Source organism: Flavilitoribacter nigricans DSM 23189 = NBRC 102662, from assembly GCF_002646595.1.
Lineage (GTDB): Bacteria > Bacteroidota > Bacteroidia > Chitinophagales > Saprospiraceae > Flavilitoribacter > Flavilitoribacter nigricans.
The window spans coordinates 230,687-346,029 of the sequence record NZ_PDUD01000017.1 but is presented as its reverse complement, the minus strand read 5'-3'; the positions used below and the strand labels follow the sequence as shown (position 1 = coordinate 346,029).

80 protein-coding genes (2 of these 80 running past the window's edge) are annotated in these 115,343 nt (G+C 52.1%); 56 read left to right on the top strand and 24 right to left on the bottom strand.

Going from position 1 to position 115,343, the window contains the following annotated elements; all coding sequences use genetic code 11:
* Positions 1-1,168, bottom strand: partial view of a 3-deoxy-D-manno-octulosonic acid transferase gene (locus tag CRP01_RS10525; protein ID WP_170110314.1) — the 5' portion only. 107 nt of this gene lie to the left of the window's left edge; only the first 1,168 of its 1,275 coding nucleotides appear in the window; it begins with the start codon at positions 1,166-1,168; the stop codon falls past the left edge of the window.
* 321 nt (positions 1,169-1,489) lie between these two features.
* Here CRP01_RS10525 and CRP01_RS10520 point away from each other — a divergent pair, with 321 nt between their 5' ends.
* A complete protein-coding gene (locus CRP01_RS10520; RefSeq protein WP_099149982.1) occupies positions 1,490-2,161 on the top strand; it encodes an OmpA family protein in 672 nt (223 codons plus the stop codon).
* Between the two features lie 252 nt (positions 2,162-2,413).
* Here CRP01_RS10520 and CRP01_RS10515 read toward each other — a convergent pair whose 3' ends face one another.
* From CRP01_RS10515 to rpe, 3 genes are all read right to left on the bottom strand, one after another.
* Positions 2,414-3,418: a 4-hydroxyproline epimerase gene (locus CRP01_RS10515; protein ID WP_099149981.1), complete on the bottom strand. Its 1,005-nt coding sequence runs from the start codon at positions 3,416-3,418 to the stop codon at positions 2,414-2,416.
* Between the two features lie 687 nt (positions 3,419-4,105).
* Positions 4,106-6,640, bottom strand: coding sequence for a TonB-dependent receptor (locus tag CRP01_RS10510; protein ID WP_099149980.1), 2,535 nt, complete (start codon positions 6,638-6,640; stop codon positions 4,106-4,108).
* Between the two features lie 157 nt (positions 6,641-6,797).
* On the bottom strand, positions 6,798-7,475 hold the full coding sequence (gene rpe, locus CRP01_RS10505; protein WP_099150111.1) for a ribulose-phosphate 3-epimerase: 678 nt from the start codon (positions 7,473-7,475) through the stop codon (positions 6,798-6,800).
* Between the two features lie 1,238 nt (positions 7,476-8,713).
* Here rpe and CRP01_RS10500 point away from each other — a divergent pair.
* Entirely contained in the window at positions 8,714-9,934 is a 1,221-nt protein-coding gene (locus CRP01_RS10500; RefSeq protein WP_099149979.1) for a hypothetical protein, read from the top strand.
* A 183-nt stretch (positions 9,935-10,117) separates the two neighbouring features.
* Here CRP01_RS10500 and ruvB read toward each other — a convergent pair whose 3' ends face one another.
* Together ruvB and CRP01_RS10490 are read right to left on the bottom strand one after the other, a co-directional pair.
* Positions 10,118-11,143: a Holliday junction branch migration DNA helicase RuvB gene (ruvB, locus tag CRP01_RS10495; RefSeq protein WP_099150110.1), complete on the bottom strand. Its 1,026-nt coding sequence runs from the start codon at positions 11,141-11,143 to the stop codon at positions 10,118-10,120.
* A 74-nt stretch (positions 11,144-11,217) separates the two neighbouring features.
* A complete protein-coding gene (locus tag CRP01_RS10490; protein WP_099149978.1) occupies positions 11,218-11,538 on the bottom strand; it encodes a hypothetical protein in 321 nt (106 codons plus the stop codon).
* An 83-nt stretch (positions 11,539-11,621) separates the two neighbouring features.
* On the opposite strand from CRP01_RS10490, the gene icd reads away from it, so the two are divergent.
* The 4 genes from icd (at position 11,622) to CRP01_RS10470 (ending at position 19,156) form a co-directional block, all read left to right on the top strand.
* The gene (icd, locus tag CRP01_RS10485; RefSeq protein WP_262510317.1) at positions 11,622-12,932 is read left to right on the top strand and encodes an NADP-dependent isocitrate dehydrogenase; all 1,311 of its coding nucleotides are present in this window, start codon (positions 11,622-11,624) and stop codon (positions 12,930-12,932) included.
* Positions 12,933-13,960: 1,028 nt separating this feature from the next.
* On the top strand, positions 13,961-14,743 hold the full coding sequence (locus CRP01_RS10480) for a 3-keto-disaccharide hydrolase (RefSeq protein ID WP_099149976.1): 783 nt from the start codon (positions 13,961-13,963) through the stop codon (positions 14,741-14,743).
* Positions 14,744-15,095: 352 nt separating this feature from the next.
* Entirely contained in the window at positions 15,096-17,759 is a 2,664-nt protein-coding gene (locus CRP01_RS10475; RefSeq protein WP_099149975.1) for a T9SS type A sorting domain-containing protein, read from the top strand.
* A 425-nt stretch (positions 17,760-18,184) separates the two neighbouring features.
* The gene (locus tag CRP01_RS10470) at positions 18,185-19,156 is read left to right on the top strand and encodes a hypothetical protein (protein ID WP_099149974.1); all 972 of its coding nucleotides are present in this window, start codon (positions 18,185-18,187) and stop codon (positions 19,154-19,156) included.
* A 143-nt stretch (positions 19,157-19,299) separates the two neighbouring features.
* Here CRP01_RS10470 and CRP01_RS10465 read toward each other — a convergent pair whose 3' ends face one another.
* The gene (locus CRP01_RS10465; RefSeq protein ID WP_099149973.1) at positions 19,300-20,388 is read right to left on the bottom strand and encodes an adenylate/guanylate cyclase domain-containing protein; all 1,089 of its coding nucleotides are present in this window, start codon (positions 20,386-20,388) and stop codon (positions 19,300-19,302) included.
* Between the two features lie 228 nt (positions 20,389-20,616).
* On the opposite strand from CRP01_RS10465, the gene CRP01_RS10460 reads away from it, so the two are divergent.
* The 6 genes from CRP01_RS10460 (at position 20,617) to CRP01_RS10435 (ending at position 26,183) form a co-directional block, all read left to right on the top strand.
* Positions 20,617-21,048 (top strand): endonuclease domain-containing protein, encoded by a 432-nt coding sequence (locus tag CRP01_RS10460; RefSeq protein ID WP_099149972.1) that lies wholly within the window; start codon positions 20,617-20,619, stop codon positions 21,046-21,048.
* 465 nt (positions 21,049-21,513) lie between these two features.
* Positions 21,514-22,095: a DUF1572 domain-containing protein gene (locus tag CRP01_RS10455; RefSeq protein ID WP_099149971.1), complete on the top strand. Its 582-nt coding sequence runs from the start codon at positions 21,514-21,516 to the stop codon at positions 22,093-22,095.
* 216 nt (positions 22,096-22,311) lie between these two features.
* Positions 22,312-23,013: a 3-keto-disaccharide hydrolase gene (locus tag CRP01_RS10450; RefSeq protein ID WP_099149970.1), complete on the top strand. Its 702-nt coding sequence runs from the start codon at positions 22,312-22,314 to the stop codon at positions 23,011-23,013.
* A gap of 28 nt (positions 23,014-23,041) precedes the next feature.
* Positions 23,042-23,890, top strand: a complete 849-nt coding sequence (locus CRP01_RS10445; RefSeq protein WP_099149969.1) for a sugar phosphate isomerase/epimerase family protein — start codon at positions 23,042-23,044, stop codon at positions 23,888-23,890.
* Between the two features lie 443 nt (positions 23,891-24,333).
* Positions 24,334-25,344 (top strand): glycoside hydrolase family 5 protein, encoded by a 1,011-nt coding sequence (locus tag CRP01_RS10440; RefSeq protein WP_222845691.1) that lies wholly within the window; start codon positions 24,334-24,336, stop codon positions 25,342-25,344.
* Between the two features lie 50 nt (positions 25,345-25,394).
* Positions 25,395-26,183 (top strand): sulfotransferase family protein, encoded by a 789-nt coding sequence (locus CRP01_RS10435; protein WP_099149968.1) that lies wholly within the window; start codon positions 25,395-25,397, stop codon positions 26,181-26,183.
* 83 nt (positions 26,184-26,266) lie between these two features.
* Here CRP01_RS10435 and CRP01_RS10430 read toward each other — a convergent pair whose 3' ends face one another.
* Positions 26,267-26,602 (bottom strand): hypothetical protein, encoded by a 336-nt coding sequence (locus tag CRP01_RS10430; protein WP_143473348.1) that lies wholly within the window; start codon positions 26,600-26,602, stop codon positions 26,267-26,269.
* 368 nt (positions 26,603-26,970) lie between these two features.
* On the opposite strand from CRP01_RS10430, the gene CRP01_RS10425 reads away from it, so the two are divergent.
* From CRP01_RS10425 to CRP01_RS10355, 14 genes are all read left to right on the top strand, one after another.
* Positions 26,971-27,501: a phage tail protein gene (locus CRP01_RS10425; RefSeq protein WP_099149966.1), complete on the top strand. Its 531-nt coding sequence runs from the start codon at positions 26,971-26,973 to the stop codon at positions 27,499-27,501.
* A gap of 193 nt (positions 27,502-27,694) precedes the next feature.
* The gene (locus tag CRP01_RS10420; RefSeq protein ID WP_099149965.1) at positions 27,695-28,225 is read left to right on the top strand and encodes a phage tail protein; all 531 of its coding nucleotides are present in this window, start codon (positions 27,695-27,697) and stop codon (positions 28,223-28,225) included.
* Positions 28,226-28,243: 18 nt separating this feature from the next.
* Complete coding sequence (locus CRP01_RS10415) at positions 28,244-28,774, top strand: phage tail protein (RefSeq protein WP_099149964.1); 531 nt, start codon at positions 28,244-28,246, stop codon at positions 28,772-28,774.
* 209 nt (positions 28,775-28,983) lie between these two features.
* Positions 28,984-29,607, top strand: a complete 624-nt coding sequence (locus CRP01_RS10410; protein ID WP_099149963.1) for a leucine-rich repeat domain-containing protein — start codon at positions 28,984-28,986, stop codon at positions 29,605-29,607.
* Positions 29,608-29,958: 351 nt separating this feature from the next.
* Positions 29,959-34,335, top strand: a complete 4,377-nt coding sequence (locus CRP01_RS10405) for an HYR domain-containing protein (RefSeq protein ID WP_170110313.1) — start codon at positions 29,959-29,961, stop codon at positions 34,333-34,335.
* Between the two features lie 145 nt (positions 34,336-34,480).
* Complete coding sequence (locus tag CRP01_RS10400; protein ID WP_099149961.1) at positions 34,481-36,382, top strand: HYR domain-containing protein; 1,902 nt, start codon at positions 34,481-34,483, stop codon at positions 36,380-36,382.
* 260 nt (positions 36,383-36,642) lie between these two features.
* A complete protein-coding gene (locus CRP01_RS10395) occupies positions 36,643-44,853 on the top strand; it encodes an HYR domain-containing protein (RefSeq protein WP_099149960.1) in 8,211 nt (2,736 codons plus the stop codon).
* 104 nt (positions 44,854-44,957) lie between these two features.
* On the top strand, positions 44,958-45,380 hold the full coding sequence (locus tag CRP01_RS10390) for a DUF1801 domain-containing protein (RefSeq protein ID WP_099149959.1): 423 nt from the start codon (positions 44,958-44,960) through the stop codon (positions 45,378-45,380).
* A gap of 266 nt (positions 45,381-45,646) precedes the next feature.
* Complete coding sequence (locus tag CRP01_RS10385; RefSeq protein WP_099149958.1) at positions 45,647-46,099, top strand: (2Fe-2S)-binding protein; 453 nt, start codon at positions 45,647-45,649, stop codon at positions 46,097-46,099.
* 62 nt (positions 46,100-46,161) lie between these two features.
* Positions 46,162-48,348 carry a xanthine dehydrogenase family protein molybdopterin-binding subunit gene (locus CRP01_RS10380; protein WP_099149957.1) on the top strand — a complete coding sequence of 729 codons (2,187 nt, stop codon included), beginning with the start codon at positions 46,162-46,164 and terminating at the stop codon, positions 48,346-48,348.
* A gap of 384 nt (positions 48,349-48,732) precedes the next feature.
* On the top strand, positions 48,733-51,033 hold the full coding sequence (locus CRP01_RS10370; protein ID WP_099149955.1) for an ATP-dependent helicase: 2,301 nt from the start codon (positions 48,733-48,735) through the stop codon (positions 51,031-51,033).
* A gap of 81 nt (positions 51,034-51,114) precedes the next feature.
* The gene (gene queG, locus CRP01_RS10365) at positions 51,115-52,038 is read left to right on the top strand and encodes a tRNA epoxyqueuosine(34) reductase QueG (protein ID WP_099149954.1); all 924 of its coding nucleotides are present in this window, start codon (positions 51,115-51,117) and stop codon (positions 52,036-52,038) included.
* A gap of 230 nt (positions 52,039-52,268) precedes the next feature.
* Complete coding sequence (locus tag CRP01_RS10360; RefSeq protein ID WP_170110312.1) at positions 52,269-53,948, top strand: tail fiber domain-containing protein; 1,680 nt, start codon at positions 52,269-52,271, stop codon at positions 53,946-53,948.
* 177 nt (positions 53,949-54,125) lie between these two features.
* Positions 54,126-55,379: a DNA/RNA non-specific endonuclease gene (locus CRP01_RS10355; RefSeq protein WP_099149952.1), complete on the top strand. Its 1,254-nt coding sequence runs from the start codon at positions 54,126-54,128 to the stop codon at positions 55,377-55,379.
* Positions 55,380-55,403: 24 nt separating this feature from the next.
* Here the strand turns inward: CRP01_RS10355 and CRP01_RS10350 are convergent, their stop codons facing one another.
* Together CRP01_RS10350 and CRP01_RS10345 are read right to left on the bottom strand one after the other, a co-directional pair.
* The gene (locus tag CRP01_RS10350; RefSeq protein WP_143473347.1) at positions 55,404-55,883 is read right to left on the bottom strand and encodes a type VI secretion system tube protein Hcp; all 480 of its coding nucleotides are present in this window, start codon (positions 55,881-55,883) and stop codon (positions 55,404-55,406) included.
* Between the two features lie 133 nt (positions 55,884-56,016).
* Complete coding sequence (locus CRP01_RS10345) at positions 56,017-56,478, bottom strand: hypothetical protein (protein WP_099149950.1); 462 nt, start codon at positions 56,476-56,478, stop codon at positions 56,017-56,019.
* 509 nt (positions 56,479-56,987) lie between these two features.
* On the opposite strand from CRP01_RS10345, the gene CRP01_RS10340 reads away from it, so the two are divergent.
* Positions 56,988-57,482: a hypothetical protein gene (locus CRP01_RS10340; protein WP_099149949.1), complete on the top strand. Its 495-nt coding sequence runs from the start codon at positions 56,988-56,990 to the stop codon at positions 57,480-57,482.
* 85 nt (positions 57,483-57,567) lie between these two features.
* Here CRP01_RS10340 and CRP01_RS10335 read toward each other — a convergent pair whose 3' ends face one another.
* Positions 57,568-58,029 (bottom strand): hypothetical protein, encoded by a 462-nt coding sequence (locus tag CRP01_RS10335; protein WP_099149948.1) that lies wholly within the window; start codon positions 58,027-58,029, stop codon positions 57,568-57,570.
* 573 nt (positions 58,030-58,602) lie between these two features.
* Between CRP01_RS10335 and CRP01_RS10330 the strand changes: the two genes are divergently transcribed.
* The 5 genes from CRP01_RS10330 (at position 58,603) to CRP01_RS10310 (ending at position 63,764) form a co-directional block, all read left to right on the top strand.
* Positions 58,603-59,733 carry a hypothetical protein gene (locus CRP01_RS10330; RefSeq protein WP_099149947.1) on the top strand — a complete coding sequence of 377 codons (1,131 nt, stop codon included), beginning with the start codon at positions 58,603-58,605 and terminating at the stop codon, positions 59,731-59,733.
* Between the two features lie 396 nt (positions 59,734-60,129).
* Positions 60,130-61,023 (top strand): hydroxymethylbilane synthase, encoded by an 894-nt coding sequence (hemC, locus tag CRP01_RS10325; protein WP_099149946.1) that lies wholly within the window; start codon positions 60,130-60,132, stop codon positions 61,021-61,023.
* Between the two features lie 495 nt (positions 61,024-61,518).
* Positions 61,519-62,496 (top strand): NYN domain-containing protein, encoded by a 978-nt coding sequence (locus CRP01_RS10320; protein ID WP_099149945.1) that lies wholly within the window; start codon positions 61,519-61,521, stop codon positions 62,494-62,496.
* A gap of 138 nt (positions 62,497-62,634) precedes the next feature.
* Positions 62,635-63,321 (top strand): uroporphyrinogen-III synthase, encoded by a 687-nt coding sequence (locus CRP01_RS10315; protein WP_170110311.1) that lies wholly within the window; start codon positions 62,635-62,637, stop codon positions 63,319-63,321.
* Positions 63,318-63,764: a DUF4348 domain-containing protein gene (locus tag CRP01_RS10310; RefSeq protein WP_099149943.1), complete on the top strand. Its 447-nt coding sequence runs from the start codon at positions 63,318-63,320 to the stop codon at positions 63,762-63,764. Before CRP01_RS10315 ends, CRP01_RS10310 begins: the two co-directional genes overlap by 4 nt.
* Before the next feature lie 122 nt (positions 63,765-63,886).
* Here the strand turns inward: CRP01_RS10310 and rfaD are convergent, their stop codons facing one another.
* Positions 63,887-64,852 carry an ADP-glyceromanno-heptose 6-epimerase gene (gene rfaD / locus CRP01_RS10305; protein WP_099149942.1) on the bottom strand — a complete coding sequence of 322 codons (966 nt, stop codon included), beginning with the start codon at positions 64,850-64,852 and terminating at the stop codon, positions 63,887-63,889.
* A gap of 106 nt (positions 64,853-64,958) precedes the next feature.
* The gene (locus CRP01_RS10300; protein ID WP_099149941.1) at positions 64,959-65,681 is read right to left on the bottom strand and encodes a S24 family peptidase; all 723 of its coding nucleotides are present in this window, start codon (positions 65,679-65,681) and stop codon (positions 64,959-64,961) included.
* Between the two features lie 139 nt (positions 65,682-65,820).
* Here CRP01_RS10300 and CRP01_RS10295 point away from each other — a divergent pair, with 139 nt between their 5' ends.
* Complete coding sequence (locus tag CRP01_RS10295) at positions 65,821-66,666, top strand: glucosaminidase domain-containing protein (protein ID WP_170110310.1); 846 nt, start codon at positions 65,821-65,823, stop codon at positions 66,664-66,666.
* An 89-nt stretch (positions 66,667-66,755) separates the two neighbouring features.
* Here the strand turns inward: CRP01_RS10295 and CRP01_RS10290 are convergent, their stop codons facing one another.
* Complete coding sequence (locus tag CRP01_RS10290; protein WP_099149939.1) at positions 66,756-68,027, bottom strand: replication-associated recombination protein A; 1,272 nt, start codon at positions 68,025-68,027, stop codon at positions 66,756-66,758.
* 258 nt (positions 68,028-68,285) lie between these two features.
* On the opposite strand from CRP01_RS10290, the gene CRP01_RS10285 reads away from it, so the two are divergent.
* Positions 68,286-69,179: a hypothetical protein gene (locus CRP01_RS10285; RefSeq protein WP_099149938.1), complete on the top strand. Its 894-nt coding sequence runs from the start codon at positions 68,286-68,288 to the stop codon at positions 69,177-69,179.
* Here the strand turns inward: CRP01_RS10285 and CRP01_RS10280 are convergent.
* Together CRP01_RS10280 and CRP01_RS10275 are read right to left on the bottom strand one after the other, a co-directional pair.
* Positions 69,174-69,668 (bottom strand): anti-sigma factor family protein, encoded by a 495-nt coding sequence (locus tag CRP01_RS10280; protein ID WP_099149937.1) that lies wholly within the window; start codon positions 69,666-69,668, stop codon positions 69,174-69,176. The two genes, CRP01_RS10285 and CRP01_RS10280, sit on opposite strands and share 6 nt — an antisense overlap.
* Complete coding sequence (locus CRP01_RS10275) at positions 69,665-70,234, bottom strand: RNA polymerase sigma factor (protein WP_099149936.1); 570 nt, start codon at positions 70,232-70,234, stop codon at positions 69,665-69,667. Before CRP01_RS10275 ends, CRP01_RS10280 begins: the two co-directional genes overlap by 4 nt.
* Before the next feature lie 262 nt (positions 70,235-70,496).
* Here CRP01_RS10275 and CRP01_RS10270 point away from each other — a divergent pair, with 262 nt between their 5' ends.
* Entirely contained in the window at positions 70,497-70,859 is a 363-nt protein-coding gene (locus CRP01_RS10270) for a DUF6249 domain-containing protein (protein ID WP_317048812.1), read from the top strand.
* A 313-nt stretch (positions 70,860-71,172) separates the two neighbouring features.
* Positions 71,173-74,421 (top strand): WG repeat-containing protein, encoded by a 3,249-nt coding sequence (locus CRP01_RS10265; RefSeq protein WP_170110309.1) that lies wholly within the window; start codon positions 71,173-71,175, stop codon positions 74,419-74,421.
* 121 nt (positions 74,422-74,542) lie between these two features.
* On the opposite strand, the gene CRP01_RS10260 is transcribed toward CRP01_RS10265, so the two are convergent.
* Positions 74,543-76,675 (bottom strand): hybrid sensor histidine kinase/response regulator transcription factor, encoded by a 2,133-nt coding sequence (locus CRP01_RS10260; protein WP_170110308.1) that lies wholly within the window; start codon positions 76,673-76,675, stop codon positions 74,543-74,545.
* A 10-nt stretch (positions 76,676-76,685) separates the two neighbouring features.
* Positions 76,686-78,698 (bottom strand): ligand-binding sensor domain-containing protein, encoded by a 2,013-nt coding sequence (locus tag CRP01_RS10255; protein WP_099149932.1) that lies wholly within the window; start codon positions 78,696-78,698, stop codon positions 76,686-76,688.
* 493 nt (positions 78,699-79,191) lie between these two features.
* Between CRP01_RS10255 and CRP01_RS43140 the strand changes: the two genes are divergently transcribed.
* From CRP01_RS43140 to CRP01_RS10215, 7 genes are all read left to right on the top strand, one after another.
* Positions 79,192-79,326 (top strand): hypothetical protein, encoded by a 135-nt coding sequence (locus CRP01_RS43140; protein ID WP_262510316.1) that lies wholly within the window; start codon positions 79,192-79,194, stop codon positions 79,324-79,326.
* 88 nt (positions 79,327-79,414) lie between these two features.
* Positions 79,415-79,948, top strand: a complete 534-nt coding sequence (locus CRP01_RS10250; protein ID WP_099149931.1) for a rhodanese-like domain-containing protein — start codon at positions 79,415-79,417, stop codon at positions 79,946-79,948.
* Positions 79,949-79,989: 41 nt separating this feature from the next.
* Positions 79,990-80,640 (top strand): hemerythrin domain-containing protein, encoded by a 651-nt coding sequence (locus CRP01_RS10245; RefSeq protein WP_099149930.1) that lies wholly within the window; start codon positions 79,990-79,992, stop codon positions 80,638-80,640.
* Positions 80,641-80,997: 357 nt separating this feature from the next.
* A complete protein-coding gene (locus CRP01_RS10235; protein WP_222845690.1) occupies positions 80,998-83,538 on the top strand; it encodes an ABC transporter permease in 2,541 nt (846 codons plus the stop codon).
* Between the two features lie 507 nt (positions 83,539-84,045).
* Positions 84,046-85,740: a glycoside hydrolase family 10 protein gene (locus CRP01_RS10225; protein WP_170110307.1), complete on the top strand. Its 1,695-nt coding sequence runs from the start codon at positions 84,046-84,048 to the stop codon at positions 85,738-85,740.
* A gap of 87 nt (positions 85,741-85,827) precedes the next feature.
* Complete coding sequence (locus tag CRP01_RS10220; RefSeq protein WP_099149925.1) at positions 85,828-86,313, top strand: YybH family protein; 486 nt, start codon at positions 85,828-85,830, stop codon at positions 86,311-86,313.
* Positions 86,314-86,363: 50 nt separating this feature from the next.
* Complete coding sequence (locus CRP01_RS10215; protein ID WP_143473345.1) at positions 86,364-87,278, top strand: NHL repeat-containing protein; 915 nt, start codon at positions 86,364-86,366, stop codon at positions 87,276-87,278.
* Positions 87,279-87,366: 88 nt separating this feature from the next.
* On the opposite strand, the gene CRP01_RS10210 is transcribed toward CRP01_RS10215, so the two are convergent.
* Positions 87,367-89,193 (bottom strand): AMP-dependent synthetase/ligase, encoded by a 1,827-nt coding sequence (locus CRP01_RS10210; protein ID WP_099149923.1) that lies wholly within the window; start codon positions 89,191-89,193, stop codon positions 87,367-87,369.
* A gap of 177 nt (positions 89,194-89,370) precedes the next feature.
* On the opposite strand from CRP01_RS10210, the gene CRP01_RS10205 reads away from it, so the two are divergent.
* Positions 89,371-90,774, top strand: coding sequence for a tail fiber domain-containing protein (locus tag CRP01_RS10205; RefSeq protein ID WP_099149922.1), 1,404 nt, complete (start codon positions 89,371-89,373; stop codon positions 90,772-90,774).
* 136 nt (positions 90,775-90,910) lie between these two features.
* Here the strand turns inward: CRP01_RS10205 and CRP01_RS10200 are convergent, their stop codons facing one another.
* Positions 90,911-92,428, bottom strand: coding sequence for a sulfatase-like hydrolase/transferase (locus CRP01_RS10200; RefSeq protein WP_099149921.1), 1,518 nt, complete (start codon positions 92,426-92,428; stop codon positions 90,911-90,913).
* Positions 92,429-92,672: 244 nt separating this feature from the next.
* Here CRP01_RS10200 and CRP01_RS10195 point away from each other — a divergent pair, with 244 nt between their 5' ends.
* A complete protein-coding gene (locus CRP01_RS10195) occupies positions 92,673-95,216 on the top strand; it encodes a glycoside hydrolase family 31 protein (RefSeq protein WP_170110306.1) in 2,544 nt (847 codons plus the stop codon).
* Positions 95,217-95,286: 70 nt separating this feature from the next.
* On the opposite strand, the gene CRP01_RS10190 is transcribed toward CRP01_RS10195, so the two are convergent.
* The 3 genes from CRP01_RS10190 to CRP01_RS10180 all read right to left on the bottom strand — a co-directional run bounded on the left by CRP01_RS10190 (position 95,287) and on the right by CRP01_RS10180 (position 97,914).
* Complete coding sequence (locus CRP01_RS10190; protein ID WP_099149919.1) at positions 95,287-96,387, bottom strand: Gfo/Idh/MocA family protein; 1,101 nt, start codon at positions 96,385-96,387, stop codon at positions 95,287-95,289.
* A 229-nt stretch (positions 96,388-96,616) separates the two neighbouring features.
* A complete protein-coding gene (locus CRP01_RS10185) occupies positions 96,617-97,420 on the bottom strand; it encodes an SDR family oxidoreductase (protein WP_099149918.1) in 804 nt (267 codons plus the stop codon).
* Entirely contained in the window at positions 97,417-97,914 is a 498-nt protein-coding gene (locus CRP01_RS10180; RefSeq protein WP_099149917.1) for a methionine-R-sulfoxide reductase, read from the bottom strand. Before CRP01_RS10180 ends, CRP01_RS10185 begins: the two co-directional genes overlap by 4 nt.
* 505 nt (positions 97,915-98,419) lie before the next feature.
* On the opposite strand from CRP01_RS10180, the gene CRP01_RS10175 reads away from it, so the two are divergent.
* The 3 genes from CRP01_RS10175 (at position 98,420) to CRP01_RS10165 (ending at position 102,605) form a co-directional block, all read left to right on the top strand.
* Positions 98,420-100,066, top strand: coding sequence for a SulP family inorganic anion transporter (locus tag CRP01_RS10175; protein WP_099149916.1), 1,647 nt, complete (start codon positions 98,420-98,422; stop codon positions 100,064-100,066).
* A 189-nt stretch (positions 100,067-100,255) separates the two neighbouring features.
* Positions 100,256-101,935 (top strand): GMC oxidoreductase, encoded by a 1,680-nt coding sequence (locus tag CRP01_RS10170; RefSeq protein WP_099149915.1) that lies wholly within the window; start codon positions 100,256-100,258, stop codon positions 101,933-101,935.
* A 97-nt stretch (positions 101,936-102,032) separates the two neighbouring features.
* A complete protein-coding gene (locus tag CRP01_RS10165; protein ID WP_099149914.1) occupies positions 102,033-102,605 on the top strand; it encodes a gluconate 2-dehydrogenase subunit 3 family protein in 573 nt (190 codons plus the stop codon).
* 110 nt (positions 102,606-102,715) lie between these two features.
* Here CRP01_RS10165 and CRP01_RS10160 read toward each other — a convergent pair whose 3' ends face one another.
* A complete protein-coding gene (locus tag CRP01_RS10160; protein WP_099149913.1) occupies positions 102,716-103,957 on the bottom strand; it encodes a DEAD/DEAH box helicase in 1,242 nt (413 codons plus the stop codon).
* A 522-nt stretch (positions 103,958-104,479) separates the two neighbouring features.
* Here CRP01_RS10160 and CRP01_RS10155 point away from each other — a divergent pair.
* From CRP01_RS10155 to CRP01_RS10120, 8 genes are all read left to right on the top strand, one after another.
* Positions 104,480-106,120 carry a TldD/PmbA family protein gene (locus CRP01_RS10155; protein WP_099149912.1) on the top strand — a complete coding sequence of 547 codons (1,641 nt, stop codon included), beginning with the start codon at positions 104,480-104,482 and terminating at the stop codon, positions 106,118-106,120.
* Between the two features lie 174 nt (positions 106,121-106,294).
* Positions 106,295-107,938 carry a TldD/PmbA family protein gene (locus CRP01_RS10150; RefSeq protein WP_099149911.1) on the top strand — a complete coding sequence of 548 codons (1,644 nt, stop codon included), beginning with the start codon at positions 106,295-106,297 and terminating at the stop codon, positions 107,936-107,938.
* A 45-nt stretch (positions 107,939-107,983) separates the two neighbouring features.
* Entirely contained in the window at positions 107,984-109,300 is a 1,317-nt protein-coding gene (locus CRP01_RS10145; protein WP_099149910.1) for a TldD/PmbA family protein, read from the top strand.
* Between the two features lie 78 nt (positions 109,301-109,378).
* Positions 109,379-110,008 carry a DUF4159 domain-containing protein gene (locus tag CRP01_RS10140; RefSeq protein WP_099149909.1) on the top strand — a complete coding sequence of 210 codons (630 nt, stop codon included), beginning with the start codon at positions 109,379-109,381 and terminating at the stop codon, positions 110,006-110,008.
* Between the two features lie 88 nt (positions 110,009-110,096).
* Entirely contained in the window at positions 110,097-111,104 is a 1,008-nt protein-coding gene (locus CRP01_RS10135; protein WP_099149908.1) for an AAA family ATPase, read from the top strand.
* A 24-nt stretch (positions 111,105-111,128) separates the two neighbouring features.
* Positions 111,129-112,025: a DUF58 domain-containing protein gene (locus CRP01_RS10130; RefSeq protein WP_099149907.1), complete on the top strand. Its 897-nt coding sequence runs from the start codon at positions 111,129-111,131 to the stop codon at positions 112,023-112,025.
* Entirely contained in the window at positions 112,025-113,284 is a 1,260-nt protein-coding gene (locus tag CRP01_RS10125) for a BatA domain-containing protein (protein ID WP_099149906.1), read from the top strand. The genes CRP01_RS10130 and CRP01_RS10125 overlap by 1 nt, the downstream gene beginning before the upstream one ends.
* On the top strand, positions 113,281-115,343 hold the 5' portion of the coding sequence (locus CRP01_RS10120; protein ID WP_099149905.1) for a hypothetical protein. It continues 190 nt past the right edge of the window; only the first 2,063 of its 2,253 coding nucleotides appear in the window; the start codon lies at positions 113,281-113,283; its stop codon lies off the right edge, out of view. The genes CRP01_RS10125 and CRP01_RS10120 overlap by 4 nt, the downstream gene beginning before the upstream one ends.

The following is a 115,343-nucleotide window of genomic DNA, read 5'->3' as shown; positions in this document are numbered from 1 at the left end:
GGGAGGCCTCCGCGTAGGCGTCATCCTGCCGGAGTTGTTCAAAGGCCGCATCCAGATCTTCCCGGCCCTCGATGGCGAAACCACCGCCGGATCGTTTCAGAGCCAGCGCTTCCTGAAATTTTTCGTGTTTGGGGCCGAAGAGTACCGGCAATCCAAAGGCGATCGGCTCCAGCAGATTGTGGATGGCCTTCCCAAAACCACCGCCGATATAGGCAATCCGACCGTACTGGTAAAGTGCGGAAAGCATACCGATATTATCGATGATCAATACCCGGGCCGCCGTTTCCGTTTCGCCGAGTTGGCTGTAGCGTACGCTGGGCCATTTACAGTTTTGTTCGATCTGTTCGATGTGGTCCGCAGCGATGTCGTGGGGAGCGATAATCAGTTTCCAGTTGGCCGGTAAGGTCGCTTCCCAGAAGGGGAAAAGCAGGGCTTCGTCCACCGGCCAGCTACTGCCGGCGATCCATACGGGCGCATCGCCCCTGAAGCGGGCGATCTCGGGAAATGTCGGAGCCTGTTCCCGGAGCTGTAACACGCGATCAACCCGGGTGTCGCCGGCCCGGCTGAAATGCTGCACCCCGATACTTTGCAGGAGTTGTCCCGAGTTGCTATCCTGGGTGAAGATGTGCCGGAAATGTGTCAGCAGTCGACGATACCAAAAACCGTAAGATCTGAAAAAGATCTGCGAGGGGCGGAAAATAGCGGAAATAAGTAAGGTGGGGATTCCTGCCCGGTCCAAGGCGTGCAGATGGTGGTACCAAAACTCATATTTGACGAATATGGCGAGGTCCGGACGCAATTCCTGCACAAATCGCCGGGTCCGGCCCGGTGTATCGACGGGTAGGTAACAGATCAGATCGGCTTGCGGGTAATTTTTCCGGATCTCATAACCGGAAGGAGAGAAGAAGGTCAGTATGAGCTGTACTTCCGGATGACGGGCTTTGATCTTCTCGATCAACGGACGTCCCTGTTCAAATTCGCCCAGGGAGGCACAGTGGATCCAGATCCTCGGTACGCCCTCCGGCGCTGTGGCCTTAAAGGTTTCGAGCTGTTGCCAGATCCGTTGCCGGCCGCTGATCCACTGCCGGGCTTTCTCATTCCAGATGGCCGCCAGCCGGATTCCCGCAGTATACAGATAGATCCCCAGAGTGTACAGGAAAGTGATCAAACCGTTCGGTTTTGTGGAAAAACCGCTAGTTAGAAAATTTATGGCTTCGGAAAAAATATCACCGCTAAAATTATTGACCGGGTCGGGGAGGGCCAAGCATTGTTATTGTGAGTGGCAGAACTTGCAGACGGCCGGCAAGGCGAAAATTAGACGGCCATAAAGCCTTGATAGTGAGTTGCTAAAAGGATATATTTTGAGTTGTACCGAACATGGAAAATTGGATTGTTGTTTCTGAATTGTAACACATAAACACGCTATAAGCTTTATTAACCCCGGCCCTTACTATTGAGCGCCGGTACCATTTAACCAAATATCAAAACCATGAAATTAATAGCTAAAACCAGCTGGATCTGGTTACTCAGTCTGATCATCATTATCGCTCCGGCCTGTAATACAAGTAAATCCGCGAGAGGAGCCGCTATCGGTGGAGCCGCCGGTGGGGTAGTAGGTGGAGTTATCGGTAAAAAGTCCGGTAATACTGCCGTAGGAGTGATCATCGGTGCCGCTATCGGTGGTACAGCCGGTGCACTGATCGGAAAATATATGGATAAGCAAGCCAAGGAGATTGAAGACTCCGTAGAGGGAGCCGAAGTTGTACGGGTAGGTGAAGGTATCCTCGTGACATTTGACTCCGGTCTTCTGTTTGGATTCGATTCTTACGCCCTGACCGCCACGACCAAAAGCAATCTGCAGGAACTGGCTACGACCCTGAAAGAGTACGGAGATACCGAACTGACCATTGAAGGTCACACCGATAGTAAAGGTACGGATTCTTATAACCTGGACCTTTCGAAAAAACGTGCCCAGTCCGTTGCGGACTACCTGGCCACTCTTGGTGTAAGCCGCACCCGTCTGACGACCGTAGGTTACGGTGAGCAACAACCGGTAAATACAGATAATACCGAAGCTGCCGAAAACCGCCGGGTAGAAGTGGCTATCTACGCCAACGAAGACCTAAAAGAACAGGCACAGAACGGTGAGCTTGAATATTAATCAATAAAAATAGGTTTGCAGTCGTCACCCCGAAAACCGAATAAAACCACAGACTAACCTATAAGCCAAACACCAAACCCTAGCGGGCAAAACCCTATAAAACTGCCCGCCACGACCAAACCTTTTCACCAATAAATGAATGGTTGGATGGTTGCTAAGACCTTCCGTTTCGACGGAGATCATAGCGACCATTCAACCATTTGTTATTTATGGGAACTATAAAAGGAAAATACCGGCTTGTAGCTTTCCGGTTTACAATACGGTAAAGCCATGGGCGTAGGGATCATCATCCGGATCGATCGTGATGGTATTGAGCCCGTAGACTCGCGCCCAGCCTTCAATACTGGGGACAATGGCTTTGTAGTCTCCGAGCGTGGTCTCTTCTTCAATCCGCCCGATGAATTGCGAACCAATGATGCTTTCGTGCACGAACTCATCTCCGGCCTGCAATTTTCCCTGGGCGTACCACTGGGCCATCCGGGCCGAGGTACCGGTACCGCAGGGCGAGCGGTCGATCGCTTTGTCTCCGTAAAAAACGGCATTGCGGGCCGAGGCTTTCGGGTCGATGGTTTTTCCGGTCCACTGGATGTGACTCAGTCCACAGATGGTCTCGTTTTCCGGATGCACAAAATCGTGGTCTTCCTGTAGTTTTTTGCGCAATTCACGGGACCAGGCAATGAGCTGCTCTGCTTTATAGTGTTCCAGTCCCGGAAAATTTTCCTGAATATCCACAATGGCGTAGAAATTACCTCCGTAAGCGACATCTACCGTCAGCGCACCGAGATCGGGGCATTCGGTAGCAATGTTTTCTGCAGCCAGATAGGATTTTACGTTGCGGATGCGAACGGATTTAACCTTATTCCCTTCCAGATTGTAATTAGCGAGCACCAGGCCGGCGGGCGTTTCCAGCCGAAGCTGCCCGGGCGTACGCGGCCGGATCAGTCCGTGCTCGATCATCACCGTTACCGTGCCGATGGTGCCGTGGCCGCACATGGGCAGGCAGCCGCTGGTCTCGATGAAGAGGATCCCCACATCGTTTGCCGGATCACTGGGCGGGTAGAGAATGCTGCCGCTCATCATATCGTGTCCGCGCGGTTCGAACATCAGACCGGTTCGGATCCAGTCGTATTCCCGCAGAAAATGCTGCCGTTTTTCACTCATGTTGTTCCCCTCAAGCAGCGGTCCGCCACCGGCTACCACCCGCACGGGATTGCCACAGGTATGGGCATCAATACAGAAGAAAGTCTTACTGGCCACGTGTAATTGGTTTATTTTCTTGGAATGAGCAACTAATCGCTCTGCTCTTTAAACGCGCAAGATCTGCATCGTTTTTTAATATTAAAAACCTTGGGGGGGAAATTTTGGGTGGATGGTTGGTCGACGGTCGATGGTTGACGGTCGATGGTCGACGGTTGATGGCAATAGCACTTCAAAATACTTTCCGTCCGATTTAAATGTCTTCCCCGCCATCCGTAACTTACCTAAATCTTCATCGGGACCGCTGGTTGTCATTCGTAACGACGACCTAGTATAGAAATGACAGCAGATAAAGCTACATTTACCACTTGCCAAAATGATTAATCCTTCGGATTAGTGGAGCTATAGCAACTGGATATGGTGTCGGCGTTACAAACGCCTCCGAGCGGTCAGCATATTGGCTTTGATTCGACTGCTTGCTGAAAGACAAACTTAGGGCTGCGAGCGGTGAGCGATAAAAAATGAATATGGTCTCGGCCTTACCAACGCCTCCGAGCGATTCAGCGTACTGGCTTTGATCCGGCCACTTGCTGAAATATAAACTTCCGGCTGCAATCAATTTAACGGTAGATGTTACGATGGTAGACGGTTAAGTTGTAAAAAAAACTCCCTGACACCTGACACCTGTTCCCTGACACTACATTCACACCTTCACACCTTAGCACATTCCCACATTCATACCTTTCATCAAAAATCAAACTTCATCCGCAGGTTAATCCGTCTGGACGTTAAATAGTTCGGGATGGCGTAGTACTGCTGGAAAACCGTTTTGATCCAGGTATTACCCGCCTGGTTTTGCACCTGCATCAGGTTAAAGATCTCCAGACTGAGCCAGGAATTGCGGGTAAAGCGCAGGAGGTGATGCGGCCGGCGACCGATGCGCTCCCGGTTCCAGAGCAGAATGGAGAAACCGATATCCACCCGGTGATAGGGCGAAAAGCGGTAGGTATTGCGATAGATCTGGTTGGCCCCCCGGAGACCGAACGGCAGGCCGGAACCTACCGTGAAATTGAGGTGCATTTTAAAGTTCTCGTTCTTGGGCAGGTAATCCTGGAAGAACATGGAAAGGGTCACGAGCTGGTCGGTAGGGCGGGGAACATCTTTCACCGGCGTGCCTTCCGTCTGTCCTTTTTCCCGTTCCAGGTGGGTGACGCCCAGGAGGTTTTCCCGGGTACGCAGGAAGCCGAGGTTTACCCAGGATTCCGCGCCGGGCACGAACTCCCCGTTTACCCGGAAGTCGATCCCCATGGCGTAGCCGCGGGCGTCATTCAGGCCCGAGTAGCGGATCCGAACATTCTCGATCTCGTAGGAGACCAGGTCCCAGAGCGATTTATAATACGCCTCGGTAATGAAGCGGAACTTCTTCGGATTGCGTTTGCCCATATAGAAATCCATGGTCAGGCCGCCCACCAGGTGGAAGGATTTCTGCGCCCGGAGATCCTGATTGATACTGCCGTCCGGGGCTCGCATCTCCCGGTAAAAAGGCGGCTGGTAGTAGAAGCCACCGGCCAGACGGTAGGAAATGTCCCGCTCGCTGGTGAGCGGCTTGTAGAGTAACTGTACCCTGGGAGAGATCAGCAGTTCCTGATTGAGGTCCCACCAACTGGCCCGGACCCCGGCGGAAATGCGGAATTCCGAGCGGCTGTCGCGCCGCCAGGTGTAGGTATCCTGGATAAAGGCGCTGTAGCGGTTGGAATTCTGATTGTTACGTCTTTTGATCACCTCGAACAGCTGCACCGCGGAGGTATCGTAGGGCAGGGAATAACCCGCCGAGTCGATGCGCTCCCATTCGTTGATCCAGTCGTCTACCCGCTCGTTCTGGAGTTTGACGCTCCACTGGAAGAAATGACTGCTGGTGGTCTGGGTATCGTCGTGGTAACCCTGCAGTTCGATCCCGCCCTTGTGTTCGAAGTTGGTAATATTATAGGTGAGGAAGTTGCGGACGTATTCGTGCTGGATGCCGCCGCCCAGTTCGCCGAGCACATCGCCGAAGGATTCGGCGCCCAGATTGGATTCGATCTGACGCAGGCTGTAATTGCCGATGATATCGATGCGTTCGTTCTCATCACTCTGGAAGGTACTGGCCAGGAATTTCAGGAAATAAGGATTGTGCTGCCGGTCCGGGATGTAGGTCAGCGACAGGCCGCCCATGCGGGTAGTGAAATCATCCACTTCCTTGCCTTCGAATTCACTGAAGAGTTCCAGCGCGAAATTGATCAGACCGAAAGCCGTTCGGCGTTCGGAAGGTACAAAGCGGTATTCACTCCGGTTGATATTGCCGATCAGGCCCAGTTGCCAGTTGCGGTTGATATCGTAGGTGATGTAAGTCTGCAGATCCGAAAAGTTGGGGGTGTATTCTCCTTTTACATCCAGGGTACCCAGGAGGTAGCGGGTGGTTTTGTAGCGGGCACCGAAGAGGTAGCGGATCTTGCGGTAATTGTCCTTACCGGCGTTCAGGCTACCTTCCAGGTGGGCCGATCCGCCGAGGAAACTCATGCCGATGGACGCGCGGGTACTATCCGGACGCTTGTATTTTACATCCAGCACGGAGGAGAGTTTATCGCCGTATTTGGCTTCGAAACCACCAGAGCTGAAGGAAAGGTCGCGGATCAGGTCGATATTCGGAAACGTCAGCCCTTCCTGCTGGCCGGCCCGGATGAGCTGCGGCCGGTAAATGGCGAAGTCGTTGACGTAGACCAGGTTTTCATCGTAGTTACCGCCCCGCACATTGTATTGAGAGCTGAGTTCCCCGCCGGTACCGCTGCTGGTACCCAGTGCGATGTGCGGCAGTACGCTTTCCAAGTTACCGGTGGTGGTCGGGATCAGTTTGAGTTCGGTGACCTCTTCCCGGATCAGACCGGCATCCTCGATCTTGCTTTCCCGCACAATTACCTCGATATCGGAATCGATCGGGGCCAGACTGACGTCTACCTGCCGGGTTGAGCGCACGGGCATAGGAGTTAGGGTAGTGGAGGTCTCCTTGTAGCCGATCCGGCTGAACATCAGGATAACTTCCTCATTGGCCGGTATTTCGATGCGGTAGCGACCGTTCGCGGCCGTTTCTACCGATACATTGGTGTCTTTGATGTAGATGAGCGCCAGGTCGATCGGAGCGTCACTGACCGCATCGGTGATGATGCCGGTAATGATGGCTTTTTCACTTTGACCCCACAGGAAAAATGAGCACAGGAGCAGTAAAAGCGTCAGGTAGCTTTGTTTCATTGATCTAGTTTTCGGTACATGGGAACTCAATGCCCGGTGGCAATGCTTGTTGTTTGGACTAACGCCGGGCGATAAAAGCATACTGTATGAAATAGCAAATTTAACTTTCTGGTGTCGGCCGCCGGGAAGCAAGCGACGCTCCGGTGCCGCGTGGCGATCAGACGAAGTGTCTGGGTTCCCGCTCGATACCCTTCAACTGGGTGATCGCCTGTCGGGGATCTTTGGCCCGGAAAACACTACTGCCGGCCACCAGTACATCCGTACCCGCCTGCAGGAGTTTTTCGGCATTTTGCAGGCCTACTCCGCCGTCCACTTCGATCAGGGTGGAGGTATTCCGTACCGTGATCATATCTTTCAGCTTCTGGATCTTGGGGATGGAGTGGTAGATGAATTTTTGCCCGCCAAAACCGGGGTTGACGGACATGATCAGGACCATATCGATATCTTCGATGAGATCTTCCAGCAGGTGCACCGGGGTGTGCGGATTCAGGGCAACTCCGGCCCGGGCTCCGGTATCTTTGATCTGCTGTACGGTGCGGTGCAGGTGCGGACAGGCTTCGTAGTGCACCGTAATGGTATCGGCTCCGGCCTTGCGGAAGGTTTCAATATACTTTTCCGGCTCGACGATCATCAGGTGAACGTCCAGCGGTTTTTCGGCAATGCTTTTGACCGTTTCGGTCACCATCATCCCAAAGGAAATATTAGGAACAAAGCGCCCGTCCATAATGTCGACGTGGATCCAGTCGGCTTCACTTTCGTTCACCAGTTGGATGGCTTCGCCCAGTTTTGTGAAATCAGCGGCCAGGATCGAAGGGGCGAGCAAATGTTGATTCATCTCGTAGCAGGTTGTTTTTTCGGCAGCAAAGATAGATAAAGTAAGCCGGTATAAAACAAAAAAACCGGTTGGGTGATCCAACCGGTTTCCAAAAGAGCTTTGAGAGGCTATCTACATACCAAAAACAAGGACGTCCTTTGACATCCTTTAACTTTTCATGGGAATATAAGTGTTTAAAAGAATGTTCTTAATTGCAAGATTCAAATCCCTTTTTTTGGGAATGTTAAGTGGGAAATCGTTTTTTCCCTTGCACAATACAAATGTCTAAAGTTTTTTCACTTGAAAAGAGTACAATTTTGTCAATTACTGTATTTTATTTTGAATAGTGTTAGGTTATAAATTATTGATATTTAGATTTTTATTTTGTTTTAGTGCTGGAAGTCATGGCCTAAACTGAAAAATTTATTTTGAGCTATCTTCAATTTATTTTTTTGGATGAAGCATAAAAAAAAGGGGTATCAATTTGCTTGATACCCCTTTCGACTAGGCACTCATGAGATTATAATTTATTAGTGGATACGTTTCATGAAAAATCTCCGCTTCTAATTTGCGGAATGGATTTAAGGATATAATTTGTTAGTAGTGGTCGTTGTGGTGCCTGGAATTATAATTTGCTATAGTAAGTCGCTGGAAAATGTCATTTTGTATGACTTTCTTTCCATAATACAAATGTAAGGCTACTCTGGAGCTAACGATAGTACAATTTAAAATCCACCTGTGTTTTTTTTAGCGCCTTAAAAAATTATAAAGTGTTAAAATACAGTAGTTTATAATGATATTAACTGTTGTTTCTGTATTTTGCAAGTGTTTCGTAAAGGATTTTGGATCCTAATTTTTTGTAAAAGGTATGCTATCTTTAGGAAACGGTAATTTTTGAACAGGCTGTAACTTTTTAAAGAACGGCCGTTATGGATACTGACGGCAAATTGGTTTGGATTTTCCAAACCAATTTAAGTGCAGTAATTACCGACCTAAGCGGTTTGGGAACGTTCCCAACTACTTTGTGTCGAGTATAGAAAAAAGGAAATAAAACAGTAACCTCTCCCCCTGATATTCATATAATTTAACAGGTACATCATTCAGATCGCGGATCTTTACGGACCGTACACCCACCGGCCGGATAGGCAGATATTTTTGCCCGTTTATGATGGCTATTATATATAAGGCTTGTGGGGCCGGAATTCCGATCTGAATGGTGGACTACCGGGAATAGCTTTCTGACGTTTAAATTGTCACCCATGGAAAATAGTCGGTTGGTACGTTATATTCAGGACTTCGGTCCCAAGCAACGGGAGAAATTCCGTCAGTTTGTGATCTCACCTTATTTCAATCAGCATCAGAAGACCATAGAACTGCTGGAGATCATCCTGAAGGAGATCGATAAGAGCAAACCCAAATTGGGAAAGGTCAATGTACACCGGCGATTGTTCCCGAAGTCGGATTACGACGAGCAGCAGTTGCACAACGTCATGTCTTACCTCAAGCGATTGTACTATCGCTTTCTGTCCGTTCATCATTTTGAACAGCAGAATTTTCGGGAAGAGGTGATCACGCTGGAAGCCGCCTACGAGAATAACCAGTTCGATGTGCTGAAGAATCGGGGCAAACAATTGGAAAAACAACTGAAAAGACACGGCTACCGGGACAGCGACTACTTTCAGGCGGATTACCGGCTGCACAAGTTGCTGGGCTACTACATGGCCCACTACGAGGATCGCTCCAAGTCGCACGTCTTTCAGAATATGCTCGAAAAGGATGTGGAATCTCTGGGACCCGTACAACGGGAAGACCTTTACGGTTTTGCGAGTAATTACTGTATCCGACAGATCAACCTGGGGCAGGATGAATTCCGGCGGGAGCTATTCCAACTCTACAAGCAGGGGCTCCGGATCGGACTGATCATGCAGAACGGTATGCTTTCCGAATGGAACTACAAAAATATCACGGCCCTGGGCTGTAGTCTCAAGGAATACGAATGGACCGAAAACTTCATTCAGGAATATAAGGACATGCTGCCCAGCCACCGGCGGGAAAATGCCTACAATTACAATCTGGCCCACCTTTATTACAATAAGAAACAGTACAGTGAAGCGCTTTCGGTGCTGCTGCTGGTGCAGTTTACGGATGTAAAATATCACCTCAACACGTCCTTCCTTTTATTACGCACCTATTTTGCCCTGAAGGATACCGAAGCGCTGTTGTCACTCATAGATACCTTCCGGATATACGTGATCCGCAACCGGAAGATCACCACCGACCAGAAGCGGGGATACACCAACTTCCTGCGCTTTGCCAAGAAACTGGTCCTTATCCGCCACCAGGCGCCGGCCTATTCCCGCCAGACGGTGGAGGAGAAACTGGTCGATCTGGCCAAAAAGGTCGAATCCACCAGCAATGTGATCAATAAATACTGGATACTGGAAGAATGCGGCGTGGAGACGGGAGTGAAGGTGGGATGATGCAACTTAGGTAGAGGGTAGAGCGATTACCTATCGTAAAAATGGAGCAAAATCGCTCATTTTAACGGTTGCAGTCCCTATACCCTCTACCACTTGCTCTCTACAATTCAAGGCAAAATGAATTAATTTTGCAATGATCCAATGATCTGATTGTAATCATCGGGTCATCACATCATCGAATCATCAAAATAGCGTTTGTTCCCGCCCCGGAGGCACAATGCCCAGGTGCCGGTAGGCCTTTTCGGTCGCTTCCCGGCCGCGCGGCGTACGCTGCAGATAACCCTCCATGATCAGGAAAGGCTCGTGTACTTCTTCGATGGTTCCCGCTTCTTCCCCCACGGCCGTGCCGATAGTGGTGATCCCGACCGGGCCGCCCCGAAATTTCTCAATAATGGTAGCGAGGATCTTATTGTCCATTTCATCGAGGCCGCTTTCGTCCACATTGAGCGCGGACAGCCCGTACTGGGCGATCTCGAGATCGATGGTACCGTTGCCTTTGATCTGGGCGAAATCCCGGATACGGCGCAGCAGCGCGTTGGCAATACGTGGCGTACCGCGACTGCGCCGGGCGATCTCGTGTCCTCCTTCCTTGGTGATCGGGACCCCGAGGATGTCCGCCGAACGTTTGACGATGCGTTCCAGGGTGGAAACATCGTAATAGTCCAGGTGGCAGTTGATCCCGAAGCGGGCGCGCATCGGTGCGGTCAGCAATCCCATGCGTGTGGTGGCGCCCACCAGCGTGAAGGGATTAAGCGACAACTGGATACTCCGGGCATTCGGACCGCTGTCGATCATAATGTCGATGCGGTAATCCTCCATAGCCGAGTAGAGGTATTCTTCGATCACGTTATTCAGGCGGTGGATCTCATCGATAAAGAGGACGTCCCCTTCATCCAGATTGGTGAGCAGGCCGGCCAGATCGCCGGGTTTTTCCAGCACGGGGCCGGAAGACATCTTCAGGTCCGTTTCCAGCTCATTGGCGATGATGTGGGAAAGCGTCGTTTTACCCAATCCGGGAGGACCGTGCAGCAGCACGTGGTCCAGGGCTTCTCCCCGCTGTTTTGCGGCCTGGATGAAGATCTGCAGGTTTTCTACAATCTTCGGCTGCCCGCTAAAGTCATCGAGCGCTTTCGGTCGCAGTGATTTTTCGATCTGCAGTTCATCCGAACTGAAATTTTGACCCGATGGATCGAGATTTTCGTTTAACATATACAGATGATGATCCAATGATCTGATGATCTGATGATTCGATCGCATTACTAAATCATCAGATCATCAAATCATCATTTTAGTTTAATGCAGGTGATTTCCACGATCTGATCTTCCGTCATGCAGACACTCATCATGTCCACGGGGCGGTAATCGAAACTGATCTCCTGGCCGGCTTCCAGCACGAAATCACTGTCCAGTATACTGCCGGGCAGCAATTTTTTACCGTCCTCCGTAACGATGAGCAAACGGCAGCCGTCCATGCCGGTAAAATCCTGCACCGTGCCCTGCGTTTTGCAGTCGGAGGCACTGTCTGACTTTTTTCCGCTGTTGCAGGATATTAGCCAGAAAACGCAGAATACAGTCAATAATTTGATAATTCTATTAGTGTTCATTGGTATTCTCTTTTCCTTCCGTAAAATTCAAACCATTTCCTTACATTTGCGTTGCTTAAAAAAAAACTGTATTACCCAGCCGCCTGGCTTATCAAAAATGGGTACCTAAATTAAAATACAAGAAAAACATGAGTGGAACAAAAGTAACGATTGAAAACGGAAAATTAAACGTCCCTAACGATCCCATTTTACCCTTTATTGAAGGAGACGGAATTGGTCCCGATATCTGGGCGGCTTCAGAGCGTGTATTTGATGCGGCAGTGGAGAAGGCATACGGTGGTGAGCGCAAAGTAGTTTGGAAAGAAGTACTGGCCGGTGAAAAGGCTTTCAATCAGACCGGAGAGTGGCTGCCGCAGGCTACCCTGGATGATATTAAGGAATATCTGGTGGCCATCAAAGGCCCGCTGACGACCCCGGTAGGTGGTGGTATCCGTTCCCTGAACGTTGCCCTGCGTCAGAAACTGGACCTGTACGCCTGTGTACGTCCGGTACAATACTTCGACGGGGTACCTTCACCGGTACGTCATCCCGAAGATGTGGATATGGTGATCTTCCGGGAAAATACCGAAGACATCTACGCCGGTATCGAATACCTGAACGGCTCCGAAGAAGTCAACAAACTGAAAGATTTCCTGACCAAAGAACTGGGCGTAACCCAAATCCGCTTCCCGGACACGGTTTCTCTGGGTATCAAGCCGGTATCCGTTGAAGGTACCGAGCGTCTGGTAAGAGCGGCTATCAACTACGCCATCGATAACGATAAGCCTTCTGTAACCCTGGTCCACAAGGGGAACATCATGAAGTTCACCGAAGGTAAATTCAAAGAGTGGGGCTACCAGCTGGCCGAGCGGGAGTACGCCGACAAGGTGTTCACCTGGGCCCAGTACGACCGCATCGCGGCGGAAAAAGGAACCGAAGCGGCCAACGCTGCGCAGAAAGAAGCGCTGGGTGCCGGTAAGATCCTGGTGAAGGATGTGATCGCGGATGCCTTCCTGCAGCAGATCCTGACCCGTCCGAAAGAATACAGCGTGATCGCTACCCTGAACCTGAACGGAGACTACATCTCCGACGCACTGGCTGCGCAGGTAGGTGGTATCGGTATCGCTCCGGGTGCTAACATCAACTACAATACCGGTTGCGCTATCTTCGAAGCTACGCACGGTACGGCGCCTAAATACGCTGGTCAGGATAAAGTGAACCCAAGTTCCGTGATCCTATCCGGAGAGATGATGTTCCGCTACCTGGGCTGGAAAGAAGCAGCTGACCTCATCATCAAAGGGGTGAAAGGCGGTATCTCCAAAAAACGGGTTACTTATGATTTCGAACGCCTGATGGAAGGAGCTACGCTGTTGAAGTGCTCTGAATTTGGCGATGAGATCATTGCGAATATGTAAGATTGGAGGGTTGTCAGGTGCGAGGTGCGAGGGGTGAGGTGTCAGGGGAGTGCCTGATAACGCAAACGATAAATAAGGCCTGTTGTCAAATCTTGTTTTGGCGGCAGGCCTTTGCATTTTAGGGATGCCCGAAGCGGGTAGGTAACAAATGTTCTATCACTGGCTCCCGCCAGCGGGAATAGTTCTCCACCAGGGAAGATAAATCGTAGCTGCTATCTCCTCCCTTGAAGGTTACTATGCTCCCCCCCAGAGAGCTGTCCACCCCGGCACGGGCCGTATGGCCGGACTGAGGGGGATTCCTGGTTTACCAATTTTACGTCAGCGCTGGATCTTGAAATATGGGGGCTGTGCAATTCTGTAGCTAGGACGGTGCGCTGCACCTGGAAAAATCGAAACCGTGCTATTCTGAAACTATGACGGTGCGCTGCACCTCTCACCAATTAAGGGTTTGTGCAATAAGGAACACACATCTTGTCCGCAGTCTGCTATTTCTAGCTTATCCATTTTATGGCAGTATAATAGGTGCAGCGCACCGTACTATTTCCAGCCCAAAGGGATGGAAATACCTAGAGCTACAGCGTAGCGTCCTGATGAACCGATGTGGAAAATTATCAGGACGGTGCGCTGCACCTGGAAAAATCGAAACCGTGGTATTCTGGAGCTATAACGGTGCGCTGCACCTGGAAACATAAGCCCTGTTCTATTCTGGAGCAATGATGGTGCATCGAACCTTCCGCTAATTGATGGTTTGTGCAATTCAGAATACCCACCTTCCCCACAGCCAGCTATTCCTGGCCGCTAATTTCACGTCAGTATAGCTATTATCCACTCCCTTGAAGGATACTATGCTCTCCCGGGGGAGCTGTCCACCCCGGTACGGGCCGTATGGCCGGACTGAGGGGGATTTCTGGTTTGCCAATTTTAGGTTAGTATAGGAGCAACACACCTTACCATTTTCAGACTATTTCTGCTATTTTAGGGGGATCGGAACTGATCCGACCAAACGGAACCACCTTAAACGAAATACGATGTTAAAACCCTACCTGAAAATTCTCGGCCTGCTACTGCTGTGCAGCCCGGCCTGTAAAACCACCGACCAGCCGGCTGCCCGGGAAACACCCTTACCGGGTTTTGCGTGGCTTTATAATGGGCAGGACCTGGATAACTGGTACGTCGTGACGGACGACAAGGGGCAGGATAAAGACCTTTTCGTGGCGGAGCGCGATTGGGTGCACGTTTACAAAGATCAGGAAGCTATTTCCATGCAGTCCTTCGGCGGGCTGATCACCAAAGAGGAATACGGTACTTTTACCCTGCGTTTTGAATATCGCTGGGGCGAGAAGAAGTTCCGCCCACGACAGGATTATGTGCGGGATGCCGGGGTCGTTTTTCACGTTCACGGGGAAGACAAGATCTGGCCGAATGGGGTAGAGTGCCAGATCCAGGAGGGAGATACCGGTGATCTCTGGCTGATCGGTACCCAGGTGTCCTCCCGGGTGAATCCGGTGGTCTGGAACTACAAAGCCGACGGGGAACTGCAAACCAAGGGAGACCGCGAACGGCGTTTTCAGCGATTTCCGCGATCCTTCAGTTGGGAAAAGCCGGGCTGGAACCTTGTCGAACTGCAGGTGGAAGAAGACCACGCCCGTTTCCTCATCAACGGTCATCTGGTCAACGAAGCCATCGATATGAAATACTGGGACGAAACCCGTGCGGCCTGGCTGCCCCTGAAGTCGGGCAAGATCCTGCTGCAGGCGGAAGGCGCCGAGATCTATTACCGGAATATCCAGCTCAGGCCTTCCGTAGACTAGTATTGGCAAAGCCAAGAGTAAATATACTGTTATGCCAGTAGGGGTGGATATTGTTTATTGAATATTAAGAGTGTGTTTGGGATTTTTTCTTTGAGGCGAAAACTGTCAATTTTTTGTTTAGACGAAGGTTATTTTGAAGTGCATACCTGGAAGGTACGGACTGAAAAATAGCTGAAGTATAAACGAAAAAGTGGCGTTTGCAGGCCTATTAATGAATCCCAAACACACTCTAAATCTAGTCGCCCGACAGAAATATTAACACAATAACTTATACAAACTCTCCATATTTTCTTACATTAGTGTTCTGATTCAGATTACTTCATCCCGCCCCCCGAAAAACACCATTGAAATTATGACCCATGTTTACCCAGGTAATAGCCTGCGGGGAGCTATTTACGCACTTTTTCTTCTGAGCCTTTTCTTTCCCGTTTTTTCCCATGCCGATACTTCCGGCGATTCCTACTGTTGTAGCGATTTTGATTACTGGATTAAGTTTCCCAAAGATGCCGTGGCCAATTGCGAATATCCGGATGTGGATGACATTAAAGTCCACGAGGGTAGCTGTGATCTGTTGGCGGTAAGTAAAAAAGACGAAAAGTTCGTCGTGCCCGGTAGCAGCAGTTGTTACAAGATATTCCGTACCTACGGCGTGATTAACTGGTGCGAATACGTAGACGGTTCGGACCCGGTTATCGTCGGACGCGACGAGGATTGCGACGGCAAACCCGGCGACGAGGATATCTATGTGATCGTGAAAACCCGCAGCGGCTCCGATCCCTGTGAGGAAGATACCTACGGTTACGGTTATGGCTACGGTTATGGATATGGCTACGGCTACGGTTATGGCTATAATCCTACCTACCAGCACGTATGGTACGATCGGGACTGGGATCCCCACAATGCTATTCCGGCTGCCAAAACCAAAGGCTACGGCTGCGAGTACGAGTCGAACCCCAAGGGGTTCTGGAAAGAGGTAACGGATATTACCCACGATTACAAGCACTATCGGGATCACTGCGAGATCGCCTCTGTTGGCTACTGGCAGTACACCCAGATCATCAAGGTGACGGATTACGATAAACCGGAGATCACTTTCGACGCTCCGGAGCCTTTCTGTTCCTATTCTTCCGATAAAAATAACGGCTGCCCCGCTGCGGTCGATCTTTCGTTTTCCGTTTGGGAAACCTGCTCTCCCCAGGACGTAACGGTGTCGGCTTATATCGACAAGTATGCCGACGGCCATACCGACGGGGACGTCAGCGCCGGTCTGAGCGGTACCTACCCGTATTACAGTTTCAGCGGTAGCTTCCCGATCGGTAGCCACTATCTGGTGGTAAAAGCCAATGACGGTTGCGGGAATGTGGCTGTTGCCAAGATCCCTATTCAGGTAGAAGACTGCAAAGGACCTTCACCGATCTGTATCAATGGATTGGCCATTAAGCTGATGCCGATGATCCCCGTCGATGATGCCGATGGCGACGGCGACCTCGACGAGGGGGCTATGGAGATCTGGGCCAGTGACTTTATTGCCAGTCCAGCCTACGACTGTACCGGCCCCGTTCAGTACTCCGTCAACCGGATCGGTGAGCCGGCCGACAAAGATAAAACCGGTATCGTGCTGACCTGCGACGATAACGCCGCCACGATCCTGGAGGTGCACGCTTGGGATGGTCTCGGCAATAACGACTACTGCATTACCTACGTACTGGTACAAAGCGAAGACGGACTGTGTCCGCCCAATATACCCAGCGCCGATGATAATGGATCGGATGACGAAACGGAAACCGCTTACGGCAACGGCTTACTGGCCGGTCGCATTGCCACCGAATACGAAATGCCGGTAGAAGGTGTAATGATCCACCGGATGAGTGCCGATACGGCCCACGAGTTGTCCAATATTCTCGGAGAATACATGTTTTCCGAAGCGGCGATGCACGAATCCTACCTGATCCAACCCGAAGCCGACGGTAACTGGCTGCAGGGCATCACTATTTCGGACCTGCACCTGCTGAAAAAATACCTGATGGGCATCGAACCGCTGGATAGCCCTTATAAAAAACTCGCGGCTGATCTCGACGGATCCGGTACGATTACCGAGGATGACCTGGATCTGTTGTGGTCCCTGTTCCTCTACCAGAAGACCCAACTGGAAACGACCCGTAGCTGGCAATTCGTACCGACTGCCTATGTGTTCCCCGATGAGGAGAACCCCTGGTCGGAAGAAGTACCCCGGCAGATCCTGATCGCCGATCTGGAAAATTCCATGATGGACCTCAGCTTTGTGGCCGTTAAGATGGGCGATTTTGACGAAAGTATCAGTCCGGGTAGTCAGGCGCGGACAACCCGCGGGCAGATCACTTTCCAGGTACCGGACCTGCAGCTGCAAGCCGGTGAAACCCAGCGGATCGACTTTACCGCCCGCGATCTGCGCCGGATCGATGCCTACCAGATGAGCCTGTCCTTCCATCCGCAAGAGCTGGAGTTGGTGAAAACCATCGGGGCCACCGATGGCACCCAGCATTTTGGTCTGCAGGAACTGGCCGACGGCCTGATTCATACGGCCTGGCACCGTCCACTTGAAGGTAGTACGGCGGACAATGAGGTATTGTTCAGCCTCGTGTTCCGCGCCAAGACCGAGGTGAAGCTAAGCGACGGCCTGCGGATCACGCGCCGGGGGATCCCCGCCGAAGCAGTCGGGACGGATGCTGCGGTTTACGAACTGGCACTGGCCTTCGAAACACCGGCTGCAACCATTGCCGGATTCAGCGTCGAGCAGAATCAGCCGAATCCCTTCCGCCAGCAAACGCTGATCCGTTATACTTTGCCGGAAGCTACGGCCGTGAACCTGCGCATAACGGACCTCAGCGGCAAACTCCTGCGGGAGATCCGTACCGAAGGCGTGGCCGGTGAGAACCAGTTGAGTATTTCCCGTGGCGACTTGTCTACCGGTATCCTCTTCTACACCTTGACGGCCGGGGAGTATTCCGTAACGAAAAAGATGCTACTCGTGAAATAAGTGCCCTTGGCAGTCCGATAAAGCAAGGGAGCTAAACCGATGGAAGCCCGGCGAGATATTAGAACTCGCCGGGCTTTCGCTATTTGGCAAACAGGCTCCATCATGTGTATCTCAAATTACGTGTAGTGCACCGTCCCATTTTCAGACTCAAGGGATGAAAATACACCGAGCTACAGCGTAGCGAGCTGATCAATCGATAAGAAAAATCATCGAGACAGTGCGCCGTATCTGAACATATCGGTCCGTCCTGTTCTGTAGCCAGGACGGTATGCGGTACCAATCACTGAATAATGGTTTGTGCAATTTGGGATACATAAGGCGCTATAAACCAGTCTATCGGATTCTAAAAAAATTGTACCTTTAAATGCCGGCCCTGGGGGCAGGCGACGTTTTCCCATGATTACATAATCTCAAAACCGCTTTCTATGACGATCCTCTCTACCAAGCTGGTGCTGTGTGCAGCACTTTCCCTGACTTTTCTTTCTCACAACTTTTATCCTCCTCATGCAGACTCCCCAACTTCGGCTCCTCCACTCTGCAAGTCCGGCATCATCAAGGAAATGCAACTGGTGGTGCCCGCCAGCGATGTGAACGGAGACAATTTGTCGGATCGCGCCATGGTCACGGTGTATCCGATCGACTTCCTGGAGATCAACGAACCGGCGGATACGGCCGGCTTCACTTTTTCCATCAACCGATCGGCGGCTACGGCCGATCGCAGCCAGGATCACCTGGTGTTCACCTGTGATGATTTTACGCAGATCGAGCTGGAAATCTGGCGCTGGGATGCGGATGGGAACGGCGAATCCTGTACCACTTATCTTTTGCTGAGTGAAAATGAAGTCATTCATTGCTTCGGCAGCCGGACGGTGGCTACTTCCGGTTTTATCGCTACGGAGGACGGGCGCGGAGTGCACGGTGTAAAGGTTTTTTACGATCAAAGCGGCATTGCCGTACATACCCGACCGGACGGTACCTACGCGTTTTTTGAAGATGACTACGGTCTGGATTACACTATTAATCCGCAATTGGACGAATTGCCGCTCAACGGAGTAACGACCTTCGATCTGGTACTCATCAGCAAACACATTCTGGGCCTGGAACCGCTGGGTAGTCCGTACAAAATGCTGGCCGCGGATGTGAATCGATCCGGCGATATCAGTGTCATGGACCTGATCGAATTGCGTCGGCTGATCCTGAATATCGATGATGAGTTGCAAAACAGTACCAGTTGGCGTTTTATTCCGGCGGATTTCCCATTCAGCAATCCGGAGAACCCCTGGCAGGAAGACCTGCCCGAAGTGATCAATCTGAATGCGGTGGAGGAATACATTTACGGCCTGGATTTCATCGCTGTAAAAGTTGGTGATGTATCCGGTGATGCCGAGGTGAAGTGATCCCCGGTTGGAAACACTCCTGTGTAAGGATCATCAACGAAGGGGACACCGGTGGACTTTCCTTCGATTTCATCGCGATCAAGATCGGCGATATCAACCGTGATGCTCAGACCGGGGGCGAATAAGCGCTGCATATTTTTGGGCTAGACCGTAAAAAGCGTGACCTCCTGCCTTTTTCCGCGCAACAGAATATTGCCGATCTTCTGGGGGATAAAGGTATTGGGGGGTAACGCCAGTTGGTCCAGCAGAGGTTTAGACAGCAGAATGTTGACGCCCAGTTCGTTGCATTTCGATTGGATCCGGGCGGTGGTATTCAGAACATCTCCGGAAAAAGCGATGTCGCGTTTGATCACCCCGATCTCACCGGCCATGACGTGCCCGTAGTGCAGTCCGGCTTTAAATTCGGGGCTTACTCCGTAGGTCGCTTCGTAATAGGGTGCCTTTTGCCGCAAAATGCGCTGGATCTCATAAAAACAGCGGATACAACTGGCGTTACGGATCCCTTCATCCGTTTTCCAGCTGATCACGATCTCATCCCCGACGTACTGGTAGATCTCCCCTTTGGTATAAACGATGCCGGGCGTAGCGTCTTTGAATACATCCTTGATGAAATTGAAATAGCGCTCTTCTCCCAGCCGCTCAGCGATGGTGGTGGAGGAGCGCAGATCAAGGAACATGAAGATCCGCTCTTCCCTTTTGGGACGAAAGTATTTGCCCATCATGAAGTCCCGGAACATGCCCGGTCCGTATTTGTCATTCACCAGCATGACCAGATGCGTGGCATCCACCACGAACAGCCAGAATAGATAATGCTTTAAGGTCGAGAGCCCGGTTAGGTCCTGGAATACCAAAGACCAAAGCTCCGGTTCGTAGATGGCCAAACCGTGCAGCCGGCTGGTATAGAACAGGCCGATGGCGACGGAAACAAAAACAAAAATGGCGGTAAACGTCAGGATGATATAGAGTACCCCCAGGGCGTAGTTCTTGGTCTGTAACCAGGAATCCCAGAGGAAGACCAGGGCACTACCGCCCAGTAAACCGGCCAGGATACCTTTCAGGATACTACCGGCAAAGGCCGCCCGGGCATTGATCATTTCGGGCCAGACGTCCAGCTCTACAAAGATGGAGTAAACATTGAAATACTGGATCAGGGAGATGATGGTCCAGGCGATGGTGATGTACAGCACTTTTTTGAGCTGTGACCGGAGTTTATTGGAGCGGAAGACGTTCATGATTAATGGATTTACGACGCGTTTTTGCGTACTGGTGCAAGGTTCCGGTTTTCCAGCTAATTAGGTATTCTATTCGATGAGCTGACCGCTTCATCGGAAGAGCGACTGGGAAATAGGGCACTGTGCCGGTAGCGAAGCAAACTTTAGGTTAATATCCCTATATTGCTGCAGTCTCAATTCCTCATTTAAAATCCATTTTCCAAAATTTCTAAAATAAAGCGCGTTCGCATGGAAAAAGCCTCTCCCCAAAACAATTTTCATTATAACCCTAAACTGCGACTACTCGCCAACCAGCTTCGAAAATCAATGACTAAAAGTGAAGCTTGTATGTGGAAATATGTGCTGGGGAGCAGGCAAATGAAAGGCTTTCAATTCCGGCGTCAACGCTCGGTTTTAAACTATATCGCCGATTTTATGTGTAAAGAATTACTGCTCATTATTGAAGTAGATGGGATCACCCACGATGATACAGATGCTGTAAAGCGAGATATGGAGAGAGATAGACAACTCGGTTTAGTAGGTTTTACCACATTGCGGTTTTCAAGCTGGGAGGTATTAAATCAAATGGGAGAAGTCTCCAGGATTATTGTTGATTGGATTGATCATCAAAAAGGATTTCCTCCCCCTGGTTCGCCCGCGAGCACCGGTACGTGCCCTTAGGAGCGGGGGGCAGTACTCAACAAAGTGCCTGGATGCGAATAATTTTACCAGGCATCTACAGCAGCCAAGGCAATAACCCGCATCAATTTGCCCCAGCTCATCGCGGGAACTGTCCCCCGCTGGCGGGGGATTTAGGGGGTGGACTTGTCTGCAAAAACTAAACTTCTCACGCTTTTAAAATTTCAAGACTCTTTATTATATGCATCAATATGACCGACAATCCGAAAGGGATTTCCACCCCCTGTTTCCCCCGCTAGCGGGGGACAGTAATCAACGAAGAGACTGGTTACGGATAATTTCACCGGGTTTTCTTCAGCCATCGAGGCAACCATCCCGTTAATTTTCCCCAACTCATCGCGGGAAATGTCCCCCGCCCATACGGTCACGTACCGGTGCCGGCGGGGGATTTAGGGGGTGGAACTATCCAAAAAACAGACCATAATTCATCCAAAAACCTTCCCATACATGCAAAACTTCAACACCGATTACCTCGAAAGCGCCCGAAAACAATTCCAATACTACAAACTCCTCGGAGACCGCACCTTCGATCAACTGGCCGAAGCCGACCTCTTCTGGCAGTACAACCCCGAAAGTAACTCCATCGCCATTATCGTGCGACACCTGTGGGGGAATATGCTGTCCCGCTGGACGGATTTCCTGACGTCCGACGGTGAAAAGGAATGGCGTAATCGCGATGCCGAATTTGAGGCGAGCATTAAAACCGAGGCCGAGCTGCGCGAAAAATGGGAGGCCGGCTGGAAATGCCTGTTCGATGCTTTGGATAGTATCAATCCCTCCAATTTCGATACTACCGTCTACATCCGCAATATGGGGCACAGCATTCCCGAGGCCGTCAACCGGCAGATGGCTCATTACGCCTATCACGTCGGGCAGATCGTTTTTATCGGACGGATGATTAAGGGACAGGACTGGCAAAGTCTGTCTATACCGAAAGGGCAATCGGCTGCCTACAATGAGAAAAAATTTGCGGCACCCAAACGAAAAGCGCATTTCACGGAAGAATTTTTGAAGGATAAGCAGGATTAATTTTCGCAGATAGTGGAATTGATCAACCATTGACGGGCTATCTGAATTGTCCGATGATCTTGTGGCTAGGGTGTTTTTAATTTCAATAAGCATGGCAATCTAAATCCCAATACCTCCCAGTCATTGAAATTGCTATTGAATTTGGAATTGATAGTTTCCGATGACGATAAGTTTACCGGGCAGAACAACTACTGACCGCTAGTTAACTACCAACGTATGAAACAACTAATTTTCCTTTTGTTGCTTGCCCTGGCCCTGAGCTCCTGCGGATCCACGGCGAAAAGCCTCTTCAACGGTGAAGACCTCAGGGGCTGGCACGCCGATGTACCCGAAATGGACGACAATCCCGATGCCCGCAACCCCTTCATCATCCGGAATGGTTTGCTGGTCAGCCTCGGTACGCCCGGCGGCCACCTGATCAGTGATAAAATTTACAAAGATTATCGCCTGCGGGTAGAATATCGATTTGCCGGAGAACCGGGCAATTGCGGGGTGCTGGTACACGCATCCACGCCCCGGGCACTGTACAAGATGTTCCCCAAATCCATCGAAGCCCAGATGATGCACGAAAATGCCGGCGACTTTTGGGTCATCCGGGAGGATATCGTGGTACCGAATATGGAAGAACGCCGCGGGCCGAAAGAGAAATGGGGCAATACGGAAGGTGACCTGCGTCGCATCCCCAATCTGACGGACGGATCGGAAAACCCGGTAGGGGAGTGGAATACCATGGTGGTGGAATGTTACGAGCGTTCCATCAAGGTGTGGGTGAACGGCGATCTGGTCAACTACGGCTACGATTGTACGGCCGACCACGGACAGGTTGCCCTGCAGGCGGAAGGTTCGGAGGTGGAATTCCGCAAAGTGGAATTGCAAAAAATAAAGGGACTGAGTGAAAATTATCCCGCACAAAACTGATCACTGATATTTACAAAAACTAGTTGACATGAAATACACGAGAAAGAACTTTCTGCGGGTGCTGGGAATCGGCACCATTGCCGCTACCTCATCCGTAGCCTGTAAAGCTGCCCAAACCGGACAAAAAAATACCGGACCGGTTCATCCACTGACCCTGGGACTGGCGTCCTACACCACCCGGAGCCTGACGCTGGACGAAACGCTGGCCGTGTGCAACCGGTTGAATCTAAAAGCGATTTCCCTCAAGAGTATGCACTTGCCGCTGGATAGCTCCAAATCGGACATTGAGGCCGTAGCCGCCAAAGTAAGAGCGGCCGGTATCGACCTCTACGGAGCCGGGGTGATCTACATGAAATCGGAAGACGAGGTTAACAATGCCTTTGACTACGCCAAAACGGCCGGCATGCGAATGATCATCGGGGTACCCAACCCGGAACTCTTGCCACTGGTGGAAAAACGGGTAAAAGAAACGGACATCAAACTGGCCATTCACAACCACGGCCCGGGGGACAAAGTTTATCCCAGCCCGGATGATGTCATGGCCAAGGTAAAAGACCTGGATAAGCGTATCGGCCTGTGTATCGACATTGGGCATACCTTCCGGATCGGTCAGGACCCGGTCGCCAAAGCCAAGCAGTACGCGGATCGCTTATACGATATCCACCTGAAGGATGTCAATAAGTTAGGCGCCGAGGGCACGCCCCAGGAATTCGGCCGGGGGATCATGGATCTGCCCGCTTTCATCCAGTGCCTGCGCGATATCAAATATACCGGCATCGTTGGTCTGGAATACGAGAAAGACGGTAAGGACCCGATCCCCGGACTGGCGGAATCGGTGGGGTATACCAATGGGATTATGGATACTCTGGCGAGTTGAATTTACAATGTCAGATAAAGGATCTGCAAAACTTCCTAGTGTCGAACTTGGAGAATTAATAAAGCTTGGATTCACCGCAAAGACGCCAAGTCGCTAAGTTTTTGTGATTTTGCCGGAGGCAAAATCACAAATCTTTGCGTTCTTGTCTGTGAAGAATGTTGAAAAATTTGCGAATGCAAATTTTCTCCAAAAAGACAGCCTAGTTCTTTGCGTCTTAGCGCCTTCGCGGTGAATAATACACTAAACAGATATTTACCGTCGGCAAATACACTAAAAGCTTAGCGTCTGGGTGCCTACTCGACCGCTGCGCGCTTGCTATATGGCAGCACAGGTTACGGTGAAAATCCAGTCATTTTTGGTTTTCGATTATTAATTATTAATGTTCTTTCCTACAAAATTTTGTAGATCTTTCTTTACCTGAATAGCCAAACAAGCTATAACCAATGATGCACCTGATCAAGACCGGTAGTCTGGTTTTAATCGTATTGATAAGCTGCCAACTGCTGTTTGCCCAAAACGCGCACCTCAGTCGCCTCGAGGTGCAGGGCAATCAATTCATCAACCAACAAGGCGAAAAAGTAGTCCTCCGCGGCCTCAATACCAGTGATCCCGATCACCTGGCCGCCCAGCGCCATTGGAACCTCGATTATTTCCGGGAAATGAAAAGCTGGGGCGCCAATGTCGTGCGTTTCCCTATACATCCAACCCGCTGGGAACGACGCGGTCCGGAAGAATATCTCGAATTACTGGACCAGGGGATTGCCTGGGCCACCGAACTGGGACTGTACGTGATCCTCGACTGGCACAGCATCGGCAACCTTCGCACCCAGCTTTACCAGAGCCCGATCTACGAAACTACGCCCAAACAGACCTTCGAATTCTGGCGTACGATCGCCAAACGGTACGGAGATCACCCTACGGTGGCTTTTTACGAATTGTTCAACGAACCCACTACCTATAACAACCAGTTGGGGACCTGTAGCTGGGCCCAGTGGAAGGAGTTGATGGAGGAGATCATCATTATCATCCGGGCGAATGGGGGAAAGGGTATACCCCTGGTAGCCGGCTTTAACTGGGCGTACGATCTGACGCCGGTCCGGGAAGATCCCATCCGGGCGGAAGGCATTGCCTACGTCAGCCATCCCTATCCGCAGAAACGTCCGAAGCCCTGGGCGGAAAAGTGGACGGAGGACTGGGGTTTTATCAAGGATAAGTATCCCCTGATCCTGACCGAGATCGGGTTCGCCGGCGAAGAAGAGCGGGGTGCCCACGTACCGGTGATCAGCGATGAAAGCTACGGAGATGCCATTACCGATTATTGCGACAGCCGGGATATATCCTATGTCGTCTGGGTGTTCGATGCCCGCTGGGCGCCCGCATTATTTTCCGACTGGGAATACACGCTGACCCGGCATGGGAAATATTTCAAACAACATCTGCAATCTTACCGCTAGGCCTGCAGTGGGTCGGATTAATTGTCGCTATCTTCGGGACCGGAAAAACCATGAGAACGATGCTTGCAGCACTGGAACCCATACTGATCGCTTCGCCAATTCAGCGCTCCGGAACGACCTTAATACAACGCCTGTTGAGCTCGGCAATGGATACGCTGATCTACGGTGAGACCTGCGCCAACGACCTGAATATGCTGATCGGTCTGTACGTGCAGAAAAGCAGCATGTACGGCCGGAACGACGGCTGGCGTTCCGATCAGATGCAGCAGGTGCTGGCCGGAGCAGTGAACGACTGGATACCCGACCTCATGCCCGATCCGGTGGAATACGTAGCGCGCTTCGAAGATCAGGTGGCGGGATTTTTCCACTACTTCGCCGAGTTTGCCCGCAGACATGGCCGCGAACAATGGGGTGCAAAACTGCCCGGCTGGAACACCTTTCAACTGGAACAATTACTTCAGATCATGCCCCGGTCCCGGGTGGTCTACATTGTACGGGACCTGGAACCCTGCGTGCGTTCGGCCAAACAAATGGAGCTTTGCCGGAACCTGGCCGATGTTCAGCAATTCAGCCAATTCTGGTTGATGAACCTACAGGAAGCCCGGCGTCGTCTGCGCAGTGATAGAGTATTTTGGATCGACTACAAAGTGTTGGTAGCGGAGCCCGAATCTGTCCTGTCGGAGCTGGAAGAATTCACCGGTTGCCAAAAGATAGACCGTACGGTAATGGATCACCGCATTGGGGATTACCATCAGGATACCGGGCCGGTTCCTGCCCTTAGCCAGGAGGAATCAGTAATCATCAGAAATATTCAGTCTCAAATTAAAGCGGGTGGGTAAGGGGAAGTTGTGCGTAGCCGGGATCTAATTTACAGAGAAGCAGGGGAATTGGGACATCGGTCCGTTTGCGGTCGGTCCGGTTTTTATTGGGTGATGCGGTTAGACAGCTTTCCATTTTTCCGGGTCAGGGTCAGGGTATGAGCCTGTCGGTTCTGGAATTTCAGGGAGTAATCATCGCCCCGCTGTTCGACTTCGATGATCCTGACCGGTTGGAGATAATCCCGGACCATCCCGGCCTGGTCGGCGGATATTTGTCCCTGCAGCATATGCTGTTCCAGTTGCTGAAGCTGTGCCTGCATGGCCCGCGGAAGTGCCGCCACCTGACTGGAAACGGTCTGAGCTTTAAGCGATAAGATAGGAGAGAGAAGGACACTAAGGCCAACTGCGCCGGTGTTTCTAGCGAAAGTTCGTCTTTTCATATTCATGCATTTATTAAGTCAGACTTAAAGGTGAAGCTATTCTTGATCAATTCCTAATAATTTCTCCGGTATTGTAAATAGCAGTTTGCATGAATGCAAAAAATAAGTATATTTGGGTATTCCTGTAAAATAGCAGTTCCAAATTAGATTTTCAATCTATTCTCTCTGCTACATTCCTGTCCCTACATACATGCAACTCCCTGGAGGCAATTCTATTGTTCCAATTTTCAGTTTACCTGGATTGGCACACAAACCTATTGTGCATATAGATATTCCGTAATATTTTTCTGACCAGATGGGTAACCATTTCCGGTGGTACTAAATAATAGAATAAACCCAATTTAATAATAAATCTTAAAACCCAAATTATGCAACCATTTATTGGCCAGATACAGGCCTTTGGTTTTAATTTTGCTCCTCAAGGTTGGTCCTTATGCGATGGTCAACTTTTAGCCATCAACAGCAATCAGGCATTATTTTCTCTCCTGGGTACAACTTTCGGCGGTGACGGCCGTACAACTTTTGGCTTACCGGATCTGCGTGGTCGTTCCATCGTGCATGTCGGTAACGGTCCCGGTCTGAGTCAAATCAATTGGGGACAAAAAGCCGGCGCGGAAACCCATACGCTGACGCTTGGCCAGATGCCTTCCCATAATCATGTAGCGACAGTACATCTGGGCACCGGCCTGGCCAATAATGCCAATGGTAGCGGAGCTAATTTCGCAGCCAATACCGGTGGTACCTCCATCTACAACAGCGGCGCGCTGGGCGATGCCATGGCTCTTGGCAATGTTACCGTCAATAATAATGGCAGCAACCAGGCTTTCAATATGCGAAATCCATATTTGGGTATTTACGTAGGTATCGCCTTGTTCGGTATTTTCCCTTCCCGGAACTAAATGCATTTCCGGATCCTGGACTTCGAGAAAGGTTTCCGTGGATGGCCGTAGGTAATTTGATCAGAGTTACCGAATACCGTAAGCAATACGGACATCCGGATAAAACTGGCCTTTTCGTCCAGAGAAAAAAGACACAGCAAACTGTGATCACTATTTTATAAAGATCTATTCACAACCTAAAACACAACCTGACATGACTCCATTTTTAGGGCAGATCCAGGCTTTTGGATTCAACTTTCCACCGCGATCCTGGGCCTTTTGCGACGGGCAACTGCTTGCCATCTCTTCCAATACGGCTCTTTTTTCCCTGTTAGGGACCACTTTCGGCGGTGACGGCCGTACAACTTTTGCTTTACCGGATCTGCGTGGTCGTTCCATCGTGCATGTCGGTCACGGTCCCGGTCTGAGTCAAATCAACTGGGGACAAAAAGCCGGCGCGGAAACCCACACGCTGACGCTTGGCCAGATGCCTTCCCATAATCATGTAGCGACCGTACATCTGGGCACCGGCCTGGCCAATAACGCCAATGGTAGCGGAGCTAATTTCGCGGCCAATACCGGCGGTACCTCCATCTACAACAGTGGTGCGCTGGGCGACGCCATGGCGAACGGCAACGTTACCGTCAATAACAATGGCAGCAACCAGTCTTTCAATATGCGGAACCCATTTTTGGGCATCTACGTCAGTATTGCATTGCAGGGCGTATACCCATCGCGTAATTAACCAAAAAAAACAACAATCATGAATCCATTCTTAGGACAAATACAGGCTTTCGGTTTTGGTTTTGCCGCCCGGGGTTGGGCTTTTTGCGACGGGCAGTTGCTACCTATCGCTTCTTATACGGCGCTTTTTTCCCTGCTGGGAACTACTTTCGGTGGGGATGGCCGTACCACCTTTGCTTTACCGGACCTGCGCGGCCGTTCCATCGTCCACGTTGGTAACGGCCCCGGCCTGAGTAACATCAGCTGGGGACAGAAAAGTGGCGCTGAAACCCATACACTGACCACCGGCCAGCTGCCGTCTCACGGTCATGTAGCAACGGTACATTTGGGTACCGGATTGGCCAACAACGCCAATGGTAGCGGAGCTAATTTCGCAGCCAATACCGGTGGCACTTCCATTTACAACAATGGTGCTCTGGGAGCAGGTATGGCGAACGGCAACGTTACCGTCAATAATAATGGCGGCAATCAGGCCTTTAATATGCGGAACCCCTACCTGGGCATTTACGTAAGTATTGCCATGCAGGGTATATTCCCTTCCCGGAATTAAGACTATTCGGATCGCAGGTCGGGAAAGACCGGAAAACCAGGCGCGAGCGCAGCTTTTACGATCTGGTGCCCTATCTTGACGAGACCTGCGATCCTGATCAAAACCGGCAGGATCCGATCCCCAACGGACGGATAGTGCAGCACCTTTAGCCTTTTAACCCGGAACAAAACACCGGGAGTTACTTTAAACTTTTGACTTACATCTTGACTATGCAAATCATCGTTAAAACCACCCCGGAAGAACTGACCAGAGCCCGCCAGTGGTGGAAAGACCTGGAAGGCCAGTGGAAATTCGCCTACAATGAAGCCGTTTTCGGAAAAGGCCCAACCCTGGAACCGCCAAAGGATGATGAATTGATGATCCTGCTGATCCGGGCGGATGCATTGCGTTTTGCCGGACCGCTGGCCGCGCATCCGAATATGACCACCGTTCTGACGAACCTGTCCGGATTGATCCCCCTTTACCATCTGACCTATCTGTCAATTTCCAATATGACTTTCACTTCTCTGGAACCGCTGCAGCGATTCACGAAAATGAAACATCTTTTTGTTTACGAGAACAAGCTGACCTCCCTTCGCGGCATCGAAAATATGTTGGAACTGGAAGATCTGTACGCGCACGGTAATGCCATCAGTGACCTGCTGCCCATTACCCGCCTGACGAATTTGAAAACACTGTACGTTAACGGGAATAAACTGACCAATGCCAACGGCCTCACCGAGACCCACGGCAAGAACATGAAAGATCTGTTTATTCTCCCCAATGACGACCTCCCACAGCGGGAGATCATCCGGATCCAGAACGAGATCGGTTTGATCTGCCGGAAAGCATAATACCTATTTCAACAGTTTCCTGTAAGCGTGTTTAGTCTCTAAAACACTACGACAAACACTACTTGGGCGCGGATACCCACCTGATTTTCGAAGCAGTCCTTCGGGACGGCTTTCGGATGCAGTACCTGGTACCCGGTATGCGGTAGTGTGCCTGCCGGCAAGTAGTGTGTCCGGAAGCAGGACTCCTGCAAACAGGCTTACTTAAGATCCCCGGGCTGATATAGCAAGCGGCCCGCACAGTTGTACCTCATTTTTCCTCTCTTCCCCTGCTTGCTTATCCATCAATGTGCAATGGATAGGCCTGGTCTTCTATTGCACAATTCTAAAACTCCGAAAAATGAAAAAATTGCTATGAAAAGGTTATTATTTATACTCTTATCATTTTGTTTTGGATATGGAACAATAGAGGGGCAATCTGTCACAGTAACCTCTACCTATTTCGCTGCTACTTTTGTATTCAATCTAGATACTGGTAACAGCCCGGACGCTACCGGCCGAAACGTTTATTATTACTCTAATTCCGGGCTGGAAATACGCTACAACAACGGAGCAAGTCGTTGGGAAATAAGAGCCCGGGGAGGTAATTTTGATGTTTATTACATCAATACCTTTGCCTCTTCTCCTAATCCACCTGATAGTGGTACTTCAGCGTGGGATGATTTTGGATATGCAGACGGGACCGGTAATGCAACCGTAACCGGCTCCGGCACCCAAACCACTATCGGCGGTGATCCCTGCGACGGTCTGGGCGGCGATACCGACGGCGACGGGGCCTGCGATGACAACGACATCTGCCCCGGCTCTGACGATTTTGCCGATCAGGATTCCGACGGTATCCCGGACGGCTGCGATAATAACCCGACCATACCCGACGGCGTACTGGTAGATGCGTCCTGCCTTGATCCCGATCCCATACTGTTTACCCTTTCCGGAACCGATGGTACCGGCCGTAATGTTTATAACACGGTCTTTTTCAACGGCCTAGAGGTGCGTTATAACTCCGTACTGGGGCGCTGGGAAGTACGGGCCAGTAGCGGTGCGATGGACGTCTATTTGTACAATACCTTTGCCTCCTGGCCCGACCCGCCCGGCTCGGCCGGTAGCTGGGTAGGCACGCCGGTACTCAACTGTAACACCGCCCCGACCCCCACCATCAATGGCAGCGGTACCCAGAATACCCTGGGTTGTGTCATTTCCATCGGTACGCCTTCGGTGACCCAGCCGCCCTGCGGCGGCGATGGGGTGATATCGGTAACAGCTAGCGGTGCCAGGGGAAGTATTACCTATAGCCTGAAGCAGGGTCTTACCACGGTGAGCAGTAATGGTAGTGGTGTTTTTGTAGGCCTGGATGCCGGCACCTATACGATAGTCGCATCGGACGGGGCTTTCCCGGCCGGGGTGTGTGAAGCCTCAACCGGCAGTATGCTTCTGGTGATCCAGGATGCTACACCACCTACGGCTTCTAACCCGGCAACCGCCAACGTGCAATGTGCGGCTGACGTTCCGGCCCCGAACCCGGCCGTGGTGACGGACGAAGCCGACAATTGTGGGATCCCTACGGTGAGTCATGTAGGCGACACGGACAACGGCGGCCTGGGCAACCTGGCCAGCCCTCTGATCATCACCCGTACCTACCGGGTGACCGATGCGGCCGGCAACACCAAGGACGTCGCCCAAACTATTAATGTGGTAGATGACACTCCTCCTACGATCACCTGCCCCGGTAATATTGTAAAAATGAACGATACCGGTCTCTGCTCGGCGGTCGTTACTTATGGTACGCCCACCAGCTCGGATAACTGCGGTCCTGCTTCCGTATCATTGATCGGCGGCCTGGCCTCGGGCTCAGTTTTTCCGATCGGCATGACCACCGTGCGGTATGAGGCTACCGATGCCGTCGCTAATACCCGGGAATGCGAGTTTACCGTAACGGTAAATGATATGGAAGATCCCCTGATCGTATGCCCTTCGAACATCGTCAAGTCCAATGACGCGGGGCTGTGCAGTGCGGTAGTCACTTATACACCTCCGGTGGGCATCGACAATTGTCCGGGAGCCATTACCACTCAGACGGGTGGTCTGGGTACGGGAGCTACTTTCCCGGTAGGGGAGACCACAGAAACCTATCTGGTAAGAGATGCTGCCGGCAATATTGATGATTGCAGTTTCACGGTCACGGTAAAGGATGCCGAAGCGCCCGTCCTCCTCACTTGCCCTGGGAATATTGTAGTGGATAATGATCCCGGACTGTGCGGGGCAAGGGTGGATTACGCCCTCCCCACCTTCAGTGATAACTGTGTCGTCACCGGCTTGTTAGGCAACGGCTGGGACCCCGGTGATCTCTTCCCGGTAGGTACCACAACGGTGCAATATAACGGCTTTGATGCGGCCGCTAATCAGAGTGAACTGTGCAGTTTTACCGTCACCGTGAACGATGTAGAAGCTCCCACCATGACTTGCATCGATGAATATGAAGTGAATCTGGATGACGATGGCAGCATTGACCTGCTGGAGGGTATAGACGCAGCCAATTGGGCCCTCTTTGTAAGCAGTACATTCATCACCTCTGCTAGCGATAATTGCGACCTAAACGGTTTTGTGTATTGGCCTAGCTTGGTATTTAATTGCGATAACGCGCCTTCGGGAGTGCGGAATATTCGACTTTTTGTGCAAGACGTTAATGGTCTCTCCGGTTCCTGCGTTGTGAAGATCATAGTTAATGATCCGTTGAGCGCCTGCAACCAGGCACCGGTGGCCAGCTGTAAGGCTATTACCGTAGCCGTTGATGCCAACTGTGAAGCCGACATCTCCGCCTCGCAGATCAATGATGGTTCCAGCGATCCCGATGGCGATCCACTGGATTTATCTCTGGATAATAACGGCCCCTTCAGTCCGGGTGTCTACACCGTAGAACTGACCGTGAGTGACGGCCAACTGGAAGATAAATGTACCGCCACGGTGACGGTGCGGGACGATACCGATCCTGCGATCTCCTGCCCGGCCGACATCGTACAGGTGAATGATCCGTTTGATTGCGGCGCGGTAGTGACCTATACACCGCCGACCGGTGTCGATAACTGTACTGGAGCAACTACCTCGAAGATCTCTGGTTTAGGCAGCGGTGCCCGTTTCCCGGTAGGTACGACCACGGAAACCTACCGGGTCACCGACGCAGCAGGTAATATTGACGATTGCAGCTTCACCGTAACGGTGAATGATCTGGAAATTCCGGACATCACTTGCCCGGCCGACGAGGACGTACAATGTCTGGAGGATGTGCCCAGCCCCAATACCTTGGTCGTCTCGGCTTCGGATAATTGTGGTGCAGTAGTTGTAAATTATGAAGGCGACAGCTTCATCGGTTCATCATGCTCTCGGACGATCACCCGGACCTATCGGGCCACAGACGGTTCAGGCAACCAACATAGCTGCGAGCAGACCATTAAGGTCGAGGATACCACGCCGCCGGTGCTGGTTATTCCGGCCAATACGACCATCGAATGCGATGAGAGCGACGCTCCCACGAATACCGGCCAGGCTACGGCTACCGATAATTGCTCGGCTGCTGCGGCTATAGACATCAGCTTGAGTGACCGGCAGATCAATATCCTGGGTGCGGACTGCTATACCATCGAACGAACCTGGACGGCTACGGATGAGTGCAACAAGAGCACCAGTAAGGTGCAATACATCACTGTGGAGGATACGACGCCACCGTCCTTTACCAACTGCCCTTCGGATAAGGAAGTGGATTGTGTTATGGCAATACCTGCAGTGAGCGACCCGACGGCAGTGGATAATTGTGCCGTTGGGGATCTCGTTACCTATCTGGGCGAAGTGCGGGATAACAGTTGCGGCAGCGACTACTATACCCTGACCAGAAGCTGGAAAGCGGAGGATAATTGTGGTAATACCAAGCTTTGTGAACAAGAGATCAAGGTAAATACCATCCTGTCGGACGATTGCTTCAATATCACCCTGGACCTGAGTTACAATGCAGCTAGTAAAAAGACCACCTTCCGCTGGGAGCTGTGTGTGGAAGATTCCAAATGTCAGGACCTCTCCCACATCGATTTCTCTCTGCCTTGTGATCTGCCGAAGAATGGGGTCACCGGAGCGGAGACCAGCTTTGATGGCGGCGTTTCCGTCTTATCCGGCAAGCCGGGTAGAAACCGTTGTAGCTACGCCATTACGTTTGAGAACTTTGCCCCCAATGGCGGGATCAAGGGCGAACCCGGCGGCTGCGTTGTTTTCTACTACACCCTGGACGGGGATTATCGGAAGTACGAAACCGATGTGGACATCAAAGCCGGTAGAGAACGCGGTCTTGGGTTCAGTGGTATCGGTGCTTCCTGCGACTGCGACGGCTCCGTTCCGTACAACAGTGGCGGCAGCCTCATCGCCGAAGCCGATGCCTACGAATTGGCTGCTCAACTGCTCAACGATCCGTTCCAGGCTGCAGAGGCTACCCTGCGGGCCTATCCGAACCCCGCTTCCGGTAACATGACGATCGAATTCGCAGTACCGGAAACCACCGAAGCGATCATCGACCTGTACGATATGCAGGGCCGCCGCTTGGGCCGCATTTTCGAACAGGAAGTGGAAGCCGGTGTGAGCACCACCACCCGGATCGAACGCCGGCAATTGCAGCTACCGCAAGGAACCTACCTGTACCTCCTCCGGGCTGGTGGATATACCCTGCAGGGTAAGATCGTATTTTTGAATTAAGATCTGATTTGCTTATTTGCAGGCAAGTAGCCAAAGGATAATTTAGACTTTCCAAGTTTCCGAAACTTGGAAAGTCTTTCTTTATGTAAATTTTGCTTTCCTTTAGTACTGAATTTCAAAAATATAAACCACAGAAACAGAGAAGATGATTAAAACCCTACTCAACACCGCATTTTTCCTTTTTGCGTTTGGACTTTCCGCCCAAACCATCGATGTCAATGCTCCCTGCCTGGGAACAACCTTTACCTTTACCCTCGATCCGACCGAAAGCCCGGATGCCTCCGGCCGCAATGTTTATTTTTACGAACCGGCTAGTATTGAGATCCAGTTCAATACCGAACTCGACCGCTGGGAGATCCGGGCCCGTGGGGGGAATTTTGACGTCTATTACCACAACGACTATGCCTCCGCCCCTAACCCGCCGGATAATATGACCGCTGCCTGGGAGGATAATGCTATCTGTGACGGCACCGGCCTGCCGACCGTCACCGGCGACGGTACCCAGGATAATCTGGGCGAAGATCCCTGCGCCGAACTGGGCGGTGATTCCGACGGTGACGGGGTCTGCGATGCCAATGATCGCTGCCCCGGCGAGGACGATGATCTGGACCAGGACAACGACAATATTCCCGATGCCTGTGACGATAATCCGACCGTACCGGACGGTGTGCTGGTGCAGGCGCCCTGTCTGGATGCCGATCAGCCCCTGATCCTGCTGCCCGCACGGGTGGATGAAACGGGCCGGAATGTTTACATCAATGAGACCTACCAGGTAGAGGTACGCTACGATGCCGAACTGGCCCGCTGGGAGGTCACCGCCGAAGAACCCGGCGAGGATGTCTATTTCTATAATGAATATCCCTCTTTCCCCGATCCACCGGCCAGTAGTGAATATCCCTGGACGGAGACGGGAACCATTTGTACGGGGAGTATGGTAACCGTTTCGGGTACGGGCACTCAGATCGACTTAGGGTGCACCATGACCATTGCTTTTGACGACATCATCGTTACACCTACCAGTTGCCCCGGCGGAGCCGACGGTTCTATCTCGGTAACGGCCATGAACGTGAGAGGATCTATTGGCTATACCCTGGATGGGGTCACCAATACTACCGGCGTTTTCACCGGTTTGGCAACGGGTGAGTATGCTTTTACGGCCAGGGACAGTGCCTTTCCGGAAACGGGGCCATATGCCTGTCAGATCCAGGTTCCATTATTTGTACAGGCGGGCGTAGATAATGAGTTGCCCACCATCACCTGCCCGGAGTCCGTGACCGTAGCCACCGATCCGGGGACGTGTGCGGCCACCTACAGTTATGGTGCTCCGCAAGCACTGGACAATTGCTCGGTAGCTAGCACACTGTTAAAGACCGGAATGGAAAGTGGCGCTGCCTTCCCGCTGGGAACTACGACGGTAACCTACGAGACCACCGACGGCAGTGGCAACGTAGCCGAATGCAGCTTTACGGTGACGGTAGAAGATACGGAATCACCGACTGCCGTCTGTGAACCCGCCCTTACGGTCGATCTCGACGATGTAGGGGTAGGTATCCTGTCGGCCGATTCGGTGGATGTAGGCTCCATGGATGCCTGCGGCAGTGTACTGGTCAGCCTCGATCGCGACACATTCAATTGTGATGATCTCGGGGAGGTTAGCGTAATGCTTACGGTTACCGATGAGGCCGGCTTGTCCGCCACCTGTTCGACCCTGATCACTGTGGTGGACGCTCAGGGATATTGCGCCAGTACGCCGGTACGGGATCTTTTCGGCGGTGCGCGTCTGTCCCGCTTACGGCTTGCGCCCAACCCCGCTCAGGACCGGGTAAGTATCGACCTTTCCGCAGTAGATGCGGAGCCGGGCCGGAAAATGAACCTGTCCGTTTTTAACAGCCTGGGGCAGAAAATGCAAACCCTGACCCTGGAATACCCGCAGGAAGGCTGGTATTCACTGGATACCAACCAATTGCCTAGTGGCGTTTATCACCTCTTGCTGGAGTCCGGACGTAAACCGGTGGCCTCGGCCCGACTGGTTGTAGAAAAAAATTGACGATTTATGGATTGTTCCGGGTTTGTACCGGACAATTGGCGGGGAATAGTGGTTTTTTACTCAGAAAACCACTATTTCTTGTATCTTTGTAAAGACCTAATAACTACACTATAGCAACTACACTGGAAACGCTTTAAATTTAACTCGACCAAGACCGTTTACCGTTACTGTTTACACAGCGCTTCACTTGATGCCTGATTTAAGTGGAGCATTTGTATTACGTACATTAATCTCATTCGCCACCTCTAGACGACCTGAATATGAAAAAAGCATTACTCTGCTTCTTTTTTGCGCTTGGTATAGTAAGCCTTTCCGCTCAAACCATTCAAGTGGTTTCTCCCGCAGGCTGCTTTGATGATACCTTCAACTTTGCAATTGATCCTACCCGGAGCCCCGATGCAACCGGTAGAAATGTTTTTGTGCAAACTGACGTGCCTACCACTAATTTAGTGATCGCCTTTAACAGTACCGATAACCGTTGGGAAATTCGTGCAGACGGAGGTAGCTTTGACGTATATTACATTAATACTTTTGCTTCGACACCCAATCCTCCGGATAGTAATACTTCGGCCTGGGATGATTTCGGGTTCTGCGACGGTACCGGTGCATCTGTGGTTAGCGGTGACGGCACCCAGTCAACTCTTGGTGGTTGTACGGATCCGGTGATTAATGATATTGCCTTTAACCAAACGTCCTATTGCACGGGTGATCCTGTGGTGATCACGATCGATGGAAGTTTGAACGACGCGGTGGAATGGGTGGTCTACAATGACGCCGGCTGCGGCGTTACGGAAGTCATCAGTAGTTCGAGTAATACGATTAATATCGGCTCCCGTGGAAGTATTGGCCCTTATACGGTTTACGTACGCGGTGAAGGTGGCTGTGTTTCCGCTTCCGGAGATTGTTTCGAAAAGACTTTTACGGTAGAAAGCGATATCACCGTGAGTTGTGCTACCCTCGCCGGTCCGGCGATCGTGGGGGCTGATTGTACGAGCGCTCTGTCAGATTACACGACGGGCGCTTTCGTTACGGTCACCGAGAGTTGTGGCGATGATTATACCCTGACACAATATCCTTCGCCCGGCACTCTGCTGGGACCGGGAGTTTATCCGATTACCATGACTGCCGTCAACGAGACTGGCGACAGTGATGCTTGTACCATTACCCTCACGGTGCAGGATGCTACCGCTCCATCGGCTACTACCCCGCTGGCGACCATCAATGTCGATTGTATCGGTGATGTACCCGATCCGGATCCCGAATTGGTCACCGACGAAGCGGACAATTGCGGCGATTGCCCGGAAACGGTGTGGGTGAATGAATTTCACTATGATAACGCTGGAGTTGATGTGGGTGAATTTGTAGAAGTGGCCGGAACCGCCGGCACTGATCTCAGTAGTTATTCCCTGTATTTTTACGACGGTACTACCGGAACGGTATACAGTACGGTCCCGCTTACCGGCATCATCGACGATGAATCAAACGGTTTTGGTGCCATTAGTTTCCCCCTTGTCGGCATCCAAGACGAAGAACCGGATGGCTTTGCCCTGGTGAAAAATACTACCCAAGTACTGGAATTCTGGAGCTATGACGGTCTTTTTATCGCTGCGGACGGCCCGGCAATGGGGATGCAATCTACCGATGTCGGGTTCTCTGAAATAGCATCCGCCGAGGGCAATAGCTTACAACGTATCGGTACCGGAAATATCGGTCCGGATTTTACCTGGACCGGTCCGACTACGGCTACTCCCGGCGATCTCAATGCCGGGCAAACCCTGGAAGCTTGCGGTGGAGTCACCGTCAGCTTTGTGATGGATACCGACAACGGAGGTAGCGGAGATAACGGAGATCCCCTCATCGTCACCCGTACCTATCGGGTGACGGATGCTGCCGGCAATGTTTTTGATGTGACGCAGGAGATCCGGGCCGAAGATACGGAAGGACCAACCTTTGTCTGTTTGCTAGGGAGCAATATAAGGGGTACACTCCAGCCGGGAGAATGTATATTTAGGTTGTCGGATTTTAGAAGTGCTTATGTGACCCAAGCTACAGATAACTGTACACCCACCGGGGATCTCATCATAACGCAGACCCCCGCTTTAGGCACGGAAATAACTTCCGGGCCGGGAAGTACGTTTACTTTAAGTTTCACCGTACAGGATCTTGCGGGTAATGTCAGTGAACAGCCCTGTTCCGCCACGGTTCTGATCACGGATGAAGAAGCTCCGGTATTCGATAACTGTCCGGGGGATCAAACGCCTACTGCCGACGGTTGCTTTTACGAGTTACCGGACTATGTCGCTGTACTTGGAATCACAGCTACCGATAATTGTCTCGATCCCGCTGAGATCATTTTCGCGCAGGATCCCCCCGCGGGCACTCTGATTTCCACCACTACCGAAGTGACCATTACGGCTACTGATCCCAACGGAGGGATTTTGGGACCTGGTTTCGATGGAATCAGTTCGACCTGCAGTTTCATGGTCAATTTCGAAGGTGGCGATCCGCCAACGATCACCTGCCCGCCGGCGATTACCGTAAACAACGATGCCGGTCAGTGCGGTGCAGTGGTAACGGTACCGGCCCCAACGGTTAGTGATGGTTGTGGTATCAATACAGTGGTCAATAACTACAATGGCGGAGGGGCGAATGCCTCCGATTTCTACCCGGTGGGTACGACTACGGTCAATTTCGTCGTAACGGATGAAAAGAATGATGCCGATGATTGTTCCGTGAATATTACGGTGAATGACAATGAGGCACCGACCGCCAGCTGTGTTGCCGTGGGTACGGTAGAAGTACAACTAGATGAATTTGGAGTTGGGATGCTCACTGCGGCAGCTGTTGATGCAGGCTCTACTGATAATTGCCCCGGAATTTCGCTTTCGGTTTCCCCTAATAGTTTTACCTGCGGCGCGGTCGGACCCCAAATGGTTACGCTGACCGTTACTGATGCTGCCGGAAATACTGACGTTTGCAACACTACGGTGTCGGTGCTCAGCAACATTAGTATTGATGATATTATTGTAACCGACGAATCCTGTGATGGAGCCGGTGACGGACAGATAGAGATCTCGGCCAGTGGAGGAATTTCGCTCGAATACTCGATTGATGGTGGTACTACCTTCCAGCCGGAGCCACTGTTTACCGCTTTGGATGACGGTAATTATGATATCGTAGTGCGGGACAATTCCAATCAGACTTGCGTGCAAACCGCCACCCGGAGCATCGCCGCCGGCCCGGTCTGTGAACTCACGGCCGCCGATCCCTGCAATTGCCTGAACAACGCCTCGCCATACGATATGGACACCGAAACCGGTGGTGGAGACGGCCAGTTTAGTGAAATAGTAACTATTTCCGCCGACCAGCCGCTTCCGGAAGGTTTGATCTTCCGGGTGATCGCGCCGACTACGGGCGTCTACGATGTGAATAATGTGCCGGCGGAAGGCGTACAAAGCGCCGGTGTTCCGGTCGCTACGGACGGCTCGGTAACTTTCACCTATAACAATGGGGTATATGAACTGGCCTTCGTTCACAACGACGAGGAAGGTTACAATATGACCGTTATCCTGGAAGTAGAAGGGGCTCAGTCCATCGGCTTCCAGTTGAGCAATACCTGTTTTTACCCGGATCCCGAGATCACCAGTATACTCGACGGACCGTTCTGTTCCCTGAGCCTGCCCATTACCCTGGAAGGTAATGCCGGTGGCGTGGATGGTACGGGTACCTTCTACATTGACGGTACGGAGATCACTGTTTTTGACCCGTCCCTGTACGAACCGGGCACTTATACCATTACTTACGAATTTGATGCCGGGGAAGCACTCGGCTATCAGCTGGAAAATATGATCGTGGTGGGCCCGCCGGATGCGGCCGAAACCCTGGAAGGGGCCGAGGCCGATCCGGGCTGTATCGCCACGGTAGTGAAAAGCATAGAGATCATTCCTACTCCGGAAGGCTACGCCTGCCGGGAACAGGTGAACGTGAACCTGCAGGAAGACTGCCAGGCTACCCTGACGCCGGAAAGCCTCGTGGGCAATCTGGAATGTGTGGACCTGAGCGGATATTTTGAGATCAACGTGGAGGATGGCGACGAGAGCAACGGCGCTACGGTTGACGGTTGCGGTACCTACCGCTATACCATTACCGGACCGGACGGTTTCGATTGCTGGGGCTTTGTACTGGCCGAGGATAAAGAGGCGCCGACGCTGGATTACTGCCCGCCGACTATTGCCGGTATCGACAAGAACTACGGTTACCAGCCCTTCCTTTGTGACGATATCAACAAGTTGCTGATCCCCGCACCGGTAACCTACACTTCCGATAAGGACGGCAATATCCATTACGACGATATTCCATCCGGAGTTCGCGATATCCTGGACATCACCGGCTACGCCCAATTTGTCGATAATTGCGGCGATCTGACCATCACCGTTAGCGATGAGGTCGTCTACGGTTACGATCCGAATTGTGACGATGTGAAGATCGTGCGGACCTTCACGGCTGTAGATGCCTGCAAGGGATTAGCTGCCGAAGAAATATGCACGCAGGAGATCATCTTTACCAAACCCGATCTGGAAGATGTATACTGCCCGGCTGACGTTGAATTAGCCTGTGATGATGAATTTAAAGTAGACAGTAACGGTAATCCGCATCCGGATGTCACCGGTTACCCCTGGCTCTATACGGCCTTTGACCTGACCGATGACGATACGGAGAACTATAAGTCCTACCTGAACCAGGCCTTCTGCAATCTGGGAGCTTCTTACACCGACGGTGAGCGGATCGAAGTTTGCGCCGGTACGTACAAGTTCGTTCGTACCTGGGAGATCCTGGACTGGTGCCGGGAAGGTTACGAGCGCGTTCGGGAATGCACGCAGGTGATCAAGATCGGCGATAATGAAGCACCTACCGTAGTGTGTACGGAAGTGGATTACAACAACGACGGCGTATCCGATCTGCCGTCTTATTCCACCGGCCCGTACGACTGCACCGCCGCCTTCTCCGTACCGATGCCCGAAGTAACGGACAACTGCTCCGAATGGGAGGTGCTGACCGAGATCCTGGCTTATTCCCAGGATGGTCCCGTGGTGGCGACGATCGCTCCCGGCGCTTCCCGCTACGTATCCGGTATCCCGCTGGGCTGCCACTTCATCCGTTACACCGTAACCGATGGTTGTGATCAGAAAACAGTTGTTTATTGTCCGTTCGTGGTGGAGGACCGGGTCGAACCCATTGCCGTTTGTGATGATGACCTGAACGTATCTATCGGCGGCCAGGGACTGGCCCGTGTTTATGCCGACGACATCGATGAGGGCAGTTCGGACAACTGCGGCCCGATCCGCATTGAGGTGCGTCGCCGCATCCTGGATCCGGAAGCCTACGAATGTCTGGATATGTTCGACACGGACGGTGACGGCGAAGTGATCGGCGACGAGCTGAAACTAAGCGTACAGTTCGGTGATCCGGACGGAGACGGTGCCGGCCAGGAATACTACTATACCCCCTGGGGAGACTACGTAGACTTCACCTGCTGTGATATGGACCAGAGCGTGCGGATCGAACTGCGCGTTTGGGATGATCGCAACGAAGACGGCATCCCGGGTAATGAAATTGAAAAGACCTACTGTGACGATGTCACCAGAGATGTCCGGGACAACTACAATGTCTGCTGGATGGATCTGCTCATCGAAGATAAATTGCCGGCTTACTGCGTACCGCCGCTACCGGCATCGATCGACTGTGATGCCTTGCCGTTTGATTTCGATCCGACCGATTCCGCGCAAATGACGGAGCTGTTCGGCGCGGCTTCGGGCACGGATAACTGCCCCGGCTACACCGTTACGGAACTGGCTCCACTGACGGACGGACTGAATGACTGCGGTTACGGCACGCTGGTACGTCGCTTTGAAGTAGCCGACAGTAAAGGGCAGACTTCTACCAATAAGTGCGAGCAGGTGATCACGGTGAACGAACGGCATCACTATAAGATCAAGTTCCCGAAAGACGCCGAAGCGAACTGCGGTACTCCAGAGACGGATACCATCGAGGTAGAGGAACTGGCCTGTGATCTGCTGGCGGTAAGTGTGAAGGATGATTTCTTCTCCGCCAGCGGTGACGAATGCTACAAAATTTTCCGGACCTACAGTGTGATCAACTGGTGTGAATACGACGGGATCTCCGATCCGGTGGTCGTGAACCGGGACGAAGACTGTGACGGCAAACCCGGTGACGAAGATGTCTGGGTGATCGTCGAAACGGTGAACGATCCGGATCCATGCTATGACTATTACGGAACGACCCAGGCGGATTACTACTCCCACGTTTGGTACGATCGGGATAACGATCCGTTCAACCTGCTGCCCAAAGCCGGTACTAAAGGGGAATCCTGCGACTACGAAACCAACCCCACCGGATTCTGGAAAGAGGTATACCCGATCACGGAGAACGAAGATAAAGACAGCGACAACTATCCGGCCGCTTACTACGGTGACCACTGTGAGGATATGGCCTCGGTGGGATACTGGCAGTACACCCAGGTGATCAAGGTATACGACAATATCAACCCGATCGTGGAATTCACCGCACCGGATCCGTTCTGTACGTATTCTTCCGACCTGGAGAATGACTGCCCGGCCGAGGTGAGCATTGATTTCACCATCAACGAAAATTGTACGCCGGATGACCTTACGGTGACCATCTATCTGGACGCTTTCGCGGACGGCTTACTGGACGGCGACATCACCGACCTGCTGACGGGTACCTATCCGAATTACAATGTTACGGGAGACTTCCCGATCGGTTCGCATGCGCTGGGAGTGAGTGTGAAGGACGGCTGCGGTAATGAAGTGGGCGTGAATATTCCGTTCGAGGTAGTGGATTGCAAGGCACCTACGCCCGTCTGTATCAACGGACTGGCTATCGAACTAATGCCGGTGATCCCCGCCGAAGACATTGACGGTGACGGCGATCTGGACAACGGTGCGATGGCCATCTGGGCTTCCGATTTCGTGGCCAGCCCGGTTGCGGACTGCTCCGGTGAAGTGAAATACTCCATCAACCGGGTAGGGGAGGAAGTGGATGCCGATCAGACGGGCATTACGCTCACCTGCGATGACGATGCAAGCCTGCTGGTAGAGATCTGGGCCTGGGATGCTTTGGGCAACGGCGATTTCTGTGAGACTTACATCCTGGTACAGGACAACATGGTGAACTGCACCGATGGTGGCAACGGCGGCCTGATCGCCGGTATGGTTACCAACGAAGACCTCGATGCGATCGCCGGCGTGGATGTAGCCCTGAGCGGCAGCGATTTCCAGAATATGGTAACGCCGAATGACGGTCATTATCAGTTCTCCGATCTGGCTACCGGATTTGACTACACGGTTACGCCGCATATGGACAGAACGCCGCTGAACGGTGTATCTACCTTTGACCTCGTACTGATGAGTAAACACATCCTCGGTACGCAGCTTCTGGATAGTCCGTACAAAATGATTGCAGCCGACGTCAATAATTCTAAAACGATCACGACTCTGGACGCCATTCAGTTGCGTCGTCTGGTGCTGAATATCGATATCAAGTTTGGCAACAATACGAGCTGGAGATTCATTCCGAGAGCTTACCAGTTCCCGGATCCGTCCAAACCCTGGAGCCCGGCTTTCCCCGAGGTGATTAACATCAACAATCTCCAGGGTGTGTTGGATAATCAGGATTTCGTAGCCGTTAAGATCGGAGACCTGAACCTGAGCTCGAATACCAACGCCTTCGTTTCCACTCCGCGGAATATCGTCGGATCCTTCTTCTTCGACGTAGCGGATCAGGAACTGAAAGAAGGAGAAACTTACCGGATCGATTTCCGCGCCAAAGACCTGGCCCGTATCCAGGGGTACCAGATGACCCTCCAGATGGATCCGGCGGTGGCAGCGGTAGCGGACATCCATTACGGTATCGCCCAGGCCGTCAACTTCGGTACGCGGGCCGTACGGGAAGGAATGATCACGACTTCCTGGAATGCTCCGGGAGACGGTATGGCTTCCTACGATCCGGACGCTCTGGTGTTCAGCCTGAGCCTCGAAGCCCGCACGGACGCCCGCCTGAGTGAGATCCTGCGGATCAGCAACCGGATCACCGTAGCCGAAGCTTACGATCAGGACGATCAGTTGCTGGATGTGGGTATCAACTTCGGAACCGGAACGGTCAATACCGCCGGCTTCGAACTCTATCAGAACGTACCTAACCCGTTCCGGGACGCCACGCAGATCGGTTTCTATCTGCCGGAAAGCAGCGAGGTAAGTCTGCGCATCTACGATGTCAGCGGCCGCACCCTCAAATTGATCCGGGGTGAATTCAGCCGCGGCCTCAATCAGGTAACGCTGACCAGATCCGAACTCGGTGCCGCCGGAATGCTGTACTACACCCTTACTGCCGGTGAGCATACCGCCAGCCGGAAAATGATGGTGATCGAATAAGCACGAACTTCGGTGCGACCGAAACTAAATGCCCGATTCAGCAGTTGGCTTGAATCGGGCATTTATTTTTCATAACTTGTTTCGCACACCAACCGATAACCACCATGGCCAAAGCAAAACTCAAAACCACCGTAAATGACGGAGATGTGCTCCGTTTCCTGGAATCCGTCGATCATGCGAAACGCCAGGCCGACAGTCTGGTCGTACTGGAACTCATGAAGCAGATCACGGGGCTGGAACCTAAAATGTGGGGCTCCAGCATTGTGGGCTTTGACCGCTACCATTACCGTTACGATAGCGGCCGGGAAGGCGAATTCTTTAAAGTGGGGTTTTCGCCCCGCAAACAAAGTCTGACGCTTTACATCATGCCCGGATTCGGCCGCTACGACGAGCTCATGGAACGACTCGGTAAATACAAAACGGGAAAATCCTGTCTTTACATCAACAAACTGGAAGATGTAGACATGCAGGTGTTGGAAGAACTGATCGCAGCGTCCTACGCCTATATGACCGAGAAATACGGCTAGTAGCGGATTAAAGGCTATGCAATTACCGCTCACATTTTCGGACTCCTGCTTCGCTGCTACACTTACGGAGCAACCTTTTCTACAGGCTACTGTCTTTTATGAATAGTACCGGGTCACGACCGGTGCCGCCCCGCTTCTTTGTCCACGACATAGGTGATCGCAGCCATTGCGACCCGCTGTTTATTTCAATTCCTGCCACATTTCCTGCCTTTTTGATCCCGATGTCCGACATCGGGCCGTAATCTTTTGATCCAAATCCAATACTTATGCCAACCTATTCACTTGACATCAATCAACAGCAATTTACCGTCGAAGCGGAAGCGGACACGCCATTACTCTGGGTGCTCCGCGATGAACTCGATCTGAAAGGAACCAAATTTGGTTGTGGAATGGCCCAGTGCGGTGCCTGTACCATTCATCTGGACGGCGCCCCGGCCCGCGCCTGTGTACTGCCGGTATCCGCCGTCGGAGAGGCCCGCATCACCACTATTGAGGGACTTGCTTCCGGCGGGCAATTACATCCGGTGCAGAAAGCCTGGATCGCCGAAGACGTTCCGCAGTGCGGCTACTGCCAGGCCGGCCAGATCATGTCGGCAGCCGCTTTGCTGGAAAAAAATCCTCATCCCACCGAAGCGGAGATCGAAGTGGCCATGCAGGGGAATATCTGTCGCTGCGGTACGTATCCGAGGATTAAGAAGGCCATTCAGCGCTTGGTGTAAAGCCCTGCTGTTGATGGTTATCCATTCTGGACCAGATTCTCATTCACTTCAAACACAACATCATGATCCAAAATATAAATCGCAGAAGTTTTCTGAAAACAAGTAGCCTGAGCGGTGCGGGATTGCTGCTGGGCTTTTCGCTGGGCGCCCGTACCCGACCGGCAGAAACGAGTATTTTCGAACCCAATGCCTTCCTGCGCATCGGTACGGACGGCAGTATCACCATCATGGCCAAAAATCCTGAGATCGGGCAGGGCGTCAAGACCGCTCTGCCGATGATCATAGCCGAGGAGCTGGACGTTTCCTGGGAGCAGATCACCATCCGTCAGGCGGATTATGACCGGCGACTGGGATCCCAGTTCGCCGGCGGCAGTACGGCCGTCAAATCCAACTGGGAAGACCTGCGAAAAGCGGGCGCTTCGGCCAAAGCCATGTTGCTGCAGGCTGCCGCCAACCGCTGGGGTATCCCGGTAGCGGAATGCCGGGCCCGGGCCGGTACGGTAACCAATACCCGCAACCCGGATTCGCTGAGCTACGGGCAACTGGCCGAAGCCGCCGCTGCCCTGGAGGTGCCGGAAAGTGTTGTCCTAAAAGATCCGGCGGATTTCACCCTTATCGGAACCGCGCGACCGAATGTAGACACCGAAGCGATCGCTACCGGGCAGCCTATCTTCGGGCTGGACGCCAAACCCCGGGGAATGCTCACCGCAACTATCGTGAAAAGCCCTGTCTTTGGGGGCACATTGAAAAGCTTCGATGCCGAATCTGCATTAAAGATACCGGGAGTTGAAGCCGTAGTGGAGATCGAAGCGGCGGATAATCCGGTATTGAGGATCGCCGGAGTGGCGGTAGTCGCCAGAAATACCTGGGCGGCCATCAAGGGCAAAAAGGCCCTGGAGGTAGTTTGGGAAGCCGGAGACGGCGCAACGGAAAGCACCGGATCATTGCGGGATACCATGGCCGAACGGACCGCCGAAAGCGGTGCGATGGAATTGCGCAATGACGGGGATGTCGACACCGCTTTTTCCGCTGCAGATCAGATCATCGAAGCGGTCTACGAAATGCCCTTCTGGTACCACGCCACTATGGAACCGATGAGCTACATCGCCGATGTCCGGGAAGATCGGATCGAATGCTGGGGATCTACCCAGGTGCCCAGTTCGGTATCCTACTACGCCAATCAGATTACGGGGATACCGCGCGAAAATATCTACGTTCATCAGTCCCGGGTGGGCGGGGGCTTCGGCCGGCGCCTGCTCGCGGATTACGCCCAGGAAGCGATCTACCTCTCCCACAAGATCCAAAAGCCCGTACAGGTACTCTGGACGCGGGAGGATGATCTGCAGCACGATTATTACCGGCCAATGGGGCGTTACCAATTGAAGGGCGCCCTAGACGGAAACGGAGTAATCACGGGCTGGCAGATCCGGTCGGCCACCACATCCCGTTATCTGTTCCGGGGAGACGATTCGCCGCACTTTAAGACCGAAATGTTCCCGGACGGTTTTCCGGCGGGTTTTATTCCCAATTTTAAAATGGAGTATACTCCGATCGCTACCCGCGTGAGTACGGGAGCCTGGCGGGCCCCGGGACACAACGCGACCTGCTTTGTCGACCAGAGTTTCCTGGATGAGCTGTGTGTGGCAGCCGGTAAGGACCCGATCGCCTATCGCCTGGAACTGCTCGGCGAAGAAGACCGGGAAATGCCGTACGATGACCACGGTGGCCCCACCTACAGTACCGGCCGTTTGCGCAACGTGATCCGGCGGGTGGCTGCCTTATCCGATTGGGAGCAATCCCTCCCAGCCGGTCGTTTTCGCGGGTTTGCCGCTCATTTTATGTTTGGGGCCTACGTAGCGGAAGTGGTGGAGGTAACGCTCCGGGATTCCGGTGCGCCGAAGGTTGAGCGGGTGTTTGCGGTAGTGGACTGTGGAATCGTGGTTAATCCGCTGGGGGCCAAAGCCCAGATTGAAGGCGGTATCATCGATGGACTGAGCGCTACGCTTTACGGCGGTATCGATATCGATAAGGGCCGGACGGTGCAAAGTAATTTTCATGATTATCCGATGCTGCGTTACGGCGAGAGTCCGGAGATCATTATCGAGCTGGTGGATAGTACCGCCCATCCGGAAGGTCTGGGGGAAATATCGCTACCACCCGTCGGTGCGGCCCTGTGTAATGCTTATTTCCGGGCCAGTGGAAAACGGGTGCGCTCTTTGCCGCTGTTGCGGAATGGGGAGGTGGGGTGATCTAGCCGGATGGCGGAAAAGCCGGACCTCCGGCTTTTCCGCCAAAAGAAGGGCTAATCAAATAGTGATCAAATAATCATTAATTTGATTGTATGGTTGCGTTGAATATTATATTTTGGCGGCATGGAAAACTTTAACCAGTAGATAGCAGGCCCCGGTTTTTCTGAATTGGACCCTGACCGGAAAGCAAAATCCCGCGTCCGGCCATCGAAAACCGGGAAGCGCATTCCATATTCTAGCAAAGAAGTCGTAAAATTGTGCTTTGTTCGTTTCGCTTTTTTCCCAACAGGATATCAGCAGGAGTAAGAAAAGAAATAGAGCAACTGGAATTAGCAAACCGGCTTTCCGGCACCGGCCGGACGGCCCAGAAACAAAGCCATTCACATGACGACTACCGGCGGAAGTTATTTAGAACAACTCAATGATGTACAACGCCAGGCAGTTACCAATACGGACGGACCGGTATTGGTGGTTGCCGGACCCGGTTCGGGAAAGACCAGGGTCCTTACCTTTCGTATCGCCCATCTGATCGAGAAAGGGACCGCTCCTTGGGAGATCCTTTCACTGACCTTTACCAACAAAGCGGCCCGGGAAATGAAGGAGCGGATCTCTAAAGTAGTAGGGAGCCGCGCCGAACGGGTCTGGGCCGGTACTTTTCACTCCATTTTCGCCCGGATTCTGCGGGTGGAAGCCGAGAAGATCGGATATCCTTCCAATTTTACCATCTACGACAGCGATGACACCAAGAGTCTCGTCTCCACCATCATCAAGGAGATGAACCTGGATAAAAATGTATATAATGCCAACAGTATCCGGTCCCGGATCTCTTCCGCCAAGAGCAATCTGATCACGCCGAAACTGTACGCAGATAACGAAGAATTCCGGGCGCAGGACCGCATGGCCAAAGTGCCCCATCTGGCAACCATTTACCAGAAATACGTTATGCGCTGCAAGCGGGCCGGGGCCATGGATTTTGATGATCTGCTGTACCGCCTGTTCGAACTACTGCAGAAGAACCCGGACAATGTGCTGGAGAAATACCGTAAGAAGTTCAAATATATTCTGGTGGATGAGTTCCAGGATACGAATACCCTGCAGTACGCCATTGTTCGCAAACTGGTAAATTACGAGGGTAGTGACCGCAATATCTGCGTGGTGGGGGACGATGCCCAGAGTATCTACGCCTTCCGGGGTGCCACTATTCAAAACATCCTCGATTTCGAGGAAGATTTCCAAAAACACGGGATCAAAGTATTCAAGCTGGAACAAAACTATCGTTCCACCGACCATATCGTACAGGCCGCCAATGAACTGATCACCTATAATGCCCGGCAGATCCCCAAACGGATCTGGTCGGACAAAGGGGAAGGCCAGCGCATCCGGATCATCAAAGCCATGACGGATAGCGAGGAAGGCAAACGGGTGTCGGACACCATCATGGAGCAAAAGAATCGCTTCCATCTCAGCAACAGCGACATCGCCATTCTGTACCGGACCAATTCGCAGTCCAGGATCTTTGAAGAACACCTGCGCCGGCTGAGTATCCCGTACCGCGTATTCGGCGGTTTATCCTTCTACCAGCGCAAGGAAGTAAAGGATCTGATCGCCTACCTGCGACTGATCGTTAATCCGCGCGACGAAGAAGCATTCCGGCGGGTGATCAATTTCCCCAAACGGGGCATCGGTAATTCTACCATCGAAAAGATTGCCAATCTGGCCAACAGTAAGGGGATCAGTATGTGGGATGCGCTTCCGGAATTTGGCGCCAGCGGCCGTTCCGGAAAGTCCATTGCGGATTTCGTGGATATGATCACCAAATCGGCCAAACGGGCGGACACGGCCAATGCTTACGAACTGGCCATTTACATTGCCAAGCGTTCCGGCCTGATCGATCTGCTGAAATCCGATACTACCGTGGAAGGGATGGGCCGCCTGGAAAACCTCAATGCCCTCCTGGATGGTATCAATGCTTTTGTAGAGGAAGAAGCAACTGATGTGATCGGTACGGAAGGCACGGCCCCTCCGGATAAATCACTGGCCAGCTATCTGCAAAATATTGCTCTGCTGACGGACTTCGATAACAATGAGAACGACGGGGATCACATCACCCTGATGTCGGTCCACTCCGCCAAGGGGTTGGAATTTAAATCGGTTTTTGTCGTAGGCCTGGAAGAAAAGCTGTTCCCGTCCTATATGTCGATGGACAGCATCGAAGGGCTGGACGAAGAACGCCGCTTGTTCTACGTAGCCGTTACGCGGGCGGAACAGTTCCTGACCCTGTCTTACGCCAATGCCCGGTACCGCTACGGCTCCATGCGGTACAATGAACCGAGTCGTTTCCTGGAAGAGATCCCGCGCCAGCACGTGGAAAGCACCGCCGGTGTACGGTCGGCATCGCCGGAAATGAGCTCGATGTCCAACGGGGGAGCCCGTATCCAGGGGAATTTTTCCCGCCCCCGCTCCGCCGAGACCAGCAAGGTTAAAGTGGACCCGAGCACGTTTAAGCCCAGTCCGCACGAATCGATCGAAGCGGGCATGCGGGTGCTGCACCTCAAATTCGGCGAAGGAAAAGTGATCAGTGTCGACGGGGGAAAAGGCAATCGCGTGGCGACCATTCATTTCAAAGATGTCGATAACCCGCAGCGCCGCATCATGTTGAAATTTGCCAAACTGCAGATATTGTGACGGTTGACGGTTGACGGGCCGCTCTACCGTCCACCGTCTACCTTCGACCGTCAACCATCTACCACCAACCGTCGACCATTTATGAAAACCCGCCACACCCATCTCATCCGTCAGGAAGCAGCCCGCCTTGGGTTCGCCTTCGTGGGTATTGCCCGGGCGGAGCGTCTGGACGAGGAGGCCACCCGTCTGGAACAGTGGCTACAGGCGGATATGAACGGCAAGATGCAGTACATGGAGAACCACTTCGAGAAACGGGTGGATCCTACCAAACTGGTGGAAGGCGCAAAATCGGTGATCACCCTGATGTACAATTATTACACCGACCGGGAACAGTCGGATCCCGCAGCGCCGAAGCTCTCCAAATACGCCTACGGGAAGGATTACCACTACGTCATTAAACACAAGCTGAAAGATCTCTTGCACTTTATCCGGGAGGAGATCGGGGAAGTGGACGGTCGTTGTTTTGTGGATTCGGCACCGGTACTGGAGCGGGACTGGGCCAAACGCAGCGGCGTCGGTTGGGTGGGCCGGAATACCCTGTTGATCCATCCCAAAGCCGGTTCCTACTACTTCCTGGCAGAATTGATCCTGGACCTGGATCTGGTGTACGATCATCCCATCAAAGACTATTGCGGAACCTGTACGCGCTGCATAGAGGCCTGCCCGACGGACGCCATTGCTCCCGCGGGCTATCTGGTGGATGGTAGCAAATGTATTTCCTATTTCACGATTGAATTACGGGAAGCGCTGCCGGAGGAATACCGCGGCCGTTTTGAGAACTGGATGTTCGGTTGTGATATCTGCCAGGAGGTCTGCCCCTGGAATCGCTTTGCCAAACCGCACGAAGAAGAAGCTTTTGAACCGCATCCCGATCTGCTGGAAATGTCAAAAGAAGAGTGGTACGAACTAACGGAAGAGGTATTTCGGGAGGTCTTCCGTGGGTCGGCGGTGAAGCGAACCAAATACGCGGGATTGAAGCGGAATATCGCGTTTTTGCGGGAGTAATATTACGACCGCTCATTCATTTGGTTCATTCGTGACAACGCGCCGGCAGTGCCCTAAAGGTGGATAATTGTTAGGGACTCCGGAAACGATTCCGTAATTTCAAGAGTACCAGGTAAGATATTGGGGAACCCAACCTCCAATTTGCGCTTCATTTGAAACGCTGCCGGTACATCCGTATGGAAACTTCCATAAGCTCCAATTTAATTTCGATCCACCAAAACCTCTTTAACATGAAACCTACTCTTTACCTGTTCTTATCGGCAATTGCCTGCCTGAGTCATCACCAGCTTTTTGCACAAAAACAAATGAAAATGGATACCGCCGCGATCCGGTTTATTGAAGGCGGGGCCGAAAAGGCGTTTATGAAATGGACCGGTAGTGATCTGTTCATTCAGAATGATGAAACGAATGGCGGAGATATCTACCTGGATGCAGAACAGTATGTCATTCTTAAAGCCAATGAACTCATTCAGTCCCAGGCGCCGCGGGTCAGTCTCTCCGGTCAGGAGATCGATCTACAATCTTCTGTAGCCGATATTACCTTATCGTCCGGTAGAGCTATTCGATTCATGCGCGGCAGTTCCACCCGAATGTATATGAATGATTTCGGAACCGGTATGGGTACTACTTCGCCCGAAAGACTACTGCACCTGGAATCCAATTTACAGAACAACTTTGACCCCCAACTCCGGCTGTCCCGAGGTAGCGGGTACTTCGATCTCGACGGTGCAACGAATTTCAGGATCTTCAATGCAAACGGCTTACAGTTCATCATTGATGGGGAAGGTGACAATGAAGGCAATACCGGTATCGGCACCAGTGCTCCGCTCCGCAAGTTACATCTGCTCACCAATCCCAGCGCGGCACAATTGCGACTGGCCGACCCTCTCGGCTATTTCGATCTTTACGCCAGTGCAGACTTTCTGATCCAGGATGAAGGGGGGACCAGGCTATTTATCAAAGGAAGTACCGGTACGGCCGGCAATGTCGGTATCGGTAACACCAACCCCCAGCGCAAGCTACATTTGCAAACCACCGCCTCGCCCCAGCTCCGTCTCCAGGATGCCGGCGGATCCATCGATCTGTACGGCGGCGCGGATTTTGTGGTTCGCAACAGTGGGGGGATCAATCGCCTGGTCGTACGGGGTACGGGACCTATTCTGGCTTCCAATCTATCCAACATCGGCGACTTTCGAAATATGCAGTACAATGATGTTACGGGCGAGATCGGTTACGATAATTCTTCGCGCCGGGATAAGCGTAATATCCGGGAACTGCAGGAAGATTTCAACGCCTTGCTGGAGATGCAACCTAAAACTTACACACGTCCCTGGGCTCCGGATCGTCAGGAGATCGGCTTCATCGCCGAAGATTTCCACGATAGGGGGCTCTTTCCGCTCGTAGAATACGACGAAACGGGCTATCCCGATGGCCTGCGCTACGACAAAATGATCACCTACATTGTGCCGCTGCTCCAACAACAACGGGAAGACCTGGAGCTCAAAACCGAACGGATTGACCGCCTGGAAGATGAAGTGGCCGGGCTGAAGCGGGAACTGGAAGCCATAAAGCAAATGATCCTTTCCGGCCAAACGGCACCGGCCGATCAAAGTACCGGTAACCGGGAAGGCGTTGCTCCGGAGGCACTGCCTTATCTGAAGCAAAACGTGCCCAATCCCTTTTCGGAAGACAGTCTGATCGCTTACTATATACCGGAGGGGATTCAAAAGGCAGAACTTAGGATCTCTGATGCCGGAGGTAATGTTGTGCGACAGTTTACGATCCATAATCGCGGAACGGGGCAAACCCGCCTGCAGGCCAACAGCCTGTCCGATGGGATCTATTTTTACTATCTGATCCTGGACGGCCGCATTGTCGATACCAGGAAGATGGTGCTCACCGGTAAATAAAGCTGGTGAAAAGTACCATAGCGGGAGCTGGGTCGTTCAGTTTTTAAAGCCGACGAAATGGCACATCCAATGGCTAAATATATTTCGATTGAAAAGATCGGATGGCATCTGAACAATTACCGCACGGGGGCGAAAAGAACGATCAGCCCGCCGCTTATTAAAACCAATTAAGCTAAAATGTATAGGAGAATCCTCTTTTATCTGATTTTGGGTACGCTGTTGCCAATCGGGCTGGACGCACAGCCCCTGGAAAAGCATATCGACCGGGTAGAAAACGAACTGCAACAACTAAAGGAGCAGGAGCAGCGGCTGAAAGCTCAGTTAGAAGGCCTCAAATTATCCCGGATCCAGCGGGATCTGCGGGCTATCGGTTTGCCCGGGGAGGATTATATCATGCACCAGGCGATGGCCCTGGCGTATTCGGAAGACCACGAACAGGCCGCCTGGGTGGCCCACATCATCCTGCCGGATATCGTAGACGGGGAGGTGACCCGGACCAACGATTTTCGGGAAGATCCGCTGGTCCGCTCCGGCACGGCGGTGGAAGCGGACTACTTTCTGAAGTTTCCGCAGGCGGATGGTTCTTCCCAGTACGATGGCTTCGGGTACGACCGCGGCCACCTGGCGCCGTCGGCTGATTTCCGGTGGTCCGAGACAGCCCTTTCGGAATCCTATTTTTATTCGAATATGGCACCCCAGTTGGCGGATTTCAATCGCGTCGGCTGGGCGGACCTGGAATCGACGATCCGGGGGTACATCTTCCGGCATCCGGGCCGGCAGTTGTACGTTGTCACCGGTGGTATATTGGAAAAAGACCTGCCCGTGATCGAAAGGGGCGTTAACGGTGTGAGCATTCCCCGCTATTTTTACAAGGTAGTACTGGATGCGGAAGCCCAAACGGGAATCGGTTTCCTCATGCCCAATGAACGACTTGCTTATCCGCTGGAGACCTACGCGGTCACGATTGACGAGGTAGAGAAACAAACCGGTTTTGATTTCTTTTCCAATCTACCGGATAAAGTTGAACAGCTACTGGAAAGCAAACTGGATAAACAGACCTGGTTCCCGGAAGTGAGTGCCGGGGATGTAGAGCCGATCTTTGCGCCTTCGCTGGCGGCGGGGCACTTCAATACCGCTCAGGCCAAAGCTTATATGGGTACCGGCAACACGATCAATGTCTGCGGGCAGGTAGTCAGTTCCCGCTACAGCCGCAGCGGGAATCTCTGGCTGAACCTGGATAAACAATATCCCAATCAGATATTTTCGGTATACATCCGGAAGGCGGACCTGGTAAATTTCCCTTTCGATGGGGAGAAACATTGGCTGAACCAGCAGGTGTGTTTTACGGGGGTGGTCCAAAATATGAACGGGACTCCTACCATACGCATTGAGCGAGAGGAGGAGGCCCGTTTGATGGAAGACGGCAAGTAGGATCAGTCCGGATCCAAAGCCATCCTAGAAGTTACCTGGCAACTGCATGGTAATGGACGTCGGGGTACAACGCGTATAGCAAACCTGGTAGTTGTAAGTGGGATGCGTGTAGCAGATCACTTTATGATCCCAGCCATCGGGGCAACCGAAGCCGTCACCACCTTTACCGGCGTAGGGATTTCCCAGCGGAGTGATGCGCCCGTAACGATCCATCACGACCAGCCCTTTGATAATCGGTCCGTAAGTTCCGGTAGCGCAGGCTAACATAAGTTTGGTGGAACTGCGTGTATTGGTGGCGATATGGTTGTAGCCTTCTTTAAGTTTGGTGGCGTCAATTACCGCCTGGCCACTTTGAATGGAAAAACCGGTTACAATTACATCGTTTAATTTGTAGGTCAGATAAGGTTCCTGCTTCACCTGTGAGGTTTGCCGGAACGCGGTTTGGGCCATCAGTCCGGTAAAAGTCAGTAAGAGCGTCAGGGTCAATAATAAATTCTTTTTCACTTTAGTATTAATTTAAGGGTTATTAGATTTTAATTACACCTCCATGTGTCCCTGCGAAAAAATGTGTACCCAAGCTTTCCAAAAAAAAGCCAAATTCTTCTGGGGTTGTATTTTCACACCGGCAGATCGGTCTTCAAAATTCGTACTCGGGTAAAATCGCTTCGGCCCGTGGCGTCCTGCCGGGAGTGAGCGCTATACGTATAGGCAGAGCCGGATGTTGGAAGGAGGCGGGCGGTAAATTACCCGGCCTGTTTGGAGCCGATTCCAGCAGATCCAGTTTCCCGTTTTGGTATTGCAGCGCAAATGTGACGACCTGCAGTTGTTCGTGTTCCAGCTCCGTGATCAGATAGAACTTCTGGCCGGAAAGGGGATTATAGCCCAGTTCATTATATCCGGTTTGCAGGCTATCCGTCCGGATCAATATGCTTCCCGCATCCGGATCGGCATGGGCCGTCAGGGCCGTCGCCCAATCCATAGTGCTATTTCTGCGGAACAGGTCGGACTGAACGCTCAGATAATCCGGTAAGGATGTTTGGGCGGTCAATACGGAAAGGGTACACAGCAGTACCAGCGAAATACCTAATTGCTTTTTCACGATGGTTCGTTTTTTGGGTTTTAGCGGTAGCTGGAATGATGGTGTTACCGTCAGGAAATGCTGCTCACGGTAAAGCGCATGCGATCGTCCGCTACCTAATGAATTGTACTATCATGTGTTACGGCTCAAGGTGATGTACCCAGTTCGCCGGTTTGCTTGCCCGCCGGTTTCCTCTTCAAACCGATCCGAAAGCCCGGTATTGGTCCTGATTGTTCGCAATCCTCCCATTTTCAAATCGAAAGAACAGGACAATATAAAAGCCATTATAGGTACGATTTGAATGGCGTAACTGTAAAGAGGTACGGGCCGAGTTCGCAAAGCTATCGCACCGATAGCACCAGCCAGCCAAAAAATTATAGGATAATTACCAGCCTTTTTAGAGGAGTTATTACTATTGGCCTGATCAGTAAAATCATTTTTTTCAAAAAAAATCTCCGAATGTGGGTACAGGAAGGAATTTGCCGACACACTTAGCTGAAAATTCACTTATAACCCTAAAACACATTATCGTGAAAAAGTCTTTTTTAATTCTATCTACCCTGTTACTGATTTTCGGCGGATTGACCGCAAGTGCTTTCCACCTGTCCGAATCGGCTGATGCTTCTGCGGCCGTATCCCCTTATTCTGCTTACAGCCTGATCGGAAGTATCGTCAGCAAATACGACGCCAAGCGCGGTATTGCTACGGTAAAGATCGCCGATGTGAAAAGTGGAAAAAATGTGATCGCTACGGACCTTCGGAAGAACCGCAGATTATTTATGGTCGCGGAGAAGAGCTCTACCGGTCAGGTGAAAGTGGAGGGCTTTATGATCATGGACGCTAGCGGTAAGTTCTCAAGACTGGGAAATCCATTCCGCAGCAAAGGCGGTGACGAATTCGGTTGCCCCGCCGGATGGGATGCCACCATTGTTTGCTACACGCATCCGATCTACAACGTGCAGGTATGCTACACCCGTTGTACGCCTACCGAGATCACGCTTCAACTGCCGGGCGGCGGTTTGTAAAAAAATAGCGAATAGCCAATTGGTTTTCGAATATGTGGTGAGTCGCGATCGGGAGATCAGCGGCTCACCACATTCTTTTTAGGGCCTATTCTACCGGATCGATCATGTGCAGATCGACGACCTTATACTCTTCAAAACCGACACTTAACCAACCCATCACGCCCCCCGAAGCGTGGGCAACGTGATCCGCAAAGCTCTTCAGGCTCAGGTAGTAAAGCCGGGCGTAAAAGTGATCCAGTTTAGGCAGAATGGTATTGAGTTTGGACAGTTCCTCCGTAATGATCTGATTGCGACTGTCGGTATCCTTAGGCAGGTTATCCATCAACTGGTGCAGGCGCTCATCGTAATGCTCACCGACCTTTTTGTAAAAGGGGCGCAGCTCTTCTTCGTAAGAAAAAGACCGGATCTTCGTGAGTTTTTCGCTCCAGTGTACTTCCCGCATGTCGATGTCTCCGTCAGCTCCCGCTACCAAAATAGTGATATAAGGTACAGCATCCATCAGTACTTTCTGGTCTTCTGTTGTCAGCGATTCTAGCTCCTTAGGCATAACTTTTGTGTTTTTTGGTCTATGCGTAAAGTTAGTTTTTTTAGTAATTGTTCCTAAAGTACGCATCAATAAAGTGATGATTTACAAATATCGGGGGATTAAGAGCCTATCCAAAAAACATCCTTTGATCTTAAAATAACCATCTATGGAACCTCATTTCGTCATTTCCTCCTCCCGTAGCGCTGCTACGAAACTCGAAAATGACTTCGTGAGAACCCAAACCTGGTCATTTTCGACATCAAAAACGCTTTCTGGATAGGCTCTAAGTACGCATCCGGCCGCACCATTGCCCTTCAGTAAGTGCTTTTTACTGACGTTTCAGTCCCGGTAGGGGGGCGTATGAAGAACATTGGCGGATGAATTGAGATCGGTAAAAGTACCCGACACCGGGCAGTTACCCGGGCCGGCATTGCGAGCAAAAAGTTTAAGACCTTCGTTCTAAGAAATTTGGACAACTTAAATTTTTACTCATTTAGTAAATTCTTCTATAAAAGTGAATCTTTGATGAACAATTTATTCGTATTTATAATTGACTGGATGTACTTTCACTGACTGCTCTTAAAACTACTCCATATGAAAAACATGCTCCTGCTGGTTCAGGTTCTCCTTTTGCTGCCGCTTTTCCTCTCCGCGCAGTATCAGAAAGGTGAATTAACGCTGCTGAATGGAGAGGTCCTCACCGGGTATATTGCTCAGGACACGGAAGTAGAGTTGAAGAAGCGGGTACATTTTAAAGAGTCGATGGGCAGATCTGCCTACGAAGTTTACAGCCCGAACGAAATTTCCGGCTTCCGCTTCGATAAAGGGTCCGCTTACGAATCCATTCAGACCTCCTACCGCCGGGAAGAAATCCTGTTCAAGGAAAGGACCTTTGCCAAACTGGTAGCGGCGGGTGCCATTGATCTCTACCTGTCCCAAACCAACATCGAGGAAAGCGAGTTCGTTTTTTACGCCAGAAAAGACGGTAGACTGCATCAGTTGAGCGAGTACGAATATGTGGAGGATCCAACCGGCTACGGCACGGGTACCAAAAGCTATTACCAGGGCATTCTCAACGCCCTGACCTTTGACTGCCGCCAGCGGATCGGTTTCATCCAGGAAGTACCTTTTTCCCGCAAACATATCGTGGAGACGATCGATAATTACAATTCCTGCCAGGACCCGAATTACCAGCCGCTGAAGAATTCCTACAAAGTAGACAAGAAACGCAGCTACTTTATCGAATTTTTCTCCGGTCCGATCATCGCCAGACGTACCTACGGCGACCTCGCGCTGAACGAGCAGATCGTCGTCCGCGAGGTTTTTGCCATGGTCGGTATTGCCGGTCAGGTGGAGACTTTCAAGCCGTCCCTTTCCCGCAATCTGTTGGTGCACAATAGCCTGGAAGCTTACAAATGGGTGCCCTGGCAGGAGTCCGGCGCGATCAGCGCTCCGGCGCTGAGCCTGGCCTACAACATGTCTGCGCACTATGTATTCAGCGAATCGGCCCGCATCAAATTCTTCACGCGTATCGGCGGGACTTTCATTCTGGATATTGGGCGGGATATCCTGCCCAGCCCGGGCATTAGTCTCGGAATGGGAACCTACTTCCCTGCCGGTGGCCGTCTGGATATCCAACTCAACGCCATGTCCATCCTGGGGACGGAGGGTATTTCTTCCTGGCGACTGGGTTACGCCATTCCGCTGGGATCAAAATGGAAGTAGGCTGCGCAACGAACACGCTGCCGCCGCGTCGTGTTTTATAGGTGGATGTTGGATGATAAATTAAGCGTCATCCCTCCGAAGTGCTGAAAGAAGCGTTTCATTTCATTACACCGCAAAGGCGCGAGAACACAGAGAACCCTACCCACGGGTACATTGCTGAGTTTCCCCGTGCGGACGACAAGTAGCCCTGAACGTTAAGTGCCTTTGCGATGAAAAATTGCTGCGCACTGCATTTCATGCGAGCGGATACAGCGGAATATTTAGGTCCAGCATCCACTTTCCAAGATCCATTTCCCTTTTCTCTTTCCCTCCGGCCGATTCCCGCCGCACATATTACAGAAAGATGATGATAAGATTGCCGATTAGACCTTATCTTTGCCGCAAATTTCAGAACATTTGGAAAAGACAATCAAGATAGGTACAAGGGGCAGTAAACTGGCACTCTGGCAGGCACACTACACCCAGCGTATGTTGCAGGACCTCGGGATCGAGAGCGAACTCATCATCATCAAGACGAAAGGAGATGCCATCCAGCATTTGAGTTTCGACAAGATAGAAGGTAAAGGATTCTTCACCAAAGAGATCGAAGATGCTCTGCTCCGGGAGGAGGTGGACATGGCCGTGCATTCCATGAAGGACCTGCCCACCGTGCAGCCCGAGGGGCTGGCGCTCACCGCCGTTTCCTACCGGGCTAACCCGGCTGATTGTCTGATCATCAATCCGGCTTCGGTGGAAAGCGGGGCGCTCTTCGGATTGAAAACCGGAGCCGTGGTCGGTACTTCTTCCGCCCGCCGGAAAGCGCAACTACTGGATTTTCGGCCGGATATCACCCTGAAGGATATTCGCGGTAACGTACCTACACGCCTGGAAAAGCTGAAGAGCGGCGATTTTGACGCCATTATGCTGGCCACCGCCGGGGTTGAACGCCTGGAGATTGACCTGGATGGATTTCAGGTCGTGCGCTTCAATCCCCGTGAATTCGTACCCGCTCCCGCGCAGGGCGTACTGGCTTTCCAGACCCGTAAGGACGATCTGCCGGTGCGACGCGTACTGAAGAAGATCCACCGGGCGGACGTCGCCGAAACTACCAATATCGAACGTAAAGTACTGCAACTGGCCGGCGGCGGCTGTCACATGCCGTTGGGCGTTTATTGCGAAATGGACCCGCAGGGAAACTACCACGTCTGGGCCGCCAAGGCCCCGGAATGGAACGCTCCGGTGAATCGCATCCACCTGTCTTCCAGTACGACCTTCGAATTGGCGGAATCCGTTTTGAAGGCACTGGAATAAGCGAAGGCACCGGGTTTACATCCATTTTTTTAGTCGCGTATTTCACCGTAGGAATAATGGTCCCGCACCACTATTCCCATATATTCCTATGCAATTTTTTCAATTTTCTTTTGTTACAGTGCACTTAATGCTTAGATTTGTAATCCCAAAACACATAGAAGATTTAACATCAAGCATAATCAAGAAGCCAATTTAAAAGAAATACAAACGATGTGGTAAGGTAAATTAGGTACGCACATCACTATAATTCCAGAACATACCTATAGTCCAGATCCCTTAATTTTTTTAGCTCTCATTTTTACTATCGTATATTTAAGTTCTCCAATTATCCCCAAAATCATACCATCCCATTTACACATCCGTCATTCGTACCGAAACCCCTAAAGAGTTACTGTATTTTATCATTCCGATTACAATTAATTTATTGTTAACCAGCGGTTGACCTTAACCCGTTGTAAGATCACAGGTCAATCCAAGATGTATACGAACTAGCATATGCAGAAGAAGATGTTAAAGATCGGGGTATTTTACGACGGCAATTATTTTTTGCACGTTAGCAATTATTACAATTATGACCATCCCCGGCGGAGAAGACTTAGTATTTCCGGCTTACACGAATTTATCAGACATCAGGTTGCCCAGGAAGAAGGAGAAGATATCCGATTGAGTCAGATCGTGGATGCGCACTACTTCCGCGGACGACTGAATGCCTACGACGCCCGGCAGCGGGGAGACACCCTGTACTGGGATCGCGTCTTCGACGACATTCTGATGTCGGCCGGTGTAACAACACACTACCTGCCTCTAAAAAGCAACTCTTTCGGTCGCAGAGAGGAGAAAGGGATCGAGGTCTGGCTGGCCCTGGAGGCCTTTGAACGCTGCATCACCAAGGAATTTGACGTACTGGTCCTGATCTCTTCGGACGGGGACTACGTACCGCTGATCCGCAAACTCAATACGCTGGGAACCCGCGTAATGGTCCTGAGCTGGGATTTTGAGTTCACCACCGATACCGGCAAGCGCATGGTGACCCGCACTTCCCAGGATCTGCTCGAAGAGGTGACCTATCCGGTGGCTATGCACCAGCTGATCGACAACCGCATTTCGCGGAACGACAGCATCATCAACAATCTTTTCGTGCAGACGGACGGCAAAAAGAGTTACAATAATTACGAAGAGGATCGGGATCGGGAGCGTGAGCGGAGCAATTACGATGACTACGAAGATATTGACGATGAAGATTTCAAACTGGGAGAGATCCACAGTCTGAAAGACGGTTACGGATTTATCAAATTCCCTCCTAACAATCTATTTTTCCACCACACAAGCGTGATCGACGGGGAATTCAGTGAACTGCGCGAAGGGGACGAAGTGGAATATACGGTAGGCATGAACGAAGAAGGTCAGCAAATAGCCCGTAACGTACGTCTGATCTGGGAAGATGAGGAGGACGAAATTCTTGAGGATGAATAGAACTCTACACTTTACAAACTGAGAAATTGTTTTGGGGTCCGAAAGGCTACCGTCCACCACCGGGCGGCCATGCCATCCTTCGGATCCGGTAATACCATCGAGTCTTCTGATGCATAGCTAATCATAACGAAAGGATCATTGACAAAGCGCGTATTTATCAGCCGGGACCTGCGTTCGGACAGCCCTTTCCTCCAGTTGCTTAGTCAGGAGGGATTTGCGGTATCGGGTCGGTCTTTGGTACAGTTCAGCGCTATAAACTTTTTACATTCCCCCCCGGCCGATTGGGTATTCTGCTACAGTTCCCGGTCGGCCGATTTTTTTTTGCAAGGCCTCACCCGTCTGGGCCTGCCGGCGCATCGTTACCCGCAATACGCGGCCCTGGGGCAGGGTACCGCCCGGCGCCTGCGGGAATTGGGCATCACTCCCGCCTTTACCGGCAGCGGGGAGCCGGAGGAAACGGCAACTGCCTTTCTGGAACGGGCGCGCGGACAACGGGTGCTTTTTCCGCACGCCGAACAATCGAGGCAATCCATCCAGCGTTTGTTGAGTGGCCGGCTGGAGATGCTGGACCTCATCGTATACCGCAATGAAAAGATCGAAGATGCCCGGATCGCTCCGGCGGATTATGTGGTACTGACCAGTCCGCTGAATGCCGAGGCCTTCGTTGAGAGCAATCCCGATGGGACCTGGCGTTTCGTAGCGATCGGGAATACAACAGCGGCAGCGCTGGATAGGCTGGGGATCCGGCACTACCGCATTGCCGAACGGGCTTCCGAAGCGGCAATGGCCGAGCTCGTACTTCACTGGGAAAAGTCTGATAAATGAAAAACGTAGTTGTAATATTTTTACTGGCCGCCGGCCTGCTGACCGCCTGCCAGTCTGCCTCCGACGCTGATGCAGCGGAAGGACAAATGCAAATGCCGGAGGAACTGCCGGAAAGCTTTGCTGAATTTTACGAACGCTTCCTGACGGACAGCCTCTACCAGATGGAACACATCTTATTCCCACTGCAGGGGCTGCCGGACAAAGCGGATAGTCTGACCATTGCGGAAAACAGCTTTCGCTGGCAAATGGAGAATTGGAAACTGCACCGGCCGATCCCCGGGAACAGCGATTTCCGCGTATCCTTTCGTCCGCTTTCGGAGACTATTATCCAGGAAAATATCCGGCACGAGACCGGTGCCTACGCCATGGAGCGGCGTTTTGCGGAGTTCGACGACGGCTGGTACCTGATCTATTATGCGGGTTTGAATTCGGTGGGACAGTAGGGGAGGACCTAATCTACCGGACAACTGGGCCATTTGCGGATCAGCGATCACCGACCGAAGATCCGCAAATGGACTTTACTTCTCTTTTATCTGCATCGCAAGCGAGTAGAATCTACGATGAGCTACCAAACCTTCTCCTCCGCCAGATAATTCCGCACATAATCCGAGATACCTTCCTCCAGGGAATAAAACTCTTCGGCATAGCCGGCTGCCCGCAACTTGCTCATATCCGCTTCGGTGAAATACTGGTAATTGTCCCGGATGTCCGCGGGGGTATCGACGAAGGTGATATCGGGTTCCAGGTCCATGGCCTGGAAGGTAAGCGTCGCGAGGTCCCAGAATGAGCGGGCCTGACCGGTACCCAGATTATACAGTCCCGATTCGGGCGTATTGCGGTACAGCCAGTAGCACACCTTGACCACATCTTTGACGTAAACAAAATCCCGGCTTTGCTGTCCGTCGGCGTAATCCGGCCGGTGGGAACGGAACAGCCGCATTTTGCCGCTTTCCCGGATCTGTCGCATGGTGTGAAAAATAACGGAGGCCATCCGTCCCTTGTGGTATTCATTGGGACCGTACACATTGAAGAATTTCAAGCCGGCCCAGAAGGGCGGAGCGGATTCCTGCTCCAGCGCCCATATATCGAAATCATTTTTGGATCGACCGTAGGGATTGAGCGGTTCCAACTGGTCGAGGATATCGTGGTCGTCGCGGTAGCCGTGTTCTCCGCCGCCGTAGGTAGCGGCACTGGAGGCGTAGATCAATGGAATGGCGAATTCGGTGCAGATCTGCCACAACTCTTTGGTATAATTGAGATTGAGCCGGTCGAATATGGCCACATCCTGTTCGGTGGTGTCGGTACGGGCGCCGATGTGAAAAACTACTTCCACGCCCGCCCCGTTGGAACGTAGCCAATCGGGAAAGTCATCCCGGTGCAGCTTTTCGGGATAGGATTTGCCCTGCAGGTTGGGAAATTTATCGGGATGGTCGAATTCATCTACGAGGATGAGATTTTCAAATCCGAGTTCATTGAGGTACTGGACGAGGCAACTGCCGATGAAGCCGGCGGCTCCGGTGACTACGAGCATGTTGGATGGTTTGATGATTTGATGTTGCGATGATAGGATTTTTCACCAAAAAATCAAATAATCAGATCATCAAATCATCGGTTCCCCAAATAATCAGATCATCAGATCAGGCAATCGCATAGGAAGTCAGACGACACTTGACCTTCAGCAACTGACGGATCTCTTCCAGGTCCACTTCGTAGGGTTTATAAACCGTGCTGTTATCGGAGATCAGGCGCAGGCGGGAAACGTCCGCACCGTCCCGGATCTGTTGGATCCTTTTGGCCACTACGGTATCGGTCACCACAATGTAAACGTGATTGTCCCGCAGGGGCGTATCGCGATCTACCTGCTCACAAACCACAATATCACCGTTGGTAATGGTGGGCATCATACTGTCTCCGTTGATCTCGAAAGCGACCATTTCTCCTTCCAGATTGGGAATGGAGAACTTCTGCAGGTTTTCCAGAAAATCGTGGTCCTGGTGTTCCAGAGCGTAACCGGCCAGGGCCCGTTCCGGTACCAGCGTAATATTTTGCCTTCCGCCACTTTGTTTTTCTTCGATCGACCGGGTGGGAATGTCTCCGAAGATGGCTGAGGGCGGTTCGAGGAACATTTCGTCGCTGATCCCGAAAATGTAGTTGGCATTGACACTGTAAATTTCAAACAATTTGTGGAGTTGATCCACCGTAATGTTCCGCTGTCCCTTCAAAATACTGTTCACTACGTGGTTATAGGTGCCTAGTTTTTTGGCTATGTCCGATTTTCCTTTGATCAGATTGTATTTCTCAAGCTCCAGGTAGATCTTATTAAAGCGCTGATTAACAATATGATCGGAGAAATTGCCCATAAAAATCAATTATTTGTGTTAAAATAATTTGTGATTAAAAACTATTTGTTTTAGATTTGTGAAAACCAAACGGATTTGAATGCAAATCATTGCAAATAAGGTCCACAAGATACAAAAAGTTTCTCAAAATGACGATGATATGAAGCCTAAAGGATCTACCGACTACCAAATTAACCGTAAAAATTACGAGCAGAAGCCAGGCTTCAAGGCCGACCGGCAAATGCGTCATGCGAACGGAGAACCCGTGTTCCCCGAGATCAATCTATCTATGATCCTGCGTCATCTGTGGCGCGGACTGTGCAAATTGTTCGTAGCCGTTCGCTACACCGTCCACCGGGCTACCGGCGGGCTGCAGATCCAGTGGCGTCTGCCCTGGTTCAAGTTGGGCCTGGCGGCTTTGGCCATCTTTATTTTGACCAAAAAGGACATCCAGTTTTCCATTAATATGAAGGCACCCCTGGCCGGCGTTTTCGGTGAAGCAGAAAAGACCGGTGGGGCTGCCGTACCTACCACGCAGCGCCTGAGCATGGTGCAGCCGCTGTCGTTTTCCGAATCGACCAAAGTGTCCCAGCGCGTCGCCAGTGCGGATGAACTGGACGTCAACGTAGCCCGGGAATACGTCAAGCGTTTTCGCAAGGTAGCTATAGTGGAAATGAGGAAATACGCGATCCCCGCCAGTATCAAAATGGCGCAGGGGATGCTGGAAAGTATGGCCGGACAGAGTCCGGCGGCTGTCAACCAGCACAACCACTTTGGCCCGGCCTTTGCCGGTGACCAGTTTGACAGTGCCTGGGAAAACTGGCGGGCCCACAGCCTGTTGATCCAGCGGGAATTTAAGTCTCTGCTGGATGAAGGCTCTAACTACAAAGCCTGGGCGAAAGGACTGAAAAAATCAGGTTATTCCAATGATCCGGAATACGATCAGAAACTGATCGATGTGATCCAGCGGTACCAGTTGTATTTGCTGGATGAAGAAGAGATTTGATGATGATAGGATGATCTGATCATTGAATTATGTAATGATCAGATCATCCTATCACCGATCATCGAATCATCAGATCATCGCATCATCAATCAATACCCATATTTCTTCCACCACTGTTTCAACCGTTCCTTAATTCCCGCCTCCGAGCGATTGTTTTGCGGCTCAAACAATTTGGTGCCCTTCACTTCTTCCGGCAAAAACTCCTGATCGACGAAATTGCCGGGAAAATCGTGCGCATATTTGTATTTCTCCCCGTACTTCAGATCTTTCATCAGTTGCGTCGGTGCGTTGCGCAGGTGTAGCGGCACCGGCAGGTCACCCGTCTTCCGGACGAGGGCCTGGGCGTAGTTGATGCCCATATAGGCCGAATTGCTCTTCGGAGAGGTCGCAAGATAGACCACTGCCTGCCCGAGAATGATGCGGGCTTCCGGGAACCCCACCGCTTGTACTGCCTGGAAAGCCGTCATGGCCATCAGCAGCGCGTTTGGATTGGCCAGGCCGATATCCTCCGAAGCGGAGATCACGATTCGGCGGGCGATAAACTTGGCATCCTCACCGCCTTCGATCATGCGGGCCAGCCAGTAGAGGGCCGCGTTCGGATCACTGCCGCGAATGGATTTGATAAAGGCCGAAGCGATATCGTAATGGTGCTCGCCTCCCTTATCGTAATGGGCAATGTTCTGCTGAATGATCTCTTCTACCCAGCCATCGGTAATGGTCAGGGTTTCTCCTTCCTTCTGGAAATTGGTGACCAGTTCCAGCACATTGTAGAGTTTGCGGCCGTCGCCACCCGAAAAGCGAAGCAGGGCATCGTAACTTTCGATCTTGATCTCCTTCTTATTCAGGTATTCATCCTCCTTTAAAGCCTTGTCGACGAGACTTTTGAGTTCGTCGGCGCTCAGGTGCTGCAGTACGTATACCTGGCAGCGCGAAAGCAGGGCGGGGATCACTTCAAAAGAAGGATTTTCGGTAGTGGCCCCGATCAGGGTAATGACGCCTTCTTCCACGGCTCCCAGCAGCGAATCCTGCTGGGATTTACTAAAACGGTGGATCTCATCGATAAACAGGATCGGATTCGGCTGGTCAAAAAAGCGCTGACTTTTCGCCTTTTGGATGGTATCGCGTACGTCCTTGACCCCGGAATTGATGGCGCTCAGACTGTGGAAGGGACGTTTTAACTGATTGGCAATGATCTTGGCCAGCGTTGTTTTCCCCACACCGGGCGGTCCCCACAGTATAAAAGAGGGGATATTGCCGGACTCGATCGCCCGGCGCAGAACGGCATTTTCACCAACCAGATGGGCCTGACCGGTGTATTCTTCCAGACTTTTGGGGCGCATTCTTTCGGCAAGTGGTCGCATATAATCTAATCTGGATTGTTTTGGCAATTCAAAAAAATGGTTTTATATTTGGACAACTCGAAATTGAACAATCCAGTACCCTCCATCGACCTTACATCGGCTTCTACCTAAGCACAATAATAGCGTTTATTTTTTTACTTCGCCAAAACAATAGTTGTGGCACTTCGAGGGTTCTTTATTTAGTATAAAGTATAAACATCTTTACCGAGGGGAACAGGCAATATTTGCCAGATATTACTTGAGAAAACTTAGACAGGAATGACTACGCAGCCTTCCGCAGTGGTATTTCCCGATGGGAGTATACCTACGCGAAATCTAGATGAGTTTTTTGCAGAACATCGCTCGGCCGGCCAGTGCTTTACCATCGATCCGGCCCGTCGAACCACCCTGGTTGGCAGTCAGGGTACCCGCCTGACCATCGCTCCCAATTCCTTTTTAGATCCAAGTGGCTGGCCCGTCAGAGGCCAGGTAAATCTGATCCTCCGGGAAGTTTTTTCCCGCCCGGACATGGTACTGTCCGGCCTGACCAATACTTCCGAAGACCGCATTCTCGAATCCGCCGGTCAGTTGTCGCTCGAAGCGCAATGTGAGGGGGAAGGGCTTAGTCTCGCGATCCCAATTGCCATCGATCTTCCGCTGCAGGCCGGTCTGGACAATCCGCTGGCTTCCCAGTTGTTTTCCGGTGGCGTATCCCAGACCTCTTCTTTCGGTTCCGGACTTCGCTTCGACTGGAAATCGGCCAAAGCCAAAAATATACAGCTGAAAACCCTCGGCGAAAAGAAATACCTTCACTTCCCGATCAACCAGTTGAACTGGTGGAACTGCACCTCTTTCTTTCACCGTCGCCGCAGTCGCATCATGATGTCGCTGCGCTGGTCCGCCAACGAAACTCCGGTGGAGGATGTAGCGGCTTTTCTGGTGTTTAAAGATTTTAACGCGGTGGTGAGAATGTATCCCAGCCGGCACGGTTTTTCCTCCTGGAATATTCCCAAAGATGTGGTGGCGCGGGTTATCCTGCTGGGTTTCAACGGGAAGCAGTTCCTGATGGGGAAATCTGCCTGGGCGCCTACCTCCAGCCAGCCTATTCTTGTAGAAATGGAAAGTACAACGAAAGCGGCAATACAGTCCGTTATGCCGGAGTACTGCCTATGAACGCAGGAATCTTTTCTGCAACCAGCGATCCAGTGACAACAGCACCAAAAGACTGATCATTATAATGCCCGCCATGATCATAATATTAGCGGGAATGAGCTCGAAAAGGGCGTAGAAACGGTCGATCATCCGGTCGATGCGGTGGTTCTCCTGTGCGGTAGCGGCGGGTGCAATGGCCACGCCACTACTGAAAAAGGCGAGCAGCAGGGCAATGGTGCCCCCGAAAAAGCTCCGGAGCCATTTCACGGATACCAGCGGGCCGGTAGCCAGTTCGCGTACGGCGGGCAGACTGTCCATGACGTTCTGGGCAAAGCGCATGGAGGGAATTTCGGTTTCCAGCGCTCCCAGATTTTGGTGCAGCACCTCGCTCTGCATGTACAGCTCCCGAAAGGATGGATCCGTTTCCAGCGTATCCTCCACCCGTTTGCGGTCATCGGCATCCAGCTGACCGTCCAGATATTTCCATATCAGATCTTCCCGTTCGCTCATAACATATCTTCTATTTCGGTACCCAGTTGCTGGGTTAATGTTTCTCTTAAACGATCGCGCAGGCGATACAGTTTAGTTTTAATATTGGTTTCCGTCAGGCCGGTGATCTCGGCGATCTCCTTGACCATTTTCTCGTGCAGGTAATACAGCGTAATGATACTCGCATCCAATGGATCGAGCTGATCGATCGCCTGCTTCAGATACTGCTGCAGATCCTGGCGACTGACCCGCTGCAGCCCGTCTTCGTGAAAATCGTCCTTCCAGTTGCCGGTGCGTTCATCGGCCAGTTCCTGGGTCGGCAATTGTTTTTTCCGGGCCACATCGATCGCCGTGCGGTAGGCTATGGTGTACAGCCACGTGCTGAATTTGGATTTACCTTCAAAGCTATCCAGGGTGGTGTACACTTTCAGGAACACATCCTGGGCCACCTCCTCGGCGACCTCTCTGCGCTTCAGTATCCGCAGGGCAATGGTAAATACATAGTTCTGGTACTTTTCCACCAATCGGCGAAAAGCCAGACGGTTGCCCTTGCGGGCCGCTATGATCCACCTGCTTTCTTCCTCCATGCGGAGTGGTATTGCGTTTGACGTGTTCAAAAATAAAAAGGTTACAAGGGTTATCGGATGTTTTGCCCGGAATATTGTAGCGGTATTTTTACCGGTGTACAATGACAGCTGATCAAATCGTGTTCTTACTAAAGATGCAAATCGATCCGGATCACCCTATGCGGCCGCTTATTTTTAAAAAAAATCGATTTTACTGTAACTTGCCACTAATGTAGTGTCGTCATAGAGGTATCGTTTAACTTTTTAGACCAATCCGAGCAAGATGGAAGGTGTACTAGCTATATTAACCGGAACAATTTCAGTCATTGGCTTTTTTGCCAGCGTCATATATTGGGTGCACATGCACTATACTTCCCGCCACCGGGAAAGAATGGCCCTGCTGGAGAGCGGGCAGGACGCCAGCATTTTTCAAAAACCCTCCCGTCCGGAACGGGTGCTGAAGTACGGCATTTTGCTGTTCAGTGTCGGTGCGGGCATCTTTTCGGGTTACCTGCTGGAAGAACTGGGCATGAATGACGAAGCCGCTTACTTCTCCATGATCTTCCTTTGCGGAGGTGCCGGACTGATCAGCTATTACTTCTTTTTCCTGAAGAGAAGAGCCGTCGAAATGTCCGAAACCCTCTAAGCCGATATTCCCCTTTCCTTCATTGATATTCGCTACCAAAGTCTATTTGTGTACCGCACCGTAATCCATCCCGGGATTGCGAAACTTTGCTGCTTATTTTCGTATCAATAGAATAAGCCTAGTTTTTTATTGGCTCATAATATAACCATTTTCAAAGCGTTATAGGAGGACCAATTATCCCGGACCAATTTTTTTGCACCAATATTTCACAAAACGTCGACTAGCGAGTATGCATTGGAAACCATTGTGCATTGGGATCATATGTTGTTTGTTTATTGTTACCACACATGCCCAATCTTCTTTTCCGGTTAAATTGAACAAAAAGTGGGGCCTGATCAACAACCAAGGGGATCTGGTTCTGGAGCCGGAATACAGTGCCATCGATGAATTCGATGAATACGGTTTTGCCGTAATGCAGCGCAACGGGATGGTGGGCCTGCTCGACGAATCCGGCCGGGAGATCCTTCCCGCGCGTTACGATGATATCAAAGTACTGGATCAGAACCTGATCGCCGTGATGGACCTCGGCGAATGGATGGTGATCAACCACCGCGGCCAGATCATTCTGGACAAAGGCTATTCCAAAGTGGAGGTCTGGGAGGGCGATTATCTCGCATTTCAGCAGGACGGCAAATGGGGCGTGGTGACCAAGCAGGGCAAAAACGTTGTGGCTCCGCGTTTTGATGAGGTGTACCAGGAAGGTGCCGACTTTTTCATTACCCGCAAGGGCGATTTGCTGGGAGTGGTAGCGGCCCGGGGACAAACGGTGCTGGAAAACGAAGCCAGCGAAGTACGTATCTTTAACGACAGCCTGCTGTTCTACCGGCTCGGCCGCGACTGGGGAGCCGTCAACAACCGGGGGCAACAGATCATTCCCGCCCGCTATAAAGGCTTCCGCAAACTTTCCGACCTCTTCATTACCCTGGAAGAAAATAACCACGTTTACCTCTTTTCCATTCCGTGCGGTCAGCTCATCGGCGACCGGGAATACGACGAATTTTACTCTTTTTCCCGCCGTTATGTACTCGCCAAGGAGAACCGCCAGCTCGGTCTGCTCGATTTCTGTGGCCGACCGGTACTCGAACCGAAATATTCGGAGATCCAGGCCTACCAGAAGGACATGTTCCGGGTGAATGTAAACGGCAAATGGGGGGTGGTCAATACGCAAAATGAAATTATTATCCCCATCGGTTACGATTACATCGCTCCGCTGAAGGGACAGGTTTGTCTCGTAAAAAAGGACGGTAAATTCGGGGTGGTGAATGCCCGGGGTGAGGAAGTGATCGAACCCGGCTACGGCCGTATCGAACTGAGCAGCCAGCAGGCCAAGGCTTATCCGCAGGGTAAGGAAGGGCAGGGCGAAGGCCAGTTGACGGTATTTACTTTCGATAAGCAAGGTAATCTCATTGACGACAGTAATTTCAATAACCACTTCACCGTCCGCATCGCCGGCAAAAAAAACGAAGATACTTCCAACCCGGAAGCGCTCTACCAACTGGAAAATTTCGAGTGGTTCTATTCGCCGAAAGAAGACCGTTGGGGATTGCGGAAGCTGAGCGACGGCGGCGTACAGATCGAGCCTACCTTCCACTACATCGAAGTGGATCGCGAACTCGGCTTTACGCTGGTAGGTATCGAAAAAGACAACAAATACGAATTTGAGCGGACGACCTTCCGCTTTGAGATGATCTTCGGCCTGGTCAACAACGAAATGGGCCTGCCGGTGACGGAAGTAGATTTTCTGGACATTAAACTCGATGACCTCCGCTCCGGACTGCCCACCGCACGCTGTGTATTCTCCGACGGGAAGTACGGCCTCGTGGACGGTATCGGCCGCATCGTTCGTAAGGATATGGCCTTTATCGGCGCATTCCACAACGGACTGGCCCGCGTGAGTTTCCAGGGCAAAGTATCCGGCAGCCTGAAAGCTGATCACAGCCTGGATAAACTGCAGGCTTACCTGGCGGAGATCCTTTCGCCCAACGCTATGCTGGATTACACGCAGTACGACCAGCACTTCCGGAAAAATGCGTATCTCATCTGCAAGGATTGCGAATGGGGCTTCATGGATACCAGCGGACAGGTGGTGATCAAACCCGAATTTACCTTTGTGGAACCGATGTCCGAAGAAGTGGCCATGGTGAAGAAACAGGACAAGTGGGGAATGATCGACCGCCGCGGGGCCAAACTGATCCCCTGTGAATACGACGGTATCGAATTCCTGGAGAATACGGACCAGAAGATCGTAAAAGTATACAAGCAGGAACCGAAATACGGACTGATCGATACCCTGGGCCAACTGGCGGTGGGTGCGGTCTACGACGAGATCGGCTCTTTCTCCGAAGGCCGGCTGGCCGTCTCCCAGAACGGACTCTGGGGTTTCGTGGACGGTCAGGGAAATGAAGTCGTTTCCTGCCTGTACAAGGAGGTCAAGAACTACAGTGAAGGGCTGGCGGCCGTTCGTCTGGACAATAAGTGGGGCTTCATCAACAAGCAGGGTAAGGTCGAGATCGATTTCAACTACCGGCGGGCCGGCAACTTCAAGGAAGGTCTGGCCTGGGTTTCTACCGAAAACGGCTACGGTTATATCGATATCTCCGAGCGCTTCGTGATCGAGCCGCGCTTTCAGAAAGCCTATGATTTCTTTCAGGGCAAAGCACGGATCGAAGAGAACGGCAGCTACGGCCTGATCGACCTGTCGGGCAAATACATCACCCGACCCAAGTTCAGTCTCATCAATCCGTTCAATGAATACGGGATCGCCATCGTCCGTTACGGGCGGGATCGCGTGCGTTACGGGGTGATCAATCTGAACGGCGATATGCTGACCAATGCCAGCTACGACGCGATCGAACCTTTTCAGGAAGGACTGGCGGCCGTACGCGATAAAAACGGCTACGGTTTCATCAATACCCAGGGTAAATTGGTGATCCCCGATCAGTTTTCCCGCGTCTCCAGTTTCTCCGAAGGCCGGGCCGCGGCCTATAAGAACGGCAGCTGCGGTTACATCAATAAAGTAGGGGAGGAGGTGATCACTTTTGAATACTCCCGCTGCCAGGATTTCGACGACGGTCGGGCGGTGATCAATAAAGGCATTCGCAATACCGGCCTGATCGATCTGGACGGCCAGGTACTGGTGGAACCCGAACTGGACCGACTGCTGGATTTCAACGAAGGTCGCGGACTGGTACGGGACGAAAAATACCGCTTCTACTACATCACCGAACAATCGGATATTTACCGGGGATATTTCGAGCGGGCTTCTGCTTTCAAACACGGTGTTGCCGTCGTTCAGATCGACGGTAAATGGGGCGTGATCAATCAGAAAGGTATGTCCGTCATTCCTCCGAAATATGATAAGATCGAGGGTTTCATCGACGGTTACGCCAAGGTGCGGGTCGAGGGCTTCAACGGTCTTTCCAATCTTAAAGGCGAACTCATCGCCGAACCGGATTACGAATTCATCAGTTACGCCGGTCAGGGACTTTTCCGGGTGGAGAAAGGCGATAAGCTCGGTTACTTCGATGCGGAAGGAAACTGGGTGTGGGGCCTGAATAATTAGTGCAGATTCCGCTGTGTCTCAAACTTCGGCTGGGTACTTTTCCAAAAATGCTTGCAATCCATCTAAGTTGGCTAAGCGGCACATTGTCAGTTTAGGGCAATAGGGCCCGCCCGGATTACAACTAGAAATAGTCTCCCGGTTTTTTCCCAAACCTTTCCTGATAGATCCTGGTCAGATAACTCCCCGAACTATAGCCGGATACCCGGGCTACTTCGTTTACGGTAGTATATACCTGCTGCTCCAGTAACTGCCGGGCTTTTTGCAGCTTGACTTCCTGGATATACTCATTGGGCGTAAGACCGCTTAGTTTTTTTAATTTCCGGGCAAACTGGCGCTCGCTCAGAAATACCTTTCCCGCTATAAAGGCAGCGGTCAGCTTGATCTCTTTTTTGAGGGCCTCCTTGGCGGCGGATTCCACTTCTTGCAACCAGATCTGGTTCGCCGGGGCAAACTCAGCCGCAAATTCGATATCAATTTTGCCGACCGGGGCTACTTCCCGGGAAGCGATCTCTTTTCTGACCTGATAATTGGAAATCAGATTCTTGATCCGTACGAGCAATTCGGCGGGAGAAAATGGTTTCAGCAAATAATCGTCAACGCCCATCCGTAAAGCCTGCAACTTATCTTCTTCGGCCGATCGCGCCGTGAGCATAATTACGGGCAGCAGCTGCCAACGTTCGTGGGCCTTGATCTTTTCCAAAAGCGTATAGCCATCCATTTCCGGCATCATTACGTCGGAAAGGATCAATGCAATATCCATGATACGGGGATCTTCTTCCTCCAGCCAGGTCCAGGCTTCCGCACCGTGATTGGCCAGTATACATTCGTAATGACCGGCCAGTAAGTGGTGGATAAATTCCTGCATGTCGGGATTATCTTCCACGATCAGGATTTTGGTTTTTGATCCATTGGGGGTTGGATGAGCAGCGGCAATGACAGCCGCTCGCTCTCCTTCGGTAGTGTCGCCGATGTGCGGTACAAAAGCCCTGGAATCCTCCGTCGGCATGGCCACTATTGCCGGAAACCGCAGGCTAAAACGAGCGCCTGCTCCCCATTCGCTTTCTACGGTGAGGTCACCCTCCATCAGTAGCGCCAGTTCTCTGGAGAGGGCTAAGCCGATACCCGTTCCGCCTTCAGTGGCGATATCATCCCGGCGGGTTTGGAAGTACCGGTCAAAAAGGTGCGCCATATCTTCCGGGGGAATGCCGCGGCCGCTGTCCTGGACGTCAATCAACAGTTGTGCATTTTCCCGAGTCAGGCTCATCCGGATCTTTCCGCCGTTCGGGGTGAATTTCAGCGCATTGGAAAGAAGATTGTTGATGATCTTTTCCAGTCGTTTCCGGTCGATCAGGAAATGGGCCTCTTCTTCCAGTTCCGTGTGAAAACGGTAGTCAATATCTTTCAGGGCAGCCCCGGATTCGTAGGCACTGAATAACTGTCGGCAAAACAGGACAAGCGGTGTGGAAGTCTTTTTTAATGTCGCCTTCTGGGCCTCCAGACTGGACAATTCCAGTAGTTCTTCCACCAGGCGGCCCAACTTGCCGGCATTGTTGAGCACCATGCTTAAACTCCGGCGGATCCTGCTTTCCAGCGAAGTGCCGTCATTTTGGATCAAATGCTCCAGTGGGGCTTTGATCAGGGTGATTGGGGTGCGCAACTCGTGGGAGATATTGGTGAAGAAGCGGGATTTCATCGTGTCCAGTTGCCGAAGTTCCGCAGCCTGCTGTTCGATCACCGCTTTGTCATCTCTGATTTTCCGGGTTCGCAGGGCGACTTCCTTTTCCAGTCGCCGGGCCTCCTGCTGTTTGTTTCGGGCCCAGATCAGGCCAAAGGCGATGAAAGGCAAAGCCGCCAGCAGATAGAACCAGGGCTGTTTGTAGAAGAATTCCCGGGCGTGAATGTTAATCGCCAGCGGCGTCGAGGTCCAGTTGTTGCGAAAATCGACGCCCTTGATCAGGAGGCGATATTTGCCCGGTGGTAAGCGGCTGATATTGAGTTCCGGTTGGGTGCCGAGGAAGTGCCAGTCATCATCTTTACCTTCGAGCATATATGCATATCGGTTATTCTGGGACTCCAGGTAGGTCGATAAGCCGAATTTCAGGTGGAGATACGGCCTTTCCGGCGATATTTCCAGTTGACCGATCTGCTCAAAATTATTGGTCTGCACCACTTCCGCTCCTTTTTGCTTGTCGAAATATCCCAACTCGGTCAGATAGATCTGCACGGTGGTATCACTACTCAGGGAAGCTTTCAAGGCGACGGGATCAACAATTGCTAATACCCTGCCGCGTGCCGAAATACAAGCGCCCATCCATGCTTTTAAATGGATCAAAACGTTCAAATATTTCGTAAGTCAAGCCGTCTTCCTGGTGGAAACTGTTCAGCACTTCTCCTGCTTTTGAAACCAGGTTGATGCCGTATTCGGTACCCACCCACATATCCCCCTCATCGTCGGCAATGATACTCATGACAGTATTGTTAGACAATCCCTGCTCCTGGTCGATGATGTTGATGGTTCCCGTTCGCGGATCGTAGACCTGGAGGCCACCAAAATAGGTGCCCAACCAAAGCCTTCCACCGGCATCTTCAAAGATCGAAGTGAAACGGGAATCCGTGAAGCCGTTTTCCAGTCCCAGGACTTCACTTTCGCCCCGGTCTATATCTATTTTCCAGAGACCGTTATTGGTGGGGATCCATACAAGTCCCTGCTGATCCACCAGTATATCCCGGACAAAGCCTTCGAATTGTTGCTGTACCCCATCGCCGAAGGCAACCGCTTGCTGCGTACGGACATCCATAAAAGAGATCTGATTCCGGCTGTGTTGATAGACGGCCAGGCCCTCGCGCGCAAAAGCAAAGAGTGCGCCCCGCTTGCCGAAATTGAAAGACTCGCAGTCATTGGTGGCGGGATCATATCTGACCAGATAACTTCGGGAGATAAACCAAAGTTTTCCATCCTTATCCGGGATGATCTGCTGCTTCATACCATCGCCGAATGCGGGGCGTTCCGTGCCGCAGTCCGGCCCCTGAAATGGCATTGTTTTGCCCGTTATTTTATCGTAGACAAACCAACCATCCTGGACCGTATTGATCAATAAGCGACCGTCGGGCAAGTCGGCCATGGAACTGCCCCATTTATCCGTAAGTGTCTGCTGGATTAGCCCCTCCTCCCGGATACCAGCGCAGTACAGGCCGGTCCCCGTCAGTAAAAAGAGCTGCCGCCGAAAATCCTGGCCGGCCAGGGAGCGAATATCCTGCTGTCCGGCCACTACCGACGAATAATCGAAGCGTTGTCCATCTACGGTTTCCAATACTGCCCGATAAGCTGCATTTGCATCCTGAAAAAGGAAGCAGATATTGCCGGCCTGGTCCCGAAAAATATCAACGGACAGCCAATCGGCTGGAAACTGGTCGGTTATGGGTACGAATTTCTCTTTTTCCCGATCCAACCCAAATAACTGGTTATCGTATACAGCCTTGAAAAGCAGATAAACATTGCTCGCGGAGCTTACTAATAGCTTGGGCATAAACCTGCCGTCAAGGGTTCGTCTATCTTCAGCTTCTATCTTTCTCAGAACAGTAAAATCCTGCTCTCCGTAGGTATCTAATGTCTTCTTTTGCCGGTCAAAACGATATATCGGAAGCGAGAAGTTTAGCAACCAGATCGATTCCGGACTTATAGTCATTCCGTACATTTCCGGCATTTCCTCCCTTTGGGGATAGTGAAAAGCCGGCTCCTGTACCAATCCATCCTCCTCCAGTCTGAACAACAAGGGTGGGCTGTTTTCTGATTTGCCGAGAGCAAATGCTTCGTCGCTCCCACTGGAAATGCATATTGCCTGAAAGTTGCTGAAAGAGGAATCAACCGGCAAAATGATATTACTTTCATGGGTATCGAGGCCCATGCGGAAAAACTCCCTTTCTTCGGTAGTCCCGATAAAACGTCCCTGGTCATCAAAGCCAGTCACCAGCGGTGCTTCTATTACGGTTCCTTCCGGTGACAGTACCTCCACCGGCTGGAATGAATAGCCGTCGAAGCGGAATAACCCGATAGAATTGATCAGGCGCTCATCTCCACAGGGAACCAACCATAAACGTCCCTGCCGGTCAGGAAAAATATCATCAAAACATTTTTTGGAATAGGAGTCATTCTCCCGGTAGAAGTGATTCATGTAGGAGCGCTCCAACCTGGGCCAGGTCTCGCCGGTCTGGGAGAAGGCGCCGGATAGGGCAATAAAGCAGCAATACAGAAGAGTGAAGAGAAGGCGGACCTTCATATCGATCTTGTGTTATTGGTTGGGTATTCAAATCGTCCTGGTATCGGGACAAAAGAGGACGTACCGGTAAACAAATATAAAAATATTCAAACTAACTGATAGTGCCGCTAGTGTCCCGGTGTGTATCCAAAATTGCAACAACTATTTTTCAGGGACAGGTGCAGCTCACCGTCCTGCTGATTTTTCATAGCGGTTGATCAGGTCACTAGGCTGGAGCTCTAGATATTTTCATCCCGCAGTGGTTTGGTTCTGTCTTGCTAGTAACCATCAGGACGCCCAAACCACTTCACGTCGGGTAGACCTGGGCCATTCGGGATACACACTATAGTTCTTTACGGCCCAATTCTGATTTTGTGTCAGGAAGCCAGTAAAATAAGGGGTTTTACGCCTAAATGTCCAGATTTTATCCAATCATGTCGGGATTTTTGCCTGGCGCTACCCCCATCTTTGCATCGTAACAATTGATAAAATAAACCGCTAAAAAATTGTCGCCATGCAAAAGCAAATCACAGCATCAGAAACTTCAAGCAACTCAAATCGTACCCAACAAGGCATTATTGGTTTCCTCTGCCTGTCCTTTTTTCCACTGGTTTATTTCATCGGCAAAATGGTTGTTTCCCTAATCTAGCCCTGGCCCCGGTACGGAGCGGCAAAGTTGAAGTATACGCCGATTAGGAACCTTCTTATACCGATCAGCATCTTTCAAAACGATCCTCATGCACTACGAAACGAATTACATTTCCTACCGCGAGACCCGGGCGGAACAAAAGAAAGGCCACGTCATCATCATCGATGTCCGGGAACCCGCTGAATTCCGGGACGGGCACCTGCCTTACGCGATCAACCTGCCGACTACCCGGTTTTCGGTGGAAGACTATCAATCCTGGCATCACCTGAAAATTGCTCTGGTATGCCAAACGGGCAACCGGGCGCACGCCATCGCCCAAAAGCTTGGTGCCGCCGGCCTGGAAAACGTCTACGTGCTGGAACGCCACATGGAAGAAATCACCGTAGCAACCACCGGCGAAATATGGAGCGTAGATCGGCAGTTCCGATTTTTACTGGGCCTGTTTATGGCCCTGTACCTGGTCGGATACCATTGGATGTCAACCTTGTTTTCCGTCATCCCGGTCATTCTTTGTCTCGGACTGATCATTACCGCGATCATCGACAAATGTTATCTCCGGGTGGGGATTGCGATGCTGCCCTGGAACCGGGAACAGGCGGAACAACTCCAGGCCGTTAATTAGAACCTGATCTCAAAATCATTCTTTACTAAAAAATTAATTCCATGTCAACTTGTCAACCCTTTTCCATCATGAGGCTCACCCACGAAGCGATCCGCGCCGGATTAAACCGCCTGGAAGCTTTGAATGAGACCCTGTCGCCGGCAACTGCTCCCCAGCTAAAAAGTGTATTTGGCGAGGTAAAAAGAGTAATCGAGCTACACGCCGATCAGGAGGATAATGCCTTTTATCCGCCGTTGGAAGCAAAACGACCGAATATCACCCACGCGTTCACCGAGGAACACGAGGCCGAACATCGCGCATTCGACCGCCTGAGCCAACAAATGGAAGCGCTGCCGAACGGTAATGGCGACCTGAACGAAATTCAGACCTCCATGCGCGATTGGATCCAGCAACACCGGGACCACCTGGTACACGAGGAGGAAATTCTTATGGAAATTCTACCCAAGACGTTCACTTACGTGGAATCCGTAGCGGTGGTAAGAGGCATTTTGCAGTATGACCTGCAGGAATACGAGCAATTCCAGCTGCCGTGGGTGTTCAACCGGCTTAAAGGCCCTCAGCGGAAAGTCTATCTCGGTATGCTGAAAGGTTGCAGTCCCAAAGACAAATTCCCGGACTTTGTGGCCAGGGTACGACCTTACCTAAACCCCGAGGAAATACAGACTTTCGAACAGGAAGAGCTGCTGGTGTAGAATTAAGCGGGCTATTTTCAATATTTAGGAAAATGGCCCGCCAAAACCTTTATGATAGATCCGCTGTGCTTTGAGCACGACCGGTATTGAAGTTGCCGGACCGAGGTGATGGTCCTGATCGGTTTTATAGCGGAAAGTAAAACGATAGCCTTCCTTATCTTCTATCTTATTCTGTTCATTCGGAATTTTCAGCCACCAACTCATTCAACTATTCCCCTTCCCAACCGTTTAAACTATTCGACTATCCAGCGATCAGGTTATATTTGACGCGCGGTGGTTTGGCCCTGAGGTGTTGTACACCGTCAGAATTCCCGAACCAGTTTTAGGTCAGTATATTTCTATTTACCCACATCCTACATGGCAAAAAATTCCGTTCCCACTTCCTGGCTCTTTCGTATGGCCTGGCGCGACAGTCGTCAAAGCCGGGGGCGCCTGTTACTATTTATCTCTTCCATTGTCATCGGTATTGCGGCCCTGGTCGCTATCCAGTCCTTTGGGGAAAACCTGCAAAACGATATCGACGCGGAAGCGCAGACCCTACTGGGAGCCGATCTGGCGCTGGAACTGAACCAGCCCCCATCGGACAGCCTGCTGGAATGGATGAACGGTCTGGGGACCGAACAGGCCCGCACGGTAAGTTTTGTGTCCATGGCTTATTTTCCGGGATCGGATAATACCCGGCTGGCCAGTATCCAGGCCTTGGAAGGGAATTTTCCTTTTTACGGAGAACTCGTCACGGAACCCGCGGCCGCCGGCCGGAATTTTGTGGGTGGCCCCTCCGCTCTGGTGGATCAAAGTATGATGGAACAATACGGTGCGGAAGTAGGTGATTCGGTAAAGATCGGGGAACTGACCTTTCGCATTGCCGGTCGACTGTTGTCCGCGCCCGGCCGGACCGGTATCAATGCCGCCATCGCACCGGTGATCTACATCCCCATCGATTGGCTGGATGGGACCGGATTGGTGCAACGCGGCAGCCGGATCAACTACAACTATTTCTTCAAGTTCGACCCCGAATTTGATATCGACCAGCTGATCGAGGATAACGAAACGATGCTGGATGCCGAACGCGTGGACGATGATACCGTGGAGGACCGTAAACGCAGTATTGGCAACGCGCTGGGGAATTTTACGACCTTTCTCAATCTGGTGGCCTTTGTGGCCCTGCTGCTGGGCTGTATCGGGGTAGCCAGTGCAGTTCATATCTACATTAAAGAAAAAGTACCGACCGTAGCCGTTCTTCGCTGCCTGGGAGCCAGTGGCCGTCAGGCGTTCCAGATCTACCTCATTCAGGTAGCCATTATGGGCTTGTTGGGTACGCTGTTGGGCGTATTGGCGGGCAGCATACTGCAACTGGCTCTGCCCGCGGTGATGGCCGATTTTTTACCGGTGGAAAATATTAGCACGGACGTTTCCTGGAAAGCGGTCGTCCAAGGCTTGATGACGGGTATGGGGATCTCAATCCTGTTCACACTTTTACCCCTCTTGCGGATCCGCCGAACCTCGCCCCTCCGTACCCTGCGGGCGGTCGGCGACGAAAAAATGCCGGCAGATCCCCTGCGGTGGGTGATATACGGCCTGATCACCATTTTTGTGGCGCTCTTTACTTACTGGCAAACGGAAAGCTGGCAGGACACGCTGGTGTTCCCGCTCGGACTGGGCATTGCCCTCGGCGTACTGGCCTTGGTAGCGCGGGCTTTCATCTGGGCGCTGCGGCGGTTTTTCCCGAGGGACTGGAGCTTTGTCTGGCGGCAAAGTCTGGCCAATTTATTTCGTCCGAATAACCAGACGCTCATCCTGCTGGTCTCCATCGGACTGGGTACGGCCTTATTGGCCACCCTCTTCTTCACCCGCGATCTGCTACTGGATCAGGTGCGCCTGACGGGAAGCGGCGACCGGCCCAATATGGTGCTGTTCGATATCCAGACTTCCCAGAAAGAAGAAGTTGCCCGGCTGGTGGAACAAAACGGACTTCCCCTCCTGCAGGAAGTGCCCATCGTGACCATGCGCCTGGAAACCATCAACGGCATCACCAAAGCACAGAACGAGGCCGATACCACCTCGGAGATTCGAAACTGGGTCTTTAACCGGGAATACCGGGTAACTTACCGGGATACCCTGATCGATTCGGAAACGGTAGTGGAAGGGGAATGGCACGGCGAAAAGGCTAAAGACGGCACCATCTACGTATCCATTGCCGACAATATCGCCGACGATATGCAGGCGGAGATCGGGGACGCACTGGTTTTCAACGTGCAGGGACGTACCATTGAGACCGTAGTTTCCAGTATCCGGGAAGTGGACTTCCGGCGGGTACAGACCAACTTCTTTGTCGTCTTTCCGAGCGGCGTACTGGAAAATGCACCGCAATTCCACGTGGTGGTCACCCGGACTTCCGATCAAAGCCAATCGATCGCTTTTCAGAGCGCCCTGGTGCAGGGTTTCCCCAATGTATCGGTCGTCGATCTGAGCATGATCCTGAAAACGGTGGATGAGATCCTGAATAAGGTGGCTTTTGTGGTACGGTTTATGGCACTGTTCAGCATCCTGACGGGTTTACTCGTGCTGATCAGTTCCGTACTACTCAGCAAGTACCAGCGCATTCGCGAAAGCGTACTCTTGCGGACGATCGGGGCCAAACGCCGGCAGATTCTCTGGATCAATGGTTTGGAGTACTTCATTCTGGGCTCTTTGGCCACCATTACCGGGCTCTTCCTGGCGGTGATCGGAGCCTGGGCGCTGGCCTATTTTCAACTGGATATTCCCTTCCGGCCAAACCTGATGCCGGCTCTGTATTCCTATCTGATCATTACCGGGCTCACCGTTTTGATCGGATTGTTCAACAGCCGGGAGATCGTCAGTGAGCCGCCGCTGGAGGTGTTGCGGCGGATTGGGTAACGGGGAGTGGAGGGTGACCTCACTCACACTCCGCCACCGTCCGCGGATTATTTTTAAAATACTCCCGGCATCGGTCACTAATGGGCTTGCCCGTGGTGAATTCACCACAATTTGCACCCGCGGCACCCACCGCTACCGGGCTTTGACTGAAAGCCTCCATGCATTCCCCGCAGCACTGACTGCTTAGATCTTCCTGGTTTTTAGAAGTGTTACAGGCGCTGAAGCTTAAAATAAGGAAGACCATCAAAACGTTTATCCAATTTCTTTTTGGGCTCATAAGTAAAGCGTATTTTAGAAAATCTGTATATCTTCGGATATACATTGAAACTATCGGTAGTAAGTACACGTACCAGATCGTGGAGTTACCATCGTTATTACGGTACAATTAGAGCTGGTGCGATCGGCTTCCGACCATCATCCCACCATCGTAAGATGGACCCACATTGAAACGACACAGCCATGCTGCTACACACAAAAAAACAGGACAAAATCCCCCAAGAACTGCTTATGCTAAGATTATGCACGCTGTTGATCCTCCTCCTGCTGGCCGTCATACCCGACAGAGCCGGTGCCCAGGATGCCCTGGTAAATTCGGAGGTGACAACCACGAACTGGGAGCCGGAATCCACCCCGCCCAAGCGGGAGTTTCGGGGCGTCTGGATCGCTACGGTTTTCAATACCGACTATCCAAAATCGCCTTCTCCGATGCGGGTGGCCATCAAAGAACAATATAAGAATTTAATAGCTGAGTTTAAGCGACTCGGCTTTAACGCCGTAGTGGTGCAGGTGCGCCCGGCGGGTGATGCTTTTTATCCTTCCCAACTGGTGCCCTGGTCCAAGTTCCTGACCGGTAAACAGGGGCAGCCGCCGATCCCGTCGGAATTTGATCCGCTGGAATTTATGGTGGAGGAAACCCACCGGATGGGGATGGAATTTCACGCCTGGATGAATCCCTACCGGGCCACGGTCAACCTCGATACCGCCGGTCTGCATCCCACCCACGTGTTCAATCAGCACCGGGACTGGCTGCTGACCTACGGAACGCGCATGTACCTGAATCCGGGAGTGCCCGAAGTACGGAAACACATCGCCGAAGTGGTCGGTGAAGTAGTGGATAATTACGATGTGGACGGCATTCATTTCGACGATTATTTTTATCCCTATAAGATCAAGGATGTGCCTTTCCCGGATAGTGCTACCTACTATTTCTACGGACAGGCTTTTAAAAATATCGACGACTGGCGGCGAACCAATACGGATAACCTGATCATGGGGATTTCCCAGCGTATCCGCGCGTCCAAACCCCACGTCAAGTTCGGCATTAGTCCGTTCGGGGTCTGGAGTAACCGCAGCCAGAATACCATGGGTTCCGAAACTTCGGCCAGCGTCACTTCCTACGATGACCTCTACGCGGACGGCATCAAGTGGTTGAAAAACGGCTGGATCGATTATATTGCACCGCAATTGTACTGGAATATCGGATTTGCCGCCGCGGATTACGCCGAACTGGTGAACTGGTGGAGTATGCGGGTGAAGGATCAGCATCTCTACATCGGTCAGGCGGCCTACAAGGTGGGTGATAATCCCGAACCGAAATGGCAGGACCCAACGGAGATCCCCCGCCAGATCGCGATGAATCGCAATAATATCGAAGTGGACGGCAGCATCTTCTACAGTGCTCAGTCCATTAAGCGCAATCTGCTGGGACTGAAAGATTCCCTGCGCACTGCGTTCAAGGCACCCGCGCTGGTACCGCAGATCGACTACCAGACCGGACGGGTACCCAAGATACCGCGTTTCAAAAAGGTGCGTTCCAAGGACGGCGACGTCAAGCTGAAGTGGAGACCCCACAAGGATGATACCTACATCAAACCAGCTTACTATATCGTTTATCGTTTCAACGGATCGCGGGTAGGGGACTACGAAGATCCCCGCAATATTCTGCACGTCACGTCCTTCCTGGCGGATGCCAAAAAGATGGTCTTTATGGATCGTTCGGCCGAAGCGGGGAAGCAATATACCTACGTTGTTTCTGCCGTCAACCGCCAGCACCAGGAAGGTCGTCCGACTGAGTCGCAACCCATCCTGAAAACGGAGCGGCGGGTGAAAAAGATCAAGAACCGCCGCGTGAAAAAGCAGAAGGACAAGCGTTCCAAAAAGGAAAAGAAGGAAGACGAAGCTACTCCTGATTTTAGATTTTAGTACGATCGGGGAGCGAAACCGGGAGCAGGGCGTATACAGGAAAGATGGGCCCTGCTCCCGGCATTTTAAGCCACTAAAAGAACGCTTATGAAATTTTGGTTCTGGATGTTACTGGTCTTCGGCCTGATACCGGCTTGTCAATCCGAAGCGCAACCGGAGTCGGCACCCACCGTTGTTGCTGAAAAGCCCGATGAGAGCTTCCGGCTGGCGCTCGAAGAACACCTCGCGGCCGTAGCGGCCAAAGATTTCGACCGACTAAAAATGACGGTTCCCCAAAGCGGAGAACTGGTTTGGGTCTTACCCAACGGAGCATCCTTTATGAAGGCGGAAGAATTTCTGCAAAATCACCAGGAATGGTTTCAGGATACCAGCTGGACCATGACCACCCAAATCCTGCAGGCAAACTGGGGGCAGGACCACGGTACGGCCCTGGTGGAAGCCGATCTGCGGGAACCCGAACGGAACGGCAAACCCTACTTTCACCGCATGTTCATCAGCTACGGACTGGAAAGATCCAATGGCCGGTGGCAGGTTGTGCTGGATCACGCCAGTACCATTGAAAAATCCGAATAACCTGACCACGCCCTGATCTCCCGGGCCCGCCCACTACAAAATCCGCTTTAATGTTTAGATGTAGTCTACTGTTGTTTCTGCTCTCCTTACTGAGTGTTCCTTCGTTCGGACAGCAAAAGCCCAAAAAGCGATTCAAACTGCCGCCTCAGCTTTCCGAAGCATCCGGCCTATACATCGCCGGTCCGGACAGCCTCTGGTGGCACAACGATAGCGGGGACGGCCCGATGATCTATCTGACCGACGGCCGCGGGAAATTACTGCGTATCGATACCTTATCGCATCTACAGCATATCGATTGGGAAGATATTACCTCCGATGATCAGGGAAGGATCTACATCGGTGATTTTGGCAACAATGCCAATGCCCGCCAGAATCTGAAGATCTACCGCTACGATCTGGAAGCGGGAACAACGGATTCGCTGAGCTTTGCCTACGAGGACCAGAAGCAATTCCCGCCGCCACCGGAATGGGCAAACTTCGATATGGAGGCCTTTTTCTGGATGAACGATAGCCTGCATCTGTTTTCCAAAAACCGCCTCCGTCGCGGTAATTACCAGTGCAAACACTACGTCCTCGCCGATGATCCCGGGGAGCAGGTCGCCCGCCTCCAGGACAGTATCTACCTGCGTAAGCGGGTGATCACCGGTGCCGCCATTAGCCCGGACGGAAAAACCATGGCCCTGGTGGGTTATAATTTCAAGATGTGTCTCGGCTTTTTCCCCAGTTCGGCGGCCTCACTTTTCGTTTTCAAGAACTTTAACGGCAGCCGATTCTTTGAGGGAGAAATGGAACGGAAATCACTTTCGTGCTTTTTCGCTACCCAGTACGAGTCGGTTGATTTCATCGACAACAACCAGGTGTACGTGGCTTCCGAAAAGACCGTCATCATACCGCCCCGGGCCAAACGCCGGCGGGTGCGAAAAGCCGATAAAAAGGAAAGTACGCTTACGGCGATCCGCGAGTAAGCCTCAGGAAATAGAGCTGTTGAGACACCCGGACGCAGAGCCCATAACGTTCAAACATCCCAACGTCCAAACTTTCATACGTTATAAATCACCCGTTATACAAATCCTCAATCTCCTTTTCGTACTTCCGCTGGATCACCCGGCGTTTGAGTTTCAGGGTAGGGGTCAGTTCCGCTTCTTCCCCGTTGGGATGTGAGGGTTGCCAGACCTTATCGAGCAGCGTAAATTTCTTGATCTGTTCGATATGACTGAAGTTGGGATTGAGGCGATCCACGATACTCTGGTAGAGGGCTACGATCTTCGGATGGCGAATGGCCTCAGAAATACCGTTCCAGGGGATCTCATTGCGGGAGCACCATTTCTCCAGCGCTTCTTCCGAAGGTACCATCAGGGCGGAAACAAATTTCCGTTGTTCACCCACCACCATGATCTGTTCGATCAAGAACTCTTCTTTGAAGCTGCTTTCGATAGGGGCGGGCGCTACGTATTTACCGCCGGACGTCTTCAGCAGTTCCTTTTTGCGATCGGTGATCTTCAGCATCGGCTGGCCTTTGGGCCCTTTGACCAGTTTGCCGATATCTCCAGTCCGGAACCAGCGTTCCCCGTCAATCTCTTTAAAGACATCCGCCGTCGCTTCGGGTTTGTTGTAATAACCCAGCATGATATTGGGTCCTTTGGTCAGGATCTCCCCTTCATCGGGTTTGTAATCCCCGTCGCTTTCGTCGATCATGACGTCGATACCCGGCAGGATCGGTCCGATGGTTCCCAGCAGGGCACCGCCTTCCTTAAAACGACCGATGGCGATCCCCGGTGAGGTCTCCGTCAATCCGTAACCTTCCCGGATCGGGATCCCGGCGGCCGAAAAGACGCGGGCGATCTTGGCGGGCAGCGGAGCCGCTCCGGACAAAATGCCCTTGACCTCGCCGCCGAGGGCAGCGCGCCATTTGCTGAAAATGAGTTTATCGGCCAGACCGCGCTTAATGCCGTCCAGACCACTGAATTGCTTGTCGTATTCAAAATCTTCGGTCAGGCTGAGGGCCCAGAAGAAAAGCTTTTTGGTCATACCACTGAGCCCTTCCCCTTTGGCGTAGATCTTTTCGTATACCTTTTCCAGCAAGCGGGGCACCGAGGTGAAAAAATGCGGCTTCACCGCCTGGATGTCTCCCTCTTCTCCACCGAGATTGTCCGTGCCGGTATAGTACATATTCGTCCCCATATAGGTCTCGGAATAAGTATGGGTCCGCTCAAAAATGTGGCAAAGCGGCAGGAAACTGAGCACGCGGTCCCCCTGCTGGAGCGGGATCTCTCCGGCAACGGCAAAGACATTGCTCGCAATGTTGTGGTGCGAGAGCATGACGCCTTTCGGTTTCCCAGTGGTACCCGAGGTGTAGATGATGGTCGCCAGGGATTCGGGATCTATCGAAGCCATAATGGACCGGACCTGATCCATACCTTCATCACTGAAGATCTCCTCCCAGTAGGGGCGGCCTTCCACCCGGTCGAAAGTATAGATATTGGTCAGCGAAGGCACATTGGCCTGGGCCCGTTTCACTTTATCGTACAGGTCATCCACCCCGACGAAAGCGAGCTTCACTTCCGCATCGTTGAAGATGTATTCGTATTCACCCGGGCTGATCGTGGGATATACTGGTACGTTGATCGCACCGATCTGGCTCATGCCGATATCCATGATCACCCATTCCGTCCGGTTTTTGTAAGTAGCCAGCGCGATCTTGTCGCCGGGTTGAACGCCCAGTTTCAATAGTCCGCAACTTACCTTATTGGCCAGTTCAATGATCTTATCGGTAGAGTAGTGGACCCAGTCGTCTCCTACTTTATGGTTAAAAGCTTTTTCCTGCGGGAATTTAGCCTGCTGGTAATGAATGAAATCGAATAATCTGCTCGGGTTTTCCATAATTTGGTTTTATAACTTGATCGCCACCAAAAGTCGAAAAAATAAATGGTTTGATCAGGGTTTTTCAGAAGAAAATTTGCTTATTAAGTATCTCGCTAATTTTGTAACGATATACTTTCTGTTGGTATTAACGAACGATAACTGTTCTGAATTTTCTCGTCCAAATCATAATGACCTATGCAGAATATCAAACTACTTTTAAGAGCCGTATTGATCCTACAATTGTTTTCCTCCGCTCTGCACGCCCAACTGAAGATGACGCCCACCCGGGTGGGCGTACTTACCCAGGATCCTCAGTTTACCGTGGATGTCAGGGGGGATCTTTTTGTTCGTTCCAATTTTGGGGGATTGATGCTCGGCTATCCGGACAATGGTAACCAATGGCGGATGGGTACCGTGAATGCCGGACAGGATATGCTTTTTCGCTCCAAGCCGGAAGGCAGTTCGGATTTCAGTACCCGCATGATATTTTTCGGGAACGGGGATGCCGCATTTGGGGGAGATCCCGGCAGCAGCAATGCCCGTATGGAGGTACTGCACAATTCTAGTATATCGGACCCCCATATCTTATTGACCGAGCAACAGAATGATTACGGTCGCCTCAGTTTTGAAAATATAACCTATCCGGGGAAACGCTGGACGATCGCCGGTTATCCCGGAACCAATCCGGAAAACAGCCGGCTGAACTTGTGGTTTGAGGATACCGACGGGGGCAAGGATATTGTGACCGTACGGGGCAATGGCCATGTGGGTATCATGGGCATCAATCCTACCGCCCGTCTCCACATCCATCAGCAAGATCAGGAAGTCGGATCGGGACTGCGATTTGATGACGGTATCAACGCGGACTGGGATATTACCCACGGTTTCGGACTACGACTGCACTATGGAGGTGCTCTGCGGGGAACCTTTTCGGCGACTACCGGAGAGTATATTCAGTCTTCGGATAGTAAGCTGAAGAAAAACATTCAAAAGATGCCGGATATCCTATCCAAGGTGATGGAGCTCCGTCCTCTGAATTACCAATATAAGGACACCAAATCTCAGGACCTGACCATCGGTTTCGTCGCGCAGGAGGTAGACCCGCTTTTCCCGGAACTCGTGCATTTTATAGAAGCCGATCAGCTCTACGGGATCAATTACGCCGGGTTCAGCGTGGTGGCCATCAAGGCGATCCAGGAATTGAAATCGGAAATCGACCGGAGGGACGAGCGGATCAATGAACTGGAAGATCGTCTGGACCGGATTGAAACGCTCCTCCGGCAGGGACAAACCGCTCAGAATCATCTGATCCTGGAAGAGGCCGCCGCGGACCTGGACCGATCGGAACTGAAACAAAATACACCCAATCCATTTAAGTCCGTTACGACCATTACCTATCTGGTACCCGAACGAGCGCAACGGGTACAATTGCGCATTGCCGATCAGAGCGGTAAAGTACTGCGAACGCTGGAGGTTGAACAACGCGGCCGGGTGCAGACCAATCTCGACGCCACCGCTCTGCCCGCCGGTACCTATTTCTATTCCCTCTGGGTAGACGGGCAGTTGATTGGCACCAAAAAAATGGTGCTGAGCCGATAACCTTTTGCCCAATACTTTGCAGCGCGTATAGCACGGATCGGAAGCCGATCTTCAGCTCTTCCGAATTTTATACGCGCTGCAAATTGATCCATGGACGGAGTGAACATACGGAAGCCAACCACTGGAACGATAGCTTCTAAAGCACATCCGCCGCTACCAACTCCCGCAGCCGCTCGTGCAGGCGGCGGGCGATCTCCGGATTTTCGTTGTAAAGGTTGATCTTCTCCGCAGGATCGACTGAAAGGTCATAAAGCGCACCGGGAGGGTCATCCGGCTGTGTTTTTTTGTAATTGCCCACACCAACGTATTTCCATTTGCCCTGGATGATACCGAAAAGCTTTCCGCTGGACTGGACGACCACCTCGGGGCGCACGGGAGTTTCCGCACCCTCTAACACCGGGAGCAAATTGTAACTATCCTTTCCATGCGTTTCCCCCAGCGAGTAGCCGCTGACCGCACCCAGCGTAGCGAGCATATCCGTCAGCGCCATCAACTGACCACTCTGCTTTCCCGCCGGAATGCGCCCCGGCCAGCGGGCAATGAAGGGCGTGCGAACGCCTCCTTCCTGAATACCCCACTTGGTACCGCTCAGGGGCCAGTTGGGCTGGTGGCCGGTAGTGTCGGTATCAACGGGGGATTGCCCCGGACTGTTGGAAGCCTGGCTCACATCCAGCGCTTTGCTGGTACGTTCAAACTGCGAGCCGTTGTCACTGGCGAAAAGCACCAGGGTGTTTTTCTTCATTCCGAGCCGGTCGAGGGTTTCCATCAGGCGGCCGATGTAGTGGTCCAGTTCGTGTACGTAATCACCGTAGAGCCCGGCCTCGGTGCGGCCGCGAAAATCTGGGCTGACGGCAAGCGGGATATGGGGAACATAGGGCGCGAAGTACAGAAAGAAAGGCTCGCCGTCTTTCGTTTTGGCCCGCTCTTCCAGAAAATCAATGGATAAGTTGGTAATGTGCGGCAGGAAATCTTCCAGGGGAATGATCCCGACCTGTTCGCTGTTGGGAGCGGCTTCAATGGAGTAGAGATCGTGACCGATGGCACCGCTGATATTCCGGTCCTGCAGGATCCAGCATTCGCTGGCACAACTGAAACCGTACCAGTGGGAAAAACCGTGATCAAGCGGCCCGTCACTGACCGGGGCATTCAGATCCAGATTGGCGCCGTTCTTTTCGGCTTTAAACTGACCGTGGCCGACGGGCAATTCACCGTCGAGGGTAGGGAAGGTCGTGCCGAGGTGCCACTTCCCGAAACCCGCGGTGGTGTACCCCTGTTTTTGTAACATTTCCGGCAGGGTGAGCAGGGCGGAGTCGATCATTGATCGTTCGTAATTGCGCATGACTCCAGTTTTGTTCCAGCTTCGCCAGGGATATTGCCCGGTCATCAGCGCGTAGCGCGAAGGCGAACAGACGGATACCGGGCAGTAGGTCTGCGTCATGCGCATACCCTCTGCGGCCAGTTGGTCGAGATTGGGGGTGGGCACCAGTGATCCGGGATTATAGCAGCCGAGATCACCGTAACCGAGGTCGTCCGCCAAAATGATCACTATATTCGGAGCAGTATCTTCTGCAGCGGGTGAACAGGCGTTGAGGATACAAAAAGGTAGTAAAGAGCAAATGAGCCGGATCAGCACCGGTAAATGGTCGTTTTTCATGTGTTGAGTTGGTTTTGTTCCGGAGCGGCGGTGGCGATCGATCACTAAAATGGAGTCGCTTTCCTGCGCTGTTGGGCAAACTTCTTCGTCCGGAATTTCGTTTTCTGCCGAAAGTTATCAATAACAAGCGACGCTAATCTATTTTTCCCTCGCAATTTTGGACTTATCCTGTCCACGGTCCGGCATTCGGTTCCCTACTTAAGACTTCATTACTATATTTGCCGCTTAATCAATGCAACTTCAGATGGCCAAGAAAAAAAAGGAAAAGAAGATCGTAGCGGCGAGTCCGCGCCTGGAGGGAACCGGCATCGCGGTACCCAATGAAGCTACCGAGGCCACCAGTCGTTATCCCGATGTGTATTTCATGCACAAAACGGGAGCCATGGCCGATTGGGAGCGCCTGGGAGATCGCCGGATCTTATTCCGGGGAGCGCAGGATGCCAGTCTGTTGGTAGAAGTGTACAGCCCGGAGGTCATCCGGTTTCGGTATGCCGTCAGTGCGCCCTTCAGCCAGGAACCGAGCTATGCACTGATCGAGCCGGACCAGGAAGAAAGGGTTTTATTCGAAATAAAGGAGGCCGGTAACTTCATTACCATCAGCACCGGAAAGCTTAAGTGTAAGATCGCAAAGATCGATCTTCAACTACAGATATACGATGCCGAATCCGGGCAGCTCTTGCTGGAAGAGGCGGTGCCATTTTCGGCTCGCTCTACCATTATGAATGGCCTGGAATATCTTAAGGTCAGTCTGCGGGCCCGTACGGGGGAAAAATACCTGGGGCTGGGCGATAAAACCTGCCCGATGGATCTGCGCGGGCACGCCCTGCAGAACTGGAACACGGACTCCTTCGGCTATCAAAAGGATACGGATCCGTTGTACCGAAGCATTCCATTCTATTATAGTCTATACAAGGGCAAGGCCTACGGTTTGTTTCTGCACAGTAGCTGGAAGACGCATTTTGACTTTGACGCTACCGGTGCCGGCGTTACTGCTTTCTGGACGGAGGGAGGAGAAATGGATTACTTCTTCATCTACGGCCCTGAACTCACCGCAGTGAACCGCCGCTATATGGACCTGACCGGCAAACCCGAACTGGCGCCGCTTTGGGCTCTGGGCTTTCACCAGTGCCGCTGGAGTTACTACCCGGAAAGCCGGGTCCGGGAACTGGCCGCCGAATTCCGGGAGCGATCCATTCCCTGCGATGCCGTCTATCTCGATATCGATTACATGGACGGCTATCGCTGTTTTACCTGGAACAAGGACTATTTCCCCGATCCGAAAAAGCTGATCGCCGATCTAAAAAAAGATGGCTTCCAAACGGTGGTGATGATCGATCCCGGTATCCGGGTAGATCCGGATTACGAAGTGTATAAAAGCGGAACGGAGCAGGATGTATTCTGCCGCCGGCCTTCGGGCGAGGTAATGACGGGGCCGGTCTGGCCGTCCAAGTGCGTATTCCCCGATTATACCGATCCCCGGGTGCGAGCCTGGTGGGCCGACCAGTACGAAGAAATGTACGCCGATCAGGAGGTGAGCGGCTTCTGGAACGATATGAACGAACCGGCCGTATTCAAGGTCAACCATCTGACTTTTCCGGATCATGTCCTGCACCACTACGAAGGCTTTGGGGCGGATCACCGAAAAGCGCATAATATCTACGGTCAGCAGATGTCACGGGCAACCTACGAAGGCCTGAAAAAACACCAGCCCGAGAAACGGCCTTTTGTGCTCACCCGGGCCACGTTTTCCGGTGGCCAACGTTACGCTGCCCTCTGGACGGGAGATAATATAGCAAGCTGGGAGCACCTGCGACTGGCCAATATCCAGTGCCAGCGACTGAGTATCTCCGGCTTCAGCTTTGTGGGTACGGACATCGGCGGCTTTGTGGATGTGCCCGCCGGGGAATTGCTGGTGCGCTGGCTGCAACTGGCCGTTTTCCATCCCGTGTTCCGGATCCACTCTATGGGTAACAATGTGGACGGTGCATCCGAGGCGGAAGCCGAAATGGTCCAGGAGGCCGAACGACTCAACCGGCTCGATCAGGAACCCTGGGCCTTCGGTGATCCCTTTACGGATCAGGCCCGCACGGCGATTGAATTCCGCTACATTCTGCTGCCGTATATCTATACCTATTTCCAACGGGCGTCCACCCTCGGAGACCCGATGCTGAAACCACTGTCATTCTTTGATCAGACGGATCAGGAAGCGCTCAAGCGGGAATCCGAGTTCATTTTCGGTGACCACCTCCTGGTGTGTCCGATCCTGAAACCGGGTACCAAAACGATCACGACCTATCTGCCGAAGGGGGAGTGGTACGACTTCCACCGGGCTACTCCTTTTATCGGAGGGCAAAAAGTGCGGCTGCGCACGCGGCCGGACCGGCTGCCGGTGTTGGTACGCGCCGGTTCGGTGATCCCCACCTATCCGGTTCAGCAGTATACGGATGAACTGGAGATCCATCACGTCGGTCTGCGGGCCTATTTCGGTTCGCTGGACGAAAGTCTCTGGTACGTGGATGCGGGCGAAGGGTACGACTACCGGGAAGGCGGCTACCGTCTGGCCAGTTTTAGTACCGTGGCAACAGAAAAGGGCTTCCTCATCCGGCAGGAGGTTACCGGTGATTTTCAGCCGACCGCTACCGCATATCGGATCAAATTGTTTGGCATGCCCTTCGACGCCCTTAGCCTGAAGGTGGATGGAGCCGAAACGCATTTTTCTCAATTACCGCTCAAAGTACTGGTAGTGGAAATACCGCTGGACTTCGGAGAAATGGAGGTGCTGTTCTAATCACTTAGCCCGATGGCCGGAGGAACTGCGTGTAGTAGCTCCTCCGGCCTGCCGGAATATATCGGATAGCCTATTTTAACTTTACGGCTTTACCCTTGCGGGCACTCTTTTTGGCTGCTTCCAGGATCTCGACTACGATCATATTGTTTTCCAGTGAAGACAGGGCGTAGGGTGGAAGCTGGTGGTCTCCCTTGACCACAGCGGCCAGTAACGCGAATGGATCGTCAAAAGGTGCAGTGCGCTCCGGCAGTTTCACGGTGCTTTCTTCATTTTCTCCAGCGTAGCGGGTTCGCATTTTGGAGCGGTTATCACAGTAGATGTAACCGGTTTTCCCGTAGATGTGCATATCCTTGCGGCCGAAAGGCCAGTTCCAGGAAGCCTGGATGATACCCTGCGTCTTCGGGTATTCCACCAGGATGGTGGCCTCGTCGTCTACTTTAGGGTAAATATCCGGTTTGATCTGTTGGGTCATGGCCATGACCTGCCGGGGGCGTTGCCCTTGCATGAGCCAGGTAATGAGATTGGCGCCGTAGCAGCCGAAATCCGTCAGGGCTCCGGCCCCGTTGGCCACCGGATCGGTCAGCCAGTCCAGAAATTCCTGATTGACTCCGATCTCCATCGGCCCTTCGTGGCCGTCGTGAACGACTATCTTACGCAGATCCCCGATCTTATCTTCATTGTGGATCAGATCGTAAGCCTGGTGGTGGGTGGCGTACCAGGTGGTCTCGTAATTCGTCAGGAGATGGATCTGGTGTTTTTCGGCCAGCGCCTGCATTTTTTTGGCGTGCGCCACACTGACGGCCAGCGGCTTTTCCACCATCACGTGTATCCCCCGCGGAGCACAGGCTTCCACCACCTCCAGATGCTCATAAATACTGCCGAATGCGGTAACGGCTTCCGGTTTGACGGCAGTAAACATTTCTTCCATCGTGTTGTAAACCATATCCATGCTGTAACCGTGCTGTTTGGCAAAGCGCTCAGCGAGATCCCGGTTGGGTTCGACAATTCCGACGATCTGAATATCGCCCCGGTCCGGCCGGCCAAGTATCCAGTGAACGTGGGAGTGCGTGAGTCCCACCACCGCTACACGCAACGGAGGATCGCTCTGAGCGTCGGCTTCGGGGATAACCAGCAGACCAAGGAAAAATAAAAGAGTTAGGGAAAGCCTCATAGGTTTAGGTTGTTTTGATAATTTAATTATTGACTTCAGCGATCATGCTGTTTGTGAGAAAGACCAGGGAGCATTGGAGACAAGGAGACAAGGTGACTTGGAGAGGGGGTGACTAGGAGAGGGGGAGCACAGCATTGCCTCAGAGCCCCTCGTCTCCCAGTCACCCAATCTCCCCATCACCCAATCTCCTTGTCTCCCCATCTCCGTGTCACCGTGTCACCAAATCTCCTCAACTGGCTTTAACCTTTCGCACCATGATCCGCAGCAAGGCCGGGAAAAAGCGCTGGAGATAAACTCCCAACATTTCCAGAGTGCCGGCAATGTAGGTCTGATCCTCTTGTTTGCGAATGGCGTGCACCATTTTTTCGGCACAGGCTTCCGGACTGATACCCTGTTCTGTTCGCGAATCCATGGATCCCTGGGGACTGCCGTCGCCCAGCAGGGCATTGACGGAGATCTGCGTACGCACGTATCCCGGCAGGATCACTCCAACATGGATGCCATATTCGTGCAATTCCGCGCGCAGCGCCTCCATAAAACGGATCAGGGCGCCTTTCGCGGCCGCATAACTACTTCTTTTGGGAGTAGCCACCACGCCCGCTACGCTGGCCACACTGATGATCTGTCCGGATCGGGCCTCGATCATATAAGGGACAACAGCTTTAGTGAGGGCCGCAGTGCCGGTAAAGTTGACGTCCATTATCCGGCGGGCTACCGCTACATCCGTATCCATAACCGAACTGCGCTGGGAGATCCCGCCGTTATTGATCAGGATATCGATCCGACCGAAACGATCGAGTACCCGCCCCACCAGTCCCGGCATTTCCTCGTAGTCCGTCAGATCCAGAGGGAGGATGAAGAGCCGGTCCGGCGACAGACCGGATTGCCGGGCCACCCGTTCCAGTTCCGCTGCCCTCCGCGAGGAAAGCACCAAATAGGGGGACTCCCGGGCCAGTTCGTAGGTCAGGGCCTCGCCGATACCGGAAGAAGCGCCGGTGATCCAAATGACCTTGTCCTGAAAATAGGTACTCATTCTTTCACCGATACCTGCTGTACAAAATCCAGGCTGGCGGAATTGGCACAATGCCGCGTTTGTTTATCGGTAAAGCCTTCGCCCCGGAATACGTGGCCGAGATGCCCTTTACAATTGGAGCAAACGATCTCGGTACGCTGCCCGTCCGCATCCGGAAGTTCTTCGACGTTGCCTTCGATCACATCGTCAAAACTGGGCCAGCCGGTACCCGAGTTGAATTTGTCTTTCGAACGGAAGAGCGGCAGGTTACACTGCTTACAGATGAACACGCCTTTTCCTTTAAAATCGTGGTAGGCCCCGGTGAAAGGGCGTTCGGTCCCTTTTTTCAAAATGACGTTAGCTTCGGTCCCTTCCAGTTCATTGTACTCGTCGGCATTCTGAATGACCGGCGGCAGGTCAGTGAGCGGTTTTTCCGCCTTAGTCTGAGCGCAGGCGCTGAAATTTTGTAGGCAAATGGCTGCGATCAGCAGGAAAAAAAGCTTTTTCAACTTCATATTCACATTTTTTTTATTGCGGCCTGTAAGGTACAAACAATTGGGAATTAGTGTATTAACAGTATGGGAATTAAAAAAAGAGGTATTACTAATAAAAAAAGTTAGGTTTATGATGAACAATACTTAATAAACTTGCATTTATAATAGTATTACTATAAATTTGTGCATTCGTTTGACCATCGGTCTGTCCAGCCGGCAAAGCCGAAATCGGTTCCAGGGGCCACATCACCGATAACAGTTCAATGAAAGCACAGGTGGAACAGCCACCGAAGGTAGAGAGATTATAAGTTTGAATTCCGGGCGATCAGGCCTTTTCATACGACCACAAGCTCTCTACCTTTTCCATTTCACTATCGCAGTCCGAAACCAAAAGAATCCAATGCTCTTGGAAAGCTGTTGAAGTTTAGTCATCGGGAATTAACCATCCGGAAAAGGTGACTGAACAACACTGAGAGGTTAAAAACACACAGCTATTTAAACATCATATTTGGCTAAATCTTCTAGAATGAAACAACAAGACCAATTACCTACTGGCATCTTACAAAACCTAAAACACGATTTTCCCGCGAGTATCGTCGTGTTCCTGGTAGCAGTTCCGCTCTGTCTCGGAATTGCCCTGGCTTCGGGAGCTCCGCTTTTCTCCGGTATTATTGCCGGTATTGTCGGCGGTATTGTCGTTGGCGCACTTAGTGGATCTCAACTTGGGGTAAGTGGTCCGGCGGCCGGTCTGGCCGTTATCGTTCTGACCGCCATTCAGGATCTCGGTTCATTTCAGGTATTCCTGATGGCCGTGGTAATTGCCGGTGTACTGCAGGTCGCCCTGGGGTATGCCAAAGCGGGTATCATCGGATATTACTTTCCCTCCTCGGTGATTAAAGGGATGTTATCCGGTATTGGTATAATTATTGTTTTGAAACAGATCCCACATGCTTTTGGGTATGATAAAGATTACGAAGGTAGCGTGACTTTTTCCCAGCCGGACGGCCACAATACACTTTCGGAACTGTACTATATGCTGGAGGCCATCACGCCGGGTGCACTGATCATTACTGCGGTCTGTCTGGCGATACTGATCCTCTGGGAACAGTCCTTCATGAAAAGACAAAAAGTTTTCCAACTCATTCAGGGGCCACTGGTAGCGGTAATTGCCGGTATCGTACTCAATATGGTTTTCAGCAGTAGTGATACGCTGAGCCTGTCGGCCGAACACCTGGTGACTATTCCGGTTGCCGGAAGCTTTTCCGGTTTTCTCGGTCAGTTCACCTTCCCGGATTTCTCTCAGATCGGTAACGGTGCCGTCTGGGTAACCGGTGTCACCATTGCCATTGTAGCCAGTCTGGAAACCCTGCTTTGTCTGGAAGCGACCGACAAGCTGGATCCCTACAAAAGGGTCGCCCCGGCTAATCGCGAACTGAAAGCCCAGGGAGTTGGTAACCTGCTCTCCGGGTTGATCGGAGGCCTGCCGGTTACTCAGGTAATCGTACGGAGTTCCACGAATATTCAATCCGGTGGTAGAACCAAGGCTTCGGCTATATTGCACGGTTTCCTGTTGCTGTTGTCCGTAATGGCGATCCCCTTTGTGCTGAACCTGATCCCGCTGGCGAGTTTGGCCGCTATTCTTTTTCTGGTAGGTTACAAACTGGCTAAGCCGGCGCTGTTCAAGCAAATGTATAAACTGGGATGGTCCCAGTTCGTGCCCTTCATGGTAACGATCATCGGTATCGTACTGACGGACCTGCTGATGGGTATCGGAATGGGTATGGCGGTAGCTATTTTCTACATTCTGCGGAACAACTACAAGAAGCCTTACTTCTTCGATGCGGAAAAACACGTGGAAGGAGAGCCTATTCGTATCGAACTGGCGGAAGACGTAACCTTCCTGAACAAAGCGGATATCCTGCAAACGCTGAATCACCTGCCGTCTAACTCCACGGTAATTATTGATGCGTCCAAAACGATCAACATCGATGAGGATGTGCGGGAGATCATCCTTGATTTTAAAGAAGCAGCCAAGCTGAAAAATATAGATCTGACTATTGTCAGCCGTCGCCAGAAAGGTATGCCGGAGAGCCCGGTCAAACTTTTCGAGGATACGGTGATCAACGGAAATGGAAGCGATAAAGTCAAAGACGACGCTTCTACGATGAATTAGAGATAGTTTTACTTAGGATCATCATTCGAAGGGTGATCTAGCGTTGAGAGCGACATTGGAATTTTCCGGTGTCGCTTTTTTTATGTTGGTTGTTTTCCGGACCAAATCTAATTCGTCCGGCAATTTAAATAACAAAATGATAATTTTATTCTACCTTTCAACCCGTAATCAGACTCAATTTAAAACGATATGGCAGACAACGTATTTGACGCAATTGTCATTGGTTCCGGCATCAGCGGAGGCTGGGCTGCCAAGGAATTGTGTGAAAAAGGACTTAAAACGATCATGCTGGAGCGGGGGCAGAACGTAGAGCATGTAAAAGATTATCACAGTGCCCTCAAGCCACCCTGGGCGTTCGAGCACCGCGGTACCCGTACCCAAAAAATGATCGAGGATTACCCGGTACTCAAACGGGACTATCCGCTCAACGAAAAGAATCTCGAATGGTGGGCCAGCGATAAGGACTGCCCTTATACCGAGATCAAACGCTTCGACTGGTTTCGGGGCTACCAGGTAGGTGGGCGATCGCTGCTCTGGGGAAAACAGAGCTACCGCCTGAGTGATTTCGATTTCGAGGCCAATGCCAAGGAAGGTATTGCGATCGACTGGCCGGTACGCTACAAGGACATCGCACCCTGGTACGATTACGTTGAGCGCTTTGCCGGTATCAGCGGTAATCGCGACGGTCTTCCTCAACTTCCGGACGGGCAATTCCTGCCTCCGATGGAAATGACCTGCGTGGAGAAGGACGTTGCCGCCCGGATCAAGGAACACTACAAGGGCCAGCGCCACATGATCATCGGTCGGGCTGCCCACGTAACCGGACCGCTTGCGGGACGTACCCTTTGCCAGTACCGGAATAAGTGCTCCCTGGGCTGTCCGTTCGGCGGCTATTTCAGTACCCAGTCGTCTACCTTGCCAGCGGCCATGAAAACGGGTAACCTCACTCTGCGCCCCTGGAGCATCGTGACGAAGATCATTTACGATAAGGACACCCAACGGGCTACCGGCGTGGAGATCCTGGATGCACAGACCAACGAAACTTACGAATACAAAGCAAAGGTCGTCTTCCTGAATGCTTCGACGATCAACTCTACCTGGATCCTGATGAATTCCGCTACGGATGTGTGGCCGGAAGGACTGGGTAGCAGCAGCGGCCAACTGGGCCACAACCTCATGGACCATCACCTGGGCGTTGGTGCCGGTGGTGACGTTGAAGGTTACGAAGACAAATACTACTACGGCCGCCGGCCGAATGGTGTTTATATCCCGCGTTACCGCAACCTGTTCGGCGACAAACGGGATTACCTGCGCGGATTCGGCTACCAGGGTGGAGCAAGCCGTCAGGGCTGGCAACGGAACGTGGCTGAATACAGCATCGGTGCCAACCTGAAAGAAGCGCTGACCGAACCGGGTAGCTGGACAATGGGTATCGGCGGTTTCGGTGAAATGTTGCCGGATTACGACAATAAGATCACGCTGGACAAAACGAAAACGGACAAATGGGGCCTCAATGTGGTGGCGATCGATTGCGAACTCAAGGAAAATGAGCTCAAGATGCGTCAGGACATGATGAACGATGCGGCCGAAATGCTGGAAGCTGCCGGTGTCAAAAACGTCAATAAATGGGATGGCGACGGCACACCGGGCCGGGGTATTCACGAAATGGGTACGGCCCGGATGGGTAGTGATCCCAAAACTTCCGTGCTCAATAAGTGGAACCAGGTATGGGATGCTCCCAACGTCTTTGTGACGGACGGCTCCTTCATGACTTCCGCCGGCTGCCAGAACCCATCTCTGGGATACATGGCCTTCACCGCCCGGGCGGTAGATCACGCCGTCAACGAGCTGAAGAAAATGAATTTGTAAATGAGGTGTCAGGGGTCAGGCGTTAGGTGTCAGGGGGGCTTTTAATATCCTCCTGACTCCTCACCCCTGACTCCTGACCCCCGGAAAAAATAAAATTATGACCAGACGAGATGCACTTTCCCGGGTTTCTTTAATGCTCGGGGGCACTATAATTGGTTCGGAAATATTTCTGTACGGTTGTAAACCGGATACGGTGCAATTGTCCACCGTGGAGTTCACGCCCACCAATATCGCTTTCCTGGACGAGGTGGGAGAGACGATCCTGCCGACAACCGCTTCTTCGCCCGGTGCCAAGGCCGCCGAGATCGGAGAGTTTATGAAAGTGATCGTGACGGATTGTTATGAAAAACAGGACCAGGAGATCTTCCTGGAGGGCATCGGAAAGCTCAACGAAGCATCGAATGCCAAATATTCGAAAGATTTCATGAAGCTGAGCGCGGAGGAAAAAACCGAATTTCTGACGGCACTCGATCAGGAGGCCAATGAATACAATAAAACGAAGGAGAACGGTGCTCCCAACCACTATTTTTCCATGATGAAGCAATTGACGCTCTGGGGCTACTTCTCTTCGGAAGTGGGCGCTACCCAGGCGCTGCGTTACGTGGAAACGCCGGGCCGGTGGGAAGGCTGTATCCCTTACGAAAAAGGGGATAAAGCCTGGGCGATCTGATCGCCGATCGGCCGAAAGGCACAATGCAGACACAAAGGGTCGCAAGGGTATACCTCCGGGATACTTTGCGATCCTTTGTTTTTCAGGCTTGCACAAATGGCGGTTAAACTTTACTTCTTCCGCTTTTTCTTCTTCCGCTTTTCCAGTTCCTCAATCTCCTCCATCAGGGCCTGGTAGTCGTTTTTCCTTTCCCGTTCTATCTTCAGGGTATCGTCGTATTCCGCTTTGTTGAGTTCCAGCACTTTGATCTCTTTATCCAGGAAGGTCTGGATCTGATCCAGGGTGTCCTGTTCTTCCGGTGCGCAGAAAGAATAGGCATCGCCCCGGCGCTCGCCCCGTCCGGTCCGGCCCACGCGGTGCACGTAATTTTCCGCCTCTTCCGGCAGGTCGTAATTGATCACGATCTCGATGTCCGGAATATCAATACCGCGCGCGGTGACATCCGTGGCAATCAGCACATTGGTTTTTCCGTTCCTGAATTCCCGCAACACTTTAGAGCGGTCGCTCTGGTCCTTATCGCCGTGGATGGTCAGGGCCGGGATATTTACGCGCTGCATGGCTTTAGCCACCCGTTCGGCCCGGACTTTCGTACGGACGAAGACCAGGATCTTGCTTTCGGGATTTTCGTTGATCACCCGTTCCAGGAAAAAGCGTTTGTGGTCCATTTCGACAAAGACTACCGAGTGATCAATGTTCTTGGCGACCGGATCTTTCGGAGAAAGCTGGATGCGGATCGCCTGCTGATTGACCAGCGAATAGGCGATCTTTTTGATCTTGTTGTTGATGGTAGCCGAAAAGAAAAGCGTTTGCCGTCGTTTGGGCAGCTTGCGAATCAGGTCGCGAATGTCTTTGATAAAACCCAGATCCAGCATGTGGTCGGCTTCATCCAGCACGAGGATCTCGATCCGGTGCGTGAGCAGGTGTCCCTGACTAATCAGGTCAAACATCCGGCCGGGCGTGGCGATAACGATATCTACCCCCTTGTTCAATTGACTGATCTGCGGATCCTGATCCACACCGCCGATCAGGGCCGTAGTTTTGATATTGGTAAATTGTGCGATCTGCTTGAATACGCCGTTGAGCTGGTTGGCCAGCTCGTGGGTTGGGGCCAGTACCAGGCACTTTACGCCATCCGGTCTCCGTTGATTTTGTTTCTTGCGGTAGAGCATATCGATAATGGGAATGGCAAAGGCCGCCGTTTTGCCGGTACCCGTCTGGGCAATGGCCAGCAGGTCTTCCCCTTTCAGGATATTGGGAATGGATTTATACTGAATATCAGTGGGACGCTGGAAGCCGAGTTGCTCCAGTCCTTTCTTTATTTTGGGATCAAATTGGTAATCGGTAAATTTCATCAGCCGAAGATAATTATTTTCATTTACCACCGGACAACTTTGCCCGGAAAGCGGAGATCAGGCAGCCCAACAGGGCGGTCAGAAGGATAAATCGGTAGGCGAAATCCATCTGGATAAGGTGGTTTTTTCGGAAAGATACAGGAGCCGAAAGGGATTTGCATATCCAATTTAGATTTTTATTTTTACGGAAAATTCCGTGGATAGGTAATGTGTAGGTCGCCGGAATCTGCCGCTTGCTCGGTACGAGTTCAAATTTCGTCTACATCCTTCCCGGTTTGGTCATCATTAGCTCCTTTCACGGGGATAGATCGAAGCAAATACATTAACTTAGCCAAAACGTTAACCATAGAAGCTGTGGTCGGCACTTCGATTTTATTAAGCCCCTTTTTTCCGTTCTTACTCGTCCTCAAACATTAACCCAGAACTGACCGAGGTATTGCCCTGGTACTATAACGGCCAAAAAATGGTCCTTGATAAGTATGGAAAGGCCGCTACCGACAGCTTCGTATAAAACCATCCATTTTGAAAAGAAGAGATTTTGTTCACCTGGCTGGATTGGGGATCGGAGGTATGGCATTAGCCGTACCGATCACCGGTAAGGCGGTTTCGGTGGAGCGTTTTCTGGAGATGCCTCTGGACAACGCCCAGAAGAAAGCCTTAGCGGATGTGGCCCTCAATACGGCTCGAGCCAACGGAGCCAGCTACGCCGACGTGCGTATCGGGCGTTACCTCAATCAGTACGTTTTTACCCGGGAAAATAAAGTACAGAATATCGTTAACACGGAATCCTTCGGCGTGGGCATTCGGGTGATCGTCAACGACACCTGGGGCTTTGCCGCTACCAATGAGGTGACTCCGGACGGTATCAAAAAAGCGACCGAACAGGCTACGGCCATTGCCAAGGCCAATTCCAAATTCCAGACCGACCCGGTCAAACTGGCACCCGTCAAATCTTACGGCGAGGTGAGCTGGAAGGCACCCATTCAGAAAAATGCCTTTGAAGTTCCCGTTTCCGAAAAGGTGGATCTCCTGCTGAGCGCGAACGCTGCGGCCCAGGAAGCCGGAGCCAGTTTCGTCAACTCCAGCCTGTTCATGGTCAACGAGCAGAAGTATTTCGCCTCCACGGAAGGTTCCTACATCGATCAGGATGTTCACCGGATCTGGCCCACCTTTAGTGTCAATGCCATCGACCGGGAAGCCGGGAAATTCAAATCCCGCAACGCCATGAGCGCGCCCATGGGTATGGGTTGGGAATACATGATCCCGAAGGCCGAAGACAAACTGCAGGGACCGGACGGAATGATGTTGTACCGCAAGAGCTACGATATTGTGGAAGACGCCGGGATCGCCGCTATGCAGGCCAAAGGCATGCTCTCGGCCAAATCCGTGGAACCGGGTAAATACGACCTGGTCCTCGAGCCGAATCACCTCGGCCTGACCATCCACGAATCCGTTGGTCACCCGCTGGAACTGGACCGCGTACTCGGCTACGAAGCCAACTACGCCGGTACGAGTTTTGCGACCCTGGATAAACTGGAATCCGGTGATTTCAAATACGGAAGCGACGTAGTCAATATTTTTGCCGACAAGGTACAGGAAGGTACTTTGGGCGCTGTGGGATACGATGACGAAGGCGTACAATGCAAACGCTGGGATCTGATCAAGGACGGCGTGCTGGTCAACTACCAGGCAATCCGGGATCAGGTACATATTATCGATCAGAACGAATCGCACGGCTGCTGCTACGCGCAAACCTGGCAGGACGTACAGTTCCAGCGCATGCCGAATGTATCCCTGGCACCGGGTAACGATCCCTATTCTTCCGCCCAAATGATCAAGGATGTGGAAAAAGGGATCTACATCGCCGGTCGGGGCTCTTACTCCATCGATCAGCAACGCTACAACTTCCAGTTCGGAGGTACCGTATTCTATGAGATCAAGGACGGAGAGATCGCCGGCATGCTGAACGACGTAGCCTACCAGAGTAATACCCAGGAATTCTGGAACAGTTGTGTGAAGATATGCGACGAGGACGACTATCGTTTCTTCGGTTCTTTCTTTGACGGAAAGGGGCAGCCTTCGCAGGTCAGTGCGGTATCGCACGGTAGCTCAACGGCGCGCTTCAACGGCGTCAACGTGATCAATACCGGCCGGTCCATCTAGTCAGGCCGACTTCCAGTCGGCCAAACCGTACCGCCGACTTCCAAGTCGGCGAAACGACCAAGAGGAAAACCGTAAAACCGCCTTCCAGTCGGTAACACTCAAAACCTCACAGCCAACACCGGCCAAAATTGATCAAAAACAAACTTTTACTAACCACTTAATCCAAGTTAACAGATGAAAAGAAGGAATTTCGTTCAGTTGGCGGGTATGGGCGCGGGAGCAATGCTACTGCCGGTCAGCCCGTTTGCCCGAACGGTAGACGCTCAACATCTTTTGGCTCCGGGAATGGACGTGCTGGAAAAAAAGCGGCTGGCCAACGTGGCCCTGAACGCGGCCAAATCCAGCGGAGCTTCCTACGCCGATATCCGTATCGGACGTTATCTCAACCAGTTCGTTGTTACCCGTGAGGATAAAGTTCAAAATATTGTCAATACCGAATCCTTCGGAGTGGGCATCCGCGTGATCGCCGACGGTACCTGGGGATTTGCCTCAACCAGCGACGTGACCGAAGATGGCATCGCCAAGGCCGCCAAACAGGCCGCCGCCATTGCCAAAGCCAACGCCAAGGTCCAGAAGGAGCCGGTGCAAATGGTACCGGTCGCCTCCTACGGAGATGTTTCCTACCAGACCCCGATTGTCAAGAATGCTTTCGAAGTACCGGTAAAGGATAAAGTCGATCTGCTGCTCAAAGCCAATGCGGCCGCGATGGACAAAGGCGCCAGTTACGTGAACAGCATCATGTTCCTGGTGAACGAGCAGAAATACTTTGCTTCCACCGAGGGGTCTTACATCGATCAGGATATCCACCGTACCTGGCCGACGTTCAACGTGACGGTGATCGATAAAGAATCCGGTCAGTTCAAACAGCGTGGAGCGTTCAGCGCGCCGGTCGGCATGGGTTACGAGTATCTCGACGCCCGTCCCGAAGACCAGATCGTCGCTCCGGGTGATGTGATGCTCTACAACAAATCCTACGATATCGTTGAGGATGCCGCCATGGCGGCCGAGCAGGTCAAGCAGATCCTGTCGGCTAAGTCCGTGGAGCCCGGCAAATACGATCTGGTACTGGAACCTTCCCACCTCTGGCTGACCATTCACGAGTCCGTCGGGCACCCGCTCGAACTGGATCGTGTACTCGGTTACGAAGCCAACTACGCCGGAACGAGCTTTGCGACCCTGGATAAATGGGAAAGCAAGGACTTCAACTTCGGTAGTGATCAGGTAAACCTGTTTGCGGATAAGACCCAGGTCGGTTCGCTGGGAGCCGTCGCTTACGACGACGAAGGAGTTAAGACCAAGCAGTGGGATTTGGTGAAGGACGGCATACTGGTCAATTACCAGGCCATTCGCGATCAGGCCCATATCCTGGGAGAAAAAGAATCGCACGGATGTTGCTACGCCGATAGCTGGAGCAGTGTCCAGTTCCAGCGCATGGCCAATGTATCGCTGGCGCCCGGTAAAGAACAACTGACGCCCGAGCAAATGATCAGCGGGGTAGAAAAGGGCGTATACATCGTCAAGGATGGTTCCTATTCCATCGATCAGCAACGCTACAATTTCCAGTTCGGCGGTGAACTGTTCTTTGAGATCAAGGACGGCAAGATCGCCGGTATGCTGAAGGATGTGGCCTACCAGTCCAATACCCAGGAATTCTGGAATTCCTGCGTGCAGGTCTGCGATGAGCGGGACTACCGGCTGAACGGTTCTTTCTTCGACGGCAAGGGGCAACCCGGCCAGTCGAGTGCCGTTTCTCACGGCAGTTCAACGGCCCGTTTCAACGGCGTTAATGTGATCAACACAGCCCGTTCAATTGGGTAAGACCCGGGGGCACAACAAATTTTAAAAACTCGAAAACAAACAATAATGGCTATATTTTCAAAAGATGAGGCGAAGACGATCCTGCAAAAGGTGATCAGCTTGTCTAAGGCCGATGCCTGCGAGGCAAACCTCAACGGCAGCAATGGCGGTAATATCCGCTACGCCCGGAATACGGTATCTACCGCCGGGGAAAACAGCGACGTAACACTGGTGGTGCAATCCAGCTTCGGTAAAAAATCCGGAACGGCAACCGTCAACGAATTCGATGATGCCTCTTTGGAAAAAGCAGTAAGAAGATCCGAAGAGCTGGCGCAACTGGCTCCGGAGAACCCCGAATTCATGGAGCCACTCGGTCCCCAGGAATACGGCGAATCTAAAACCTACTCGGAAGCTACCGCCAATATCGATCCGGAATACCGGGCCCAGACGGCGGCCAACAGCATCAAACCGGCTGCGGAGAAAGATGTCACTGCGGCCGGCTTCCTGGAAGACAGCCACAATTTTGCGGCGATGCACAACTCCAAGGGACTGTTCGCTTACAATCAGTCTACCAATGTGGATTTCACCGTGACCATGCGGACCAACGACGGCACCGGTTCGGGCTGGGTAACGCGGGACTTTAACGACGTGAGCAAACTGGACACGGCGGAAGCCTCCAAGATCGCGATCGACAAAGCTCTGATGTCCCGGAATGCCAAAGCCATCGAGCCCGGTAAATACACGGTGATCCTCGAACCGGCAGCTTCCATCGGATTGCTCCAGAATATGTTCTTCAACATGGGCGCCCGCCAGGCGGACGAAGGACGGAGTTTCCTGTCGAAAAAGGGTGGCGGCACCAAACTGGGCGAGCAGATCGTGGACGAGCGTGTCAATATCTATACCGATCCCTTCCATCCGGACGTACCGGCTTCTCCCTGGACCCAGGGCGGACAGGCCCGGAAAAAAATGGATATCCTGAAAAACGGGGTGGTCAGCAATATGTTCTACGATCGCTACTGGGCGAGCCAGAAGGACGTAGATCCCGTACCTTTCCCCGGCAACGGTATCATGGAGGGCGGTGATGCTTCTCTGGAAGATCTCATCAAAGATACCCGTCGCGGTATTCTGGTGACGCGCTTCTGGTACATCCGTACGGTAGATCCGCAAACCCTGTTGTATACCGGTCTGACCCGGGACGGAACTTTCTACATCGAGAACGGCCGCATCGCCTATCCGATCAAGAACTTCCGTTTCAACGAAAGTCCGATCATTATGTTGAATAACCTGGAAACCCTCGGCCAGCAGGTACGGGTGAACGGTAATCTGATCCCTTATATGAAGATCCGGGACTTTACCTTTACCAGCTTATCCGACGCGGTTTAAAATAGTGATGGGGGAAGGGTGAGGTGGCGTGAGGTGATCATGCAAACTGCACCTCATCCTCCCCTCTAAAATGGGTAAATGAGTCGTAAGGCGAGCAATAAATTCTTCTTTACCAGGTTGCAGTACGAGTCCGGCGATTGGGATGTGGACCAGCGGATGCCGTCCAATGTGCTCAATTCGCTGATCGAGTACACGACCCTGCCGGTGGATACGCGGGAGAATATCGTTCCGCTGGCCTCGGCGGAGATCTTCCGTTGTCCGTTCTGCTATCTGAGCGGTCACAAGCTGGTTGAATTTACGGCACGGGAGCGGGAGCATTTTGAGCAATACGTGCGCAATGGTGGATTCGTTTTCGTAGACGATTGCAATCACGATATTGACGGCCTGTTCGCCAAATCCTTTGAATCGCAGATGGAGCGGATCTTCGGGGCGGGTGCCCTGCGCAAGATCCCGAACGATCATCCCCTTTATTCGATGTTCTTCGAGTTCGACGGACCTCCAACCACCGCTCAGGAACTGAACGGCTGGGGAGACGATATTGTCCACGATTACCTTAAGGCCATTGAAGTGGACGGCCGTATCGGCGTACTGTACAGCAATAAGGACTACGGTTGCGAGTGGGATTACGACTTTCGGAATAAACGATTTTATAAAATTGATAACACCCGATTTAGCGTGAATATCGTAATGTATGCGATGCTCGCTTAATTGGGAATGGGTATTGGAAAAGGAACAGTGAGGGAAGCGGTATTCCCCCATTGCTCCTTTTCCTTTGTTCGTTCCTCATCCTCGTTACATGGAGAAACTCAACGCAATAGAACAATCAGCGGAAGAGATCGTCGCCCAGTTGGGTCTGCTAAAAAAAGAGATCGCTAAAGTGATCGTGGGGCAGGAAGAGACCATCGATCAGTTACTGATCACCTTCCTGGCCGGAGGCCACGCCCTTCTCGAAGGGGTACCCGGCCTGGCCAAGACCCTGATGATCCGGACGCTTTCCGAAGCGATCGATCTGCGGTTTCGTCGCATTCAGTTTACGCCGGACCTGATGCCGACCGACATTATCGGCACCGAGATATTGGAAGAGGACCGCACGACCGGCAACCGGCTGTTCAAATTTAATAAAGGCCCCATCTTTGCCAACATTATCCTGGCGGATGAGATCAACCGGACTTCCCCCAAAACGCAGTCGGCTTTGCTGGAAGCCATGCAGGAATTCTCGGTGACCTACGCCGGCACTACCTATCCGCTCGAACGCCCGTTTTTCATCCTGGCTACCCAGAACCCGATCGAACAGGCCGGGACCTTTCCGTTACCGGAAGCACAACTGGACCGCTTCCTGCTGTACATTAAGATCGGCTATCCTACCGAAGAAGAGGAACAATTGATCCTGGAGAGTACCACGGGTAAAGCCAAAGCCTCCGTCCAGCGGGTCATGCAGGGCTCAAAGGTGCTGGAAGCGCAGCGACTGGTGCGGGAGATCCACATCAGCCGGGACCTGATCAATTACGTGAGCAAAATGGTACGGGCTACCCGTCCGGCCGACAGTGAAGTGGCTTTTGTTCGCGAATGGGTGCGTTGGGGCGCGGGTCCGCGTGCCGGACAGGCCATGATCCTGACTGCCAAAGCCCGGGCTTTACTGATGGGGCGTTTCGCCGTGACCCTCGAGGATATCCAACGGGTGGCTTTTCCGGTATTGCGGCATCGAATACTCATGAATTTCAAGGCCGAAGCGGAAGGTATTACCTCCGAAAAGGTCACCGAAGAACTGGTAGCAAAGATCCAGCCGGCCAAAGGCATTGCCTAAGCAGCCGTCAATTAAGGAAGACCAATGACCAAAGATCTCCAACAGTTACTTAAACCGGAAATTCTCCATACCATCGATGGGCTGGAGCTGGTGGCCCGTATCATCGTGGAGGGCTTTATGAGTGGGAGTAATCCCAGCCAGTCTATTGGGATCGGCCAGGAGTTCAGTCAGTACCGGAGCTACGAACCGGGGGATGATCTGCGACAGCTCGACTGGAAGATGTACGCCCGCAGTGAGCGGTATTTCATCAAGCAGTCGGAGATCGAAACGAACATTACGGTGAAATTTTTCATCGACGCAAGTCACTCCATGGACCATACGGAGGAGGGGATGAGCAAATTGCTTTACGCCAAGATGATGGCGGCGGCACTGGCCTATCTGGCCCGTAAACAGGGTGATACTTACGGACTGTATTCCGTAAACGAGCGCGACGTACATACAGTGCGTCCCCGCTACGAACAACAGCAGTTCATGCGGTTCCTGCACACCATGGTCAAAGTGCGCGCGGAAAGCACCTGGAAGGCAAATCGCCAGCTTGAACATCTGTACAATCACCACAATAAGGAAATGATCCTCTTCTTCACCGATATGTACGATGCAGAAGAAGATCTGCTGGAATTTATCAAAAGATTGAAAACGCCCCGGAATGAGGTCATTGTATTTCACCTGATGGGCCGGCATGAGCTATTACTGGATCAATCCCGCTCCCTGACGTTTGAGGATCTGGAAACCGGTGAGCGCCTGAAGATCGATACCGACAGCCAGCAGCAGGCTTACCGGGAGCGGCTGGGTAACTGGCTGCAGGGAGTGAAAGACTGGATGTTACAGAAACAGATCAACTACCAACTGGTCCGCATGAATGAACCGCTGGAACCTTTACTCCGCGATTTTTTGAAGATCCGTAAAACCATGATCCGCTGATGCATCTGGCTGAGCCGACATACCTCTGGGCGTTGCTGGGCCTTCTCGTCCCGCTGCTTATTCATTTGCTGAGCCGCAAGGCGGGCAAGGTGGTGAAGGTAGGCAGCATCCGGCACCTCCTGGACGCCAATACCCGGAAATTCAGCAGTCTGCGGTTCAATGAGTATCTGTTGTTCGCACTGCGGGCGCTGGCGGTGATCCTCTTTGTACTCTTGCTGGCCGGGCTGTACCGGATGGGCAATAGAACGGTTCCCCGGTGGGTATTGCTGGAAATCGCACCGGAAGAGGTACCGGAATTACAAAAAAGCCTGGACAGTCTGCAGGAGGCCGGTTATGAGTTGCGGTACCTGACGGATGGTTTTCCGCTGGTAGAAGACCTGGATACCGTGCCGCTTTCCACCGGTAATTACCCCCAGCTGCTGGAGCAGGTCAAACGGGCCGGGGCCGAAGCAATCATATACGCCACCAACCGGGAAAACGCGTTTCGGGGAAAAATGATCCCATTACCGGAACAAGTGCGCTGGTTCCAGTTGCCCGTCGCCGGCCGGGAGCGGAACTGGCAGGCTGTACGCCTGCGGGGAGATTCCGTTCTGATCCTGGAAGGACGTACGGATGCTACCGAAACTACTTTTACCCGTCGTACAGAGCAGATTCCCGCCGGCCAGACCCGGATAGGAGCTACCGAAGGAGATAATCCGGAAATTCCCATTCAGGCCGCTTCGCCGATCCGGATCGCTATGCGGTTGGGCGAAAGCCCGGCAAGTGCTGCTACTATGCTCGAAACAGCCCTGCAGGCGGTAGCCGAATTTGCGGGCCGGGAGATCACGATCAATAAAACCGTTACTGAACTGGACACCAACCAGCACTACCAATTGTTGGTAACCACCGATGCTTCCGCCTCAGCTGGGCCACGGGCGACATCCATCATTCGACTGGGCGATCCGCCGGCCGGTCAAATGATCGTACAGAGCGGTGCAAATACCTGGACGGTCCAGAGCGATCTGACCCGGCAGGATATCTTGCAGGGAAACCTGCTGGTAGAACTCGGCTCGATCTTGTTTCGGGATGAAGCCCTGTTGGCGGACCTGCGGGAATGGGACCGGCGAACGATCGATGAGAGTCGCTTTTTCAACGGAACCGAGGAATTGGTTGCTACGGCTGATGCCGCGCAGGCAATACCGCTGGACCAATGGCTGATCCTGAGCTTGATCCTGCTTTTTATTGTTGAACGAATTTTTGCATTTTACCGACAGGCATGAATACCTACCAGCACATATTGAAACGACTGAAAGATCACTACCGCCGCCGCCGGATAGTGGAGTCGGCCCTGTTGGCTTTGGGAGGGGCGCTGTTGGTGTATGGGGTAGCGGCCTTCACTCTGGATCATACCGGCTACGCCGAGGCCATTGCGGCTGTGACGGCCCTGGCCTTGTTTTTCGGTAGGTATCTGCAGTTACAATTGCATCGGCTCAGCGACCGAGATATTGCCACCTACCTCAACCGGCATTTTGTGCAATTGCAGGACAGTACGGACCTGCTGATGGTGCCTCCGGAAGAACTCGGGCCGCTGCAGCAGGTACAACGCCGGCGCTTGATCACGGCTTTTGAGGATGCCGCCAAACAGATCGAATGGCCCCAACAATGGCGACTTTCCCTGTTGGCGTTGGGATTCGGGCTGATCGTCTTTTGGAGTCTCCGGCTTATTCCGCAGCCTGGAGATCTGCGTTCATTGCGGGTTGCAACCACTGCTGCTGATACCATTTCCGGGGTGATTTCCACCGCAGTACCGGCGGAACTGGAAGATTTTGCCATTTCGGTAAATCCGCCGGCTTACACCGGGCTGAGAGCCCGTTCTTCCAAAGATTTTAACCTGAAGATCCCCGAAGACAGCCGGGTAAGCTGGCGCCTGTCTTTTTCCGGTGACCCGGAGGCGGTGCGGATGATCTTTTCCAATGGTGATTCTACCTTACTCAGCCGAGATGCCGGGACGTTTTCCCTCAACAAAGCCGGATTACAATCGGGCTATTATTCCTTTAGTTGGCGGGATCGGGGAAATTTGAAAAGTTCGGATTTTTATAAACTGGAGATCATTGAAGACCAGGCTCCGAAGGTAGCCATCGATGATCAGGAACAATTCGTAGAGTTTGACTGGCGGGAGGAAATCGAAGTGACCCTGCAGTCTTCGCTGTCGGATGATTACGGACTGACGGAAGCCTACGTAGTGGCCACCGTCAGTAAAGGCAGCGGCGAATCCGTTAAATTCCGGGAGGAGCGCCTGCCCTTTGTCCGGCCCCGGGCAATTTCGGGTAAACGCACGGCGGCCAGTCTGCAAATCAATACCAAAAAGCTGGGCATGGAACCGGGAGATGAGCTCTACTACTATGTGGAAGCCTGGGACAATCACAATCCGCAGCGACAGTCCAACCGCACGGAAACCTATTTTATTCAGATCCGGGATACGTCTACCCAGATGATCTCTTTCGAAGGCGGCCTGGGTGTTGATCTGATGCCGGAATACTTCCGGAGCCAGCGGCAGATCATTATTGATTCCGAAAAATTGCTGGCGGAACAAAAGGCCATTGAAAAAAAGGAGTTCGATGACCGGAGTAATACGCTGGCATACGATCAGAAAGTACTTCGCCTGCGGTACGGACAGTTTCTGGGGGAGGAGTTTGAATCCGGTATCACCAACGAAACGCAGATGGAAGAAGAGGCCGCTCCCGAAGGTGAGGAGGACGTCCTGAAAAAATACGGACACGCCCACGATACGGATAATGAACACAATTTGGTGGAGGAACACGAACACGAGCATGAGCACGATGAAAACCCCAATCCGGAAGAAAATGAGGAATCGCCTCTGGAAGCGTTCGCCCACATACACGACAATATGGAAGAAGCGACCTTTTTCATTCAGTCGGTGAAAACCAAACTACGGGCGGCCCTGAGCATGATGTGGGACGCCGAACTGCACCTGCGCATGAACGACCCGGCCCAGTCATTGCCCTACCAGTATAAGATCCTCAAACTACTCAAAGAGATTAGTCAGGATTCCCGCATCTACGTACACCGCACCGGTTTTGACGCACCGCCGATCAAGGAGGAAAAACGCCTGACCGGAGAATTGGATGAGATCAACAGCTCGCGGACCAGCTATCTGCGATCGGATCAGGAGGCATATCCGGCTGTCCGGCAGTCCCTTCCCCTAGTAGAAACTTTACTGCGTATTCGGCCGGAGCAACTGGACAGCGACCAAAAGGAATTATTACTGGCCGCCGGGAACGAACTGGCCGCAGCGGCCATCGAAAAGCCGGACGTCTA

Excerpts from the sequence above, each read along its gene's own strand:
- CRP01_RS10520 (WP_099149982.1), top strand. The coding sequence starts at position 1,490 with ATGAAATTAATAGCTAAAACCAGCTGGATCTGGTTACTCAGTCTGATC.
- CRP01_RS10510 (WP_099149980.1), bottom strand. The coding sequence starts at position 6,640 with ATGAAACAAAGCTACCTGACGCTTTTACTGCTCCTGTGCTCATTTTTC.
- rpe (WP_099150111.1), bottom strand. The coding sequence starts at position 7,475 with ATGAATCAACATTTGCTCGCCCCTTCGATCCTGGCCGCTGATTTCACA.
- CRP01_RS10500 (WP_099149979.1), top strand. The coding sequence starts at position 8,714 with ATGGAAAATAGTCGGTTGGTACGTTATATTCAGGACTTCGGTCCCAAG.
- ruvB (WP_099150110.1), bottom strand. The coding sequence starts at position 11,143 with ATGTTAAACGAAAATCTCGATCCATCGGGTCAAAATTTCAGTTCGGAT.
- CRP01_RS10490 (WP_099149978.1), bottom strand. The coding sequence starts at position 11,538 with ATGAACACTAATAGAATTATCAAATTATTGACTGTATTCTGCGTTTTC.
- CRP01_RS10480 (WP_099149976.1), top strand. The coding sequence starts at position 13,961 with ATGTTAAAACCCTACCTGAAAATTCTCGGCCTGCTACTGCTGTGCAGC.
- CRP01_RS10475 (WP_099149975.1), top strand. The coding sequence starts at position 15,096 with ATGACCCATGTTTACCCAGGTAATAGCCTGCGGGGAGCTATTTACGCA.
- CRP01_RS10470 (WP_099149974.1), top strand. The coding sequence starts at position 18,185 with ATGACGATCCTCTCTACCAAGCTGGTGCTGTGTGCAGCACTTTCCCTG.
- CRP01_RS10465 (WP_099149973.1), bottom strand. The coding sequence starts at position 20,388 with ATGAACGTCTTCCGCTCCAATAAACTCCGGTCACAGCTCAAAAAAGTG.
- CRP01_RS10460 (WP_099149972.1), top strand. The coding sequence starts at position 20,617 with ATGGAAAAAGCCTCTCCCCAAAACAATTTTCATTATAACCCTAAACTG.
- CRP01_RS10455 (WP_099149971.1), top strand. The coding sequence starts at position 21,514 with ATGCAAAACTTCAACACCGATTACCTCGAAAGCGCCCGAAAACAATTC.
- CRP01_RS10450 (WP_099149970.1), top strand. The coding sequence starts at position 22,312 with ATGAAACAACTAATTTTCCTTTTGTTGCTTGCCCTGGCCCTGAGCTCC.
- CRP01_RS10445 (WP_099149969.1), top strand. The coding sequence starts at position 23,042 with ATGAAATACACGAGAAAGAACTTTCTGCGGGTGCTGGGAATCGGCACC.
- CRP01_RS10440 (WP_222845691.1), top strand. The coding sequence starts at position 24,334 with ATGATGCACCTGATCAAGACCGGTAGTCTGGTTTTAATCGTATTGATA.
- CRP01_RS10435 (WP_099149968.1), top strand. The coding sequence starts at position 25,395 with ATGAGAACGATGCTTGCAGCACTGGAACCCATACTGATCGCTTCGCCA.
- CRP01_RS10430 (WP_143473348.1), bottom strand. The coding sequence starts at position 26,602 with ATGAAAAGACGAACTTTCGCTAGAAACACCGGCGCAGTTGGCCTTAGT.
- CRP01_RS10425 (WP_099149966.1), top strand. The coding sequence starts at position 26,971 with ATGCAACCATTTATTGGCCAGATACAGGCCTTTGGTTTTAATTTTGCT.
- CRP01_RS10420 (WP_099149965.1), top strand. The coding sequence starts at position 27,695 with ATGACTCCATTTTTAGGGCAGATCCAGGCTTTTGGATTCAACTTTCCA.
- CRP01_RS10415 (WP_099149964.1), top strand. The coding sequence starts at position 28,244 with ATGAATCCATTCTTAGGACAAATACAGGCTTTCGGTTTTGGTTTTGCC.
- CRP01_RS10410 (WP_099149963.1), top strand. The coding sequence starts at position 28,984 with ATGCAAATCATCGTTAAAACCACCCCGGAAGAACTGACCAGAGCCCGC.
- CRP01_RS10405 (WP_170110313.1), top strand. The coding sequence starts at position 29,959 with ATGAAAAGGTTATTATTTATACTCTTATCATTTTGTTTTGGATATGGA.
- CRP01_RS10400 (WP_099149961.1), top strand. The coding sequence starts at position 34,481 with ATGATTAAAACCCTACTCAACACCGCATTTTTCCTTTTTGCGTTTGGA.
- CRP01_RS10395 (WP_099149960.1), top strand. The coding sequence starts at position 36,643 with ATGAAAAAAGCATTACTCTGCTTCTTTTTTGCGCTTGGTATAGTAAGC.
- CRP01_RS10390 (WP_099149959.1), top strand. The coding sequence starts at position 44,958 with ATGGCCAAAGCAAAACTCAAAACCACCGTAAATGACGGAGATGTGCTC.
- CRP01_RS10385 (WP_099149958.1), top strand. The coding sequence starts at position 45,647 with ATGCCAACCTATTCACTTGACATCAATCAACAGCAATTTACCGTCGAA.
- CRP01_RS10380 (WP_099149957.1), top strand. The coding sequence starts at position 46,162 with ATGATCCAAAATATAAATCGCAGAAGTTTTCTGAAAACAAGTAGCCTG.
- CRP01_RS10370 (WP_099149955.1), top strand. The coding sequence starts at position 48,733 with ATGACGACTACCGGCGGAAGTTATTTAGAACAACTCAATGATGTACAA.
- queG (WP_099149954.1), top strand. The coding sequence starts at position 51,115 with ATGAAAACCCGCCACACCCATCTCATCCGTCAGGAAGCAGCCCGCCTT.
- CRP01_RS10360 (WP_170110312.1), top strand. The coding sequence starts at position 52,269 with ATGAAACCTACTCTTTACCTGTTCTTATCGGCAATTGCCTGCCTGAGT.
- CRP01_RS10355 (WP_099149952.1), top strand. The coding sequence starts at position 54,126 with ATGTATAGGAGAATCCTCTTTTATCTGATTTTGGGTACGCTGTTGCCA.
- CRP01_RS10335 (WP_099149948.1), bottom strand. The coding sequence starts at position 58,029 with ATGCCTAAGGAGCTAGAATCGCTGACAACAGAAGACCAGAAAGTACTG.
- CRP01_RS10330 (WP_099149947.1), top strand. The coding sequence starts at position 58,603 with ATGAAAAACATGCTCCTGCTGGTTCAGGTTCTCCTTTTGCTGCCGCTT.
- CRP01_RS10320 (WP_099149945.1), top strand. The coding sequence starts at position 61,519 with ATGCAGAAGAAGATGTTAAAGATCGGGGTATTTTACGACGGCAATTAT.
- CRP01_RS10310 (WP_099149943.1), top strand. The coding sequence starts at position 63,318 with ATGAAAAACGTAGTTGTAATATTTTTACTGGCCGCCGGCCTGCTGACC.
- rfaD (WP_099149942.1), bottom strand. The coding sequence starts at position 64,852 with ATGCTCGTAGTCACCGGAGCCGCCGGCTTCATCGGCAGTTGCCTCGTC.
- CRP01_RS10300 (WP_099149941.1), bottom strand. The coding sequence starts at position 65,681 with ATGGGCAATTTCTCCGATCATATTGTTAATCAGCGCTTTAATAAGATC.
- CRP01_RS10295 (WP_170110310.1), top strand. The coding sequence starts at position 65,821 with ATGAAGCCTAAAGGATCTACCGACTACCAAATTAACCGTAAAAATTAC.
- CRP01_RS10290 (WP_099149939.1), bottom strand. The coding sequence starts at position 68,027 with ATGCGACCACTTGCCGAAAGAATGCGCCCCAAAAGTCTGGAAGAATAC.
- CRP01_RS10285 (WP_099149938.1), top strand. The coding sequence starts at position 68,286 with ATGACTACGCAGCCTTCCGCAGTGGTATTTCCCGATGGGAGTATACCT.
- CRP01_RS10280 (WP_099149937.1), bottom strand. The coding sequence starts at position 69,668 with ATGAGCGAACGGGAAGATCTGATATGGAAATATCTGGACGGTCAGCTG.
- CRP01_RS10275 (WP_099149936.1), bottom strand. The coding sequence starts at position 70,234 with ATGGAGGAAGAAAGCAGGTGGATCATAGCGGCCCGCAAGGGCAACCGT.
- CRP01_RS10270 (WP_317048812.1), top strand. The coding sequence starts at position 70,497 with ATGGAAGGTGTACTAGCTATATTAACCGGAACAATTTCAGTCATTGGC.
- CRP01_RS10255 (WP_099149932.1), bottom strand. The coding sequence starts at position 78,698 with ATGAAGGTCCGCCTTCTCTTCACTCTTCTGTATTGCTGCTTTATTGCC.
- CRP01_RS43140 (WP_262510316.1), top strand. The coding sequence starts at position 79,192 with ATGCAAAAGCAAATCACAGCATCAGAAACTTCAAGCAACTCAAATCGT.
- CRP01_RS10250 (WP_099149931.1), top strand. The coding sequence starts at position 79,415 with ATGCACTACGAAACGAATTACATTTCCTACCGCGAGACCCGGGCGGAA.
- CRP01_RS10245 (WP_099149930.1), top strand. The coding sequence starts at position 79,990 with ATGTCAACTTGTCAACCCTTTTCCATCATGAGGCTCACCCACGAAGCG.
- CRP01_RS10235 (WP_222845690.1), top strand. The coding sequence starts at position 80,998 with ATGGCAAAAAATTCCGTTCCCACTTCCTGGCTCTTTCGTATGGCCTGG.
- CRP01_RS10225 (WP_170110307.1), top strand. The coding sequence starts at position 84,046 with ATGCTAAGATTATGCACGCTGTTGATCCTCCTCCTGCTGGCCGTCATA.
- CRP01_RS10220 (WP_099149925.1), top strand. The coding sequence starts at position 85,828 with ATGAAATTTTGGTTCTGGATGTTACTGGTCTTCGGCCTGATACCGGCT.
- CRP01_RS10215 (WP_143473345.1), top strand. The coding sequence starts at position 86,364 with ATGTTTAGATGTAGTCTACTGTTGTTTCTGCTCTCCTTACTGAGTGTT.
- CRP01_RS10210 (WP_099149923.1), bottom strand. The coding sequence starts at position 89,193 with ATGGAAAACCCGAGCAGATTATTCGATTTCATTCATTACCAGCAGGCT.
- CRP01_RS10205 (WP_099149922.1), top strand. The coding sequence starts at position 89,371 with ATGCAGAATATCAAACTACTTTTAAGAGCCGTATTGATCCTACAATTG.
- CRP01_RS10200 (WP_099149921.1), bottom strand. The coding sequence starts at position 92,428 with ATGAAAAACGACCATTTACCGGTGCTGATCCGGCTCATTTGCTCTTTA.
- CRP01_RS10195 (WP_170110306.1), top strand. The coding sequence starts at position 92,673 with ATGGCCAAGAAAAAAAAGGAAAAGAAGATCGTAGCGGCGAGTCCGCGC.
- CRP01_RS10190 (WP_099149919.1), bottom strand. The coding sequence starts at position 96,387 with ATGAGGCTTTCCCTAACTCTTTTATTTTTCCTTGGTCTGCTGGTTATC.
- CRP01_RS10185 (WP_099149918.1), bottom strand. The coding sequence starts at position 97,420 with ATGAGTACCTATTTTCAGGACAAGGTCATTTGGATCACCGGCGCTTCT.
- CRP01_RS10180 (WP_099149917.1), bottom strand. The coding sequence starts at position 97,914 with ATGAAGTTGAAAAAGCTTTTTTTCCTGCTGATCGCAGCCATTTGCCTA.
- CRP01_RS10175 (WP_099149916.1), top strand. The coding sequence starts at position 98,420 with ATGAAACAACAAGACCAATTACCTACTGGCATCTTACAAAACCTAAAA.
- CRP01_RS10170 (WP_099149915.1), top strand. The coding sequence starts at position 100,256 with ATGGCAGACAACGTATTTGACGCAATTGTCATTGGTTCCGGCATCAGC.
- CRP01_RS10165 (WP_099149914.1), top strand. The coding sequence starts at position 102,033 with ATGACCAGACGAGATGCACTTTCCCGGGTTTCTTTAATGCTCGGGGGC.
- CRP01_RS10160 (WP_099149913.1), bottom strand. The coding sequence starts at position 103,957 with ATGAAATTTACCGATTACCAATTTGATCCCAAAATAAAGAAAGGACTG.
- CRP01_RS10150 (WP_099149911.1), top strand. The coding sequence starts at position 106,295 with ATGAAAAGAAGGAATTTCGTTCAGTTGGCGGGTATGGGCGCGGGAGCA.
- CRP01_RS10145 (WP_099149910.1), top strand. The coding sequence starts at position 107,984 with ATGGCTATATTTTCAAAAGATGAGGCGAAGACGATCCTGCAAAAGGTG.
- CRP01_RS10140 (WP_099149909.1), top strand. The coding sequence starts at position 109,379 with ATGAGTCGTAAGGCGAGCAATAAATTCTTCTTTACCAGGTTGCAGTAC.
- CRP01_RS10135 (WP_099149908.1), top strand. The coding sequence starts at position 110,097 with ATGGAGAAACTCAACGCAATAGAACAATCAGCGGAAGAGATCGTCGCC.
- CRP01_RS10130 (WP_099149907.1), top strand. The coding sequence starts at position 111,129 with ATGACCAAAGATCTCCAACAGTTACTTAAACCGGAAATTCTCCATACC.
- CRP01_RS10125 (WP_099149906.1), top strand. The coding sequence starts at position 112,025 with ATGCATCTGGCTGAGCCGACATACCTCTGGGCGTTGCTGGGCCTTCTC.